Below are 115,343 nucleotides of genomic sequence, written 5' to 3'. Positions count from 1 at the left end.
CGGTGACGCTATCGCTGGCCCAGCAAAAGAAGCTGGTGCAGTTCAGTGGCGTTATCCACAATGCGGATACCAATGTCGTTGTGCCCTATGTGTCTGTTACCAACCTTTCCCATAAGAACCACACGGTGAATGCCAACCACCAAGGCTATTTTTCGTTTGTGGCGCATGAGGGCGACACCGTCCTGTTCACTTCAGTGGGTTACCTGTCTACGCGCGTCATCATCCCGAGGGTGCCGGAAGATAAATATACTGCCATGGTAAAAATGACGGCAGAGATTAAGGATTTGCCGATGGTGACACCCTATCCTTGGGCGAGTATCGACGAGTTCAACATGGCATTCATGTCACTGGAAATCGCCGATGATGACTTCGTTGTGGCCCAGAAAAACCTTTCGCCGGAGTCTTTGGCTGCGCTGGCCGCGGTGACGCCCCGAAGTGCTGAGGAAATACAAAGCTTCAGCGCCACGCAAAACCACATCGGGCTCTCCAACAAGGCGGTAAACCAACGTATGGCCAACCCACTTTTAAGTCCCTTTGCTTGGGGGAACCTCATCCGCCAGATTTCCGAAGGGAACAAGAGCCGAGCACGGAATAGGTAGTTCGAGCAACGGCCGTTTTCGTCCGAAAAGCAAATAAACGACTTGTTTTTAAATTAGTGCAAAAGTTGTCCAACAAATAGGGAGTATCATAGGTTCCGGATACTATCCTGCAGAGGAAATCTGGTTTTATCCTTTTGAATAGGGTTATGAGTGGCTTGATTCGAATACTTATCTGTGTTATTGCAACTACGCAGCTATCTTTTGCGCAAACTTTTGTATGGCAGGAATGTGATGTATGGTTACCTAAAAAAGCAATAGAAGACATTGTTAAGAACAATACAATATCAAATTATTCGAAATTTAGTACTCCTATACAATCTTTAGTCGTGTATAATGAGGAATTATACGTGCGGACATTATTCGGAAAAGTTGTAAAGCCGAAAATTGAGCAAATAGGCAATAAAAAGGAGCTAATTCAACCGCTAGTATTGAATCTGAAGTACTTTAATGAAGGAGACTTCGAAGGCACACGTTTTTTTTTATCAGATAAAGGCCAAGATAGTGTTCTACTGGAGATTGTGAATGAAGAGAAGATCGATAGTATCTATATGATTAAAAACTTAGGGCAATATGCTTTCACGGAACCCTATTTAACGTACAATTCGATATTGCTCCAAGGCGACTATCAAACTTCGATTGATGGTGTTGAAACGAAAGTAAGTCTCTGTCTAGATGGACAAATCAAAGGTCATCCGGAGTGGGTAAGTTACGTTGTGAAAAGGGTAAATGTTCCTTCTGTAGGGAACAGTGAAGATCTCTATTGTCTTCTTGAATTCATGTCGAAAGAAGCTAGCCAGCCGTCTCATTTAGCATTCCTATATGATGATAATTTGACGGTCTGGACAGGTTATCAATATGAAGTCTCCAAAGACAAGTATAAAATTGTCCCCTCAGATAAGCCAGTCGTCAGATTAGAGCGAAGAATCCTTAGTAATAATAACTAGATTACTATTTATGCAGGTTACGGCGTTAATCGTTCTGGATATTATGACGCAGACCAAATCTGGTTTTATCCGTTAGATTTAAAAATTATGATTGTCCGTCTTCTCATTAGCTGCTTCATCTTGTCTGTGTGTATGCAGCCGGCGTTTGCACAACGACCGGAACGATGGACCGATTGCGAAGAAATATGGCTGCCCGAAAAAGCGATAGAAGATATCGTGACGAAACATACCGTTGCAAATTATCCGAGATTTAGCGGGCCCATCCAAGCCATTAGGATATGCGACGAAGAACTTTCTGTCTTATCGTTCCGAGGAAAACTCAATAAACCAAAAATTAAGAAAAGGGGTAAAAAGAAGAAATTGGTTCGGCCACTCATATTAAACCTAAAATATTTTCGGGAAGGACAATATGATGATACCCGCTTTTTCATATCCTATGAGAATCCCGATAGGATGCTACTGGAAATGAACTATAGGAGGGGAACAATGATAGACAGCATTTATTATATCAAAAGTTTAGGGCCGTATGCGTTCGAGGAGCCTTATACCACTTACTATTCAGTATTGCTTTCCGGCGATTATAGCACTTCGATTAACGGAATAGGAACAAATGTTAAGTTTAAACTAAATGGGCAAATCGAAGGTCATCCAGAGTGGATAACGTACAAAGTGGGAACGGTAAGTTTTTCACCTCCAGGAATTCAATATGAACATTATCGTATTCTTGAATTTACCACAAAGGATAATAATGAAATGCAGCGTTTGGCATTTCGATATGATGATAACACCAAGGTTTGGGAAGGGTTTGAATATGAAATCACTGAGAAGTATAGGAAATTCATTCCATCAGATGAACCGGTCGTTAAGCTAGAACGAATAGTTTCAAACAATGGCGAGATTACTAGATGATGATGATAATTTAACGGTCTGGAAAGGGTATCAATATGAAGTCTCCAAAGACAAGTATAAAATTGTCCCCTCAGATAAGCCAGTCGTAAAAATGAAACGAAGAGCCTTTCGTGGCAACAAAATCACTGCGCACTGGACCGCGACTGCCATCAAGACAAGCGCACCGTCTGTTTTACGCTGAGGCGCGAAGCTACTAACGAAATAAGCGCAGAAATAGCAAATACGGTGAGGAACACGAGGAGGAAATCGCTATAACGGATATCCACGGGATAAACGTCGGTGACGAGGTTTTCTCCCTCGCCGAAGCGTATCCAACCTAAGGCCTGTTGCGAAATGCAAAAAAGCAGGCCCAACACCAGTCCGGCCACACAGCCGATGAGCGAGATGAGCAGCCCCTCATAGAAAAAGATGCGGCGGATAAGCCCATCGTTTGCCCCCAAACCCATCAATACCGAGATGTCTTTCTTTTTGTCGATGACGAGCATGGTCAGTGAACCGACGATGTTGAAGAGCGCAATGATTCCAGTGAAGGCGATGATGACGAAAACGGCCCACTTTTCGGTTCGCACGATTTTATACAACGTGGGATTTTGCTGCTCGCGGTCTTTTACAAGATAGTCGTTGCCGACAAGGGTGGAAAGCGCCCGTTGTGCTGCAGCGACATCGCTGCCGGGCATCAGGTTGATTTCGATGGCCGATACCCGCGAAAACTCGCCCACGGCTTCCCGCGCGAACGCCATTGGTACGATCAGTAGGTCGTCAAATTCCTGCTGGTAGCGCAGCACCCCCCCGGGGCGGATGGTCCGCATGGTAAAATCATCCATAGGGTTGATACCACTCCGCACCCCTTTGCGCGGGGAGAAAACCTCGATGAAGCGGGATTCGTCGCGCAGTGAAACCCCCAACATACCCTGCACGCGAGCACCCATCACGGCATATTCTTCGCCGTCATACTGCAACGCGAAGTGGCCATCCTGTAGCAGCGTATCCATGGATTGTGGTATTGTGCTGTCTAAGGTGACCCCCTTAATGGTGGCAATGTATTGGGCGTCTCCATAGCGTAGCAATACGCGCTCCTGCAACACCTCACGGTAGTTGCTTATCTCGGGGCGGTTATTTAGCTGTGCGGTGAGGGCCGAATCGGCCACAAAGCCCTTGCCGGTAGCGGGCTCGATACGGAGTTCGGGCGAAAATGCACTGTACATGGAGAAAATCAGCTTCTCCAGTCCGTTGTAAAACGACAGAATGATGATGAGCGACGCACTGCTTACCAATACGCCCACCACGCTGATGCCGGAGATGATGTTGACCGCATTGACAGTCTTTTTGGAGAACAGGTAACGCTTGGCGAAGTACAGTGCGGTGTTCATGTGTGCTACCCCCTGATAAACGGATTGGTTTTCTTTTCGTGCCCGATAGTGGTTTCCGGTCCGTGCCCGGGATACACCAGGGTGTCATCCGGCAGTGTGTAAAGCTGGTGCGCAATGCTATCCAACAGCTGTTGGTGGTTGCCCCCCGGCAGGTCGGTGCGGCCGATGCTGTTCCGGAAAAGGACGTCGCCCCCGACAAGGAACCCATCGGCTTCGCTGTAGAAGCAGAGGTGTGCGGGCGAATGGCCGGGCGCGAAGATGAGTGCCAGTTCCCGCTGGCCGAATGCGACGGATCCCGTCGCAGGCAGGAAGGTCTCGGCGATGGGCGATACGTCGTAGCGTATTCCCATTTGCGGGGCGTAGTTCTGCACTTCCACGAGCAGTGGCAGCTCACCCTCATGGAATTGGGGTAGCAGGCCGTACGTATCGTATACGTACCGGTTGCCCAGCACGTGGTCGATGTGGCAATGCGTGTTGAGCAGCAATTCGGGCTTCAGGCCTTCGGCACGGATGAAATCACTGAATTGTTTCTCCTCATGGGCGCCGTACATGCCGGGATCGACGATTGCCGCGGCTCCTGTATCGTCATATAATACGTAGGTATTCTCCTGATAGGGGTTGCACACAAAGGATTTGATGCGGATCATGCTACAAATGTAGGGCTTTTTGCCCATCTTTTATTCCCACCGCAGGGAACCGATCAGCGTATCGATATCTGCTTTGATGAAATCCAACACCGGCTGTATGGAGTCCAGCCGCGGCTTCTCGTGGAAATACAACGCCCCCCGCAGGTAGTGGCGCGTACTGTCGGTAACGAAAAACTGGATGTTGGAGGCCGTGTTGCCGCTAATCTCATATTTTAACCCGTACACACCGGCTTCCGGCCGCCGGATGCGTTGCTGGTCGATGGCCGTGGCTTTGACGGTATGGTTGAAAGCAAACGTGCGGGCATCTTCCACCAGTTCATTGAAGTTGGTCGGACTGGAAACGGGCATGTAGCTCAGATGGATGCGGGCATTGAACTGCGGAAAGTGGATATCCATCCAACAGGGCTGCGCGTCCGCTGAACGGTCAGGCTCCATTTTCGCGTACACAGGGATATCAAAGGTGTAGGGGCAACCGGCGGTAAATGGCCGGTATTCCTTTTCGGGGAACTCGATGCGGAAATATCCACGGGGTTTTGGTGAATACTGGTGCTGGCAACCGCCCACACACAACGCGACTAGGAGGCCGAAAGCAACCCATTGGGAGGTTAGCGCCCTTACCTGCCGGCGTTCCATATTTCCCAGTTACGCTCGGCCTGGCGTTCGAGCATTTCAAGTCCGTTCTTGATGGCCGCCCCCTGGGCTTGCCCGCGCTTCAGAAATTCCGTTTCCGGCGGGTTATAGACAAGGTCGTAAAGCAGGTGGCGCTCGCCCAAAAGATCATACGGGATACCGGGACAGCCCATCACGTCGGGGTACGTTCCCAGCGGGGTCGTATTGACGATGAGCGGGTGGATGCCGATGACCGCAGCATCCAGCTGTTCATAGGCGAGTTGGCCATTCCCGGCCGACCGCGAAACAACCGTGTGGGCGATGTTGAGCTGGGCAAGGGCAAAGGAAACCGCTTTGGCCGCCCCGCCGTTGCCGAGTATGAGCGCGGCATCGTGGTGGGGTTTAAGCAAGGGCCTCAGGGACTCGGCAAAGCCATAGACATCGGTGTTGTAGCCGGTGAGTACCGGTCGGCCGCTGTTTTCCCGCTCGATGCGGATGCAGTTGACGGCGGCAATGGCTTCCGCTTCCGGCGACAACTGGTCGAGGTAGCGCATCACAGCAATTTTATACGGGATGGTCACGTTGATGCCCATCAGCTGGGGGTCCTTTTCAACCAAGCCGGGGAAATCCGTAATGTCGGGGATGGGATACAGTTCGTAGCCCACCTCCGGGATTTGTTCCCGCTCGATCTTCGCGTCGTAATATTTCTTGGAAAAGGAATGCGTCAGCGGGAAACCGATCAGCCCGAATTTGTTCATTGTCAGATAAAATTATGGAACGTGTCGCCTCGAAGCCCCATCCGCGTAGTTTCCAGGGCGATGATTTCGTTGGTATTGATGTTGCCCAAGTTGACATTCGGCCCCACGAGGTTAATGAAGTATACTTGCTGTGCTTTTAGTGGGGCTTCCCAGATGATTTTCTCGTTGGAAATTTCGTTGAGGATCTCGTCGACAAGTCCCTGCCTAACCTCGCCCGATTCACGATAAAGGCCCACGTTGCCGCTTTCGCGCGACTCGGCGATCAACCGCCAGGTGCCGGCTTCCAGCTCGGCTTTCATCAGCGAAATCCACTTATAGGGGGCCATGATCTTGGTGTTGTCTTTCGATCCCACCTCCGAGATTACGGTGGCGTGCTGTGCCACGGTAGCGATGTATTCGCATTTTTTCTCGTGGGGCAGCGTAATAGACCCATCGGACACTTCTGCGTATTCCAGCCCGTATTTTTCCACCACGCGGAGAAAGTCGTCGAACTGATTGCGCGCGACAAACGCTTCGAACAAGGTACCACCGAAATACGGATGTACCCCCGCTTCACGATAAACGGCCAGCTTTTCCTCCAGCTTCGGAATGATATAGGCAGTGGTCCACCCCAGTTTCACAAAATCGATATATGCCGCACCCACAGCCATGAGGTCTTCGGCCTGGCGTACGCTGAGCCCCTTGTCCATAACCATAGTTAGCCCGTTATTTCTAGGCTTTTGCGTTCGTGAAGGAACATTATTCAGCTGAAAATTCATCTATATGCTAATTGTTGTTAACGGCTAAAATGGAATATTATGGGCAAAAAAGCAGAAAAAATCTGAAATATTTCTGAAATCTGCGCACGCAGCGGGTGCCTGTGGCGGCTATCGGCTGCCTGACCAGCAGGTTACGGCATGTACTTCTTGATTACCTCGGCAATGGCTTTGTTGTCGCGTAACTGCGGCAGGTACTCAAACAATACGGCGTGCTTATGTGGATCGGCGCCAAGTCCCAATTCCAGGTAGTTTAGCGCTTCGTTATACCTGCCTGCGGCAATGAGATAGGCCACCATACGGTAGTACAATTCGGCGCCATCGGGATTGTTTTTGATCGCGTCGGCGATGGTTTCTATCGCACGTTCCAATTTGTTTCGCTCGTAAAGGATAGACGAGTAGTCCAGCCACGCCTCCAGGTCAATGGGGTTGAGCTCCACCACTTTTTCATAGGCTGCCTCCGCTTCGTCAAATTGCTTGAGTTTGTACCGTGCGTCAGCGATGGCAAACCAGTAATCAGGGTTGTCCTGTTCCAAATCGAGCGCTTTCTTATAAAAGTGCAGCGATTCGAAATACCGCTCTTCATAATCGAGCGTCACGCCGATCCCAAACCACGCGTCGGCCAGCGCCACATCGATTTTAACGGCTTTCTTATAATACGAGCGGGCTTCGTCCATTTGCTCCAACTTCTCATAACACTCGCCGATGGCACAGTACGTCTCCGCGCCCGGGGGTTCGTATTCGAATGTCTGTCGGTATACGTCGATGGCCTCGCTGTATTTATCGAGGTTTACCAAGGCGTTCCCTTTGTTGAAATAGGCCGAGGCAAAGTTGTCTTTGATGAGTATGGCGTAATCGTACGCATCGATGGCTTCCGCGTAGCGGCTAAGCTTGTGGTAGGCGTTGCCGAGGTTGTACCACCCTGCATATGAATAAGGATCGTTATCGATATATTGCTTATAAAACCCGATACTCTCTTCTTGCCTATCCAGCACGTCGTAGCAAAACGCCAGCTCGTACAGCGCATCCTGATTCTCCATGTTTTGCTCTAGGCTTCGCTTGAGGAAATGGATCGCTCTATCGTAATCGCCTTTGTTTTGATGCAGGAGCGCTATTTGCAAATAAATATCGTCTGGGTTTTCGGCGAGCTCCAGGGCCTTGTTGAGGCATACGAACGCTTCATCATAACGTTCCATGCTGCCCAGTATGCCGCCTTTGATGAGGTAAATATCCCCTTCAGACGGTTCGAGGGTTTCCGCCCGCCCCAATGCATCGAGGGCTTGTGCAAACTGGTTTGTCACCGCAAACAACTGGGCCTGTTTGAGGTAAAACACCGCCGCAAACGGATGCTGGCTAACGGCATAATCAACAACCTGTAATGCTTTGATCGGATCATTTTTGTCCATATAGTAGTCAATGATCCCCTCAAAAGCCTGCGTATCAAAAAAGTATTGATCCTTATTGCGAATCATTTCTTCGTAGCGCTCCACCGAAAGCCGCGGGTCTTCGGCGGGCCCATATTCGAAATCGTCTTCCATCTATACTCCTTGTTTAAGAACAACTACTTTAGCGCACGTATTCAGCTGCGTTTTGATGATAACAAAATAGGGTTTGTCGGATGATATTTTCAACACAAGTTTTCAACAATTTGCCGAAATCGATAAAAACCCGTAGAAAATCAATCGCTTACGTCACATGTGGCTGTCAAAAATCCTCCACGTTTCCACCTTGCCTCTGCGTGCTCTTCACTCATCATCGATCACGTGGGTGCAAAGATACGCAATACTAATCGAAAAGTGTATCTTTGGGTGATTAGCACCGTACCAAGCAAAACCAGAAAGCATGAATGAATTGATCAATATTTCGAAGGTATTGGAACGATTGGCGATTAAACGTGATAACCCCGCCTGGTATACGGGTGCGCTATCCGGCACAAGTGGGAATGCCGCCATTGACAGTTATTCGCCGGTTGACGGCCGCCACATCGCCTCAGTGGGGCAGACCGGCTCCGAAGCGTTCGATCAAGTGATAGACCGTGCTGCCGCGGCGTCCGTCGATTGGCGCCGGATACCGGCACCCCAGCGTGGCGAAATTGTACGGCAGTTTGGCGAAGAACTTCGCCTACATAAACAAGATCTTGGCAAGCTGGTTTCGTATGAAATGGGCAAAAGCCTCCAAGAGGGCTTGGGCGAGGTTCAGGAAATGATCGATATCTGTGATTTTGCCACGGGATTGAGCCGCCAGCTTTACGGCCTTACCATGCAGTCGGAGCGGCCGGGCCACCGGATGTATGAACAGTGGCACCCACTTGGTGTGGTGGGCATCATTTCGGCATTTAATTTTCCTGTGGCCGTATGGAGTTGGAATGCCGCCATTGCTTGGGTATGCGGCAATGCGTGTGTGTGGAAGCCGTCGGAAAAAACCCCCATTACGGCGGTTGCATGCCAAGCACTCATCGCAGGTGTGCTCACGCGGAATAATATGCCCGAGGGGGTTTCCTGTCTGGTACACGGCGGGAAGGAACTCGGTGAACGGCTGGCTGGCGACCGCCGGATCGCGCTGGTGTCGGCCACCGGCTCGACACGGATGGGGAAAGCCGTTGCAACCACCGTCGCATCGCGGTTGGGAAAAAGCATCTTGGAATTGGGGGGCAACAATGCGATGATCATCACCGAGCATGCTGACCTCAATATTGCGCTTCCGGCAGCCGTATTCGGCGCCGTGGGGACGGCGGGGCAGCGTTGCACGACTACACGGCGGTTGATCATCCACCAAGCGGTATACGAGGCGTTTAAGGATCGGCTGGTCGGTGCCTACGCACAGCTTCGTATCGGAAACCCTTTGGATGAGCAGAACCACGTAGGACCACTAATTGATCGCAACGCGGTAGACAACTATGAAGCGGCCATCGTCCGATGTAAACGTGAAGGCGGCTGTTTCATCGTGGAGGGAGGTGTATTGGCCGGCGAAGGATACGAATCGGGATGCTATGTAACCCCGTGTATTGCGGAGGTTTCGCCGAATATGCCCATCGTGCAAACGGAGACCTTTGCGCCTATACTTTACATCATGAAGTACGCTACGCTCGACGAAGCCATCCGGATCCAGAACGATGTGCCGCAAGGGCTGTCATCAGCCATCATGACGCTCAATCTCCGAGAATCGGAGCAGTTCCTCGCGGCGGGAGGGTCCGACTGCGGAATTGCCAACGTCAACATCGGTACATCGGGTGCTGAAATCGGCGGGGCATTTGGCGGAGAAAAAGAAACCGGCGGGGGGCGTGAATCGGGGTCGGATGCATGGAAAGCATATATGCGGCGACAGACAACCACGATTAATTATTCAGACAACCTGCCGCTTGCGCAGGGAATCAAATTTGATTTGGGGCCCAAAGGCCGGTAACCGGTGGCTTCCGGATCGGCGACGATCTGTCAGCCCATTTTGGCTCATCGTGTAAACGTTTGCATTCTTTGTAAAATGTCCTTACCTTAGCCTTCTGACCATGCAACAGATATAAAAGCAATAACGAAAAAAAGGATATGAGTGTACATTACGAATCCCGCTACGCACTGGGACCTGTAGAAACAAAAGGTTTGGACACGACCGGGCTACGGGAAAATTTCCTGATTGAAACGGTGTTTGCCGATGATGAAATCCAGTTGGTATACACCCATTACGACCGCTATATTGCCGGCGGAGCAAAACCGGTGAGCAAGCCATTGACGTTGGCAACCATTGACGCGTTGAAGGCACCTTATTTTCTCGAAAGGCGCGAGCTAGGTATCATCAATGTGGGCGGCAGTGGAAAGGTAACGGTTGACGGGACGGCTTATACCCTGGATTTTAAGGAGGCGCTCTATGTGGGCAAAGGGAATAAAGATGTGGTATTCTCGAGCGATGACGCCGCCAACCCGGCCAAGTTCTACCTTAATTCGGCGCCGGCCCACCATACCTACCCCACCAAAAAAATAACCAAGTCGGCGGCGGAAGTGGTTGAACTCGGAAGCCTCGAAACCGCCAACCATCGCGTCATCAATAAGTTGCTTGTAGCCGGTGTGGTCGAGACGTGCCAGCTCCAAATGGGTATGACCGAGCTAAAAGCCGGAAGTGTGTGGAACACCATGCCGGCGCATACGCACGACCGCCGCATGGAAGTTTATTTTTACTTCGAGGTGCCCGAAGGGCAATCGGTAAGCCACTTCATGGGCCAGCCGCAGGAAACACGCCACATCTGGATGCAAAACGATCAAGCCGTGATTTCCCCGCCCTGGTCGGTACATGCAGGCGCAGGCACCAGCAACTACACCTTCATCTGGGGCATGGCCGGCGAAAACATGGACTACGGCGACATGGATGGTTGCGCGATTACAAATCTCAAATAACCCGCCTAAACGTATGATTATGGGCAGCTTAAAAGCGTACAGTTTATTGCCGATGGCCGTTTTGGTGTTGGCATGTGGGGGAGGCGAGCCAACGAAGTCCATCGTAGTTACGAATCCCCTTGATATCGAACGCCATGAGTTTGTAGCCGTTCCCTATGGGGAGTTTACGTCGGCTTTTGGGCGGGATAGCGTATTTAGGATAATAAATATGGACACCGGCTCGGAGATACCGTACCAATTGGAAACCAAGGGGAACCCTTCACCAGAGCAGATACTGCTTTATGTGTCGGTACCCGCATCGGGCGATGTCACGTTGGCGGTTGAGAAATCGGCGCCGGAACCGGTAGCAGCAAAGACGTTTGCCCGGTACGTACCCGAGCGGTATGACGACTTCGCATGGGAGAATGATGCCGTTGCTTTCCGGATGTATGGGAAAGCCCTGGAGGGTAGGCCCGACGACGCGCACGGCATAGACCTGTGGTCGAAGCGCACCACCGGCTTGGTGGTGGATAAGTGGTATGCCCACGGCGATTACCACACCGACCATGGCGAAGGCATGGACTACTATTCGGTGGGTATGACATTGGGTGCCGGCGACATCGCCCCGATTGAGGGTGACGAGGTCGTTTATTCGAAACACTACCGTGGGCACGACGTATTGGACAACGGCCCGTTGCGCACGACGTTCCAATTGGATTATGAGCCTTGGCAGGTTGGGGAGAAGACCGTGTCGGTCAGCAAGCGGTACACCTTGGATGCCGGTTCGCAATTGAACCGGGTGGAAGTGACCTATACGATCGATGGCGACGGAGCGCTTCCTGTGGCGATCGGCGTATCACGGCGGGCGGAAGAAGGCCAACTGCTTAACGAACAGGGGAGCGGAACGTTTGGTTATTGGGAACCGACGGACGACGCACACGGCACCACTGGCGTAGGTGTGATATTGGCTGATGGCGAATTTGAGCGGTTCATCGAGCAACCCAAGCAATACCTGTCGGTGCTTACCGCCCATGATGGCGAGCCCATTGTGTATTACAATGGCGGCGCGTGGGACAGGGCGGGAAAAGTCACCTCGGCTGGCGACTGGTTCGCGTATCTGCGGGCTGCAAAGGACAAAGCGGCGTCGCCGTTACAGGTGGAAATTAAGTGATGGTTTTATTCGATTAGCTTCAAAAATGACAAAATATAGATTCGATCTGAGCGGGAAAACGGCCCTGGTAACGGGTTGTAAGCGGGGTATTGGCAAGGCAATAGCCGAAGGTTTGGCCTCAGCAGGAGCCGACATCATCGGCGTATCGGCTTCGCTTGAATTGCAAGGAAGTGACGTGTCCAAAGCCGTGGAGGCCGCAGGTCGCCGTTTCTACGCGTACCAAGCCGATTTCGGCAACCGCACATCGCTCTATGCGTTCATCGAACAGGTGAAGGCAGATCATCCGCAGATCGACATTTTATTCAATAATGCAGGTACGATACTACGTAAGCCTGCCGCCGAGCACCCGGATGACTATTGGGACCAGGTCATCGAGATCAACCAGAATGCGCAATTTATCCTTACGCGCGAGATCGGCAAGGATATGGTGGCACGTGGAGGCGGAAAAATCGTCTTCACGGCCTCATTGCTTACGTTCCAGGGCGGCATCAACGTACCCGGATATGCGGCATCCAAGGGGGCTGTAGGCCAGTTGACGAAGGCATTTGCCAACGAGTGGGCGGCCAAAGGAGTCAATGTCAATGCGATTGCACCAGGATACATCTCCACAGACAACACCGAAGCACTACGAAATGATCCGGACCGGAGCCGCTCCATTTTGGAGCGTATTCCCGCGGGCCGTTGGGGTGAACCGGACGATTTCAAGGGGCCGGCGGTATTCCTCGCATCCGAGGCCGCTAGTTATGTACATGGCACCGTCTTGACCGTGGATGGTGGGTGGATGGGTAGGTGATTATGCACCGGGAGCTGACCATTATCGATAGAGTCCTTTGTTTTCGATGAATGCCATCACGCTATCCGGCACGAAGTAGCGGATGTTCTTACCGGCCTTCACCGCATTCCGGATGAAGGTAGATGAAAACTCCATCAGGGGTGTATCGGTGATGGTGATGGATGGGTGATCGGCCCATTCGGCCGGAGCGGGATAATCTGGCCGGGGGTATACCAAGATACGGTAATCACGCAGGATGACTTCGTAATTCTTCCATTTATGGAGTGAAACCAGGTTATCTGACCCCATGATGAGTGTAAAGGCTTTCTCAGGATATTTTTCGTGCAGGTGCGTGAGGGTGTCAATCGTGTACGATGGCTGTGGCAGGGAAAATTCAATGGGGCTGCTTCGGATATTTTCAGCTGTTTCGATAGCGAGGTTTACCATCTCCAAGCGATCGTATTGGTTGATCAACGAATCTTTTTTTTTCAACGGGTTATGGGGGGTGACAACCAGCCAGACTTCATCCAGTTCCGTATAGTTGGCCATGTAACTCGCAATGATCAGGTGGCCCGTGTGAATGGGATTGAACGATCCGAAAAACAGCCCGATATGTTGCATACCCCTTGGTTATGTTTTGCTGAGGAAGTCCAACAATAACCGCTCGGCTTCTGTACATGCTTTCTCGAGGTCATCGTTATGCAGGATGACATCGAACCGCTCGGCATACCCCAGTTCTTTTTCTGCTTTCACGACGCGCTCCCGGAGTTTCTCTTCACTGTCTGTGCCGCGCCCACGGAGGCGCTGCGTCAGCACGTCCAAGGAGGGGGGCTGTACAAATACCGCCAACGCGCGGTCTTCGAATTTGCGCTTCAGGTGGAGGCCGCCTTCCACGTCGATATCGAAGATGACGTGCTTGCCCGTAGCCCAGATCCGGTCTACTTCGGCACGTAGCGTACCATAAAAGGTACCCGAGTAAACCTCTTCGAACTCGATGAACTCCTTCTTGGCAACCCGGTGCAGAAACTCTTCCTTGGAGATAAAATAATAATCTTTGCCATCTATTTCGCCCGTGCGCGGCTGCCGTGTGCTTGCCGAGATGGAAAAAGAGATTTTGTCGGGGTGTTCTGCTAGCAGGTGCTTCACGATGGTGGTCTTGCCGGCACCTGAGGGTGCAGAAAATATGACGAGTTTACCTTCCATTGCGGGTCACAGCACGTTTAGTAGTTGTTCCTTGATTTTTTCGAGTTCTTCTTTCATCCGTACCACCACCTGTTGGATACCGGCATGGTTGGCTTTCGAGCCCAGGGTATTGATTTCGCGGCCCATCTCCTGCGATATAAAGCCCAGTTTCTTTCCGTTCGCATCGGCATCTTCGAGCGCTTGGAGGAAATAATTGCAGTGGCTGCGGAGGCGAACCTTCTCTTCGGTGATATCTAGCTTGTCGATATAAAAGATGAGTTCCTGTTCGAACCGGTTCATATCCACCTTCTCTTTGCCAACGGCCTTGTCGAGGTATTGGCCTATGCGATCGCGGATGAGGGGAATACGGTTGGTTTCTACAGCTTCCACTTCGGCAAGCAAACGCTCGATGCCCTGTGCACGCGCGGCAAGATCCTGTTTAAGCACGGCACCCTCATCGGCCCGGAAGCGGTTGAGCTGCACCACCGCATCTTGGAAAGCTCCCATGAGAAGAGCGGCCTCGGCTTCGTCGGCCTCTTCCTCATTGTGGCTGATCACTTCCGGCATATTGAGTGCCAGCTCAAAAAGGTTGCCCTTTTCGGTGCCCAGGTCTCGGGCTATGGCTTCCAGCTGCGCGTAATAGTTCTTGAGTAATGCTGCGTTGATGGTTGCGGCCCCGGCAGTTTGGTCGATATATTCTACGCCCACGGTAAGGTTTACCTTGCCCCGTTCGATTAAACGGGAGCATTCGCTTCGCAGCGTGAGTTCTTTATCCGAGAATGCTTTCGGAAGCCGCAGACTCAGCTCCAGGAATTTTGAGTTCAACGATTTGAGCTCTACCGTGTACTTTACCTTTTGGTTGTCTCTGGTCCCTATGCCGTAACCAGTCATGGATTTAATCATGTGCAAACTTAGATAAATTCCCCTTCGTATGCAATTTAATCGCAGGGCATGTATGAGGGAATATTCGCCGCGTGTTGATCTTCAACGGCGTTCATGAGCGCTTGCAAGGACTATGCTTCGTTTTTCCGGAACTTTTCCTTCACTACTTCAAAAATAATGGGCAGGATGGAGATGATGATAATCAGGATGACGACTTTCGAGAAATTATCTCGGATAATAGGGATGTTGCCCAAGAAGTAACCGGCCAGTGTAATACCTACAACCCACAACAACGCCCCTACCACATTGTATGTTAGGAAAGTACCGTAGTTCATCCTTCCGATTCCGCCTACAAATGGTGCCAGTGTTCTAACAATCGGCACGAAACGGGCGATCACAATGGTCTTGCTGCCGTATTTGGCGTAAAAAGAATGCGTTTTTTCTATTTGCTCATTTTTGATGATCTGCCTGCCGAAAAGCTTGAATTTGGTTACCTGCATTCCAAAGCGTTTGCCGATGGAATAGTTGAGGGAATCGCCGGCTATTGCGGCAATCAGTAATAAGATGATCATTACCCCCACATTTAGCTCATTGGGTTGAGCGGCAAGCATTCCTGCTGCAAACAGCAAGGAATCGCCCGGAAGGAAAGGCATCACCACAATACCGGTTTCGATAAAGATAATGAGGAATAGGATTAAGTAAGTCCATGTCTGATACTCATTGACAATTTCGACCAGGTGCTGGTCGATGTGGAGAACGAAATCAATCAGTGCGTAGATAAGGTCCAACGTCGTTAACCCATATTATTCAACATGACCGGCATGACCAGCATCAGGATGTCTTCGTCTTCCTCAGATACCGCCGGAATCAATAGCCCTGCCCGGTTCGGTGTGCTCATTTCAATGACGACCTCCTCGCTATCGAGGTTGGTCAGCATTTCCACGAGGAACTTCGCATTGAAGCCTATTTCCATGTCATCGCCTTCGAACTGGCAACTTAGCCGTTCGTGGGCCTCGTTGGAGAAGTCGAGGTCTTCCGCGGAAATGTGGAGCTCGCTGCCCGAAATCTTCAGCCGTACCTGGTGCGTGGTTTTATTCGCAAAGATGACCACCCGGCGCAATGAGTTGAGGAAGGTATGCCGATCGAGCGTCAACTTATTCGGGTTGACCTGCGGGATAACCGCTTCGTAATCGGGATAGCGCTCATCAATAAGCCGGCAAATCAGGTGGATATTGCCAAATTTGAAGAACGCATTGGTGCTGTTATATTCCACCGCTACAGCAGTATCTTCTACGGGTAGCGATGATTTGAGCAAGGAAAGTGCTTTTTTCGGTAAAATCAACGATGTGGGGTTTTCCGTGCTGATGTCCTTGCGACGGTAACGCACCAGTTTATGCGCGTCGGTGGCTACGAATGTGGCCGATTGCTCCCCCAACTGCACCAATACACCCGACATAGCGGGGCGCAATTCGTCGTTGCTGACTGCAAATATCGTCTTATTGATGGCCTCGGCCAAAACGGAAGCCGAAATGGCTACCGAAGAAGCATTATCGACCACGGGAATCTTCGGAAAATCATCCGCATTCTCGCCGCTAAGCTTGTATTTGCCGTCGCCAGCACTGATTTCAATGGCTAACGTGGCGGTATCTACCGAAAATGCCACGGGCTGATCGGGAAGGGTCTTAAGCGTCTCGATTAAAATTTTGGATGGCATGGCTACGCGCCCTTCTTCCTTGGCCTCAATGGGCAGGGAGGTAACCATACTGGTTTGCAGGTCGGTCGCTGAAATAGTTAGCACATTATCCTTGATTTCAAACAGGAAATTTTCCAATATGGGGAGCACGGTGCTGCTGCTTGAGGCTCCGCTGATGGCTTGTAGCTGTTTTAATAAAATGGAAGTAGAAACAATGAATCTCATGTCCGAATAATATGATGTGCAATGATAAGGAAAAGATTTGGGATTCGGCAAATGAGATTGTGATTTGCGGGGCAGAAACCGAACATGAATGGGCATGGCGGCCAAACATTTGCCCCGCAGGATTGTTGTATCAACAGGACCAAAGGTTTTATGCTATGGAAACGCACAGTCACCGAACGGACAAGGACGGCAGGCCGCAAGCAGAGGAAAATTACCCGGCGCACGAAGAGAATCCGGCACCGTCGCCGGAGGCCATCAATGAACCCAACGATCGCCCCGCGAGTAACACGATTTGGGTATCCGTGATCGTGGCCATCATCATCATGGCCCTCATTTATTTCATTTTTATCTATTAATGCGTGGTGTGAACGGCTGTTCGCAGCGATAAAGGAGCGAACATGCGTATTCCAAGGGCCAAATAACGTACCTTTGGCGGTACGATGCGTATTATGGCTTTTGATTACGGTACGAAGCGGGTGGGCATTGCGGTGACCGACCCGTTGCAGCTTATTGCTACGGCACTGGACACGGTGCATGCCAAGGATGTGCTGGCGTATGTGAAAGCGTATCTGGCCCGAGAGGCCGTAAGCACATTTGTGGTGGGCCAACCCCGCCAGCTCGATGGTTCCGAATCTGAATCTGCCCAGCACGTACGCGGGTTTATACGGACATTGCGGCGTACGTTTCCGGCCATTCCCGTGGAAACGGCCGATGAGCGTTTTACATCGAAAATGGCCTCGGCAAGTATTGCCCAAAGCGGACTGGCGAAAAAGAAACGGCAAGATAAAGCGCTAATCGACAGTGTTTCGGCAGTGCTTATCCTCCAGTCTTACCTTGAAAGACGCGACTTTCAAGGATAACTTCCTACCTTTGATCGACTAGTAAACGCATCATGGGCTACATCCATTTTTTCACGGAAGACACAACGTACCACATCAAGCAGAAGTTAGCATTGAAGCGCTGGATAAAAGCGGCGATTGCTTCCGAGGGCTTCAAGGTTGGCGAAATCAGTATTGTCCTCTGCAGCGACACGTATCTGCTGGCGATCAACAAGCAGTACCTTCGCCACGACACCTATACGGATATCGTTACGTTTGATAACAGCGAACAGGATGATACCATCGCGGGGGATATTTTCATCAGTGTTGACCGCGTACGGGAGAATGCGTTGAAATTCGGTGTGCCCGAGCGGGATGAACTGCATCGCGTCATCATCCATGGTATCCTGCACCTCTGTGGCTATGGCGATAAGAAGAAAGAAGATAAAGTACGGATGACGGAGAAAGAGGACTTTTATCTGGGTAAAAGAAGTACGTCGCAGCTCGATTGAAACCGAAGGAAATAGCTATATTAGCGACCAATTAGTAGCCAAAGGACCACGATGCCAACCAACGGACAATTATTGACCAACCCCATGACGGGCGACACATACGCGTATCTTGAAACCTCCAGCGACAGCGAAGGGGCGCGAGTGGTTATCAAGGCAACGGTGAAAAGCCAAGGACAGCTCGTTCCCAACCATTTCCATACGGAGCAAGATGAAACGTTTGAGATTATCGACGGACAATTGACAATATGGGCTGATGGTGCTACCAAGGTGCTTTCTGCAGGCGAGCGGATAACATTGCCTAAGAACAAGCCGCACAACCACTACAACGGCCACAGCGTACCGGTTACCTACATCCACACCGTGACGCCCGGCCTGGATTTCGACTACCTCATAGAAAACCTGGTTGGCTTGGCGGCCGACGGAAAAAAAGGTGGCGGTGGCCTGGTTCAGCAGCTGGTTACGCTACGTTACCTCGAAAGCAAATCCCTTCTTGCGGATGTGCCTGTGGCTGTACAGAAAATACTACTGATGACCATCCCCCCTATTGCACGTCTGTTCGGCTATCGGGCAATCTATAAAAAATATTCGGGGGTGGAAAGATAGCCCTATACCGAAAAGGAAGCCAAGTCTTCTTTTAGAACCGCTCGAACTGCGAGAAGAAGAAGTTGCCTTCTATTTCTGCGTTTTCATCGGAGTCTGACCCGTGGATCGCGTTTGCGTCGATGGATTTTGCGTATTTGTTGCGGATGGTTCCCAGCTCAGCCTTACTGGGGTCGGTGGCGCCGATCAGTGTGCGGAATTCTTCCACGGCGTTTTCTTTTTCGAGGATAGCCGCAACGATGGGGCCGGACGTCATGAATTCAACCAGTTCGCCGTAAAACGGACGTTCTTTGTGCACGGCATAAAATGCACCCGCCGTTTCTTTGCTCAAGCGCGTGTATTTCATCGCCACCAGTTTGAATCCGCCTGCAATGATGTCGTTAAGTATAGCGCCCGTGTGGCCATTACGCACGGCATCGGGCTTAATCATGGTGAATGTTCTATTCGTTGTAGCCATTTTAAAAATTTTGCGCAAACATAGGTAAAGTTGTCTGGTTGTGCAAATGGCAAAAGGTTGCTTAAGATGATTGTATTTGGGCATCCACGAAGAATACGTCGCACCAATTAATCTGGTGGGCTAATCGATACGGTAGACGTAGTCAAACCGGTGCTTTTTAGCGGCATCAATAAAGTCCCGGATGGGAATATGTTTCCCTGCATAGGAAATATGGCGGATGTGACTTACATACGCCATATTGGCGGTGCTTTCTATCTTAGCGGTTGACGACGGCGGAATGAAGAAACTCATTGTGGAGTCCGAACGGTGTGTTATCTTGAGTGATTTTTTTGGTTCTTCGTCGCGGTACTGCTTTGGATTGCAGATTCGCTGCACGTATTCCATGTGGTCTGCCTTTACCGCGAATTCAGCTGCGGGGATTTGATAGGTGACCGTGACGAATATGCTTTTTGTTTTAGAGCGGTTTTGGATAAAAAGTTGGGACAGAAATGAACAACCCGAAAGCATCAGGCATATAACGACAACAATAAGGGGTTTGATGACGACCATCGTTTTACCAGTAGATACGCTTTTTGCCGATTGGTAACCCAATTGTTGGTCTGAACAAGGAAAATGGGCAGAGAGAATAACGATTAAAGACATCAATAACGAAGCGGAGCGTTCTCATTGATACCTTAGAATAACGATTAAAGACATCAATAAATTTAGCTAAGTTTGTCTAGTCATGGAAATATATGTTTTGGCCATTGCCTTGGTCATCTTCCTAATTGCGGTTATTATCCTGTTTGTTCGGCGCCCGCGGGCGGGACATGACAAGCAAGAATTGGCACGATTGCGCGCGGAAAAAGAAGATTTAGCCGTCGGGCTGGCCCGCGCTCAGCAGCAAGCCGAGAGCCTCGTCGCCGAGAAAGATCGCGTAACAACCCTGTTCAAAGAAGAGCAGCAGCGCCTGCGGGATGAACTGCACCAAACGCGCGAGCAGCTGGCGAAGGCCGACAAATCCCTGGAAAGTGGGCGCGCCTATTACCAATCGCAGCAGGAGCGGCTTGAAGCGCAGAAGGAAGAAATCGAGATCATCAAAAAGCAATTCAATACGGAGTTCCAGGTTATCGCTAACAAGATTCTGGAGGAAAAGACCCAAAAGTTCACGGAGACTAACAGCAAGTCGCTCGACCAGTTATTGGGCCCGCTCAAAGACCGAATAAAAACCTTCGAAGAAAAGGTCGAGAAAACCTATCAGCATGAAGCTGCGGAGCGCAACTCGCTGAAAGGGGTGGTGCAGCAGTTGATGGAGCAGAGCTTGCGCATCAAGGATGAGGCCAACAGCCTGACGCGTGCATTGCGCGGCGACAGCAAGAAACAGGGTAACTGGGGCGAGGTGATCCTGGAGCGCGTACTGGAGCGCTCCGGGCTGGTAAAGGACAGTGAATACAGATTGCAGGCATCGATCACGGATGAGGAAGGAAGACGTCTCCAGCCCGATGCCATCATCGACCTACCCGATGAGAAGCACCTGGTGATCGATTCGAAGGTATCGTTGCTGGCCTACGAGCGTTGGGTAAACGCAGACACAGACGAGGAGCGCGAGCTCGCCGCTAAACACCATGTGCAATCGGTGGAAAACCATGTGAAAGGCTTGTCGGCCAAGAATTACCACGATCTCTACCAAATCAATTCACCCGACTTTGTATTGCTGTTCATGCCCATCGAATCGGCCTTCAGCATGTCCATTACCTACAAAGCCGACCTGTTCAGCGATGCGTGGGACCGCAAGGTGGTCATTGTAAGTCCGTCTACCTTGCTAGCTACCCTACGCACCATTGCCAGCATGTGGAAGCAGGAGCGGCAGACGCGCAACGTGCTTGAAATCGCCAAGGAAGCGGGGGCGTTGTATGATAAGTTTGTCGGCTTCTTACAAGACATGGATAAAATGGGCGAGCAGCTCAACCGTGCCGTGCGCGCCCATGAAGACGCCACTAAAAAGCTCGGGACAGGCCCGGGCAACGTGATCCGTAAAGTGGAAAAACTCAAAACGCTCGGCGCCCGCGCAAGTAAGCAGATCGGCGGGCACATGCTGGATGAGGGCGACTAGATACCGCGGAACACGATGGTGGCATTGTGCCCACCGAAGCCGAAGGCGTTGCTCATTGCGACCTTTACCTTGCGTTCCAGCGCCTCTCCGGTAACGATATGCATCCCTTTCGGGATGGCCTCGTCCAAATGCACCGTATTGATCGTTGGAGGTACCACTTGGTGGTTGATGGCCTTGACCGCCAGGATGGCTTCGATGGCTCCGGCAGCGCCCAGCAGGTGGCCGGTCATGGATTTCGTTCCACTGATGCTGAGGTTTTCCGTATGTTTGAACGCTTTGCTTACCGCATTCAGCTCACTGATGTCGCCCACGGGCGTTGAGGTGGCATGCGGGTTGAGGTAATCTACGTCGGCAGCATTGATTCCCGCCTCGTTTAGGGCCAATTCCATGGCCTTTGAAGCGCCTCTTCCTTCGGGGTGCGGTGCCGTGAGGTGGTACGCGTCGGCGGTCATCGCCGCCCCCACCACCTCGGCATAAATGTGGGCTCCACGCTTTTTGGCGTGTTCATATTCTTCCAGCAGCAACGCCCCTGCCCCTTCGCCCATCACAAACCCATCCCGGTCGGTATCAAACGGCCTGCTGGCATGTTGTGGGTCGTCGTTCCGGGCCGACATGGCCTTCATTGCCGAGAAGCCCCCTATGGACGCCGGCGTGATGGGCGCCTCGGAACCACCTGTGATAAACGCCTTGGCCTTGCCCATTCGGATGTAGTTGAATGCATCCATAATAGCCGTATTGGCTGTGGCACAGGCCGAAACAGTGGTGTAATTGATTCCCTGAAGCCCGTATTTCATTGAAATCATACCCGACGCCATGTTGATGATGAGTCGTGGAACGAAAAACGGGCTGAAGCGGGGCACGTATTCGCCCTCGACGTACTGCGTGACTTCGTGCTCGAACGTTTCCATTCCGCCTTGGCCCACGCCCCAAATCACCCCGATGTCAAATGGATCCATGGCGGATAGGTCTAAACCCGCATCTTCCATGGCCTCCGATGCCGCATATAGGCCATACTGGGTGAAAAGGTCGCTACGTTTTATTTCATTCCTGTCGAGGTGTTTTTCGGGGGCAAACCCTTTTACCTCGCAGGCGATTTGGGTGCGGAATTGACTGGCATCAAACCGGGTAATCGCCCCCGCACCACTTACCCCTTCGACGGCATGTTGCCAAAACGTCCCCACATCGTTTCCCAGCGGGGTAAGGGCACCCATTCCGGTAATAACCACTCTAGTCATATCGTCCATTTGATTGTTGTCTTTCCTTTTTGTTCAGCGATGCAGCGCAGCACCAATGCCCGCCCATCTTGCCCGTAGACGGGCTAAAAAATTTCGGAACAAAGATAGCAAGGATATATCGATTGCTATACTTTTGTTTCGGCCATGGCTGTAATTGCATAAGCGTAGTGTAAAAATGCGGCGGGTGGCTCGACCGGTAGCCGAAAAACAATTACCTTAGGCGTGCTGTTTCAAACAGGGCAACCTGATGAATCGACAGAAAGGAGTTACATGACGATGCGTGGCTATCACTTTTCGAAATATATACCCAGTTCACTGCCGAAAGGCGGATTTGATGAGCTATTGAAACTTTTCATGCAGTTGCTGCATTATACTGCCGGCGATGCGGCCGAGGCACTGGCATGGCTCAACGAGCTGGATAAACAATACGGGCTCACGGATGATGATTATGGCATGGGCGACTTTATCCAGGAGCTCAAAGACCGGGGTTACCTCAGCGACGACCCGGCTAACGGTGAGGTACGGATTACGGCCAAAAGCGAGCAGGCGATCCGCCAATCGGCCTTGGAAGAGATTTTCGGTAAGCTGCGCAAGAGTGGTCGTGGCAACCACAACAGCAACCTGTCGGGCTTGGGTGAGGAGAAAAACGCCGATCGCCGCGAATACCAATACGGCGACAGCCTCGATCAGATTGACATGACCACCTCTATCCACAATGCGCAGGTAAACCATGGTATCGGTAATTTCATGCTTACGGAGCGTGATCTCGAAGTGGAGGAGCGCGACTATAAAACGCTGACGTCTACCGTGCTGATGATTGATATATCGCATAGCATGATCCTGTATGGCGAAGACCGCATCACGCCGGCGAAGAAGGTGGCCATGGCCTTGGCTGAGCTGATCCGAACGCGCTACCCAAAAGATACACTGGATATCGTGGTGTTTGGCAACGATGCATGGCCTATCAGCATCAAGGATTTGGCTTACTTGCAAGTAGGGCCTTACCATACGAATACGTTGGCTGGACTGGAGCTGGCAACGGATTTGCTGCGACGACGCAAGACGCATAATAAGCAGATTTTTATGATTACGGATGGTAAGCCCACGTGCCTGAAAGAGAACGGCCGTTATTACAAAAACAGCGTGGGGTTGGATCGTAAGGTGGTGAACAAAACGCTTAACATGGCTGCGCAGTGTAAGCGGCTCAACATCCCGATCACGACGTTCATGATCGCGCGAGACCCTTACCTACAGCAATTTGTCCGCCAGTTTACCGAAACGAATGGTGGGAAGGCGTTTTACAGCTCCCTTGAAGGCTTGGGCGAGTACATTTTTGAGGATTATGTGCGTAATAGGCGACGGAATGTGAGGTGATGGTTTTGCTGGTCCCGCACCACGACTGGGTACTTCGTACCCTAGGCCGTGTTTGCGGGACCAGCAAAACGGTGGTAGTGTATGGTGGGAATGGGTGCTTCGCACCCTGGGCCGTGTTTGCAGGACCAGTAAAACGGTGGTAGTGTATGGGGGGACGGGTGCTTCGCACCCTAGGCCGTGTTTGCGGGACCAGTAAAACGGTGGTAGTGTATGTTGGGAATGGGTGCTTCGCACCCTAGGCCGTGTTTGCAGGACCAGTAAAACGGCGAGTTTGGGGTGGGGAAATATAAAGCAAAGAACAAAGAGTAAAACAACAAAGCATAAATGAATAACATCAACACATTAGGTGAACTTAAAAAATCGGGTTACCAGCACCGGAGCGTAAAAGACGAATTAAGAGCCAATTTGATCAAGCTGTTGCGGGAAAACCGTGCTGGGTTTGAGGGTATCGTGGGGTATGATGAAACCGTTATTCCAGAGCTGCAGACTGCAATTCTGTCGCGCCATAACATTCTCTTGCTGGGGTTGCGCGGGCAAGCCAAAACACGGATAGCAAGGTTGATGGTGTCCCTGCTTGACGAGTATGTGCCTTATGTGGCCGGCAGCGAGCTTTTTGACGACCCCCTAAACCCGATCTCGTGGTACGCCCGCAACGAAATCCAGACGAAAGGCGATGATGCACCGATTGCCTGGCTGCATCGGTCCGAGCGGTACACCGAGAAACTGGCTACGCCTGACGTGACTGTGGCCGACCTGGTGGGAGATGTCGACCCTATTAAAGCGGCCACGCTGAAACTTACCTATAACGATGAGCGGGTCATCCATTTCGGGCTGATTCCCCGGGCTCACCGCGGTATTTTCGTGATCAATGAGCTCCCCGACCTTCAGGCCCGTATTCAGGTTGCCCTTTTCAATATGTTGCAGGAGAAAGACATCCAAATACGAGGGTTCAAACTGCGACTGCCACTCGACATCCAGTTTGTATTTACCGCCAACCCCGAAGATTACACCAATCGCGGCGCCATCGTTACGCCGCTCAAAGACCGGATTGAAAGCCAAATACTGACCCATTACCCGAAAAGCATTGATGTATCGCGCAAAATCACCTTCCAGGAAGCCCGTCTTACCCCCGAGCAACGGTCGGCCATTGAGGTGGACGGTCTCTTGAAAGACCTGGTTGAGCAGGTGGCTTTTGAGGCACGGGAAAGTGAGTACATCGACCAGAAATCAGGCGTGTCTGCCCGGCTCACCATTTCAGCATACGAAAACCTGGTAAGTGCAGCCGAACGGCGGATGCTGGTTTCAGGCCAGCAGACCACTGTAGCCCGGATATCAGATTTCGTCGGTGTTATCCCCGCCATTACGGGTAAGATCGAATTGGTATATGAAGGTGAGCTGGAAGGCCCAGTTCATGTGGCGCACCGACTGATTGGTGGGGCGATAAAGAAGCTGTTTACACCTTATTTCCCCCATCCGGAGAAAGCCAAGAAAGGGAAAGCCGAAAACCCATACGCACCCATCATCGATTGGTTTACCGCCGGCAACCGGCTGGAGCTAACGGACAACTTATCGGATAGCCAGTATGAAAAGGCAATGAGCCGGGTGCCCGGCCTGTATGCACTGGTTAAAAAGTTACACCCGAAGCTTGCGGAAAGCCAGAAAGTGCTGCTGATGGAATTTGTTCTCCACGGGCTGGCCGAATATTCGCAGCTCAACAAGGACTACCTCGATGGTGGGGTGGCATTTGCTGATATGCTCGGGAGCCTGTTTGATGGTGATTTTGGTGACTGGGAAGCAGGTGAAGGGTGATTGGTCACCATTCAAAAACAGCTGTCTGCTCGGGATTGTCCAATTTGGTGCTTTGCCGTTTGCCGTAAGCGGTGACGTGCAGGATGTTGCTCTGTTTAGGGAAATGGTCAAACAGGATACGGTTGTCGAGGCGTAGCTGCTCCACCCGATTGATGTTTACTGCCTCAAGGAAGCACCATGCGACGTCCTCCTCGATTTCGTAGCCTACATATCGTAGCAATACGGGTCGGCCATTCACGGAAAGCCGTAAATGATTCGCGAGATAAGTGGCAAGCAGGCTGTCCGTAACTGATTTATCGGTTGGGTTAATCAGGTCTATTTTCAAGGTACGCCCATCTTTAAGCGCTGTTTCCAGGTCGTCATAAAAGATACGAGTGCTTATTTCCACGCGGTGCGCTTGTTCGTTGTAATCGACGGACGTGATGCTCACATAAAACGGGTGTAAGAGCAGTAAGAGCGCGTTGAGGATGCTGTTTAACATCGTGCGTTTAATACTATTGAGGGCTGCTAACCGTTATTTTTTATGGCTATTGATTGTGTTTTCGCAGCAATAAATGTAATATTGCTACGAACTTAGGTAAATTAACGTTTATACGCAATAGCATAGTTTTGGGCATGAAAAGATAGTTTGTAGGGGAAAACAGGGACAAAACGACGATTATGCAGGATTTTGGGATTTATTTCGCGTTGGGCTTGCAGCACATCCTGGACCTTTCGGGCTATGACCATATTCTTTTTGTCATCGCACTTTGTTGTACCTACTTCATTAAGGACTGGCGCAAGGTGATCATACTGGTCACAGCATTTACGATAGGACACTCGCTCACATTGGCGCTCAGTGTATTCAACCTCATCCGTGTTGACACGGTGTTGATCGAGTTCCTCATCCCGGTTACGATTGTGGTTACGGCATTCAGCAATGTAGCAAAGCGCCGCCGCCGTCGTACGCGTACAGACTGGCTTACTTACGGATACGCCTTGTTTTTTGGTCTCATCCACGGACTCGGGTTTTCCAACTACCTGCGGTCATTGTTGGGCAAAGAAAGTAGCATCACCGGGCCACTTTTCGCGTTCAATCTTGGCCTCGAACTTGGCCAGCTGGTCATTGTATTCTTTGTGTTGTTGGTGTCGTTTATCGCCACCGGCATATTCGCTGTAACACGGCGCGATTGGACGTTTTTCCTGTCGGCAGCTGTATTTGGTATCGCTTTCGTTATGGCGTTGGAACGGCTTTGATTTTTTGTTGAGATGAGACGATTATATAAACGATTGGATATCGTACTACTGGCAGTTGTGGTCTTCGCCGCCTCCCCGTTTCCGGTTGAGGCACAGCACCTGAACAACCCGGCATCCAACCATGGGAATAAGTTTGAGCAACTGGGCACCTTGTTGAGCGATCCAAATGTGTATCGTACGGCTTCAGGTGCACCGGGGCATCAGTACTGGCAGCAAAAAGCGGATTACGTCATCGATGTGGAAATTGACGACGAGAATCAGCGGGTAATAGGCACTGAAACCATTACCTACACGAACAATTCGCCCGATCCGCTTAGCTACCTGTGGCTGCAACTGGACGAAAACGAGCACAAGGTGGATGCGGAGAGCAAACGGTTTGATGAGAGCTCACTCGGTGAACAGGTAACGACCCGCCAACTTCGGCAATTGATCAACACAGACAAGGATCTCGGTGTTAACATAAAAAAGGTTGCCGATCGGTCGGGCAGTCCCCTTCCTTATACCATCAATCATACCATGATGCGGGTGGAGCTGCCCACCCCGCTGGCGCCGGGAGCCAAGTTCGTGCTACAGGTGGATTGGCAGTACAATATCAGCGACCGGATGACTGAAGGTGGCCGCGGGGGCTACGAATACTTTGCCGAAGACGGCAACTACCTGTACACCATCACGCAGTGGTATCCGCGCATGGCGGTGTATTCCGACTTCGCGGGGTGGCAAAATAAGCAGTTCACCGGCCGCGGGGAGTTTGCACAGGTATTTGGTGATTTCAAAGTGAATATTACCGTGCCTGCGGATCATATTGTAGGAGCCACAGGCGAATGCCGAAACTACAATACCGTACTTACCGCTGCACAGCTGGATCGGTGGAAGCAAGCGCAGCAGGCGGATGAGCCGATAGAGATTGTGACGCTCGACGAGGCGAGGCAGGCGATGCAGGGCCAGGCGACGGCCAAGAAAACATGGGTTTATGAGGCGAAGAACGTGCGCGACTTTGCGTTCGTGTCCTCACGCCGTTTGGTATGGGATGCCATGCGGGTAACGGCCGGCATCGAAGGCCATACGCCTATGGCGATGTCATATTATGGCCCCGAGGCCTATCCACTTTACAGACCTTATTCTACAAAGGTGGTCGCTCATACGCTTAAAATATATTCCAAGCATACCATCCCTTACCCGTATCCCGTTGCCATCTCCGTTGAAGCCGCCAATGGCATGGAATATCCCATGATTTGCTTCAACTATGGGCGGGCTGACAAGGACGGGACGTATTCGGAAGCGACCAAATACGGTATGATCGGCGTGATTATCCACGAAGTGGGGCATAACTTCTTCCCCATGATTGTCAATTCGGACGAGCGGCAGTGGACATGGATGGATGAGGGACTCAATACCTTCTGCCAGTACCTCGCCGAACAGGAATGGGATAAAGACTTTCCGTCGCGGCGGGGCCCGGCCCATAAGATCACCGACTACATGAAACTTCCGACGGACCAGTTGGAGCCTATCATGACCAACTCCGAGAACATTATGCAGTTCGGCCCCAATGCGTATGCCAAACCGGCAACGGCCCTCAACATCTTGCGTGAAACAGTGATGGGCAGGGAGTTGTTTGACTACGCCCTCAAGGAGTATTCGCGCCGCTGGGCATTCAAGCATCCTACGCCGGCCGACTTCTTCCGAACCATGGAAGATGCGTCGGCGGTGGACCTCGATTGGTTCTGGCGTGGGTGGTTTTTCGGCATCGACCCGGTGGATATCTCGTTGGATGATGTGCAGCATTTCCAACCCATAGGCAACCTCGAAGGTGCACAGGAAGCGGCTAGGGCAGCCTATGAAAGCGATTTAGAAACGTTAGGCCGCCAACGTAATATCGATGCAGGTGTGGATTTCGCGGTAGAAGCCGATACCTCTCTTCAGGATTTTTATAATAAGTGGGATCGCTTTGCTATTCCCGAGGCCAACAAGAAGGCTTTTGAACAGTATTACCAGTCGCTATCGCCCGAAGAAAAGGAGCTTTACGACGGCAAATACCATTTCTACCAGCTTACGTTTAGCAACAAAGGCGGACTGGTGATGCCGATCATCCTGCAATGGACCTACGCCGATGGGACTACCGAGATAGAACGCATCCCTGCATATATCTGGCGGAAAAATGAAAACGAGGTGACGAAGGTTTTTGCCAAAACGAAGGAAGTAACGTCGGTGCTGGTCGACCCCCTGCGAGAAACGGCAGACATCGACGAGGCCAACAATGCCTGGCCACGCCGACATACGCCCACCCGCTTCGAACTGTTTAAGCAAGAAGATGGCCCGGCGCGAGGTGCATCATCGGGGCCCAACCCGATGCAGCGAGCAAGGAGCGGCGTGCGTTGATTACTAAAAATACGATAAATGAACAGGCTTCCCGAACAGCGTTTACGCGCTTTTACCTACAGCATCTTTAAATCCATCGGTTGCCCCGATGCCGACGCAGCCCTGGCCACAGACGTGCTGGTGACTGCCGATCTCCGCGGGGTCGACTCGCACGGCGTGGCCCGCCTGAGCGGCTATGTACGGCTGTGGGAAAACGGGCGGTTGAATGCAACCCCTAAGCCGCACGTGGTACATGAGACACCGACTACTGCGACCGTGGATGGCGATGGCGGACTGGGGCTGGTGGTTGCGCCTTATGCCATGGAAATTGCTATTGAAAAGGCGCGGCAGTACGGCTCGGGATGGGTTGCTATCCGTAATTCAAACCATTTCGGGATTGCTGGCTACCACGCCCTGAGAGCGGTAGCGCACGATATGATCGGCTACGCCGTGACTAACGCAAGCCCGTTGGTGGCCCCCACGTTTTCAACGGAGCGGCTGCTGGGTACCAACCCGGTATGCTATGCTTTTCCGGCCGGTGAATATCCTCCGGTCGTGGTCGATATGGCTACCTCGGCTGCCGCGAACGGCAAGCTGGAAGTTGCCGGCCGGGCCGGAAACCCTATTCCCGAAGGCTGGGCGCTTAGTGCGGACGGCCAAGCTACTACCGATGCTGCCGCCGTAAAAAACGGTGGGGCCCTCTTGCCCTTAGGGAGTGACCGGGAGCACGGCAGCCACAAAGGTTTCGGGCTTTCGGCAACCGTGGATATCCTTTCGGGAGTACTCTCCGGGGCTAACTATGGTCCCTGGGTACCGCCATTCGTGGCATACTTGCAGCCCGTAGCCGATCAGCCCGGACAGGGGATCGGCCACTTCGTAGGGGCCATGCGTGTGGATGGTTTCCGTCCCGTTGCGGATTTCAAAGCCAATATGGATCAATGGATAGCGCGGTTCAAAGGCGCGAGGCGGGTGGAAGAACGGCAACCGGTAATCATTCCCGGCGAGCCGGAGCATAAGGCCACGCGCACGAATCGGGAAAGAGGTATCCCATTGGTTGAGGCCGTGTGGACGGATTTGCAGCAGTTGGCAGCGAAGTTGGGCGTAACACCCCTAGTGATGGAAGGCGAAGGTATACCTGACAAGGGATGAAGCTGCTGGTCCTTATGCGCTTTGGCCTCTTGGTCACGGCCCACCCCCAAACGGACAGCCTGCCTGTACCCGTGCACGCTACGTATGCGGATTACCCTACTTTTGCTCAAGACGATGTCACGGAGTTTCTCGGGGCGATCATCCGTGGCGACCAAGCCACCAATAAAATCGCATTGGTATTTACCGGCGACGAATTCGGCGACGGCTTATCGAGCGTAATCCACACATTGAAAGCAGAAAAGGTGCATGCGTCTTTTTTTCTTACGGGCAACTTCTATCGGAATGTGGATTTCAAAGCCTACATCAACGAGCTTAAGGAGCTGGGTAATTACCTCGGTTCCCATTCCGATAAGCACCTTTTGTACTGCGATTGGGCGAACCGCGACAGCCTGCTTGTTACCCGTGCCGAGTTCGAAAGTGATCTGAACGATTCATATGATGCGTTGGCAGCATTTGGTGTCGACAAGAGGCAAGCCCGCTATTTCTTGCCCCCGTATGAGTGGTATAACGACACCATCGCGTCGTGGACGCGTGATATGGGGTTGCAGCTCGTTAACTTCACCCCTGGCACCCGCTCCACAGCAGATTATACCTATCCGGAAATGGGGGCGCGGTACATCGACAATCAAACCGTCACGAAGTCTATCCTAGCCTATGAACAAAAGGATGAAAACGGACTGAATGGATTTATCCTGTTGATCCATATCGGTACGGATCCGCGACGCCGGGAGAAATTTTACGATGTGCTGCCCCACCTGGTCCATATCCTGAAAGGCAAAGGTTATCAGTTTGTCCGGATCGACGACCTGCTGGAACATGCCCATTAACGGCGTAAAGCAAAAATCATTAACTTTGCCATTGGTGCAGCGTGCACCGCGCGACACTTCGAAGCCGCGTTAGGATAAATTGAAACACCTTCGCCATGAACACGGAAAGCAAAAGACAACAACGGTTTGCTGGGGTTATCCAGCAGGATTTGGGTGCACTCTTCCAACGGGAGGGCGGTGCCTGGGCGCCGGGCGCTTTTATTACCATTACCCGCGTACGGATGACGCCAGACTTAGCCATTGCACGGGTTTACTTGAGTTTTCTCAACACGAAAACAGCGAAGGGAGACTTGGCGAGTATCCGGTCGCACGCCAATGAGATTCGCTATAAACTGGGCACACGTATCAAAAACCAGGCGCGTATTGTTCCGGAACTGGAGTTTTTTCTGGACGACACGAACGAGTACGTGGAGCACATGGACAAGCTTTTTGACGAAATCAGCAAGGAACCCCGGCAATCCGAATGATTTTCCAGCTGGACGCGCAATCCGTTTCCTTTCCCGATCCGGCGTTGGCCGAACCCGATGGGCTATTGGCTATCGGTGGCGACTTACGGCCCGAGCGGCTCATGGCTGCCTACGGGCAAGGCATCTTTCCGTGGTATAGCGACGACACACCCATCCTGTGGTATTCACCGCACGAGCGTTTTGTACTTCAGCCCGAGGCGTTGAAAATCAGTAAAAGTATGCGCCAAGTCCTGCGGTCCGGGCGCTTCGGTGTGACCCATGATGAGGCGTTTGCCGAGGTAATCGCCGCATGTTCCGCGCAGCCGCGCCCGGGACAGGACGGCACTTGGATAACCGACGATATGCAGCTGGCATACACGGAGCTACATGCCCTGGGCCATGCACATTCCGTTGAAGTCTGGTTGGCAGGTAAACTGGTCGGCGGTCTTTACGGCGTTGCTGTGGGAGCGGTATTCTGTGGCGAAAGCATGTTCAGCAAGGAAGCCAATGCCTCTAAGGTGGCATTGGCCTCGCTCTGCCAATCGGGAACCTATCGCCTTGTCGATTGCCAAGTGTATACCGACCATCTGGCTTCCATGGGCGCGCAGATGATTACACGCGAGGCGTATATGCGCTTAATAAAAGCACAAAAAAGCCCTTCGGTATTTCCGAAGGGCAAGACGATAGGCTGAAAAGTTAAAGGCTCATGTTGAAGGCACCGCTGGTAACTTCCTTCATGGATTTGTCGGTTGAATTTCGGGCCGAAAACGTGAACGTGCCTTTGATGGACGTATCGGTCAGTTCGGCGATTTTCACCTCTCCGGCTACTGACGAATCGAACGGGGCCTGCCAAATCTTGGTTGCCGTAGGGTTGTTGATGTTTACCTCGGTATAGCTCGCGCTGATGGAGATATTGGCTCCGCCCCCGATTTCGTACGTGCCGGGGCTGTCTACGCCATTCATGACCAATACGATCGCCTTGCCGGAGCTCTCGCTACCCTGTACCGTAATCATGGATGTTCCGCCCATGTTGATGCGGTTGGCCATGCTCGTCATTTTTAGTGAAGCGAAAGATGTACCATCAATTTTTGCTTTGATGGTGCCGGCAGGGGCATTGCCCCCGGGTCCGCCGTCTTCATTTTTCTTACACGACGTTGCGGCAATTGCGCAGGCCAGCATCAGGAACAATACCCCCCTGCTTTTCAATCTGTTCATTGTTTTAGTTGTTTTCATTTGATATGTATTTGATAGTAATTAAAAGTCCGACTGCACGTTTGGTCGATAACCCGGTAAGGCGTGCCGCTCATTCGGCGGCACACACAGACCAGGCACCATGAAAATGTATGCCCGAACTATAGCCCATAGGCTGATATTTCGTTGGCTTTGGATTTATAGTATAGCATTCCACCCAACTCGTCAACCCGGTAATCGGGCTTCTTGTCGCGAAGGATGATTTCCTTTTCAACTTCTCCAGTATCCTTCCCCACGCGTACGAGACCTACACCGCCTTCGAGGTCGGTAAGGATGAACTGCGCATTCTCCGTGGCCGCGGTTGCCCGGAAGCGTTTGTTCATCTCGGCGAAGGATGCCGAGGCGATGTTGGCAAACCCTTCTTGATAGGCTTTCATTTCTTCACCATAGCTATTTAACTGATTACTTCCGGCATAGTGGCCATAGCGACCGCCCTGGTAGGCTGCCGCCGCCGACATGGCCATGGACGCTACCGCCAACACCCCTGTGGCAGCTTTGATGAAACCGCTTTGTCCGGGGGATTTATGATAGGTATGGAATAGGTCTTTCCCGTCGAAGCCTACCATCATCAGGTTCTGGCTGGAGGTAAGCAGGATCCCGCCGTTTCTCACCATCATGGAGGTAGGTGCTTCTTTTTCCTTGAATGCAATCGATGCGAAGGTGCTGATATCACCGGTACGTTCATCGATTGCCATCACCTCCTCGCCCGTACTGATTAGGTAGCGCTGGTGCGCCTTGTCATAAGCACTGGCAACCGCTTTTGCTTTCTTGTATTTGATGGGTTTGCTCCAAATGGATTCTCCGGTAGTGAGGTTGATGATATCCGCATCGGTATCGGTGATGTAAATCAGTCCCTGGGGGGTAAGCGCCATCGTTTGGATGTTTTCGCCGGTATTGAGCGGCTTCTTGAATAGGGCGTTACCGTCAAAGGAAATCTTATTGATGCCACCTTCGTATATCCCGAACAGGATACCATCGTCCATGATGTAAAAATGCTGTACATAGCCTTTTGTCTTGGGGGCTTTCTCCCAAAGGTCTTCACCGGTAGCCGCGCTCAGGAAACTGATTTTAGACTCCGAAGCTCCGGCAAGTTTGCCGGCGATGCCTTTTTTATCCGAATTGTCCACATCGCTTACCACGGCCAGCCCCTGCGGCAAGATTTCAAAGCGGGAGACTTTTCCTTTAATTTTACGTTCCTGCTTCCAGAGTTGCTGGCCGGAATTGCTCACCTTGTGGATGCGCGTATCGCCATTGGGACGCTCCTCGAATCCGTAAATCTCGTTGCCTGATTTATCGGCTACGAGCCACGTGATTTTATCAAGATCGGCTTCCCAAAGGATCTGCCCATTGTTGAAATCCGCGCAGATCAGCTTCTTAGTGGTGGGTACCAGCACCTGATTGCCGGAAAGGTAGGGTTCTCCCGAACTTACGGGCACACTGTTGCCCATGCGCACCTTTCCCACCCCGGCATCCAGCGAAGAAAATCCCTCCTGCTTGCCGGTGGCCAGGTCATAAATACCGACGGCAAGCATGTCCTTTTCGGCTCGCGTGCGGTTTCCCACCACGACCAACTTGTTTTGGGGCAGGAACACACGAGCCTTAGCGACCAGCTTCCATCCGTTTTCTTCGGTAGCAAACAGCATCTTGCCGGATACGATGTCAATCACCGTTTTCTTTGATCCGAGCATGCCCCCCTGGTTGACGATGACATAGGGCGACATCGGCACAAATTCGAGCTCTTCTTCCTTCACCTTGCCGTATTCTTTAAATACAAAATGCGGTGCGTTGGCTCCGGGTTTGATACCCGCCAATCCGCCCCCGCCTGCTACAACCAACACGCCCGCTTCCGTGAGCGTCATAAATTCGATTTTGCCACCCAGATCATAACTGATGTCCGGCAGGTCTTTCTGTTGTCCATGGGCGGCCATCAAGAGGGCCACCAACGGTGTTACGAGTAGTTTTTTCATGGTCTAATAAATTGCTTTTGAATACCGGGGTAAAGGTAGTGGGAGGCGAAAAATGCTCCTATTCGGGGAATTACGTATTCCATATACGGGATTATACGTAGGTAGAATCGGTATTATTCCGTATTGGCCCTGTTTGCAGGCAGGCGTACTTTTGACTCAATTTAAACAATAATCCATTAATCTAAAAAAGCAATGAAAAAGAAATTTAAACTCGTATCACTTGTCGGATTGTTTACCGTTCTGGGAACTTCGCTTTCCTTCAGCCAAGCGTTTGAACAGGGCGACAAACTGCTTAACCTCGGTGTGGGCCTGGGCAGCCAGTTCATGGCGGCAGGAGCGAAGGGCACCCCACCGGTAGGCCTTAGCTTAGAATTCGGTGTCAGCGATAAAATCAGCGTGGGTGCATACGGCGGCTATGCCGGGGCCAAAGTAGAAACAGGGATGGGCGACTGGAAATACAATTACATCATTGTAGGCGGCCGGGGCTCTTACCATTTCGACTTTGGCGTGGAAAATCTGGATCCCTATGCGGGGGTATTGCTGGGTTACAACATCGCATCGGTGAGCACCGATACGAATCTGCCTACCGCTTCGGCCGGAGGGTTTCTTTGGGGCGCACACGCCGGCGCGCGGTATTTCTTCAGTCCGAAATTCGGCGCCTTTGCGGAGCTCGGCTACGGTATTGCTTGGCTCAATGTGGGGGTGGCGCTGAAGTTCTAGGTGTTTGGTAATCGTGCCTTACCCCGGTTGGGAACGCTGCGGTATTCATAGCTACCGCAGCTTCTCAAACCAAATTATTGGCAAAAGCGTACTTAATCAGGCCGACGGTATTGGCACATTTGATTTTGCGCATCAGGTTTTTGCGGTGCACCTCCACCGTGCGGTCGCTGATAAACAATTGGGCGGCAATTTCTTTATTGGTAAGTTCTTTGATAATCAGCCGCAGCACTTCGACCTCACGGTCGGTAAGCGGCTCGTCGGGTTCGGGTTGCTTTGCCAGCTGAAACAGCCGCTGACCGACCTCTGCACTCAGGTACGGTTTACCCTTTACCACAGACTCCATGGCCTGTGCCAATTCTTCCATGGCACATTTCTTTAGCACATAACCGTCCGCACCTGCCGCGATGACTTCTTTAATGATGGACGTCTCGTCGTGCATCGTCAGCACGATGGTTTTCAGGTCGGGGAACAGTGCCTTGGCTTGGCGGATCAGGTCGAGGCCATTCATATCGGGCATAGAATAATCGGTGACCATCAATTCGACGGGCTTCGCTTTGAGCAGTGCCAATGCGTAAGCACCTGAATGGGTTGATGCAACGATATCGAACGTGGAGTTATTCCGGAAGATCATTTTCAGGCCTTCCGTTAGGATGCGGTGGTCATCAACGAGTAATACGCGATAGCTCATTTAGGTTTCTTAATTATTTTATCACAAATTTAGTTTTTTTACCATCTTTGACAAACGTTAAATCGCCAATCTAAGTAATCAATTTAACCCATGTGATCCATGAAGTATTGCACCCTGATTACCCTGCTTTTCTCACTGACAATGGCACCCATAGCCGCAGGAGCGCAGGAACGACTCCACCGAGCCATCGATACGCTTAACGCCAAAGCCGCCAGTTGGCTGACGAAGCCCGACTCACTGACCTACTACGCAGAAAAAGCATATGAAATGGCACAAAGGTCGACGTATGGACGTGGACGGGCACAGGCGGCTAAGCTCAAAGGGATTTCGGCCTTTTACCAAAGCGACTTCGATCTGGCAAAAAGCTACTATCTGGAATCATTGGCCGAATTCGGCACGTTGAACGATAGTCTTGAAATTGCTAAGGCAAATTATAATGTGGCCACGGTGATGAATGCAAAAGCAGACTATAAAGAAACATTGACGTATGGCCTGAAGGCTTTGGCCTTCTTCGAGGCGATAGGCGATCATAATGGTGAGGGTAGGGTGTACAATCTTTTGGGTATTGCCGCTAACGTTAATAATGATTTCGAAAAATCGATCACCTATCTCAAGCAGTATTATCAGTTAGTAAGCAGGGTACCCGATTCACTGGAGATGGCTACTGCATTGAACAACCTGGGTTCTACCTTTACGACAATGGGGCTCCCTGATTCTGCCATTCATTACCTCAATAGCGCTCGCAAGATGAATGAAAAGATGGGAACCGACAGAAACATGGCCAGCATATATTCAAATTTGGGTGCAATGTACGAAGTCAAGGATGACCTTCATGAAGCCATCGCCCATACCGTTTCCGGGCTCCATTACGCGCGTGCAGAAGGCGACCGGCTCCGGGAGGCCGGTTTATTGTTTAACCTGGGCAAATACAAAAATGCACTCGGCCAAACGCAAGAGTCGATACCCCATTTCATCCAAGCCATCGATATTTCGGAAGCCATTGGTTTTTTTGAGGTCATTTACAAGGCAAACAACAGTCTTGCCAAGATCAGGGCCGACCAAGGACGCCATGCCGAGGCTTACCAGCATATGCTGGCGGTAGAAACCGCGAAAGATTCTGTGTTTGTCATTGAGAAAATGAAATCCGAGCGAGAGCTTGAGGCTCGCTTTCAATCGGAGAAGAAGGAGCAGCAAATTGAAATCCTGAATCAGGAGAAGGCGATTCAGCAACTTAAGTTAAGACAGCGAAACCTGATGCTGATTGCCACACTGGCGCTCTTGGTTACCGGTGCAGTTATCGCGTATTTTGTTTTCAAACAGCGCCGACTGCAATCAGAGGCCCGTTTGCAGCACGAAATAAACACCCAACAAGAAAAGGCCACGCGCGATGTGTTAGACGCGGAAGAACGTGAACGTCGCCGTATTGCCGGCGACTTACACGACGGGGTTGGGCAAACTTTGTCTGCCGCGCTGCTCAACCTCAACTACCTGTACAAAAGCGTCGCCGAAGGAAAGGCACCCGACCCGCAATTGATGGACACAGCGCTGGGCCTGGTAAAAGACAGCTATCAGGAGATGCGTAGCATTTCCCACCAAATGATGCCCAACGCGTTGCTGAAAGCGGGCTTGGCGACGTCTATTAAAGAGTTTTTGGACCCTATAGACGGCAAAAACATCAAGGTCTATTTAAATGTGTCTGGATTGAATGAGCGGCTTGACCAACAGCTCGAAACCGTGCTATACCGAGCCATACAGGAGGCGGTAAACAACGTGGTCAAACACGCCGGAGCTACCCGGCTGACCATCCAGATCCTGAAGGACGAAGAAGGGCTCTCGGTAAGTATCGAAGATAACGGTGGGGGTTTTGATTCTTCAAGTGCCGGCTATGAAGAAGGTATCGGCTTAAAGAACATCCGTTCTCGGGTGGCTTTATTACGGGGCAGTGTGGATGTGGATTCTGCCGTTGGCAGAGGAACAGTTGTGGTTATCTATATCCCCGCTTGAAGCAGCCGAGGCTACTGGCTTGGAGCGCACTAAGCCACTGAATTTTGCACTTATCGGGTAAAAGTAATTAAAATTTGAGATAAATTAGCACCACTTAATAACCAGCCGTTATGGATCGCTATACCCCTCTTCTTTTCGTGCTCATCGGGTATTTACTCTTCGCGATATGTCCTTCATCGTTGGCTCGGCAGGACACCCTATGGCAGGCCTTTCACCGCATTACCTTAGCCGAAGAAGAGGCTCGTGCCAAAGTTGATAGCCTCAATGCGTTCGCGAACCGCGTGATGGAGATTGATGCTAGCCTGGCCGATAGCGCATTGACCCTTGCACGGCAACTGGCCCAACGACATGCTTATGCACATGGAGAGGCGGTTTCGCTTTACCTGATATCGCACAGTGAAGAGGCTCACGGCAGCATAAAGGAAGCAGAGAAGGCTATCTTAGCTGCCATTTCCCTGTTTGAGAAAGAAAAGCCCCAATCCGTATCGATAAGGGCGTACCTGCACGCCGGATGGTTGTACCGAAGGCTGCGTGAACGGGGAAAGGCCATGGAATACGGAATGAAGGGATTAAAGCTGGCCGAGCAAGCCCGTGATACCGTGAATATCGGGAACGGCTACAACCAGCTTGCGATTCTCTATGTAGATATTGAAGATTATGATAAGGCCCTCGAATACCATCAAGAAGCCTTGCATTGGCGGCAGCTGAGCGGCAATGCCGTTTCCATAGCGCTAAGCCATGGCAATATCGGTATTGTAAACATGCGGCTCGGACATTACGACGAAGCATTGGCCGCACATAAACGGGGTGCCCAAACCGTTATCAAAGCCGGGAACCGGTCTGATGAAGCTTTTTTCTACAACGATATTGGCTCGACCTACCTTTACAAAGGAGATACGGATAGTGCTATACACTACCTCAAAAAAAGCATTGCGATGCGTGAAGCCATGCGCGAAACCAATGAAATTGCCTATACCTACAACTACCTTGGTGAAGCTTATGAAAAGGCGGGCAACGTCCGGGAGGGTGAACGGTGGATAAAAAAGGCACTCCAAACCGCGATTGAAATCGACAATACCAAGCAACACGAAGAAGCATTGGAAAGCCTGTCTGATTTTTACGCCCGCAACCAACAATACGATTCGGCGTATGTATACCTGCGTAAACACAAAGCGTATAAAGCCTCCATTGCACAGTCCGACCGTGTAAAACTTATCGATGAACTGGCGGCGCAATACGAAACTGAAAAGAAAGAACAGCAGATCGAGATCCTCAACCAACAGACGGCATTGCAGAAGCTCCGGCTACGCCAACGAGGTATCGTACTCGTTGCTGCTATTATCCTGTTGTCGGTATTGGCCGGTCTTATTTATGTTGTTCAAAACAAGCGCAAGCTCCAAACCGAAGCCCGCCTGCAGAAACGGCTCAATGAGCAGCAACAGCAAGCCGCCAAAGATGTATTGCATGCGGAAGAACGCGAGCGTCGCCGCATTGCAACTGATTTGCATGATGGCGTGGGTCAGCTGATGTCTGCGGCCTTGCTTAGCCTCCATGAGGTTAGCGCCGATACCGGCGAATCCGCTCCCGTTCGCCCCTTGCTCGAACGGGCTAAGGCGTTGGTAAGCGAGAGTTATGATGAGATGCGTAGCATCTCCCATCAGATGATACCCAATGCGCTTCTGAAAGCAGGCTTAGCGTCGTCTGTCAAGGAATTCCTTGAAAAGATAGCGGGTAAACAGCTGAAAATCCAGTTGAACGTCGTAGGATTGGATGAGCGGCTGGATGAACAGACGGAGACCGTATTGTACCGGGTCATTCAGGAAACGGTCACGAACGTAATCAAACATGCCCAGGCATCTAAACTCAGCATCCAATTGGTGCGCGACAACGACGGTATCGATGCAACGATTGAAGATAACGGTATCGGTTTCGAAACGGCCCGCACTGCTGAAGGGAAAGGTGTTGGTCTGAAAAATATTCGCTCACGGATCGCGTTGCTTAATGGCACCGTGGAAATCGACACGGCCCCCGGGAGGGGAACGGTGTTGGTCATTCAAATACCGGCTTGAACGTATGGAATCCTGTCTTTATGGGTGGGTTTTTCGCGCGGTCACCCAAAAATTGTTGAAGCCCAGTCCGCTTTGCAGTTCGAGCAACTGTTGTTGCAGCATTTCTAAAATCGCCAGGAAATTGTAGACGAATTGTACCTTGTTTTCGGAATGTCTGACTACCGCATTGAAATCGAGTTTCTCATTGATGGCCACCAGCGATGCGATGGCTTTCTTTTGCTGCTCAATGGTGTACGGATATTTCACCACGGTATGGCGCACTTCGTTACTACGTGACGTGTAGCGGTCCATTGCCCGCTCGTAAACCACCATGAGCTTATAAAGGTCAAACGTGGTGAGTTCCTCACCCTGGTCGGCATAGTCGCCCGCGATTTGCAAATCGACGACGATGTTTCCCCGTTTGGCTTGTTGGAGCCGCCCTTCTTCCAGCGCCCGTAATTGCTCCGACACATCCCTGAACTGCTTGTATAGCACCAGCTTTTGTATGAGATCCTGTTTCGGGTCTATTTCGTTACCTGCTTCATCGAGTTCTGGCCTTGGCAAAAGCATTTTCGCTTTGATGCGCATCAACGTGGCAGCCACAAATATGAATTCGCTCGCAAGTTCCATATTGAGTGCCTGTGCATGCAATAGGTAATCGAGGAAGTCGGTGGTAATCTTTGCGATGGGGATGTCGTGGATATTCAGTTCATCGCGTTCGATGAAAAAAAGCAGTAAATCAAAGGGGCCTTCAAACTGCGGTAGTTTGATTTCATATCCGTCGGGCTGCATACGGACCAAAGGTAGTGTTTCGCTGCGATATTGCCGAGCCCGTTTCGTTAAACAATCTGCCCGCTACATTGTTCCCCTTTTACGAAATGAGCAGTGTGTCGTGCGTAAAAATTCAGGGCGCCCTATATCAATATTTATTAGTTACTTTGTATCGTTTTTCCAAACCGGATATTATGGAGATTGACGCTGGAGAACTGCTGAAGAAAATAGACACGCCCGCGGACTTAAAGCGACTGAGCCAATCGGAGTTGGCAGCGCTATGCGATGAACTGCGTCAATACATCATTGACACGGTATCGACGCATGGTGGCCATTTCGCAGCAAGCCTGGGTGTTGTGGAATTGACGGTGGCGCTACATTACGTACTCAACACCCCTTATGATCAATTGGTGTGGGATGTAGGACATCAAGCTTATGGCCATAAGATCCTCACGGGGAGGCGGGAGGAGTTCCATACCAACCGCGTGTTGGGGGGAATCAGCGGATTCCCGAAGCGTTGTGAGAGTGCTTATGATGCGTTCGGGGTAGGCCACTCATCCACATCTATTTCGGCAGCATTGGGAATGGCCGTGGCATCAAATTACAAAGGGGAGACCGACCGCCAGCATGTGGCGGTAATCGGCGACGGGGCAATGACCGCAGGGATGGCGTTCGAAGCGCTCAACCACGCCGGTATCGAAAAGTCCAATTTGTTGGTCATCCTCAATGACAACTGCATGTCGATCGATCCGAATGTGGGTGCGCTGAAAGAATACCTGACCAGCATTACCACGTCGCGGCCGTGGAACCGGTTTAGGGACGACATCGCCCATGTGCTCACCAAGATTTCGGAACTTGGGCCGGATGCGCTCGGCGTGGCCAAGAAAATAGAAAAGAGTATCAAAGGAACGCTGCTCAAAAATAGCAACCTGTTCGAGTCGCTCAACTTTCGCTATTTCGGTCCGGTGGATGGGCACGATGTGAAAAGGTTGGTTAACACGTTGAATGACCTAAAGGGAATTCCCGGGCCCAAGCTGCTGCATTGCGTCACCGTGAAAGGGAAAGGGTATGCGCTGGCCGAAAAAGACCAGACCACTTGGCACGCGCCGGGACTATTTGATAAAATCACCGGTGAAATCAAAAAATCCAAGAGCGATAAACCGGTGGCTCCGAAATACCAGGAGGTGTTTGGACATACGCTCGTGGAGCTAGCCGAAAAGAATGACCGGATTATGGGTGTTACGCCGGCCATGCCATCGGGTTCGTCCATGAATATTATGATGAAAGCTATGCCCGACCGCGCATTTGATGTGGGTATCGCGGAGCAGCATGCCGTCACGTTTTCTGCCGGATTGGCTACACAGGGGCTGGTGCCTTTTTGCAATATCTATTCTAGTTTTATGCAACGCGCATATGACCAGGTGATACATGATGTAGCCATCCAGAGCCTGCATGTCGTATTTTGCCTCGACCGGGCGGGCGTAGCTGGCGCCGATGGCCCCACGCACCACGGGGCCTATGACTTGGCATACATGCGCTGTATCCCCAACCTGATCGTATCGGCTCCGATGAATGAGGAGGAGCTGCGAAACTTGATGTATACCGCGCAGCAGGAAGGGATGGGGCCGTTTGTGATTCGATACCCACGCGGGCAGGGCGTTATGCCCGACTGGAGGCGGCCGTTCAAGTCGGTCAATATCGGCGAAGGCCGTAAGTTGTGTGATGGCGAGGAGCTCGCGCTCTTGAGTATTGGGCATATCGGCAATGAAGTGACAAACGCACGGATGGTGCTTAACGAAGAGGGGATATTTCCGGCCCATTATGACTTGCGGTTCGTAAAGCCGTTGGATGAGGCCTTATTGCACGAAGTCTTCGGGAAATTCAAGAAAATCATTACCGTTGAGGACGGTTGTGTGCAGGGGGGGATGGGCAGTGCAGTATTAGAGTTCATGGTCGACCACGGTTACCAAGCCACCGTTGTACGGTTGGGCATACCGGACCAGGTAGTCGAACATGGCGAACAACAGGAATTGTGGGCGCAGTGTGGATATGACAGCGCTGCAATTGCGAATGCCGTACGGAAAATGGCCGTAAGTCGGAAAACGGATAGCTTAGCAGGTTAAAAATTTTGGCCGTAAATGGTTAAGTTTGCAGCTGCATTGATTATTGTCGCTTGCAAACTTATTTTTCCAATGATTTACCATTTTACCGTATTGCGATCCCAGTCAACCATCACCCTCGGGCTGCTCTCGTTTGTCCTGACGTTAACGAGCCCCGCTGTTGCCCAATTGGACCGCTCGAAACATGCTATTTCCGTGAAAGCTCAATATGGAATAGATGTCAATTCAGACAACCCCAACAGGAAAGACAACTACTTGTATGGCTTGCACGTAAGCTACGATAAAAATGTAGCGCATAGTAATAAGGAGTGGGTCCGCGTTTTGAACGCCAAAAATCTGTCGTTTGGCGTTACATGGCACAATCTCCACAACATGAAAGAAACCGTGGACGGTGTGGCATACGCCGGTGGGCAAGCATTCGGGGCATTGGCGGAAGCGGACTTGCAGCTTTTGAAAATAGGAAAAGTCCGGTTATTTGCCACGCCGGGGCTGGGGCTGGCATACATTACGGAGAATATCTTCACGCAACCAGCCACGTCTACCATCGGTAGCCACGTCAACCTGATGATTACTGGTGAACTCAGCTTGGAGGTGCCTGTCAGCTCAAACACGAGTCTTGTGGCTGGGGGGCATATCCAGCATTATTCCAACGGTGGTGTGGTCGTACCGAATGGCGGTTGGAACACACTTACGGGGTCGATTGGTGTGAAAATGTCGGTTGGCAACGCAGATGCATTTATGGATGAACCCGAAGATTATCGCCATATTGAGGGGAATAGTGCCGAGATTTGGTTCGGTATGGGCGTGCGCGGGAAATACCGCGACCGGCATAAGAAGTTTTTCCGTTCGGGGGCGTATGCGGGATATAACTTTTACCTAAACCGGGCCATCAGTCTCAAGGCAGGCTCACATATGGTTTACTACCACACCGTGTTTGATCCCGACCGGTTTGACGAGACATTCCAGTACTATGGATCGTCGCTCGACCCGATTCGGTGGGGTGTGGCCGCGGGTGCCGACATCTCAATGGGCCCTATTGTCATCAATGCCATGTATGGGAGGTACCTCCATTATCGCAATTATCACAACGTTAAATGGTACTGGGTCACTGGTGTACGTTATTATTTCACACCGAATGTTGGAGTACAAACCACACTCAACCTGCATGGCGTACAGGCGGACTATGCAAACTGGGGTCTGATTTTCCGGATTTGACACCCGTTTGTGCAACGAACTTGTTACGTGCTGGCTGTGATTTGGTATCAGGAATTACTAAATTAGCCGCGCATTACCCGTTAAATCACGGGTATCCTTTCTCAATAAGATACAACAACAAGAACCCGATGTGGTTAAACTAATTATTAAGCACACTGCGCTCCGCCGTTGGCGGATTAACCATTAAAGGCTCCATCTGACAACAAAGAGCAAAAAATAAACAGATGAAATTAAAGAGAACATTTTTAGCTGTAGTGGCCGTTGGTTTATTCGTAGGCCATGTTCGTGCACAGGAGCCTATTGAGCGGCCCAGGTTGGTTGTAGGGTTAATGGTTGACCAAATGCGTTGGGACTACCTGTACCGTTTTTATGAGCGCTATGGCGAAGGTGGCTTTAAGCGCCTGTTAAGGGAGGGTTTTTCCTGCGAGAATACGTATATCCCCTATGTCCCTACCTATACGGCCATTGGCCACAGTACGGTGTACACGGGCAGTGTACCCGCTATCCATGGCATTGCAGGGAACGATTTCATCATACAACAGACTGGAAAACGGATGTATTGCACACAGGATGATGATGTGAGTGGTGTGGGCACCGATAAAGATGCGGGTAAGCAGTCGCCCCGAAACCTACTTGCTTCGACCATTACCGACCAGCTCAAACTTGCCACCAATTTCCGCTCGAAAGTGATTGGCATAGCGATTAAAGACCGTGGAGGCATTCTCCCTGCGGGACATTTTGCTGACGCCGCCTATTGGTTTGAAGGTGGCTCGGGCGACTGGGTGTCGAGCAGTTTCTACATGGAGGAACTCCCGGAGTGGGTGAAGCAATTTAATACCCAGAAGTTAGCGGAAAAATACCTGCAGCAAGATTGGAATACACTTTACCCCATCGATACGTATGTGCAGAGTATTGCCGACGACAACCCTTATGAGGCCACCTACCGGGGCGAAGATGCGCCTGTATTTCCCAAAAAGCTGGGTACCTTGGTTAAAGACAACGGTTTGGGCATGATACGTGCTACCCCATTTGGCAATACGCTTACGCTGGATCTGGCTAAGGCTGCCGTGGCCAATGAGCAGATGGGGCACAACCCCCATGGTGTTACCGATTTCCTATGCGTGAGCTTGTCATCTACCGACTATGTAGGCCACCAGTTTTCGGTCAACGCCATTGAGGTTGAAGACACTTATCTGCGGCTCGATAAGGAGCTGGAGGCCTTTTTCAAGTACCTCGATGATGAAGTGGGAGCCGGCGAATATACCTTGTTTATCACTGCCGATCACGGGGCCTCTCATAACCCGTTGTTTTTTATGGATAAGCGTGGGAACGCAGGCTATTTTGATGAGCGGAATGCACTTTCGGGACTTAATGAGTTACTGGAAAAGGAATTTGGGCAAGAAAAGATGGTGCGCAGCCTGATGAACTATCAGGTACACCTCAACTACGAAACCATCGACGCCAACGATTTGGATGAAGACGATATTAAAGAACGGGCCGTTAAGTTCCTACGTACCTTGGAGGGCGTCGCCTTTGTTACCGATATGGAAAAGGCAGGCGCATCCAGTATACCCGAACGGATACGGGAACGCATTGTGAATGGCTACAACCCCAAACGCAGCGGTTGTATCCAGATTATCCTGGAGCCACAATGGTACAGCGGATCGCCGCGCTCGCGCGGCACGACCCATGGTACTTGGGCCTCATACGACGCACATATCCCATTCGTTATGATGGGCTGGGGCGTTAAGCATGGCGCTACCCACCGGGAAACACACATGACGGATATTGCACCGACGATTGCAGCGTTGCTTCACATTGAGGAACCGAACGGGAATATTGGCCAGCCTGTGCAAGAAGTATTGGGGCGGTAATATGGCCTAACGGCCAAACCGTGGCAACCCGGCCTTTTGCTTGGGTTGCCATTGTTGTTTCAAGCTTGATACTAAAAAAATTATCCGTACTTTTGTGTGCCCCCGCATCGTCACCGCGGAGGATTTATGCATATGAATATAGCAACGCTCGATCCCAAAACCCACATTATTATCAAAGGTGCACGTGTACACAACCTCAAAAATGTAGACGTGGCTATTCCGAAAAACCAGCTGGTGGTTATTACCGGCATGTCTGGTTCGGGTAAATCATCTTTGGCCTTTGATACGCTCTACGCCGAAGGCCAACGCCGTTACGTGGAAAGCCTCTCTTCCTATGCCCGACAGTTTATGGGCCGGATGAGCAAGCCAGAGGTCGATTACATCAAAGGTATTGCGCCCGCCATCGCTATTGAGCAGCGCGTCATCACGAGCAACCCCCGTTCAACGGTAGGAACATCAACGGAGATATACGATTACCTGAAGTTGCTTTACGCGCGTATCGGGCGAACATACTCGCCCATATCGGGTGAAGAAGTAAAGAAAGACACGGTTACCTCGGTAACCAATGCGGTGACCGCTTTACCGCAAGGAACCGTAGCGACAATCAGTGCGCCGCTACACCCTAGTAATAACCGCAAGTTGAAAGAAGAGCTTGCCATTCTGCTGCAGAAAGGCTTTGTACGTGTTTTTTACCAAGGTGCACTGCAAAAAATCGAGTCGTTGCTCGACGATACTTCCCTGGAAAACAAGGCTGCCAAAGCGGGCGACTTGCTGATTGTGATTGATCGGATCACGGTAGACGGCGAGGAAGACACCTCAAATCGAATTGCGGACTCGGTACAGACAGCGTTTTTCGAGGGAAAGGGTGACTGCTACGTTGAGGAAAACGGAACTGTGCACACGTTTTCAGACCGCTTTGCGTTGGATGGGATCATTTTTGAGGAGCCCATACCCAATTTTTTCAGTTTCAATAACCCATATGGAGCATGCAAGCGATGCGAAGGGTACGGAAGGGTCATTGGTATTGATCCGGATTTGGTGGTGCCCGATAAAAGCCGATCGGTATACGACGGAGCTATAGCGCCTTGGCGCGGCGAAAAAATGGGCGAATGGCTGCAAAAGCTTATCCGAAACTCGACCAAGTTCGATTTTCCCATACACCGCGCTTATGCCGACCTAACACCGGTACAACAGGAACTGCTGTGGACGGGAAATAGCCATTTCCGGGGATTGAATCAGTTTTTTATTGAGCTCGAAGAGCAAACCTATAAAATCCAATACCGGGTGATGCTTTCCCGGTACCGGGGGAAAACCAATTGCCCCGATTGCAACGGTACCCGCCTGCGTAAAGATGCGACGTACGTGAAGGTCAACGGAAAGTCTATCTCAGATGTGGTATTAATGCCGTTGGATGGAGCGTTAGCATTTTTCCAGCAACTCGAACTGACGGAGAATGAAGCTAAAATCGCCAAGCGGCTTCTTACGGAAATTTGCAACCGCCTGCAGTTCCTCACCGATGTGGGACTGAGTTACCTTACGTTGAATCGATTGTCGAATACACTTTCGGGGGGCGAGTCCCAACGTATCAACCTCGCCACTTCGCTCGGCAGCTCATTGGTGGGGTCTATCTATGTGTTGGACGAACCGAGTATCGGTTTGCATCCCCGTGACACCCAGCGTCTCATCGGGGTGCTGAAATCGTTGCGCAATGTGGGCAATACGGTGCTGGTGGTGGAACATGAGCAAGAGATGATGCAAGCGGCCGACCACCTGATCGATATCGGCCCGGAGGCTGGTGTGAATGGGGGGGAATTGGTATTTGCAGGTAGCTACACCGATATTTTGCATGATGACCATAGCCTCACCGGCAGGTACCTAAGCGGGAGGGAACGGATTCCAATACCGACCAGCAGACGTAAATGGCATGATGCAATCTTGATTAAAGGAGCCCGTGAAAACAACCTCAAAGGCATTGATGTCCGTTTTCCACTCAACGTGTTTACGGTGGTGACTGGTGTGTCCGGGTCGGGCAAGACCTCACTCGTAAAACGGATTCTGTTCCCGGCTTTGCAGAAGGCACTTGGCAATTATTCCGGCGAACAAACCGGACTTTATGACGGTATCGATGGCGACATCCAGCGGGTTGAGCAGGTTGAGTTAGTAGACCAAAACCCGATCGGGCGTTCATCCCGGTCGAACCCGGTAACATACGTGAAGGCATGGGACGAGATCCGTGCGCTTTACAGTGCACAGTCTGCCGCTAAGGCCGCTGGATTAAAGCCTGCTGCATTTTCCTTCAACGTAGAGGGGGGGCGTTGCGACGTGTGTCAGGGAGAAGGAGAGGTTAAAATCGAGATGCAATTTATGGCAGATATCGTACTACCATGTGAAGCATGCGGGGGCAAGCGCTTTAAACAGCATGTGCTCGACGTCACCTGGAAGGACAAAAACGTATCTGACATCCTCGATCTCAGCGTAGACGAAGCGCTCGAATTTTTTGGGGATCAACCGAAAATCATCGCCAAATTGCAACCCCTTGGCGATGTAGGGCTGGGGTATGTTAAACTGGGCCAGTCTTCCAGTACGCTTTCCGGTGGCGAAGCCCAACGGATTAAACTGGCATCCTTTCTCATTAAGGGCAATAATAGCAAAAATACACTGTTCATCTTTGATGAGCCCACCACCGGGCTGCATTTCCACGACATCAAGAAATTATTGAAATCATTTGATGCCTTGATTGCACAAGGAAACAGCATCCTCGTTATCGAGCACAACATGGACATGATCAAAAGTGCCGACTGGATCATCGACATCGGTCCCGAAGGTGGACAGGCAGGCGGTAACCTAGTCTTTGAAGGTACGCCTGAGGATATGGTGGAACATGCGGATACCTATACCGCACAATTTCTGACGGTGTATATGCAACCCAGTTGATCGATCCGCTTCTTTCTCTTGGTTTGGTTACATTTTTATAGTAGGTTTGTAATTGGTAATGCAATTATAAACTTATGCCATGTCTTCTGTTGATTCCTCGACTATCCGGCATTTGATGGCAGGCGACGAAGCTGCCTTCCGCGTGATTTATGACATTCATAGCGGACAGGTCTACCGGTTGGCCCTCCGTTTCCTAAAAGATACCTCCTGGAGTGAAGAAATCGTGCAGGATGTATTCCTGAAGCTATGGCTAAATCGGGAAGGGCTGGACGATCAAGGCAACCTGTGGTTGTATTTGTATGTGATAACGAAACGGTTATGCCTGAATAAACTAAGGGAAATCCGTAAATCCCCTGTGCTGTTTGAGCAATTGATGAATGGCATGGAGGTAGCCAGCCGCCCGCCCGAAGAGCAATTTATGGCAATCGAATTGGAGCAACAGGCGCAGCGCCTCATTGCCTGTCTCCCCAAACAACAACAACGGATATACAAGCTGAGTAGGGAAGAAGGCCTCTCCCACCATGAAATTGCCGAGAAACTGGGCTTGTCGCCCAATACGGTGAAAAATCACATGGTACAAGCATTGAAAACATTGAAAAATTCCCTGCACCAGTCGGGTTACACCTATCTTCTGGCGCTTGCTTTTTCAAGTTTGCTGGTAGGTTGACACAGCCTGCAAAAAAAAATCCGTTTCAACTAGTCCTACCACTCCTTATCTGTGTTCTCTTCATATAACCTTTATTACGAGGTACCCATTTATTTGCCAATAGGACAATGGACGAAAACCGTTTTCAGCTTCTGTTAAAGAAATACATTGACAACACCATCGAGCGCGAGGACTGTCACGAGTTACTGGAATACTTGGATACCATGGACACTTCCTTTGTTTCTTCGGCCATTGACCGGGTATTGCAAGCGGCCAACGACCAAACTACATTCGAGCCCGACCGTCAAAAGCACGTATATCATCAGCTTATTGCCGAAATCCACGAACGGCAGCTAACCCCTTCACAGATCAAGCCAACCAAAAAACGCTTCCTGTTTTCATTCGTAAAGGTTGCGGCGGTTCTTGTCGCAGCAATAGCGATAGGTAGTTGGTTATACAACAACAAACAGCTGGACTCAGCTAGCCTTCAAAGTAACACAACGGGAGATAGCATCCTGCTGCCCGATCGCAACCAAGCCATACTTACCCTGGCAGATGGTAGCACCATTATGTTGGATGATGCGGCAAACGGAATCTTAGCCCAGGAATCGGGCATTGAAATCACAAAGGCCGAAGACGGCAGCGTTTTTTATAAACCCGTTGAACATCCCAAACCAAACAATACGCTGGTATATAATACGTTTAGCACCCCAAAAGGCAGTACGTATCGGATTCTGTTGCCCGACGGGACGAAGGTATGGTTAAACACCGGATCGTCCATCCGTTATCCAGTCGTGTTTCCTGACGATCAAAGAACGGTATCAATCATTGGAGAAGCCTATTTCGAAGTAGCGCACGATGCTTCAAAACCTTTTTTCCTGGATGCCAACGGCAGTATCATACAGGTGCTCGGTACACACTTCAACGTGTCGGCTTATGCGGATGAAAAACAGACGACGACCACGCTGGTGGAGGGGTCGGTAAAGGTATCTAAAGACAGCAATAACGTGATCTTAGCCCCCGGACAACGGGCGGTCGTCGACGAGGTTACGGGTGCCATCAATCAGTCGGCCGCAGACGTTAGGTCGGCAATCGCCTGGAAAGATGGCTATTTCCGGTTTAACAACGAGTCTATCGAAGATATCGTCGAAAAAATATCCCGCTGGTACGATATCGAGGCAGTAGAATATGAAGGGCAATTCGATGATCGGTTTTCCGGAACATTCCAGCGTTCAAAAAATGTGGCGCAGCTCTTCAGTCATCTGGAAAAACTCGCCCCTATACACTTTGAAATCAGGGAAAGGAGGGTGGTCGTCATGAAGTAGGTATACCTTACCTCAATGACCAGAAAAAAGCCGGAAGCGTTCGCGGCGCACCCGGCACAAATGCTGGTATTGAATTAATCTGTTGAGCACATAATCAATTATTAACCAAACATTTTTGTCAAATGTATAAAAAATCTATTGTTTTTCGCCACCCTAGGCGAGATCTATTCAAATTGTTGCTAACCATGAAGCTAGTCACCGTATTGCTGACCGTAACCATCTTGCAGGCAGGCGCAAAAAGCTATGCACAAAAGGTGACCATCAACGTCAAGCATGCTTCAATCGCATCTGTATTGGACCGAATTCAGCAACAGACCGGCTACGACTTTCTGTATAACAGTATGCACTTACAGGGTACAAAAGCGGTCGACCTTAATTTCAGGAATGCTTCCTTAAATGAAGTACTGGAAGCTTGTTTTTCCGGGCAACCACTCACCTATGAGATTGAAAACACAACCGTGCTGATACACCGGAAAAAAGCAAGTAACCCGGTATCTGATACAGAAATTCTGCAACGTGAAATCTCGGGCCGCGTAACGGATCATCAAAACCAGCCGCTGGAGGGTGTTACCGTCGCGGCCAAAGGGACCAATACCGTAACTACAACCGATCGTGCAGGGCGATTTAGCCTATCGCTCCCCAACCAGGCCACGACCCTGGTCTTTACCTTGGTAGGCTTCGAGGCCCAGGAGCGTCCCATCGCCGGCTCCAATAACGTAACGGTATCCTTGTCGCCCTCCCTTAGCGATCTCGATGAGGTGGTGGTGATCGGTTATGGAAGCGTAAAAAAGAGCGACGTAACCGGGGCTATCGGATCCGTCGATCGCGACGCCATCGTGCGTACGGCCAATATACAGGCTGCCGGAGCCCTCCAAGGGCAGGTAGCCGGTGTCAATTTGCTTAAGGTAAACGGAAAGCCGGGCAACGACTACAGCATCGAAATACGGGGACTGAATTCCATCGGCAAGGGCAATGCCCCGCTCGTCGTCATCGACGGGGTGATGGGTGGCTCGCTGAACTCATTGAATCCGGCTGATATCGAAAAAATTGACGTGCTAAAGGATGCTTCCGCAACAGCCATCTATGGTTCGCGTGGATCGAACGGCGTAATCATCGTAACCACCCGGCAAGGAGTACCCGGAAAAAACCGGATCGCATACGATGGCTATGTCGGCATGAAGACACCTACCAACTTGCCGGACATGATGGATGGCCCCCAATTTGTCGCCAATTTCAACGAAATTTTAAAAAATGGGGGCACCCGCTATCTCGACGATAAGGAAAAGCAAAACATCGAAAATGGTGTCTATACGGATTGGATAGACCTCTTGTTGCAGAACGGCATACAGTCGAATCACAACGTATCCCTTTCGGGAGGAAATGAAAGCTCCCGGCATTTCTTTTCGGCGGGCTACCTGAAAGAAGAGGGAAATGTTCCTGCCGAAGAGTTCACCCGATTTACGTTGAAATCGAATATCGAGGGCAAAATAAACAACTGGATCAAGGCAGGTACCTCTACGTACGCCTCTTATGGCGTGCAAGACGAGGGATCAAACGAGGCCCTCCGGGGCGCTTACCGCCTACGGCCCACCGGCGACGCTTACGACGAAAACGGGGAGCTGCAATTCTGGCCCACTACGAGCGACAGCCAAACCCCGAACCCACTATTCGACCCACTGAACGTCAAAAATGAAACCAGAAGGGTCCGGGTATTCGGCAATCTCTTCGTTGAGGTAAACCTGTTGGACGGCCTTTCATTCCGGTCGACCATTTCACCTTATTTCGAGAATATCCGTCGCGGGAATTTTGCCGGAAAATACTCGAAGAGAAATACGGGAACCCGGAATGGAGACGCCGGATACACGAACGAGCAGAATTTCTCCTACACGTTGGACAACGTACTTTCCTACAATAAAACGGTCAGCTCCCATGCCTTTAGCGGTTTACTCGCTAATAGCATTGTATCTTTCCGCGGCGAGGGGGCATCCCAGAATGTACTGGACCTACCGTACGATTCCTTTTGGTACAACACCGGATCCGCGGGCAACATCGAAGGGGTATCGAGCTACCTGAGTGAATGGGCATTGCTCTCTTATATGGGGAGATTCAATTATTCCTTTAACGACAAATACCAGTTGACGTTGACGGGAAGAGCCGACGGATCTTCCAAGCTGGCGGCGGGTCACCAGTGGGCCTTCTTCCCCTCAGCGGCCATTGCTTGGCGGGTGAGCGAAGAGGATTTCCTTCGGGATGCCAAAGCACTTTCCAACCTCAAGCTCCGTTTGAGCTACGGGGTGGTGGGCAATGATGCCGTAGCTCCCTATTCTACCCAGGCAAGAATTGCACAGACCCTGTATGATTGGGGTGGTGATGCTGCAATTGGCTTTGCCCCCGGTGCCATTGCCAATAGAGCGTTGGGCTGGGAAAAAAGCAAAGAAGTCAACTTCGGCATCGATTTCGGCCTCTTCAAGAACCGGATTTCCGGGGTTGTAGATATTTACAGCAGGAAAACCGAGGACTTGATCCTTAGCCGGGCACTCCCTCAACACACCGGTTTTGGCTCGATTACCGCTAATGTAGGCTCCACCGCCAATAGGGGGGTGGAAGTCGCGCTCAATACCGTGAACATCCACAGCGGCAATTTCTCGTGGAAAACGACCCTTACGTTTGCCAAAAACCACAACGAAATCGTCGAACTCTACGGCGACAAAAAAGACGACCTCGGAAATAAATGGTTCATCGGCCAACCCATACAAGTACATTATGCAGAAGTTTTTGATGGGATATGGCAGCTTGATGAGGCCGAAGAGGCCGCTAAATATGGCGCAGAACCGGGCCACGTAAAGGTAAAAGACCTGAATAACGACGGCAAGATTACGGAAGTGGATAGGCAGATTATCGGCAGTCCGCTCCCCAAGTGGATCGGTGGAATGACAAATACGTTTGAGTACAAAGGGATTGATTTCTCCTTCATGCTGTACGTCCGGCAGGGGTCCATGATTTACAGCCCCTTCCATCATTCCAATTTTGCGAGGGAATGGAACGGCCGATACAACAAGCTCAACGTAAACTACTGGACGGAGACGAACCCGTCCAATGAATGGCCGGCACCAAACAACACCGGCGGTAGGGCACGCGAGGAACTGAAGGCTTATGTAGACGCCTCATTCGTTCGTGTACAGAACATTACACTGGGGTATACGTTTTCACCGAACATCCTGTCCCGCCTGAACATGTCGGGCCTACGGTTGTACCTGACGGCCAACAACCCCTTAATATTTACAGACTATGCGGGATTCGACCCCGAATGGAGTGGGCACGATACGTTTAATATGGGGGTAAGTTCAGCCACTTATTTATTTGGGGTAAACGTTTCTTTTTGACAACCCGTTGTTTAAAAACACATTCGGACTCTTTACCCTTGTGTATTGAGCCGTCAAAGAAAAAATAATATGAAGGCGATGATAAAAAACATACTCGGCATTGCGCTGATGGCCTGGGTAATCTTAAGTACGGTTTCATGCAGTGGCTTCCTCGAGGAGGAACTCGTTTCGGCCCGCACAACCGACAATCACTATGTAGACGAACAAGGATACGAGGACCTGGTGAAATCGGCTTATAGCCCCTTGCGGGAGATTCATAAGCTACGGGGCCTAACACTACTGGGCACCGATATCTTTACCCGACCCGGCGACCCGGCTCTGGGTGGGCTGAACCAATTTAATGAATATTCGCCACAGGCGATCAACCCCCAAGATGGGAATTCGGCTGTTTATTGGACCTTTTTATATGCGGCTATCGCCCGTACCAATACGGCTATCGACCGTGCACCGGGCGCATCCATGAACGAGGCGACCAAAACAATGCGGATTTCCGAAATCAAATTCCTGAGAGCCCTTTATTATTTTTACCTGGTACAACAGTTTGGTGATGTGCCATTGCCGCTCAATGAGATCACCGAAGTGGTAACGACCACCGAACGGATACCGGAAGCGAAGGTTTATGAGCAGATTATTAAAGACCTCGAAGAAGCCATCCCCGTTCTTCCACCCTCGCAGGAAGAATACGGCCGGGTTACCAAAGGGGCAGCCCAACACTTGCTCGCCAAGGTGTACCTGACCCGTGGATACCGCGATTTTGCTGGATCCAATGATTTTGCAAAAGCCGCGAGCCTAGCTACGGAGGTTATCGGCTCTGGCGAGTATCAATTACTTGACACTTTCGGCGAGGTCTTCCAGCAGGGAAATGAAGAAAACAATGAAATTCTATTTGCTGTACAATACAGCGCCAATACGGTATTAAATGGCGATGGCAACGACGCCCATTCGCTCTTTGGTCAGGGAGTGGACGGACTGATCGGCATGGATCGGTCGAGCACTTACAATCGGCAGCAAGCAACCTACGTTCCCACGAGATACCTATCAAGCCTCTATGACACGGATATGGATACACGTTACGACGTTACATTTCTGCGTATTTTCTACGCTACCGTGGATAAAGGCGACGTAAAGGTGGGGGATACCGTGCTGTACTTCCCGAAATGGGACCAGCCCTGGACTGCGGAACAGATGGCAGCCGCAGATTACCTCGTCGTTAACTACGACGAATACTACATGAACGTAGCCAAGCAAAATCAGTTCCCACCACTGTGGAAATTCTTCGAGGCCGGCTTGCCATACGGCGATGACAAAGGAACCCGCGACCTGTTTGTGTTCCGTTTGGCAGAAACCCACCTCATCGCCGCAGAGGCATATCTCCAGGCGGGAGATGAACCCACGGCCCTCGGACACATCAATGCGGTTCGCCGCCGGGCCGGAAATCCGGGGATGAAAGATGCCATGGAACTCTCCTCCGTAACCCTAGACGACATTCTCGACGAGCGGGCGCGGGAACTCTGCGGCGAGGAACCCCGATGGACTGAATTGAAGCGAACAGGAAAGCTCATCGAACGGGTGAAACTGTACAACGAACGGGCCTCCGAAGCCAATACCATTCAGGATTTCCACTTACTACGGCCGATACCGTTGTCCGAAATCGAGCGCTCATCGAACACCGTTTCGCAAAATTTGGGCTATTGACACGTAGGTAAACCGACATATGAGTGCCGGCTTCGCCGGTTGGTGACAATCCGATGGATTTCGCCAGCAGGCGGAGCCGTGCTTACCGTCCGGCAAGCCGGCAGACTAAAATTAATGAATGATGCGATTAAAAATGGATGGATTTCTAGCTGGTTTAGTAAGTGTAATCTTTGTATGCTGCTGTCAACCTACGTTTGCCCAGAAAGGGTGGCAAGCGCTATTCAATGGTGAAAACCTCGATGGGTGGGAAAAGAAAAATGGAACGGCAACCTACCGAATACGTGACGGGGCAATTGTCGGTATTTCTAAGCTGAATACACCCAATACGTTTCTCTGTACAAAAGAAACATATTCAGACTTCATCCTGGAAATGGATGTAAAGATTGACTCCGGCCTCAACTCCGGCATACAGATCCGGAGCTTGAGCCTCCCCGAAGTAAACAACGGCCGCGTGCACGGCTATCAAGTGGAAATCGACCCCGCTGAACGCGCATGGAGTGGTGGCATCTACGACGAGGCCCGCCAAGGGTGGCTGTATCCGTTGTCTATCAATGAGAAAGGCAGGAAAGCCTTTAAAAATGGTGATTGGAACCGTTACCGTATTGAAGCTGTGGGCAACACCATCCGGACGTGGGTCAACGGCGTCCAGTGTGCCAATCTGATCATCAACCTAACACCTGAAGGGTTTATCGCCCTGCAGGTGCATGGCATCAAACAGAAAAGTCAGGAAGGACTGACGGTAAGCTGGCGCAACATCCGGATCAAGACCGAAAACATCGCCGACGACCGCTGGAAACCGGATAACGACGTAGAAGAAGTAAGCTACTTAGCTAATCAGCTGACCGAACGTCAGGTCAGCGAAGGTTGGCGCTTGCTTTGGGACGGTAAAACCACGGAAGGATGGCGACGGGCAAGTGCCAAGGATTTTCCCCCCACGGGATGGCAAATTGAAAATGGATTGCTGAAAGTACTGCCATCGGAAAAAGGAGACCCTAACAAAGGCGGCGACATCATTACCGATCGTGAGTTTGCTAATTTCGAGCTTGAATTGGATTTCCTGATTACCGAAGGGGGCAACAGTGGCATAAAATATCTCGTGGTGGAAGAGCTACGCCAAACACCAGGTACGGGATTGGGGCCGGAATACCAGATTCTGGATGACGATAGGCATCCTGATGCCAAGAATGGGATAGATGGAAACCGGACAGCAGGGTCATTATATGACCTCATCACGGCAAGGAACTTAAATGAGCCCGGAAAAAACAAGCGGATAAACAAGCCGGGAAAATGGAACCGGGCGAAGATTGTCGTAAACGGAAATCATGTGGAGCATTGGCTCAATCACATTAAAGTGGTTGAGTATGACCGTGGGGCAGTCGCCTTCAACGACCTGGTCGCGAAAAGTAAGTTTCATGAAGTGCCTGATTTTGGGCAAGCATCATCGGGGCATATCCTGCTTCAGGACCACGGTGATTTAGTTTCATTCAGAAGTATCAAAATAAAGGAGCTATAACCCTATGCTATCTAGATTGACATCCGTAACCCTTGCCGCGCCATTCTGGGCACTGTTGGCTATCATGTGTTTGGCATGTGCCAGTCGGAATGCACATGATCCTGCAGCTTATTATGGAAATACCGATCCGGTAGATCTCGTAGTACCGCTTGTAGATGCGGCTAATTCGAGGTGGTTCTTCTTCAACGCGGCAACACGGCCTTTTGGGATGGTCAATCTAAGCCCCGATACGGAAGTTGACGGTGATTGGGGAACCGGCTACCGGTACCATCAAGATACCATCCGCTGCTTCAGTCACATCCACGGGTGGCAGCTATCGGGTATACCGGTATTGCCTACTAACGGCCCATTCAAAGGCCACTTGGGCCCGCATGTGTATGGGTCTGCCTACACCCACGAAAAGGAGGTCGTTAGGGCCGGCTATCATAAAGTAGTACTGGATGATTACCGGATCACTGCCGAACTTACCGCTACGACACGGGTCGGGTTCCACCGTTATACCTTCCCAAAAGCAGCGGAAAGCCATATCCTCTTTGACTTCACGACGGCATTGGGCCCTTCCAAGACTGATTGGGGCTATGCCAAAAAGGTCAATGACCACGAAATCGAGGGCTATGCCATCATGGGGGCGACCGTGCGCCGACCTAAGCCGATTACCGTATACTTCATTGCCCAGGTTGATAAGCCGTTCCATGATTTCGCTGGTTGGAAAGACGGAATCCTATCAGCGGGAACCGACCATGTAGATGGCGAACATACCGGCGTTTATCTCAGTTTCCCGACAGGTGAAAGCGAGGTGGTGAAGATGAAGGTAGCCGTCTCTTACGTCAGCATGGAGCAAGCCCGCCTTAACCTCACCTCGGAGTTGCCCCATTGGGATTTCGACCGGGTAGTCCGCGAATCCAGGGAAGATTGGAATACTTGGCTCAGTCGGATTGAAATTGACGGAGGAACGACTGAGGAACGCCAGCGGTTTTACACCGACCTGTGGCACGCCTTGCAAGGGCGGCGGATCATCAGCGATGTGAACGGAAAATACTGCGATATGACGGGAGCCAGCCCACGGATCGGCCAGATACCGCTCGATGAAAATGGCAAACCCAAATTCAACCACCACAATTCCGATTCCTTCTGGGGTGCCCAATGGACGATCAACACGCTGTGGCACCTGGTCTATCCGGAAATCACGCATTCGTTTGTCAATTCCATGCTGCTGATGTATGACGATGGCGGATTGATTCCCCGCGGGCCGGCCGGAGGCAATTACACGTTTGTGATGACCGGTGCGTCATCCACTCCGTTTATCGTAAGCGCGTACATGAAAGGCATCCGCGATTTCGACGTGGAGAAAGCGTATAAAGGCCTACGTAAGAACCACTTGCCGGGCGGATTGATGAGCAAAGCGGGATATGAACACCATACGTTTAAAGGTGGTGGCATCGAACCATACATCGAGAAAGGCTATGTTCCTTATCCACTCAGTGACACCCGGTACGGCTATCACCAAAACGGCGCGGCACAAACGCTGGAATATGCCTACCAGGATTTCGCCCTGTCACAATTGGCGCATGCGCTGGGCAAGGCGGACGACGAGCAGTCATTCCGCCGCCGCGCCGAAAACTACAAGAACCTATGGAACAGCCGATTGGGCTGGATGTGGGTAAAGGACAGTACCGGCCAATGGCGTTCGCCCGCCAATGTCCTAACGTATGAAAACGGATGGGTAGAAGGTAATGCCGCGCAATACACGTGGTTTGTTCCCCACGACGTTGCCGGACTGATCGACCTGATGGGGGGCGCCAACAAGTTCACCGAAAAACTCGATAGCGTATTCCAAGTGGCCCAATCCCATCATTTTACATCGGGCAAATCACATGCCGTGGAAACACACGCACAGAACCGGGAAGTCTACCTCAATTATGGCAATCAACCCAGTATACACACGGCCTTCCTGTTCAATTATGCCGGTGCACCATACCTCACCCAATATTGGACTCGGCAGGTCATCAAGGAGGTATATAGCGGTATATCTCCCGATTATGGGTACAGCGGTGATGAAGACCAAGGGCTCATGGGCGCATTGGCTGTACTTTTCAAGATTGGGCTTTTCGCTACCAACGGCGGTGTATCGACCACGCCGGTATACGAAATTGGCAGCCCCATATTTGATAGAATAACGCTCCATCTCAATCCGGACTATTATCCCGGACGAACGTTTGTGATTGAAACCAATCATAACAGTCCTGAAAACCACTATATCCAATCCGCCACGTTAAATGGAAACACGTTGGATCGGGTGTGGGTACCCCACGATACGGTGGTAAATGGTGGAACGCTCCGGTTGGATATGGGGAGTGAACCAAACACGCATTTGGGAGCATCGCCCGAACTGGCACCGCCCTCCATGTCTACCGATGGGTTCAACGAATAAAACAGGAGTGATTATGCGAAAGACTTGCTATCCGGTTGCATTATTCCTTGTATTCGTATTAACGATTTCCTTGCACACATATGCGCAGCATAAACCCAACATCGTGGTTTTCCTTTCGGACGACCATGGGCAGGAAGATGCAGGATACTATGGAAACACGGAAGTGTTGACCCCTGTAATTGATCAGCTTGCGCGGGAAGGCATGGTATTTACCCGGGCCTATACACCGGTTTCCGTGTGTGCCCCCTCCCGTTCGGCATTGTTTACCGGCTTGTATCCGCACCGAAACGGGTGCTTCCGCAACCACGGATCGGTATTCGAGGGTATCAGGTCGCTGCCTGATTACCTCGCTGCGGCCGGATACGATGTGATATTGGCCGGAAAAGAACATATTAAGCCAAAAGAGGCGTTTCCATTCACCTATATGGAACGGCATCAGATACCCGAGTACCTGAACCGCCGGAAAGAACGCCCGTTTTGCCTGATTGTTTCATTGAACGCACCGCATCAGCCCTACTTTAACCTGAAAGGGGGGCATGGTCAGGTAAGCCCCAAACCGTGGCTGCCCCATACACCGGAAACCGTGCAATATACCGCGGCTTACTACGACCACGTGACATTGGCCGACCAGGAAATCGGATCGGTACTGTATTGGCTGGAGCGGCTTGGTCTCAATGAAAACAGTATCCAGCTGTACCTCAGCGATCACGGCCCGGCATTCCCGTTTGCAAAATGGACGCTTTACGAGCAGGGAATACGCATCCCGCTTATTGTCAAATGGCCGGGGGTGGTGCAATCCGGAACAAAAACTGATGCACTTGTGAGCATGGTTGATATCCTTCCGACATTACTCGATATGGCGGGTATTGCTCCCCAACCACTGGACGGCAAGAGCCTTGTGCCCGTCCTGAAAGGGCAGTCAACGGTCCAGCACCACGCTGTATACGGCTGCTATACCAATCTGGGTGTGCAGGGGGCCAATGAATACCCCATACGGGCGGTGGTAAGCGATCGCTATAAACTCATCGTAAACCTACGTTCGGGCAATCGCTTTTCGTTGAAGGCGATGGACGAACCGGATGAACGGGCAGTCATCGATGCTAAGATGGTGCTTGATTCCTGGCTATCGAGTGGCGATGCCAATGCCATCCGACGGGCCCATTATTACCGGAGCCGGCCGCCTATTGAGCTGTACGACCTGTCCGAAGATCCGTATGAATTGGTTAACCGTGCGCATGACGAAGCGCTGAATAGTACCGTAACGAAAATGTATCAGCTGTTGGGAGAGTGGATGAAATCGCAAAACGATCCCCTGCTGAATGAAATGGAAATGAGCTGGACAAAACTACACGTCAAATGACCCGAAAGGAATTTATATACCAAACAACGGCAGGATTTACCGCGGCACTGACGCTACCGGGCGTCTGGGCTTTTCACACCCCGAAAGCCAAAGAAAATTGGACACCGTTTGATTTTCGCCCATTCCGGAGTGGGCAAACCGCCGCACCGGTTATGCAGGTAACACCGGATGATGGATTTTACTTGCATACCTTTTACGATGTGTGCCCTTGGAGCCCATCCGGACGGTACCTCGCGCTGACCAAGCTACCCTATCAACGCAAAAAACCAGCTTGGGGGGATACCGCAGCCGTCTGCGTGGTCGATCTGGAAAAACAAACGATACGTACGGTTTACCAGACAAAAGCTTGGTCTTTCCAAGTGGGTGCAAACGTGCAGTGGGGCCATGCTACCGATCGGTACCTGTATACCAACGATCTCATCAACGGTATTCCAGTCTGTGTGCGCATCGATCTGATAGCCGGAGACATCAAGGCCTTTTCGGGGGCGAAATATGACCTTGCACCGGACGATAAATCGGTAATCAGCCCGAACCTCCTGAACATGAACATCCATCAATATGGCTATGCCGTACCCGATCCTCCCCCGGGCAAGCCCCAGCCCTTCCGGCCGGAGGACATGTCGCGCGAAGGGCTGTGGAAAACCGACCTTGAGCGAAACGAGACGACGCTACTGGCCACTACCGATCAATTTTTCGACGCAGTGCCCGACGAGGACCGTGAGCGGTACAACGGCAGCATCGGATACCTTTTCCACTCCAAATTTAACCGACAGAATACCCGTATTTTGCAGGTCTTCCGTGCGCAGGTTGACGGTAAGGGCCGCAACGCCTCCCTCTTCACGATGGATACCAACGGAAAGAAACTGACCCAGTGTTTGTCGGCCGAAAAATGGAACCAGCGTGCCCGATTGGGTGGCTCGGGCAATCACCCGAACTGGCATCCCGACGGGGAACGGGTGATTATGAATTGTATCCCCACATGGCTGGGGTACAAAGACATGCTGTTTTGCTCCTTTGATTACAGCGGCGATCAGTTTACGGTACTCTCGGAAAAACACCTCGGCAGCGGCCACCCCACCATGCACCCCGGTTCGCGGTACCTGCTCGCGGATGCGTATCCCAAACAAACCTATGTGGTGCCTAAAAGTGGGGAAATCCCCCTCCGGCTCATTGACCTGAAATACGACACCGAAACGATTATCTGCACCCTGCCGACGGATGTGGGCGGGGGTAGCAATCAATATTTGCCTCAAGATCGTATAACCGGCGGAAGCCATCATAAGCTGGACCCTCACCCTGCCTGGAACAGGGATTATACCCAGATTTGCTTCAATGGAGCACCCGAAGGAAACAGGCAGGTGTTTATTGCTGACATTCATACGTTATTACCATGATTAGATTGATTATTACACTATTATTATTTAGTATCGCCATACAGACCATTAGTGCACAAGACTCGTGGCAAAAAGACGATATACGCCGCCTCATGAACAAAGCGGCGCGGTGGCAGATGCAGCAACCGGCCAAATACCCGAAGTTGGACTGGCACGAAGGGACGTGGTATGCAGGCTTAATGGCGCTTTACGAAGCCACGCGCGATTCTGTTTACGGCGATTACCTTTGTAACATCGCGGCCAAACATCATTGGCAGGGGATGTCTGATATTTATGATGCTGACCGCTTGATGGTGGTACAGACATATTTGGACCTCTTCCGGCACCAACCCGACAGCCAACGTATACAATACAGCAAATGGATGCTGGATGCCCACTTGGGGCGACGGCCCAAAGCCGATGTACAATTTACGGACAATCCATACCGTAGGGAATGGTGGTCGTGGTGCGATGCACTTTTCATGGCTCCGCCCGCCTTTGCAAAATACTACCGGTTGACAGGGGATGAAAAATACGTCGACTACCTGACCGAACATTGGTGGAAAACATCGGAATACCTTTATGCCCAACCGGAAAACCTCTTTTACCGCGACGACCGGTTCTTCGACGCCAAAAGTCCCAATGGCAGGAAGGTTTTCTGGAGCCGGGGCAACGGCTGGGTGTTGGCAGCGATCGCGCGCATAGGAAGTGAACTACCCTCCGATTTTAAAGGCCGCCCCCGATTCGAAAAGCAATTTGTGGAGATGGCTGCATCCATCCGCGCGCGCCAGGGAGCCGACGGCCTCTGGCGGGCAAACCTGTTGGACTACGACGCATTCCCGGAACCGGAATGCAGTAGCACGGCGCTCTTTTGCTATGCTTTTGCCTGGGGGATCCGCACCGGCTTACTCGACGCCGACACCTACCTACCTGTCGTCAAGAAGGCTTGGGCCGGGTTGAGTAGCCACATCAACGCGGAAGGACGGCTGGGCTTTGTGCAGCCGCCGGGTATTGAACCCAAGGCGTTTTCCGAAGAAAACTGGGAATCGTACGGGACTGGGGCGTTCCTGTTAGCGGGATGTGAAATTATTCGGCTGCTTGAAGAATCGGGTCCTGCCGTGACCTATAAAAAGGGGGAACTGCTTTATGAAAATAAGCTGGCAGACACGGCTGCTGTCCGTGGATGGGTCATGGAAGGACCCGGCAAGATGGAATTTAAGAACGGCTGGATGGAACTCTATGCCGAACAACAGCAATGGCATCATGTGCTCTGGTGCCCCGAAACCTTTCCAAGCAGTTTCGTCGCTGAATGGGAAGTGCAAAACCTGCACACCGGGGCCGGCCTGTTGATTACATTCTTTGCAGCGGCCGGAAGAAACGGTGAAGACCTCTTCGACCCCGCTCTTCCTCCGCGCGAGGGCACATTCAAGCATTATACCAAAGATCAGATCAACAGCTACCACATCTCCTATTACGCCAATAATCCCAAGAATCCCGAGCGCGAGTTTGCCCACCTGCGCAAGAACAGCGGCTTTGCGCTGGTACAAACCGGTCGCGAGGGTATTCCAAAGAGATCTCCTGCTATTCACCACATCAAGCTGGTCAAAGACCAAAGCCGTATCTGCTTTTTTATCGACGGCCGTAAAATCATTGACTGGACAGATGACGGAAGCACCCATGGGGCGGTCCTGGATGCCGGTAAGATCGGTTTCCGCCAGATGCAATGGTCACACTTCCGCTACCGGAATTTCCGGGTTTGGCGCCTCACCCATCAAAACCCCACCCCGCATGATTCGTAAACAGCTGACCCGTTTATTCGCTGGCGTAACCGCAGCAATCTTCATGCAATGCGGGGCTCCACGCACACAGCCGTCGCCGTATCCCGATGCCGTTTATTCGCGGTACCTTTCAACCGCCGAACCGACGGCCGGTATTGCAGTGCAATTCAATACGCCCATCCTGCGCTGGCCCGCGGAAAAGGGAAACTCCGTGCGCTATGACGTACGGTTATCATCCGATTCCTTGTTTCCAAACAGACAGACGCTGCACCGCGAAGGTATTCCATGGGCGCTCTTCAATCCGCACCAGCGCCTTGCCGAGGGAACCTGGTATTGGCAGTACCGGGTCTCTGGAAAAACCTGGTCTGCTTTGCAGACGTTTCAAATCACACCCGCCGCCATCCCGTTGGTATCACCGCCCGCAGACCGGTTCCTCAAGGGCATACCCGCGTTTCATCCGCGTTTACTTACAGATGGAGTGGATACGGCCCGCATCCGGTCCCTCCCTGCGGATAGCGATGTGCAGGCCATCATCCGCGAGGCAGAGATGGCCCTGAAGCGACCCATCATGACGGAACGGGATGGCCTGCCGGAAAACAGGCTCGACGATGCTGAGCGGAATCGCAAACTGGAACAGGATGCCAGCAAGAAATTGGGTGATTTTGCATACGGTACCACGCTACCCCTCTGCCAGGCGTATCTGCTCACCGGCGACAATCGGTACCGCCTTCATGCGATACGCATTGCCCGGGAAATCGCCACATGGGACCCCAAAGGGATATCCCAGATCAGCGATTTCAGCGATGCACGCTGTATGCTGGCGCTTGCTATCGTATTCGATACGTTTCATGCATCGCTTACCACCGCCGATAAAGCGGCAATGATCCGGCCGATTGTTGAGCGTGCCACCGGCTTTTACTCCAGGTGGCGGAACGATATCGAGGCAAAAATATTGAGCGGCCACGTGTGGCAGCACATCCTGCATTATTTTTTTCAGACCGGCATCGCCGTATACGGGGACGTGCCTGAAGCTGCCCAATGGCTGGAATATGCCTATGAACTATTCCTTGCCCGCGCGCCCGTGTTGGGCGGCGTGGATGGCGGATGGATTGAGGGGGCGTCATATTTCCGGATGAACATGGCGACGCTCATCGATATCCCGCTGACCATCAAACAGTATACAAGTTTTGATTTTATCAACACACATCCCTGGTATGCGCATACGATCGACTGGCTCCTATACCATGTCCCGCCGGGGTCTTCGGCGGACGGATTTGGAGACAATACCGAGGAAGTCTTTTCTCCGGGAGTGGCATATATCGCGTATGCGGACATGCTCGCCAGGCTGACTGGAAACCCAAAAGCCGCGCAGTATGTGGAATTGTGCAGGCAATACGAAAATACTGACATTTCTACCGATCGGTCCCTGCGATGGACCCGGCTGGCCCGTACGGAAGACGCGGACATTGCCAGCTTAGCTTCAATCGTCGAGTTTGAAACCGGAAAAATCTTTCGGGAAATCGGCCTAGCAGCATTGCATTCCAATCCGGGCAATACCCCCGAAAACCTCATGGTAGCCATGCGATCGAGCCCCTTCGGTTCGTACGGACATTTTCTTTCCGATCAAAATGCGTTCAATATCTTGTACGGCGGAAAGCGTGCGTTCTTCCGCACGGGCTATAAGGTCACCATGAAGGATCCGCACCGCACGGGCTGGTATCAGCATACCAAAAGCAACAACAGCCTGTTGATTGATGGTGCAGGCCAGCCGTATAGTGTGGAAGCCTACGGCTGGATGCCCCGGTTCCTGCAAGGAGAAGAAATGGCTTATGTGATGGGGGATGCATCTGCCGCGTACAGCAGTGCCGAAACCGGCGAAGATTACGGACTGAAGAAGTTTTACCGGCACCTGCTATTGCTTAAGCCCGATATCATCGTGGTATATGATGAATTGGAGGCCGACCATCCCGCGAGCTGGTCGTGGCTGCTCCATAGCATGGCCGAAATCCACATCGATACAGCAACCAATCGCTTTTCATCCCGCTTCGACGGATTCTCCGGTGCAGGCAAACTGTGGGCGCCTTCGACAGTATCCTGGAGTTTGGCGGATACGTTTGAGGTACGCGCAGAAAACTGGCGCGGCAGTTTAAACCGGTTCGGGGAACTGAAACGCTACGACGATGAACAATGGCACCTCAAGGCGATCAATGTTGCCAAGGTCCGCTCCACACGTTTCCTCGCGGTCTTCCAAGTTGGCCCTATGGCAAACATCGAAGCGGCCGAAGAGACATATCGCGATGGCGTGGTGACCGTTTCTGTGGGTGATTGGGACATCCGCGCGCAATTGGATACGACGCTTTCACCCGATTTATCGGTTACGAACCGTTCGGGCACAACGGCCTTTTCAACACATGCCTCCCGGATTTCGCTGGCCGGGAAAACCTTCGGCCAACGTGAGGACAGCGCAAAACTCGCCGAAATACGCAGCAGTCATATCCGATATGTGGAAGGTTCTGATGAATTGCCCTACGCCATGCAGCAACGTTTACTAATCGACAGCAAAAACAAGAAGAAATGAATAAGTTCGTGATCTACAATGTACTGATTGGATCCTTGGTCGCTTGGAGTAGCTGTACCCAGCAACCCCATAAAACGGAACCCCAGCGCGCGCCAAACATCCTGTTTGCCATCGCCGACGACCAGTCTTATCCGCATGCTTCGGCTTATGGCATGCCGCAGTTTAAAACCCCGGCGTTTGACAGCGTGGCAAGCCACGGTGTGCTATTCCGCAACGCGTTCGTTGCCGCGCCCCAATGCAGTCCCTCAAGGGCGGCTATCCTTACCGGGCGCAACATCTGGCAGCTGGAAGAAGCGGGCACGCATAGCAGCTATTTCCCCAAGAAATTCCCAGTGTTCACCGACGTACTGGCGTCGGCCGGTTATATTACCGGCTATACTGGCAAGGCCTGGGGACCGGGCAACTGGCGCGATGCCGGGTGGAAACAGAATCCCGTGGGACCGGAGTACAACCGCGAAAAATACACCGACGTACCGACCAGCGGGATCAATCCCACAAACTACGCAGCAAATTTTGAACGTTTCCTGGAGGAAAGACCCGACGGGCAGCCTTTCTTCTTTTGGTTTGGTTGCCACGAGCCACACAGGGTGTACGAGTATGGATCGGGTCTCCGCCAGGGATTGGACTCGGCGCGAATGGACGTCCCCCCGTTCCTACCCGACCACGATACCATACGGACCGACTTATTGGATTATGCGCTGGAGATCAACTGGTTTGACCAGCATCTCAAGAAAATGCTCGACCTGTTGGCGCGCAGGGGAGAGCTGGAAAACACGATCATCGTCGTAACGGCCGACAACGGCATGGCCTTCCCCCATGCCAAGGCCAGTCTGCATGAGTATGGCATCCACGTACCCCTGGCCATTTGCGGTCCGGGTATCACGGGGCAACGCTTGGTCGATGCGCCGGTGAGCCTCATTGACCTGGCACCCACCATCCTCGAATGGGCCGCTGCGGAGCCCCTGCCTGCCATCGCCGGGAAAAGCCTTATTCCACTTGTAAGGGGCGATGTACCCGATACGGCCAACCGGTATGTGCTGACCGGAAGGGAGCGGCATACGCATGCCCGGCCGGATAATCTGGGTTATCCGGCCCGGGCAATCCGTACCGCCGATTACCTGTACATACGCAACCTCAAACCCGATCGGTGGCCCATGGGCGACCCACCGCCGGATAACCCCAGCGGTGACGCTGCTGATACCGAAGGCATGAAACCGATCGTATTGGGCTTTGAGGACATCGACGATTCCCCCACGAAAGAACTCCTGCTCGCCAACCGATACCGCTGGTCGGCGCAATACGGCTTGGCTACCGCCAAGCAGGCGGCCGAAGAATTGTATGCCATTAACGAAGACCCCGCTTGCCTGATGAACCTGGCATTGGACAGCCATTATGCCGACGTGTTGGCTGGGCTCCGCAGCCAGCTTGAACAACTGCTGACCGAGCAGGGAGATCCCCGGATGGTTTCGGAAAGCGACGTGTTTGATAGCTATCCGCGGTTTGGGAGGATGCGCCCATTCCCCGGTTTCCGTGAACAGGGGACGTATAACCCGGCTTATCAAAACAAGGAATAACATGAGCAAACAGAGTCGAAGAAACTTCCTGAAGAAAACAGGACTCGGCATGATGGTGCTCCCCGCTTTCGAGGAAATCGCCGCCGCGATTTCGCGCCCCGTTTATTTTACAACTGGGTTTAAAATCTCGGAGGTGACCGACCGGTCGGCCATCTTCTGGACCCGATTATGCAGCCAGGAAACACCTGTTCCTATCCAACACAAGCGGCGGGAGGAAATATTCAGGCACCCCATCGATTTCGATGAAAGCCAACCGGTGGGCAACATGGATGGTGCAGTCGCCGGTACGACGGGATTCGTACGGATTACACTTGTTAACGGCAATATGGAAGTTTTCCGTTCGGATTGGCATGCCGCCATACCCGACGACGATTATACCATCAAAATCCCCATAGACAACCTGAAAAGCGATACCAACTACCACGTGGAAATCGAAGCACGCACGTCAATGAATGGAACCTCCGCCTATGCCAAAGGCTCCTTCCGGACGGCACCGGACCCGCAAACACCCTCCGCAGTGAATTTGGTAGCCTGCACCTGCCAGTACCTCTGGAGTTACGACGACGAGGAACGGGGATTTAGGGTGTACGACAGCATGCGCCGACTGCGGCCGGATTGCTATGTCCACACGGGTGATTATGTCTATTATGATAAACCCGGGCCGCTGGCCTTCACGCGGGAAAAGGCAAGGCACAAATGGCACGCCATGAATTCAAGGCCGTCTATCCGTGATTTCTGCCGTGAAGTGCCCATCTACATGCTCAAAGACGACCACGACCTGCTGAAAAATGATGTCGACCCAACCGCACAACCCTACGGCGAACTCTCCTATGCCGACGGCCTGAAGGTATGGAAAGAGCAAGTGCCGCTCCGCGGGAAACCCTACCGGACCTATCAATGGGGTAAGGATTTGCAGCTATGGCTCATCGAAGCGCGCGAATACCGGTCGAACAACGACCTGCCTGACGGCCCCGGCAAGACCATCTGGGGCAAGGAGCAGCTCACATGGTTCAAGGAGACCGTCGCGGTCTCCACCGCGACATTCAAGTTACTGATCTCGCCCACGCCAATCGTCGGCCCCGATCGGGATACCAAAAAAGACAACCACGCCAATAAAAATTTCCACACGGAGGGAGTTTGGCTGCGGCAGTACCTGTCAACCGTGGATCAGCTGTTTATCGTCAGCGGCGACCGGCATTGGCAATATTTTTCAAAAGATCGCGAAACGGGCTTACACGAATTCGGCTCAGGCCCCGTCAGCGATTTCCACGCACAAGGATGGAAACCGGACGATGTGCGACCGGAACACCGCTTCCTGCGCGTCAAAGGCGGATTCCTGCAGGTCCGCGTATTCCGGAAGGATGAAAACCCCTGCATTCAATTCATTCATTACGATGTGGACGGCAACATCGTCAATAACTATACACACTATGCTTACTCATAAATCACCAATCATGGTCCGGATAGTCCCTTTTTTAGTGGTATCTATACTACTAACGGGACTTCCAACACGGCTATGCGCGCAGCAACCTACATCGCCTAATATTGTGTTTATTTTAGCCGACGACCTCGGTTGGTCATCCCTCTCCGCGCGGATGGATAAAGCCGACCCGCAGTCTGCCAGTGATTATCATGAAACCCCCAACCTGGACCGGCTAGCCGCCGCAGGCATGCGCTTTTCCCAAGCCTATGCCCCCGCCTCCATCTGTTCGCCTTCCAGGCGAAGCATCCTTTTTGGCCAGACACCCTCCCGGCAGGGAGATGTGTCGTTTGAAGCAAATTACCAGCCAGCGGCCGGGAAATACGCTACCTTGCCCCAAGTGCTCAAGAATAGCAACGCCCGCTATCGGACAGCTCATTTCGGCAAGTGGGACATACGTGCCGGGTTTTCTCCCGAAGATGCAGGCTATGACGAAAGCGATGGCGATACCGGAAACAAAAACGGCAACTTTGCCATCGAGGGAACAGACAAGTGGACCGATTATTTCATCACGGGCGATCCGAAACGGGCCAATACCCTTGCGGCACGGGCGGCCAACTTCATGACACGCCAGGCAAAAGCCGGAACGCCCTTTTTCCTGCAAATCTCACACTATGCTACACACGTAGAGAAGCAGACAACCGCTGAGTCGTATAAAAAATACCAGAAAAAGCCCGTGGGAAAGAAGCACGACGACCCCGCATGGGCGGGAATGCTGGAAGACCTCGACCGCAGCATCGGGGCCGTATTGGATACACTCGAACGGCTGGGCATCGCCCAAAACACCTATGTGTTTTTCATGGCCGACAATGGAGCCACCGAATTCATGCCTGCCGCGCGGAACCGGCTGGATCATCCGTCGCAGTTTCCCAAGCCGATGCGGAATTATCCCCTTCGCGGCGGAAAATGGACACTCTACGAAGGGGGGATACGGGTGCCGTTCCTGGTCATGGGCCCCGGTATTGAGGCCGGTAGCCAATGTGATGTGCCGATCGTCGGTTGGGACCTCCTGGCTACGTTTGCCGAGCTGGCTGGTGAAGCCCCGGCTTCCAGCGGCGTGGACACCGATGGCAGTAGCTTTGTGAGCCTGCTCCGGGGCGAAACGGATAGACCGGTCGTGCGTATAAATAACGCACTTGTTTTCCATCGCTACAACGAAGGATATCCCCATTCGGCGGTGATCGATGGCGATTACAAACTGCTGAAATTCTGGAAATCTGGCAAGGTGGAATTGTACAACCTCAAGGAAGACCGGGGTGAAACCCACGACATAGCCGGCGAAAACCCCGGAAAAGTCAAGGAATTAGCAGCCGAAATGACTGCCTATTTCCGAAAAGTGAATCCCGATTTGTTAACACGTTACCAATAGCGAATCCATGAAGTACCGTTTGATATGCTTTCTGCTCCTAGGGTGTCTGCTGTTTGCTACCCGGTTATCCGGCCAACAGAAAGAGCGCCCGCCGATCATCGTCATCATGGCCGACCAGTTGCGGGCCGATGTCATCGGCGAAATGACACCGAATATTTCGGCTCTTGCGCAAGAAGGCGTTACATTTACCACCGCGTATGCGGCATCGCCGCTCTGCGCACCTTCGAGGGCCTCCTTCTTCACCGGGCTGTACCCCAACCGCACGCATTCGCTGATTAATCCGTGGGCGCCACAAGATGCCCATTCCGGGTATGTAAGTGCGGGCATTCCCAACCTATATACCCTGATGGAGGAGAGTTGGGACAGCTGGCATGTGGGCAAGCAACACCTTTTTACTGAAGACCCGCTTGAAAAGGATCCCGAAAGTAAAACCAAATGGATTACCCAGCAGACGTATGCGCAGTGGATGAAATCGGAAGGCGTGGACAAACCCGGAGGACGCGTTTTTAAAGCATTGGTTCCTGAACAGGTATCCGGACGCCATACCGGCGCCCGATATTACTCAACCCCGTTTGCGGCACCTTATGACCCCGGCGTCGGATATTTTACAGACCGTTATTTCAGCAACGAAGCACAGCGGGCCATCCGGGAGCGCGACAAAACCAAGCCGTTGCTGCTCAACTGCATGTTTCTGGCGCCGCATCCCCCTTTTCATATCCCTGAACCCTATTTTTCAGTAATCCCCAGCCAACAGGTGGATTTGCCAGACAATGTCGGCCAGTGGTATCCCGGGCAATCTCCCTTGCAATTGTACAACATCACCGGATTTTTGGGTACCCGATACACCCGCGACGAATGGCTGGACACCTGGGCAAAATACCTTGGACTGGTCAAGCTGCTGGACGACGAGGTCGGCCGGATCGTCCAAACACTGAAAGAAGAAGGCCTTTACGAGCAAGCTATCATTGTTTTCACCGCCGACCATGGCGAAATGCTTGGCAGCCATTCGCTCTGGCAGAAAAACTGCATGTATGAAGAGTCCGTGCGCGTACCGTTGTATATCCGGTTCCCGGACGGTTTTCCAGTCGGCCGTATAGCTATTGATAAGCCTGTGAGCTTGGTGGACGTGTTGCCTACGTTATTAGATTATACGGGTGTGCCTATCCCTGGGAACCTTGATGGGCAGTCGTTGCTCCCGTTGGTGCGTAACGAGCGACCCGATGAGGGGCGACCGATATTCCTGCAATACGACGGCAATGGCTCCTTGGGTAATTTCCAGCGGGCAGTTGTGAAGGATGGATATAAACTGATTGCTGACCTGTTTGGTGATGAGGTATTTCTTGAACTATACCATGTAACCGAAGATCCACAGGAAAAAATTAACCTCGCTTTCCAACGGGAAAACGAATACAGGATAGGCGATCTGTTGGCTTGCCTCAGGAAACATATGGAACAGACGGACGACCACCTCTCGATTCCGGAAAATGTATACGCGCAGTTTATAGGCCATTACAATTATTTGAATTAATTTACGAATAGCTCTTATGAATAACTTCCTTTTTAAGAACATTCTTCGTTGCGTAATCGGGCTTGTGCTCGGCGTCCAACCGATCAGGGCACAGCAAGCACAACCCAACATCGTATACATTCTTGCCGACGACATGGGTTACGGTGATGTAAGCATATACAATCCCGACGGCCGGATCAACACACCCCACATCGACAACCTAGCGCGGCATGGGATGCGTTTTACAGATGCCCATGCCCCAACCTCGGTTTGTACACCCACCCGCTATGCGATTATGACGGGTACTTACGCCTGGAGAAGCCGTTTGCCTGTCGGCGTGCTTCGGGGGTATGGCCGCACTCTTATCCCACAGGGCAGTTTTACGGTAGGCACTTTACTCCAGCAACAGGGCTACCACACCGCCGTCATCGGCAAATGGCACCTGGGATTGGATTGGGCGGTCAAGGAAGCACATCGTGATGTGCTTGATCCCAGCAATCCCGAAATGAACGAATATGGGCTCTTGAAAGATATGAATCCCGAATACATCGACTTTACCAAACCACCGACTGGAGGGCCGTTGAGCTTGGGTTTTGATTATTCCTTTATACTCCCGGCCTCGCTCGACATGGAGCCTTACTGTTACCTTGAGCGAGATACGCTGATCGAGCTTCCCACCGCCCACACACCGGGCAATGATCTCAATACCGGATACACCGGTGCCTTCTGGCGCGCGGGGAAAATGGCGCCTTCTTTTGAATTTGACCGCGTACTACCAACGTTTACCGACAAAGCGGTGCAGCACATCGAACAGCAAGCAAAGCAGCCGCAACCGTTTTTTCTGTACCTTCCCCTTCCTGCGCCCCATACCCCGTGGTTACCTACTAATGACCAGCGCGGGGCCTCGGATGCCGGGGATTATGGTGATTACGTACAAATGGTGGACGATGCCGTAGGTCGCGTACTGCGGGCAATTGACAGCCTCGGCATGGCACAAAATACACTGGTGATTTTCACCAGTGACAACGGTCCCTACTGGCGGCCGCAATTTGCCGAACGTTTTCATCACCGCGCAACCGGCCCCTATCGCGGAATGAAGGGCGATGCCTGGGAAGGCGGCCACCGCATTCCGTTTATCGTGCGCTGGCCCGCTACCGTAAAGCCGGGTACAACGAGTGATGCGTTGACGACGTTAACCAACCTTTCGGCTACCTGTGCTGCCATCCTGCAGACCGGAATGCCGGCAGACGCTGCTCCCGACAGTTACAGTATCCTGCCCGTATTGAAGGGGGAAACAGCCGACATTCCCGATCAACGTGCCGTAATACATCAGGCTTCAAATGGCTATCTTGCCATCCGCAAAGGCCCGTGGAAACTGATAGACGGCCTTGGATCCGGGGGCTTTTCCGAACCTCAATACGAAGAGGCAGTTCCCGGTGGACCTTCCGGGCAGCTATACAACCTTGAAAACGACCCGCAGGAAACCACAAACCACTACCAACAGTTTCCGGATAAGGTAAAGGAGTTACAGGTGCTACTCGCCGAAATAAAAGGAATGCACAAAACACATTAAAACCGATGAAGACGACTACTGTTCTGTTTGCAATACTGCTCCTTGCAGGATATCCCATGCGAAGTGATGCCCAAAAGGAAAAGAACGCGGCGGAACGCCCTAATATCGTGATTATCCTCGCCGATGATATGGGCTACTCGGATATCGGCTGTTACGGCGGCGAAATACATACACCGAACATCGATCAACTTGCAGCTGCGGGAGTGCGCTTCCGGAGCTTTTACAACGCCGGAAGGTGCTGCCCCACACGCGCCTCGTTACTGACGGGCCAGTATCCGCACGATGCAGGCATGGGCCATATGGTCAGCTACGCCGATGAACCCATCACAACCGGGCCGTACCAAGGATTTCTCCGCACAGACCGGCCGACAATTGCCGAGGTGCTTCGCGAAGCGGGATACAGTACCTACATGGCCGGAAAATGGCATGTGGGCGAGCGGCCACAACACTGGCCCCGGAAACGGGGCTTTGACCGGTATTTCGGACTCATCTCCGGAGCCAGTAGCTACTACGAGCTGGTCGACGAAAAGCGCAGACGGGTGATGGTACGGGACGATGCCATTTGGAGTCCGCCGTCAGCAGGGTTTTATATGACCGATGCGTTTACCGATACCGCGCTCACGTTTGTTAACGAGCATTATGCCGACAGTCACACTGCAAATCGGCCGTTTCTGCTTTACCTTGCCTATACCGCTCCACACTGGCCGCTGCATGCGCCCGATTCCATCGTGGCAAAGTATGAAGCGCGTTATTTACGCGGCTGGGACGCGATACGCGCATCGCGGTTTGAAGAGATGAAGGCGAAAGGGGTGATTGACGACCGTTACACATCCGGAATCCGACCCGAAGACATTCCGGCTTGGGATTCGATCCCAGACAAAACGCAGTGGGCTAGAAAAATGGCCGTTTATGCTGCGATGATTGAAATTATGGATAACAACATCGGAAGGCTTGTCCATCAACTCGAAGAAAAAGGGGGGTTGGATAATACGCTCATTGTGTTCCTTTCGGACAACGGTGCCTGTGCCGAAGGCGTTGCGCGGAGGGGGCTTAACGACACAACCAAGCGCATCGGCGAACCTGGCTCGTACACCGCTTATGAAACTCCGTGGGCATACGCCTCGAATACGCCGTTTAGAAAGTACAAGAAATATATGCATGAGGGTGGCATTGCGACCCCCTCGGTTTGGTATTGGCCGCAAGGAATCAAACAAATGGGGCAGTTCATCAATAGTGAAGGCCATATTATCGACTTGATGCCTACCTTATTGGAGCTGGCCGGCATATCCGAGAGCCGTGATTTGCCCGGCAAAAGCTTGGTACCCTTATTGAAAGGAATAAAGCAGGGGAGCACGGATGAGCGAAGTTTTTTTTGGGAACACGAAGGCAATGTTGCGGTACGCGCCGGCCATTGGAAGCTCATTAAAGACCGAGAAGACCGGGCTTGGGCGCTGTACGATCTTGAAAACGACCCCACAGAGTCACATGATGTGTACGACAGGTACCCAAACAAAGCCCGAGAGCTAAGAAAAATCGCGACTCAAAAGCTTGAAGGTATCCGGCGCTGAGCCGGATACCTTGGCGTTCTTTGCAATTATTTCTGACGAAAGCAAGCCGGGGGTGGTTTTACCTGCTCCGGATGTGATTCAATAGATCATCGATGGAAAAATAAAGCCCTAGAGTACCGTGGGTCTCATTGTAATGCCAATCGATCTGCCCCATAGGAACGGTGGCAACCAGCTGGAATTGCAGCTTAACGAATTTATAGCCGCCACGGAGTGTAAGCGCCGGTTCAAAGAAAAAATGCCGCGTATCGGTAATCTGTTCGAGGCCCTGCTGGCGGATATAATCTTCCCCACGGCCGTTGTCGTCGAAGTTCCTGTATTTTATCCCTACAAATCGTGTTTGTATACCGGCGTCAAAATAACGGGTGGAGAGATTGAACCCAGGCTGTATGAAAAGGCGGGAAAAATCCATGTTGACGTCGCTTGTCAATACGCCACCACCATATCCCACATAGGTATCAGCGATGAGCGCTAACCCCCGACCATTATTGAAAACCGGGTAATAGCCGCCGGCACCGATTTCCAACAACCGTGCGTGGGCGTTTACATCGCCCTTTTCGGGTTCTGGCGTAGGTGCCTGATAAATGTAATTGGACCATCCGCCGATGATACCGACGTAGTCTGCCGGCGAATAGGCGGCTTGCAGGTTGAAAGTTCCCGATTCGGACGACCAATCGGCCGAGGCCGTTACATTCGCATCGTTCTTCTTGCTGAGCATTGGCGCATTTACTGCATTGGGCTGGTAATAATACCTGCTGCAGGATGAAGACAGTACCATTACTGCCAACACGTAGCTATAATAACTGAATGTTTTCATGATTTCCTCCTTAAATTTGATTGTTGGATAACGCTTAATGGATTGTCAATTCACATGTTCCGTTTGTATAGGTGCCTTCTTTTAACCCTTTCAACGAACCGGATTCAAAACGATACGTTTCGTATAGCTGGGCAGCCGCTAGCTGAGAATCCGGCGTACCGCCAAAGCAAAAAAAGATAAGGAAGCAAAACCTGTTGGAAGCATCGCTCTTCACCATCCGTGGTTCGATCAGCTCGATTTCCAGCTTCGGGTTATCGCTGAAAAAGTTGACTTCAATGTTGGCTACCGTTGCTGATTTCTGGTCGCCCGTGGTACAGATTGACTGGACCGAGGCTTTGGAATAGCCCGGCCCGATTTGTGCGCCGTTTTCGAGATGCTGGGTGATGCCGATTGCCACTTGCCCACAAATAGCGCTACCGGGAGTGATACGGAAAGAAAGCCGCTTGGTGACATACACATATAGGTCGATCTCCCTTTTATAGTGCTTTTTGCCAATCCGGTAAGTTGCCAAGAGCCGATGCACACCTATTTCGTCCTGTGTCGTCTCCAAGTTGTTCCCTTCGCCGATTTTCGTTCCGTTTATCGACCACTCGACGTGGCTTACGTCTTCGAACGAGTTTGCTACTTTCAGTGTAATGGGCTTGTTGGCTACAACAGTCAACGATTCGCCCCTCTCCGGCACCTTAGTTTTGCCGGTACCGTCCGGGTTGGGTACTTCAGCCGCGAGATGGGTATGGAAATCGTCATTTTTCTCCAGATCCGGACCGAATAGATCGTCCTTGCAAGACATCAACATAATGCTTCCGATGAGGGATAGGGTTGCCATGATCGTTTTCATATTTCCTCCGTTGTTTGATGAATAACACAAAGTAACGGAGCTATTGAATACAGGAAAACACCCTATTTGGGGATTTTTTGCAATCATGCTTTCGGGTGAGGCGATCACCGATTCAGGTGATTCCCACTCACCTGAATAGGGTATTTTAGCTCGATGTGGGCATGCACATTAGGGTTTTGCCAGGATATTAACGTAACTTGGGATATGGTTTCGAGAAAATTGGTGAAGCTACTCCGGTTTTTTATGCCCATCGTGTTTCTCTGGTTGGTATGCGCGCTGGCTGTCCGGGCCCAAACGCTGCTCGTGGGAGACAGTATCAGCCACCTGCCGCTGGGTGAACATAGCCTGGTGTACCACGATCACTCCGGTAAACTGGAAATCTCGGATGTCCTTGCATTGGACGACCACCAATTCAAACCTAACGGGAAGCCGGGCTTCAATTTCGGTATCCATCGTGGTGCTTTCTGGATAAAAATCAAACTGGCCAGCCCAGATTCCGTGACCAAACCATTAGTCATCGAGCTGGTCAATCCCAATATCCACGAGGTTTCTTTTTTCACCGTAGAGGGTGTGGTTGTCGTAGATACCTTTTCTTCTGGCACGGCATATCCGTTTTCGCACCGGATTGTCCAGCACCAAAACCTGATGTACCCTTTATCGCTTCAGGGGCCCGGTTCGGTAACGTGTTACATCCATATTAAGCCGCTGCTGCATTCGACCAACTTCAACCTATTTCTTTGGGATGCCCCGTTACGCACGGAATACGCCCTTTACGAGTCGCGATACATCAACTATTTTTTCTTCCTCAACACCACCTTTCTGGTCATCCTTGGTATCGTGCTTTGGATTACCCGCCAACGCCGCCATTGGACGTTCTTTCTTTATGTATCGGTTGGTATCCTGTATATTTACAGCGATGTAGGCCTCGCTTTCAAAAACCTATGGCCAGATATCCCCGCCATGCAGCGTATAGCGAATTTCGTGTTGACGAATAGCTATCTCATTGCTGGAGTGTCGTTCTTCAGGGGCTATTTCACAACACGGAGGCTGCTTCCCCATGTCGACCGGGTGGCTCGATGGCTGATCATCCTTGCAGCGGTCTTTATTCCCATTACCTTGAGCTACCCATGGTTACCTACTGCGGTCTCCCGTATAACCATCAGCGCCAATACGGTGTTATTTACCTGCACCGGTGGGGTTGTGATGTATATCTTGGCTGTATTGCTGATACATTCACGCAACAAAACGGAAACGATTTGGTTTCTAATTGGGTTCAGCTTGCACGCGGTCAGTATATTCACGGCCAGCTTGCGCCAATTGGGGTTGTACAACAACGGAACGGAGTTGCGGTCGGCCGACCTGTACCCCATCTTCATCTTTACCACCCATACCCAGAATATGATGTTCTGGGCAATGCTATGGGAATTATTGGTCGTCTTTTCGCTGATGCTGTACCGGTTTAAGGTGCTGTACGAAGACAACAACCGGATGATTATGGAATTGGCCGACCAGCGCGAGCGGGATATGCGGATGCTACTGACCGGTATCGAGCGTGAGCGGCAGCGGATAGCCCAGGAACTTCATGATGGTAGTGGCGTACAGCTATCTGCCCTCCGAATGAAACTGACACTTCTGGAGGAGCGCTTTCGGCTGCACGAAGAAAAGCGGAAGGTAAGGGAGATTATGGCCGACCTTGACAAGACGCAGCAGGAAATCCGCTCTATTTCCCATAACCTGATGCCAAAAACCTTGAGTAAACTCGGTCTAATTCCTGCTATCGATGAACTGGTCAATAGCCTTAAAGCAGCCTATCCGGCCATCAAGATTTCGTTTTACCGCCAATCGGTAACGCTGGGATTCTCCGAGACCGCTCGCGTCAACATCTACCGTATTGTGCAGGAGCTCCTGAACAACGCGATCAGGCATGCGGCAGCTACCGAAATCTCCCTGCAATTGATTAATCATGGCGATACACTGGTCATTTCGGTAGAGGACGACGGAAAGGGGTTCGACCCGCAGCACGTTGCCGCTAACGGCATCGGATTGCAGAGTATGCAGTCGCGGGCATCGGTGATGGGCGGCCAGCTGACTGTCGATTCTGGAAAGAAAAGGGGTACGTTTATCTCGGTGGCATTGCCGATTGACTCGATTTCGGCAGGCTCATAACAGTCCATGCTTATTGGCGAAGGAGACCAGCTCGGCAATGTTCTTCACACCGCATTTGGCCATGATGTTTTTGCGGTGGGTATCCACGGTATTCGTGCTGATAAAAAGCGCATCCGCAATCTTCGCGCTGGTCTTTCCATCAGCAATCAGCGTCAGCACTTCTATTTCCCGCTTCGACAGGTTGAAGGAATCATCAGCCGAAGGTGTCGGCGAGCCTGTGGGTTCGCCGTTCCCTATGAAAGAAGCGATGACTTTGTCCTGCACGCTTTGGTCCAAGTACCGCTTTCCGGTAAACACGGTCTGTATGGCGTGCACCAGTTCATCTTTCGCAATGTTCTTGAGTACATAGCCCATGGCGCCTTTCGCGAGGGCGTCGCGTATCAGCTCCGTATCGTCGTATCCAGTGAGCATCAAGATTTTTTGATGGGGATAGCTTTCGAGTATTTGCTGGATGCATTCGATGCCGTCCATTTCAGGCATGTTCAGGTCCATCAATATGACGTCGGGTCGAAGCACTTCAATGGCATCGCATACCCGATACGGATCGGAACAACCCCCTTTCACCGTGATAGTATTGATTCCTTTGAGTAAGGAGGTCAGCCCATCGATGATGATCTGCTGATCGTCTACGATGAGTAAGTTAAGCTTGTCTGATGTCGCAGTGCTTGTCATGCCGGATGCGCTAACTATAGATAAAACGCAAAACACAACGATTAATTACCTTGTACATAGCGAATGAATACTACTCATACCGCAGCGCTTCCACGGGGTCGAGCCGTGAGGCTTTGGATGCAGGGTAGTATCCAGAGATCATCCCTACACCTACGCAGACGGCAACGCCAAGGATGATCCAGTTCCAAGGGATGATAAAGCTGGCACCCATCACCACGGCGAGTATATTGCCGATAAGTATGCCCAGGAAGATACCGGCGAACCCACCCATCAGGCAGATAACAACCGCTTCCGTAAGGAATTGCTTGCGGATAACGGTCGGTGTAGCGCCGATGGCTTTACGGATGCCTATTTCGCGGGTGCGCTCGGTAACCGATACCAGCATGATGTTCATCAGTCCGATGGAAGCGCCGATGAGTGTGATCAAGGCGATGACAACGGCACCGATGGTGACATAAGTAAGGCTTTCGATAAGCATCTGTGCTACGGCATCACTTTTGGTGATTTCGAAATTGGTTTCCTTCCCGACCCTTACCCCGCGGATGTTCCGAAATAGTGCCGTGGCTTCACCAATAGCCATTTCGAGCTGGTGTGGATTTCCAGCCATTACGGTGATGGTATAGGAGGGCCGCCCTAAGGCCATCACGGCGCGTGCTTTAACCAACGGGATGATACAGGTCTTGTCGCCACCGAATCCGGCGCTCGAACCTTTGTCTTCCAATATGCCAATGATTTTGTATTGCGAGCTGCCGATACGGATCATTTGGTCGAGGGGCTCTTCACCGTTCCGGAAGAGTCGCTTCACAATTTCCGAACCGACAATGACTACATTGCTGCCATATTCGACTTCACGAAGGGAAAAGTTACGACCGGAAGACAGGTTATATCCTGCGGTTTGCAGGTAGTTCTCATCCGCTCCGAGCACATTGATATTGGGGTTGGTTTTTTCACTTTTGTAGTTCACGGTTCCGCCGAACGACGCGTATGTGCTCACGGATACGATGGCCGGGTAATTGAACTCATCCTTGAAAGCCGTTGCTTCGTAATAGGTAATCTGTGGGAATTGCTTAGGCCGGGTTCCGCTTCCCCCGATTTGTATATTGAGGCCGCGGTTGCGTATGTTAAAGGAATTGGAACCCATGGCCGAAAAAGAATCGGTAAGCGAATTTTTAATCGCATCGATAGACGTAAGGATACCTACCAGGGCGGTAATGCCGATAGCAATAATCAGTGCAGTCAGGAATGTGCGTAGCTTGTTGCTGCTTATTGATTGTAGCGACAGCTTAACATTCTCCCTATTGGACATTTTAACCGACATCTCACACGCTGTTTTATATTAGAGATTAGACTGTGTTGACAGCCAAGTGTTACAGTGCTTTATTTATTATTGGTGTGGCCAAACAACCACGGTAATAATTCCGGTTCTGCGAAAGCGCTGTCCCAGCTGTTGTGGTTATCCGCCGGATAGAATGTGGCCTTTGGGTGGGTTCCCAGCCGCTGTAATTCGGCCACGATGGCGTGCGAATGGGTGGGTGGCACAACGTTATCCAGTTCGCCGTGAAATATCCATAGTGGCACGTGGGCGTATTTTTTCGTGTTGGCTGTGTTATCGCCACCGCAAATGGCGAATGCTGCAGCAAAAAACTTGGGCTTGCGGCGTAACGCCTCGAACGTACCCATACCGCCCATAGACAGCCCGCCGATGTAAAGGCGCTGCTTATCTACGGCTTCGTGGTTACGGATATGTTTTACGAGTTGTAGGAATAGCGACATTGCGGTAGACGGTTTGCCTTTCGTCCGGAAATAAAACTCCCGCCGGCCTGCTGGGTTTGACTGGATATCCACATTGCTCCAATACGAATCGGCCGGGCATTGAGGGAAGACTATAATAGCTGGGAAGGTGTTTCGAACACTATCTTCCAAGAACAATTTTGCACCATGAACAAGTTGCTTCTCGTTATCGTTGCCACGTTCGCCCGCACCGTGCAAGAAGAAGAGCACCGGATAGGTGGCTTCGGGATTATAATCCTCGGGATACAATATCCGGTATGGCAGTGTGTCACCCCGATGGATGAACTGCTTCGCTTGAAAGGCTGAAAAATCCTGGGCAAATGCTATCGTAGACACCAATAAACAACCAAGAATAATCAATAACGCTTGCTTCATACAAAGTGGGGCAATTTATTTCACCAAAGCATAAAAGTACTACTTTATTCTTTTTTGGCAAATTAAAGTGGAATATCTTAGCTTGCAGGCTTATTTGTAGAACTAAAACTCAACGGCAAAATGAAAAAACGGTTGGCGTTAGCAACTTTGGTAATGGGGGTGGTGTCTATGGCTGGGCTCCGCGTCTTGGCGAATGAAATCGAAATCAACATCCACAGCAGGTATCTCAACTTTCCCATCTCGCACCAGGAGGAGCGTAGTACCATGACCTTTGAGGTGGAAGGTAAGCCTGACCTGTCTGTTGTCATCCGCCTTGCACCGGGTGAAGCCGATTATTGGGTGTTCAGGGATGTGTCCGACTTGATTGGCAAAACCATTACAATCAGTTACGACGGCAATGTGAAAGCATTGAGTAAGATTTATCAAGCGGATGCGATTGCCGGGCAAGACAGTCTTTACCGAGAGAAAAACCGCCCACAATTCCATTTTAGTACGCGGCGCGGTTGGATCAACGACCCCAATGGCCTCATCTATCATGATGGGGAGTACCATCTCTTTTATCAGTACAATCCCTATGAGCGGGAATGGGAAAACATGCATTGGGGGCACGCCGTGAGCAAAGACCTTGTCCATTGGGAAGAATTGCCGGTGGCGTTATTTCCCGATCAATTGGGCACCATGTTTTCGGGCTCGGCGGTAATCGACTACGACAACACTGCGGGCTATAACCAGGGCGATACGCCTGCCATGATTGCCGCATATACCGCACACAGCGCCGAAAGGCAGGTACAATGCATCGCCTATAGCTTGGACAAGGGGCGTACGTTTACCAAGTATGCAGGCAACCCGGTCATCGATTCGAAGGAGAAATGGAACAGCCACGACACGCGCGACCCTAAACTATTCTGGTATGAGCCCGGAAGCCATTGGGTGATGGTCCTCAATGAACGCGACGGGCATTCCATCTATACCTCCGGCGATCTTAAAGATTGGAAATACGAAAGCCATGTGACGGGATTCTGGGAATGCCCTGAACTCTTTGAACTGCCCGTAGACGGCAATCCGTCAAACACCAAGTGGGTCATGTATGGAGCATCTGGAACGTATATGTTTGGAACGTTTGACGGTAAAGTATTCACCCCCGAATCGGGCAAACACCAATATACCGCTGGCACAATGTATGCCGCACAAACGTTCACGAACATGCCCGATGATAGGCGCGTACAGATCGGTTGGGGCCGTATAAGCCATCCAGGAATGCCATTTAACGGGATGATGTTGCTACCGACCGAACTGACGCTCCGCACAACGAAAGACGGTCCCCGCTTGTTTAATGTGCCTGTGAACGAAACCGAGCGGCTATTTACGCCATTGGAAAAATGGGAGAACCTGTCGTCAGATCGGGCAAACGAGCTGTTGGACGTATTCGACGAGGCCGACCGTTTGCGGATAAAGACCACCTTGAAGCTGTCGCACGCCACAGGCGCGGGGTTTAACCTGTATGGACAGCGCATCGTGGATTACGATCTGAACTGGAATACGGTGAACGGCACTTTTTATTCTCCTGAAGACGGGACAAGTATGGAAATCTCGGCCGACATCTATATCGACCGTACGAGTATCGAAGTGTTTATCGATGATGGTGCGTTCTCTTATTCCATGGAACGAAGGCCCGATACCAACAATCAAGAAGGGTTCCATTTTTGGGGCAACAATATCGAGGTAAAAAACCTGGAAGTATTCAGCGTGCAGTCAATCTGGAAATAAATAAAAGCATGTGTTTTTTCTTATCTTTACCGGACAGACATCATTTTATTTTACTTTAGGGTAACCGCCAATGTATTATCTGCTCCCACTCTTTCAGCTCCTGACAGTATCGCAGCAATACCCGTCATTTGAACAGCAAACGATCGATGAGCAAGTATCCATCGGATATGGGCTAGCTATCGGTGATGTGGATGGCGACGGCAGGCCGGATATCCTATTAGCAGACAAAAAGGCCTTCGTATGGTATCGAAATGGCGACTGGAAACGTTTCGTTATGGTCGAAAACCTGACTGAGCATGACAACGTCTGCATCGCCGCGCGAGATATAGACGGGGACGGCAAGGTGGAGGTTGCCGTGGGCGCGCAGTGGAACCCAGGAGAAACGTCGGATACAGTACAATCCGGCGCCGTGCATTATCTTGTCCGTCCGGAAGACCCCACCCAGCAGTGGACGCCCGTGAAGCTGCACCATGAACCCACCGTGCACCGCATGCGCTGGGCGAAAGCAGAAGAGGGAAAATACCATCTCATTGTATTGCCGCTCCATGGCCGAGGCAATAAAGATGGCGAAGGGAAAGGTGTGAAAGTAATTGCCTATGAAAAGCCCGATGATCCGTACGCGCCGTGGCAACACTGGGTCATCGATGAATCCATGCACCTCACGCACAACCTCGACGTGAATGAGGTCGGCGACCGTGAGGAGGTTTACGTGAGCGGGAAAGAGGGGGTAAAGGTGTTTTTCTATTTGAGGAACAGCTGGCGGAGTAATTGGCTGATTAAAGGAGATGCGTTCAGCGAAGTGCGGGTGGGGCGCGCGGAAAATGGAGTGCCCATGTTGGCTGCTATCGGGCCCCTGCATGGTAATGTAGTTGCCGCCTACGTGCCGCGCGCGGGCGCGCAGAAGTTAAATCGGGCAGCGCGGGTGGTTATTGATGAGGACCTCCGAGAAGGCCACGCACTGGCGGTGGCTGATTTCGTTGGTTCAGGTCGTGATCAGATTGTAGCCGGTTGGCGCAACCCCGACGCTGCGGGCTATATCGGAATAAAAATATACATCCCATTTAACCCACTATGGGAAGCTTGGAACACCAAAGCGATTGACATCGGTGATGATATGGCCTGTGAGGACCTAACCGTTGCCGACCTTAACGGTGATGGTAAACTGGATATCATCGCTTCTGGCCGTTCTACCCACAACCTGAAAATCTATTGGAACCGTACGGGCGAGTAAGGCGACGGCCTTGCTGTTGAGCGCATATTCTACCGCAATCCCGGAGACATCTGCAGGACAGAACGGGACGGGGCAGCACGGGCCGGGTTGCTGTCATGTAATCGGATGGTTACATTTGTTCTATTGTAAATTTAAATTAAATTTCACTAGTAAGACCGCGTAGGTAAAGTTGGAGGACGCCTTGGTAAGGTAGGCTCCGGGAAATTGTAGGCTCATGTTGTGTGCGTTGGGTACACGGTTAAGTCAGCATGAGGAGGTAGATTTCGTTGAACAGCTTGCAATAGATTAATGATAGATGGAGCCATTGTTAATTAGACTTAGAACTGAAGCACAGGGCTGCCATAGGTGTATTAGTTAGCCGTAGCCGTTTGCCAAACAGATAGAATGCTTTGTTGAGATTGAAAAATTGTCTTTCAAACGTTATTAGTGGACACCAGTAATAAATCTAAGTCGTATCCATATCATATAATACCGAACCCGAGAAAAGCCGGGATATTTTAACGTAGTGCCTTTAAACTAAAACGCTAATATAGAGGAAGTCTCTAAAATATAATGGATTTTTTGATGAACCATTAGCTATTAACAAAGAGTGTCGGAGTAAAGCTTAAATATTGTTCAAAATTAACTTAAAAATTATGTATTATGCTTAAACGTTTACCAAATAAAGCCAAACCATGGATGTTTGCTTTTTTTGCTGCCTTATTCATCATGTCATTTCCGGCGATATCGGTGGCACAACAAGTAGTGAGCATCAGTGGGAAAGTGAGCGATGAGCAGGGGCCTTTGGATGGCGTAACCGTCAGCGTGAAACACCGATCCGCTGCCGTGTCCACTGATCTCAATGGCGCATTTACGTTGGCCGGAGTTCGGATTGGCGACACGTTGTTGTTTCGCCTAGTCGGTTTTATCGACAAGGAATTGCCCGTGTCTAACAGCTCACCCGTTAATGTGCAGTTGATGCCCGATAATGTGGGGCTGGACGAAGTCGTGGTCATTGGCTACGGCGTACAGAAGAAGGTGACCGTTACCGGCGCCGTTTCTTCGGTCAGTCCGGAAGAGCTGCGCGTATCCTCGTCGGCCAGCCTTGCTAACGCGCTCGCCGGACGTGTTGCCGGCCTTACATCCATGCAGCGCGTGGGCGGCCAACCGGGCGTCGACGACGCGACCATGTACCTCCGGGGTGCCGCAACCATCAACGGTACCAACCCGCTGATTTTGATCGATGGCGTACCTAGGGATAACATCCGTACCCTCGATATCAATGAAGTAGAATCGATCTCGGTGTTGAAAGACGCTTCGGCAACAGCGATATTCGGGGTACGTGGTGCGAACGGCGTGTTGATCATCACGACGAAGCGAGGAAAAGTAGGGAAGCCTGAACTCTCCGCCAATGTCACCCAAAGTTATTCTAGGCTCACCCGCGAACCGGAAATGCCAGGATCGATCGAATACATGAAACTGCGTAACATGGCCATGGAGAATGACGGATTTGAGGCACCATTTACCCCCGACATTATCGCCAAGTTCGAAAATCCACTTGCTGGATTGGACCCGACTGCGCCAGATTATGAAGAACAGGCTGCGTTGAGGAAATGGATGTATCCCGATAACGACTGGTATCGGATGCTGGTGAGAAGGTGGTCGCCACAGACCAACTTAAATACCAACTTGAGTGGAGGTACAGATAGAATCACCTACTTCTTGAATGTCGGCTACCTGCATCAGGGGGGAAACATGAATACAGTGTCCGAAGATATCTTGAAGTATGATCCGTCATTTAAACTGGACCGCTATTCGTTCCGGTCAAATGTGGACTATACAGTGAACAAATGGCTTAAAGCGTTTGTCAACTTAGGCACTTACATTGAGAAAGTAAACATGCCGAATGCCGCTATAATGTACGGTGGTGACCAGAACTGGCTGGTGCGCGACATGATGTATCAAGCACAAACCATGTTGCCGATAACACCCGGTCCCATGACGATTCCCGGTTTCGGCGTTCCTCCCAATCTGCCGCTCGACCCGACTTACTTGAACAGCGGACATTATTTAGACCGCTCACCTTTCACGATCATGAACTGGTATGGTTATAACCTGGAGACCCGCTCTAACCTGAACTCTTCCTTTGGGCTTGACTTCAATCTGGACGGCATTACCAAAGGGTTGTCACTGAAAGGAATGATCTCATACGATGCAAAGGGCGAAAACCGAGTCAGAGGCAATAGAAGTCAAACCGAATACCAAGCGTTTATCGATCCGGAGACCGATGAACTTTCCTTCTCGGTTTTCCAATTGAGACAAGACAACTTCTGGTTAAGCTATGGGCAGGGCGCAAGGTACAATGTGAACTTCCAAGGACAGCTTCTTTATAACCGGTCGTTTGGCAAACATAACGTAGGCGGTATGCTTCGTGGCGACCGGGACTACTGGGATGACGGGGGGGCTGCCATTCCTTTCAACGTACTCGGTTTTGCCGGCCGGGCAACGTATGACTACGATACACGCTACCTCGCTGAAGTCAACTTCGGTTATAACGGATCAGAGCAGTTCTCTCCGGAAAGCCGGTTCGGCTTCTTCCCTTCGGGATCGATCGGGTGGGCAATCAGTCAAGAGCCGTTCTTGAAAGACAACCCCTACATTACGTTCCTGAAAATTAGGACCTCTTACGGAAAAGTAGGGAATGATAAGATGGGCAACCTCCGTTTCCTCTATTTAGACGATATCACGGTGGGAGGCGGTGGATTCTCCGGCAGTCTCGCTGCGGGCAGACGGGTGAACGAAGGCTTGTTGGGTAATCGGATGCTTACGTGGGAGGTTGCCAATAAGTATAACCTAGGATTGGATTTTTCCATCATGAAAGACATTACGGGACAGGTTGATTTCTTCCGTGAGAATCGCTCACAGATCCTCCTACGGCGAAACAGTATCCCCGTTTGGCAGGGTGTTCCGCTTAACAACATACCCAGAGTGAATATGGGCGAAGTGTTGAACCAAGGGTACGAGATAGAGTTGGGTTACAACAAAACAGTCAGCCCGGATTTGTCTCTTCACTTCAGAGGACAGCTTTCTTATAACCGAAATAAACGCACCAACGTTGATGAGGTGCCGCGCGACGAAACTTATGCATACAAATACCGTGGAACAGGTTATCCAATCGGACAGGCTTGGGGATACCTCATTGACTGGGATCAAGATGGTGGGTATTGGAACGAAGAATCGTTGGCGAATCCGGACCGCGTGACGTACGGATTCGGCACACCGCGGCCCGGTGATTTCGTTTACAAAGACCTGAACGGTGACAAGGTAATTGATGACAAGGACCAAGCCCCCATCGGTGTTGGACATATTCCCCGGTATAGCTATGGCTTTTCATTTTCGGCCGAATGGAAAGCATTTGATGCCTATGTTTTCTTCCAGGGGCTCGGTAAATTCAATTCGGGATTTGCGGCACAGGGTACCTATGAAACAACGATCGAAGGCACTTATTTTCCATACCACAAGAAGGCATGGACCGAAGAGCGTTGGAAAAACGGAGAAGAGATTACCTATCCGGCACTGCACTCTGAGGAAGGTGTAAACCACCGGGCGAACTCGTTCTTTATCTTCGATCGAGATCTTTTCCGGCTGAAAAACTTTGAGGTGGGTTATACGCTACCGGAAAATTCACTGCGGTTAATAGGAGTCTCCAACATGAGGGTGTTTGTGAATGGACAGAATGTATTTACGTGGTCACCCAAATTCAGGCCGACACACCTCGACCCGGAAAACGACGACTCGATCGGTTATCCGCAGACCTCGATCTTCAGCTTCGGTGCCAATATTAAATTCTGACCTTAAGGACACTGTAATAAAGATATTGTTATGATTGATCATATTCTTAAAATAAAGAAAACCCTGGCATTGGTTGCACTAATAGTGGTTAGTGGATGCTCGGATGTTTTGGATCAGGCGCCGGACGGGAAGATTTCCCTGACGGATGTCTTTAAAGATGACGAAAAGGTTGCCGCCTATTTGAATTCCTGTTACGCCTATATCCCCGGCGAAGGGAAATCGTATTTCTTCCACATGCGCGGACCGGTAGACTGGAGCGACGAATCATGGGATACGGATGCGGAGGCCGAGCCCTGGATTACCTCCGGGAAGCATTATAGCGGAAACGTATCGGCTGCCCTACATTTTAATCAAGAGTTTGCTGATTGGGGCAATGGTAATTACTGGGTACGTATGTGGGAAGGCATCCGTAAATGTTCGGTATTCCTTGGCCAGATTGACGCGGCAACGGTACGGAGTGAATCGAACCGTGCCAGATGGAAGGCTGAGGCTCATTTGCTTCGGGCTTATTATTACTCCATACTGCTTAAATTTTTCGGATGTGGGCTCCCTATCGTAAGGGAAGCACATGGCTATGAAGATGATTTTTCGCAAACGGTTCGCAGCTCCTACTACGATGTGGTGCAGTTTATTATCGAAGATTGTGATAAGGCGTTGTTAGCTCCTGAATTACCCTGGCGCATCACTACCGGTGCCGAGGCATTCAGGTTCACCAAAGCGGTAGCAGAAGGCCTTAAATCGAGGATGTCGCTTTATGCGGCCAGCCCACTGTACAATGAAGGAAACGATTATTGGGACAAGGCATATCAAATCAATAAGGAAGCGCTCGCTAACCTGAGAGCGAACGGGTATGAACTGTACGACAAGGTCAACTTCCCATCTTGGAGCGACAATCCGGATGTATTTCTTCCAAACGATGGGGCTAAGCTTTTCAATGAGTATTTCTCTAACAGCATGACGTACGAAAACAACCCGACAGACAAGGAGACGATTTATCAGACCAATGCCGGGCAAGACGGATTCGGTACAGACGGTGTGGGCGCCCAAAATCAATATAAATCAGGTTCGTGCCCATCGCAGGAAATCGTGGATTGTTTTGAAACTATTGACGGACAACCCATTCTCAATTTAGCGAAGCCTTATATCGATGAAGTGACGCACCTGCAGCCCAACTTTAATTCCAACAACACGCTATATGACGAGCAAGACCCGTATGAAAATCGTGATCCGCGATTTTATGCGTCGATCTATTACAACGGTTCAAAGCGCAAAGCATACTGGCCTTTTGATGAAACCACCGGAAGCATTGAAAACTATCCCGCCGGCAAGGGCTATCGCACGAGGGTGATTGCTACCTGGACGGGAGAACCCCAGACAGGCAGGCACCCCACGACACGGAAAGCCACCCGTACCGGTTATTTCCTCCGGAAATTCATGCATCCGAATTCTGGACAGGAAGTGGTAACCGCAGGCATGGCTGCTCCGAAAGTGATGAGGTTAGGCGAAATTTATCTGAATCTTGCAGAAGCGGCTGCGGAAGCGGGTCACCTGGACGAGGCGTATGTTGCTGTCAATGCGATTCGCCGACGTGTAAATATGCCCGAGTTGCCGCAAGGCCTTTCTAAAGATCAGCTCCTATTACGTATCCGTAATGAGCGCCGGGTGGAGCTTGCGTTTGAAGCACATCGGTACTTTGATGTACGTCGTTGGAATACACCCGATGGAAACCTTGAGAAGACTGACCGCTGGATTACCGCAGTGGATATCACGCGCAACGGAGATGGATCTTACACGTACGCCAGGGTACCCGTATCTCGCGAGCGGCTGAGCTATGCGCGTAAATTCATGTGGTTCCCCATACCGTTGGACGATGCGAATATCATGATAGGTCTGACCGGGGAAAACTGGCAGAATCCGGAGTGGTAATTTGATAATTAATTCAAAAACGAGATTCTTTTATGAATAATTCAACAAATAAAGCTATATTTTCATTGGTTTTGTTGTTCTTGTGGGTGGGGGTCCTTCACGCGCAGGTCAGCGGAACAGTCAAAGATGAAAATGGCTCCATACTGCAAGGGGTAATCGTCGCCTCATCGAATGGCAAAAATGTTGCCGCAACCGATAAAGACGGTAATTATGAGTTGGAACTTGATGACGGCAGTACGCACCTGGCGTTCTCATTCCGCGGCTATGTTTCGCAAACACATGAAGTTACTGATGGGGTACTGGACGTGAACATGAAGCGTGCCGAAACGTACGATCTGGACGAGAAAGTGCACTTCGGAAATTATACCCAGCGGAAGACGTTGGTTACCGATGCCACTTACAGCGTAACGGGCGAAGAGCTACGTCGCTCTCCGGTTGGAAACCTCTCCATGTCGCTTGCCGGACGTATACCCGGATTGTTCACTCGCGAAACCTACTCGGAACCGGCAAGAACCAACACGGAGCTGTATGTGAGGGGCAGTTCGTCGCCTAACGGCGGGACAGCAATGATTGTCATCGATGGCTTCCCGTATGATTATAACGCAAATCAGCTTTTCGAATACATCACGGCCAACGAAGTCGAGACGATCAACGTATTGAAAGATGCATCTGCGCAGGCGTTGTATGGGATTCATGGAGCTAACGGTGTGATTGTGATTACAACGAAGCGCGGAGTCAAACAGCCGTTAAAAATCGACGCGGAAATAAACCATACATTCGAGCAGCGGACGACGACCCCACCTCACATCAGTTCGGCCGATTTCGTGCGCCTGCGGAACCAGGCGGGTTACAACGACGGCAATGGGAGGTACTCGTATTTTAGCCAAGTTGCGGAAGAGGGATTCGTTGCGGGTGAGGACCGGAGTTTTTTCCCCGATAACAACTGGAGAGCGATGAGCGCCAGAGATATCACCCAAATGAGCCGTGTGAACGTTAATCTTACAGGTGGCGGGGATAAAGCCGTTTTTTACACCAACGTGAATGTATTGCGGCAGGATGGTATGTGGAAGGTAGATCCGACAACTACCGATTACAATCCAAACAACAATTTTCTATGGGCGAACATCCGCTCAAATGTCGACGTGAACTTAAATAAATACCTATCCATCGGTGTGAATCTCAGTGGTAACATCAAGCGGGAGAGAACGCCCGGGGGCAACGCGGTGTCGCTGACTTATGGCGGTAGTTGGGACGGATTTGCTAAGCGGATATGGTATCGGTTCTTCACTTTACCACCTTATAATTATGGGCCGACCACGCCGTTGGTTCAAGACCCCGAAACCGGTGATATATCTGGGGGTGAAGTGGTTGTTACGGAAACGGAACCGATTACCTCTTGGGCTGTCATCAACCGCCTAGGGTACGACCAATATACCGTCACCAATATCTATGCACAGTTTGCGCCAAAGCTCGACCTGAGTTTTGTAACACCCGGGTTGAGCCTGAGCGGCAGCTACGGCTACCAGACCAATGCGGTTAAAGGATTATTCGCCAACCGCACTTATGAGGAGTGGGTGCGTACCAAAGATTATTCCGAGTTAGAGTTTGAAAAGATACGGACACAGGTGAATACGCCTTTGCAGTACAGAAGCAGTACGAGCTTTTATTATAACCTGAACTATAAAGGTGTTTTGAATTATCACCGGAGGTTCAAAGACGTACACGATGTAACGGCTATGGCTTACAGTTTTTACCAACACCTCAATAAAGCGGGTGGTGGATTGCCTTACAAACGGGTAAATTCCGGCGTGAGTGTGGGCTACGGATTTGACGACCGGTATTTGGTTAAATTCGATCTGGGTTATTCCGGTTCGGAACAGTACTCCAGCGAAAACCGATTCACCGCGTTTCCCGCAGTTTCTGCCGGCTGGGTGGCTTCCAATGAATCGTTTTTAAAAGAAAACCCAGTGCTTACCTATTTGAAACTCCGTGGTTCGTGGGGTAAAGCAGGTAATGACCGAGGAATAGGCCGATACGTTTATCTTGATAATGTAACGCTGACAGGCGGTGGATTCGGATTTTTAGGCGGCCATAACGTGAACGAAGGCCAGGTTGCCAACCCCCTGCTCGATCCGGAAATCATTACCAAGAAGAATTTGGGAATTGACCTCTCCCTGTTGAACAACCTCACGCTGACAGTTGATATGTATAACGAGCGGACAGAAAACGGTGTTACCAGCGCTATTTCAAGAACTCCTGATTACCAAGGTGTACCACTCGTAAACTATCCGAGAACCAACGTGGGAGTTTATGAAAATAAGGGCTATGAGGTCGCGCTTGATTTTACGAGGGATATTAACCGAAATTTGACCGTCTCTTTGGGCGGATGGTTTGCTCACAATAAGAACCAGATCATTTTCTGGGACGAAAGTGAACGGGCAGAAGATTTCGCGTACCGGATCCGCCAAGAGGGCTATCCTCTTGGTCAACAATGGGGTTACATGGTTGACGACCACAACGGAAACGGCTATTTCAACAGCCAGGAAGAGATTAACAACAGCGGGTTGGTCTATGAAATTGGTACGCCAAGGCCCGGTTACCTGAAATACTACGACCTCAATGCCGACGGCAAAATCAATGACAAAGATAAAGTGCCTCTCGGTAAAGGAGCCTTGCCAAACTTCTTCTATGCTTTCCATGGCGGATTCAAATACAAAAGCTTTGACCTGAATTTCCTTTTCCAAGGCATTGCCGATTACTGGACGATTGACATGTCCAACAGTCGGGTAGAATATAGCTTTGAAGGCATGTATTCGGAGTGGCATAAAACGGCTTGGACGCCTGAACGCTATGCAAACGGAGAGGATATCACGTATCCGGCGTTGTCTGCTCAGAAGAACTCCAATCACGAAGCCAGTAATTTCTTCCTCGAAGACAAATCTTACCTTCGGCTAAAGAACTTGGAAATGGGTTATACGTTCAAAGCCTACAACGGAATAAGGGTCTATCTGAGTGGTCAAAACCTATTTACTTGGGATAAGCTTGACCATGATATTTATGGGCCGGAAGGACATTACGATGGAGGCATAGAAGGGATTCCCGTATATCGTTTGTACAACGTGGGATTAAGTATTAAATTTTAAAAATGACGATAATGAAAAAATATATTATCTTCTCCATAATTGCGTTGGTCGCATGTTTTACTCCGTCCTGCAATAAACTGCTGGAGCTCGAGTATGACGGGCGCTCCTCGCTCGATGAGCTCTTCAAAACCAGGAATGGGGTAAGAGGGTATCTGAACTCGTGCTATGATTCGCGTATTTTTCCCGATATCAACCGCTCGGCGCTTACGGATGAAGCGCAAAGTTCGGAACGGGTTTTTCAGGGGACATTACCATCATTTTGGTATGTAGATGCTTTCTCTGCGGCGAATTATTCCAACGTAGATGGACAGCCATGGGGGGGAATCTACCAATCCATTAGAAAGTGTAATATTTTTCTAAAACGGATCGAGGGTGTTTCGGCGGCCGATTTAGCGTCGTTGGAGGATGAAATAACCTCGTGGAAAGCACAGGCGCACACGCTCAGGGCACTCTATTACCTGCAGTTGATCAAACGCTATGGTGCCGTTCCGTTGATTACTGAATCTTACGAGATCGACCATGACTTCGGGCAGGACAGCCGTGCACCGGTATCAGCGGTCGTAAACCAAATCCTTGCGGATTGCGACGCAGCAATGAGCGCGCCGGAAGCAGCACTGGGGTTTTCTTGGACGGTACGTGTCGGCGAGAATTTCATTATGAACCGCGCTGTGGTACAAGCCATCCGTTCGGAGGCAGCGCTATACGCAGCTAGCCCGTTGTTTGCCGATGGCACGTATTCTTGGAACCAAGCTGCTGAAGTAACCGGCAGCGCGTTGTCAAATCTGTTGACCAACGGCTATGAACTGTGGGATGAGGTTCCCGGCGACGGCGTTGCCCAAAACACTTATGACTTTTATTTCATTACCCAGCACGACGAACAACGTGCACGCGACAAGGAAACCATTTATGGTGGGCCGAATGTAAATATCTGGGGAAGCCACGGCATGCCTTCCACTCCTGGACAACAGTCGGCCGGCGCCAGCCCTACTCAGGAGCTGGTGGATGCTTATGAGATGCAGGCTACCGGATTGCCCCCGATCACAGGCTACGCTGATCCCCAGCATCTGCAACCCATTATCAATACAGCATCGGGTTACGATCCGGAAAATCCTTATGAAGGCCGGGACCCTCGCTTCTATGCGACGGTTTATTTCAACGGAGCTAAGCGGGAATTGGGCGCATCAACCGGTCTTGCCCGGGACGACCACTACCCATTGAATATGACGCTCTCGGGAAATAACATTTCAATTACTGAAGAGGACGGTGGATTTCGAATCGAAACGCTCGGCGGAGATCCGTTTGCACCGACTACAACGTTGGGTACCGATATCAATGCTTCTTCCGGTTCCATATTGCTTAAATTCAAATACAAAAGTAATCGAGACATTACCAATGCGCAGTTCTTTTTCCAAGCACCTGGTGCAGCAGGCGGACAATCGACCCCGGAAAATGTGGTCTTGAACAAATCGGACGAATGGATAGATTTCGAATTGGATTTGACGCCTTACCGAAGCGAAAGCTGGTGGAAATGGGGCGCTGCCGACCACTCGCTGCGGTTTGATGTGGGGCCGGATGCAGGAAGTATCGTATATGTGAAAGATATGGAGATCAATGTGAGAGTTGATTTGACTCCGGCCGATCCCGTTCAAAGCTATGTGGGTGGGAAAGATGCCATCTCGACTACCGACCGACGCGCTACTCATACCGGTTACTACCTGAGGAAATACAACAACTGGAGATCAGGACGTGACAATAATGCCGACGGCGAAATCCGGATGTTCCGTCTTGCTGAAATGTACCTCAACTTCGCGGAGGCTGCGTATCAATCAACAGGTAATCCGGATGCCGCCATCAACATCGGCAACGGGATGTCGATGAGCGCCCGTGACGCGGTCAACGCCATACGCAGGAGGGTGAATATGCCCGATCTGCCTGCTGGATTATCGAAAGATGAGTTCGAGAAACGTTACCGTAACGAGCGCCGCGTGGAACTCGCTTATGAGGGTCATCGTTATTTTGATGTACGCCGCTGGCAAATTATGGAGAATGTAGAGCGCTACGTCACGGGTATGCGGATCACCAAACAGTCTGATGAATCGTTTACCTATGAGCGGATTGGGTTTGCCCGTGAATCCTACAAGGAAAAGCTATATTTATACCCCATCCCTCAGGGAGAAATCAATAAAATGCAAAGCCATACCGGTACCAACTGGCAAAATCCAGGCTGGAATTAATTACATCAAACGCAAATAGGTGTATGAACCCTGAAATGATTACAACAACCGTTAAGCACACCGTGCAATGGTTGTTGTAATCATCAAAGGCTCCATCTGACAACTTAAAAAAATAACCAGATGAAACATATTGTAAAATCAGCGTTCACTATATTGTCCGGGATTCTTGTTCTTAATTCCTGTAGTGAACCTTACGCAGAATCGATCGAGTTGGAACAGTTTATGTTCTTGTCCCTATCGGGATCGACTGATGGTCCGATAGAACAGACGATCAGCCTCGACGATCCATTTACCTACCCACTGTCGGTCTCTTATGGCGGCACTACCAATTATAACCAAGGTGAAATCACCGTAAATCTTGTGGTAGACAACGCGTTGGTAGATCAGTATAATAACGAGAACAGCACCGATTACCTGTCGTTGCCCGACGGATCATGGACCCTCGACAAAAATGAGATTGTTATCCCCGATGGCAACCGGATATCCGATGTTGCAACGGTGACCATCGATCCGTCATCAGTCGATTTCGCTCACGATTATCTCGTTCCGGTTACTATCCAATCCGCTACGGGAGATAAGATTCCGGTTAACGATGAGTTTAAAACCGTTTATCTCGTCATTAAAGGGGATGTTGAACCGCTGGCGCTCGAGAATTTATGGACGGTACACGGCTCTTCATCCGTATGGCAAGAAGCGTTCGGGGTTGAAACCGTGTACGACGGAAACCGGAACTCCTATTGGCATAGTGACTTGAGCGGAATGCCACAATGGTTTGCCGTAAACATGAACGGATACAAGCTCATCGAAGGATTCTCATGGATTAACCGGCAGGATCCCGATCAGCATGCCCTTCCGAAGCATGTGAAATTCGAGACCAGCATGGACGGAGAAAACTGGACGGAAGTGCTTGACGTACCGGAATTACCGGCTTCGCGGACTATGCAGGTATTGGAACTACCGCAGAAGGTCGTCGCCAAATACTTTAAGGTAACTGTGCTGTCTAACTGGGCAGATGCACCTTATACATACGTGGCCGATGTATCCACCTGGGCCGGAGCGAAACCAACCGGCGAGTATGACTGGGAAAAGAGTACCTGGGAGGTAATTGACTATAAATCGCAATGGAACGCGGATTGGGCGGTCAGTAGAATCTTTGATGGCAACAAAGATACCCCTTGGCACAGTGAACCTTTCGACGGCAGCAAGAATGGAATGCCGCAATGGTTTATCGTTGACATGAAGAAGGTAAGGCCGGCCATCAAGGGATTCCTGATATGGAATCGACAGGACGATAAAGGGTCGGAACCCAAGCACGTGGTCTTCTCCATCAGTGAGGACAATACAAATTGGACAACCATCCTCGATCTCGCGGAAATGTCGAATGACCAATCGAAAGAGCTGGATTACCCGACGACGGATCCACAAGCAGGCCGCTACTTGAAAGTGGAAGTTATGACGAACTGGTCAGGCGGTGCCTGGACGTACTTCGGCGAAATCACAACGTATTAATCGTTGGCAAAGGAAGGGCTTCATTTTCGAAACCCTTCCTTTTTATTTTTGATCTGACTGCACGCTTTTCTGGACAGCGCTTTTGCGTGACCGGGGGGCGATAAACCTGCGTATCCGAGGCCTGTCGGATGATATGGAGCTTGTACGGATCTAACAAGATTATTATGAAGAATTTGAAACTCAACATACCCATTTCACTGATAGCGATTTCGGTTTTTTCTTTCCTTTTCGTTTCATGCGGAAAGGAAAAGTTAACACCTAAAATATTTGTCGATGCCGAAATTGCGAAACTTCCGGATCGGACGGTTTTCAAGCTCGGAGAGACGCCAGATTTCACCGGGTTGGAGATATCCGAAGTCTATACCGACAGCACGCGGAAGCCGACCGCCCACTACAAAACGGAGTGGACAGGGAACATATTCAAAAAGGGGCCATCGGATGTAACCGTACGTGCGCGCGAACGCGAGGCAACATTTCAAATCACGTTCAGTGACGAGCTGGTCGAAACCGGACTTCCTGTCCTGTACATCGATACGGAGAATGAAAAAGCGGTCGATTCGAAGGACGACTATGTCAACGGCAACATGGTTATCAAAAAAGAGGGAGAAATAATCTCAGAAAATTCATTGCGGATAAAGGGAAGGGGAAACGCCACGTGGACCTATCCGAAAAAGCCCTATAAACTGAAATTGGACAGCAAGGCATCAATTCTGGGTATGGAAGAAGCAAAGGATTGGGTCCTACTCGCCAACTATTGCGACAAGACACTGCTTCGTACCAGTATTGCCTTCCAGTTGAGCCGGTTGATGCATTTCCCATGGACGCCCGACGATCACTTTGTAGAAGTGGTGCTCAATGGAGAGTACCTTGGGAATTACCAGATTACCGAGCAGATTGAACAGGGAAGTAACCGTATTGATATCCCGGGCCAGGGTTTTATTTTTGAGCGTGACGGATACTATGAGCAGGAGCCGAAGCACTTTGTGTCGGCATTAAGAGGTTACGGCTACTCCTTCAAGAATCCTGACCCCGAAGACGATCTAAGCGACGATCAATGGCACTATATTAAAAATCACATGGACGAGTTCGAGTCCATACTTGCTTCGGAAACATTTGCTGATCCGCTGAACGGATACCGGCGTTATATCGATGAATCAAGTTTCGTCAGGTGGTTTATTTTCCAGAATATCCTCGCCAACATGGATACAAACGTCTATCTGATTAAAGAGGACATGAACGATTCGAAGCTCTCTATGGGACCCGTCTGGGATTTCGAATGGTCTATCGGAATCGGATGGTACGACGGGATAAGGCCAAGACCTGCAAATTATTACGTTTGGGAGTCAAACGTATTTTACTACGACCGTCTCTTGCAGGACCCTCATTTTAAAGCCAAGGTAAAAGAGCTATGGAACAACATCGCTGTGACGGACCAAATTCTTCAGCACATCGACGAAACGACCCAGCTTATTGGAAAATCCCAGGAATTGAATTTCAAGCGGTGGGATATCATGAACACGCGTGTGAGTGTCGGCGGGATCCCGATGGGGTCGTACGAGAAAGAGCTGGAGGTTGATCGCCAGTTTTTTATCAATCACATGAACTGGTTAAATGGCGAGATAGCCAACTATTGACTTGGTTTTTCCGGAAACCGGCGATTATTTAGGATGACTCCTGCGTTGTATCAGCAATCAATATGTGAAACATGAAGACCGACCGAAGGAAATTTTTCAAAACAGCGGGGTTTGCGACAGCCGGGTTGGCTACGGGGCTCCACTCCAGCTTATGGGGTGCGGGTTTGGAAGCAGGTCAGGCGCCGAGGATAGATAATACAGCATTCTCCGCTACATCTGATACGCTTCCCTTAGCCATTCAGCATGCGAGACCGATAGACCACGGAGAGGCGTTGGTTAATCCCGGAATGGGATGGGTAACCTATTTCTATTCCAACCTCTACCAAAATTATGGGTCTAAGCTGGCCGCCTCCGATACAGTCCGTTATTTCCCGGGAATGAACACGGTGTTCCTCCGTCTCCCCTGGGCTTTCATTGAACCGGAAGAGAATAATTTTGTCTGGGAAATACTCGATACGCCTGCCCAACGGTGGATTGAAAATGGGGGGCAGGTAGCACTTTGTATCACGGCGACGGAAAATTGGATGGAATCGGGGACCCCCCGTTGGGTTTTCGAAGCGGGCGCTGAACATTACGAAGTAGACGGCTATCTTGAGCCAAACTATGACGACCCTGTTTTCCTTGAGAAAGTGGAGAAGTTTGTCCGGATACTTGCGGAAAGATACGACAACAACCCTCATATCGCGTATGTATTTGTCGGCCATTACGGTATGTGGGGAGAAGGGCATACGGTACTCACTACACCGAAGCACGGCCATTCATGGGGTTTTGACACGCAGAAGCAGATGATTGATCTCTATCGACGTCACTTTAAAAACACGCTCCTTTGTATTTCTGACGACTATGTGGGACACGATCTCAGGGGCGAGCGGTTTCCGATTACCGACTACGCTTTTTCGCGTGGCGTCTCTATCCATGATGACAGCATCCTGGTTCAGCCGGAACCCAACAATTGGTACCACAGCGAGATGGCCCAACTATTCTGGCCCACACTCCCCGTGGTGCTGGAGCATGAACACTTCGGCGGCTCGGTCGAAAGAGGAGCGTGGGATGATGAGCTCCTCCTACGTGCGGTGGAGGAGTATCATGCCTCTTTCCTTTCTATCCATTGGTGGCCGGATATATTCTACGAAAAGAACAAGGAGCTAATTGCCCGGATAAACCGGCGCATCGGGTACCGACTGCAAGTGCCGGAAATTAGCTGGCCATCGGTAATCAGAAAGGGAGAACCGTTTATCATCCAGAGTAAATGGGCGAACGCAGGGGTAGCCCCCTGCTATAGTGGTGGCTATCCTTGTTTCACACTCAAGGATGAAGAAGGTGGGATTGTTTCCGTACTGACCGACACCTCGTTTAATCTGAAAAACCTCCCAATGTCCCCACCCGACAAAAAAGCAGAACAAGCGTTATCATCAAGCTTCGTTATCGCGCCTGCCCACCGTGACAGGAAAGGTATTTTCTCACGAGCATGTTTGCCGGGTACATACGATCTGTACGTTTCTGTGGGGGACCAGGATGGCACGCCGATTTATGAGCTTCCTTATCCCAACAATGACGGGAAAAAACGGTATAAGATAGGTTCTATCGTATTACAGGATTATGAATCAAGCTAATATAGTCCATTTGAAATTTATAGCCTAGCGTAATGCCGAGGACCTCATAACCGAGGCGAAGCGCTAGAGGGACTTGCCCGTTAGCGATATCGCGGGCATCTTAGAAGTAAAGGAAGTATGAAGTAATATTAAAATGAAGAAATTTGGTCAAATGAAGAGAAAAAATCACGTTAATATTTATTTCATCACGTTGATAATCACTTCAATTTCGTTGTTTTCCTGCAAGAAGAAGATTGAAGTAGAAACGCCCATCTTATTGAAACCTAAAATCGAATACCTGAAACTGGATGGTAATTCGGCCAATCAACTAACGATATCTGAGACGGAAAAAGATAGTTACGCCATCAACACCACCGGTGAAGACCCGTATGTTCTTACCAAAGGGATTTCGAAATCGCTCCACCAAGATTCGGTGGTGCTTACATTCGAGTATAAGTCTAACAAAGACATTGATAAACTGCAACTCTTTTTCGGGCCCTCTTTTTCGGAAGGGCGCTCAGTTTCCGCTATATCGGTTCCGGCAGCGTCAACATGGAAAAGCTACTCGATAGTGCTCAAGAAACCGATCAAAGACTTCTCTTGGGGGAAAGACGGGGATCTGCTCCGGCTTGATTTCGGAACGAACAGTGGGGTACGCGTCGAAATCCGGAATATCTATTTCAGGAAGATGAATTCGAACGAACAAAAGGAGTTTGACGCGCAGGAAGCACAGATTCAGAAAGATGAAACGATAAAGGAGGCATTGTCAGCCTATTTGAAAAAGCGTTATTCTTCTCGAATCAGCGCCGTCAAGGTAAATCAGACTGAAATCACGATTTCGGGAGAAGTCAGTGGCGAGGGAAAATTCAGCTTGAGTGAAATCTATCCTAACGATACGCTGGTCATTAAGGCGCATTTTGAAAATAAGGTTTCAATAGATAACGGGGCGTTCCGAATTACGCTGCCTCGGAAGGATATCAAAGGCGGTCTGGAATACGATCGACTTCTTTCGAGGTGGGTGGTTGTAAAGGAGGAAGGCGACAAGGAGTCCATCGACTCACATGCGCGGTACGCCGACGATATTGAATCTGTGCAAACGGTGCCTCCCGGCGTCTTGCAAAGCAAGAAAGGGTTAGGTGGATTCTTCATGAACCAGTATGCGAGCGACTTGGACGATCTTGGCATCGCCAGTATCACGGTAAATATTCCGTTTACTGCGATGATGTACGCCAGCCCCGCGGCTAATACAATTCCCCATACTTACGGCGGAAAAGAGTATTATTTTTCGACCAGTTATCTTGCTTCAATAGATAATGCCCTGAAGCTTGCGGCCTCTAAGGGCATTGTAGTGGCGGCTATTATCTTGGTACAGAAGGCGTCTGAATGTGCTGATCCGGCGATAGGTAGCTTGCTGCAACACCCGGACTTTACCCCTGAAGGTATATATACCATGCCCAACCTGACAACAGATGAAGGGGTTCATTGCTACGCTGCGGCAATTGATTTCCTCGCATCGCGTTACAATCGCGTGGATAATGCATACGGCAGGATCCATAAGTGGATAATGCACAATGAGGTAGACGCAGGTCTTACTTGGACCAATATGGGAAGAAAGCCAATGTTGAATTACTTGGATACCTACATCCGTTCGATGAGGATCTGCCACAACATATCTCGTCAATACGACCCCAATAGCGAGGTGATGGGATCATTTACCCATTCTTGGGTAGACCCGATTGAACTCTACTCATCTAAAGAAATGTTAACGGCTTTGCAGCAATTCAGTACACTGGAAGGAGATTTTCAGTGGGGTATTGCTTACCACCCCTATCCCCAGGATCTCAATGAGCCGAAAACATGGAATGACAATAAGGCGACCTTCAGCAGCAATAGCGCCTTGGTCACTTTCAAAAATCTGGAAGTTATTGATCAATGGGTAAAACAACCCGAAAACAAGTACGAAGCCAACGTGAAAAGAACACTATGGCTATCGGAAAATGGCACGAACTCGAGGACCTACGAGGATAAGGACTTAGCGGAGCAGGCGGCAGGTTTTGCGTATGCTTGGAAAAAGCTGAAGAATCTTGATGGAATTGATGCCATTCAATGGCATAATTGGATCGATAACCGAGTAGAATACGGCTTGCGGATCGGCCTGCGTAGATTTCCCGACGATGAGACGGACCCTGCGGGAAGAAAACCAGTTTGGTTCGCTTACGAAGCTGCCGGCACGGAAAAAGAAGACGAAGTGTTCGATCAGTTCAAGTCGATTATCGGGATTAACGATTGGAATGAAATAATGCGTCCTGTTTTCTAGTGATACCCGGCTTCAACGATTATCAGGAACTGCACAATGAAATGTTAAGTCACAAAAAAATGAAGATGCTTATCCGAAAGATCCATCTCGCTTCGGCCGTTATCCTGTTGTTTGCCTGTGGAGACAATACAGCGACAGAAAAAACAACAGCGAATCAGGGAGGGACTTCAAATTCCATATTCCGCCTAAAAGGCAACGGTTGGGACATTTACGACGGTGGAGCCTACCGGTATGGACCGTCGGTCATTCTTAATGATAACGGATCTATTGACGCATGGTTTGCGGCCCCGGGGGATTTCTACGGCTCCTGGAACAGTCTTTACAACAAGACAGGCAATCACCATGCGGTATCTGTGTCTACGTACGGGTCGGTAGGGCAAAAATTCATGGCCGACAAACCGTTTTGGGGCGTGAAGGTGATCAGCCCGAACTGGAACGGTCAGCCGTGCGGATTGACATTCCGGATATTCAAATGGGATGACGACGAGATGAGTTACTCCGAGGTGGTCAAGCAAACGCCGGTAGCCACGGGGAAATTTGTTGATTACGCCGACGGGGAGAAAATCGGGGTAACGAATGAGGAAAAATTTCCAGCCGGCACTTATCTTTGGGAGGTTTCCGAGGCCTTGACAGATCATTCGGGAGTATGGCTGAACGAGGGGGAAGTTGCGGGGGTTGAAAGTTATCAGAACGGAATGCCTGTTCCGGGCCATAAACATTGGCAAGCGATGTGGGCGGAACACAAAACGAGCGGTGACCTGTTCTGGGATCAAGCCTCTTATCAAACCTCTACCGACGGAGGACGGACGTGGTCAGCTGAGGTCATGTCGTTACTGCCTACAGAGTTCACTTCTGATCACTATTCCGTTTGTGATCCGGGAGTCGCCTTTTGGAACGGATATTACTATATCGGCTATACCTCTACCGAGAACCCGGCGATGACGCAAAATAACGTCTATGTGGCACGTGGTAAAAGCCCACTGGGCCCTTGGGAAAAGTGGGAAGGCAATGGTTGGGGCACCCAGCCCGTGCCGGTTATCCATTATGATGGGGACCCCACGGCTTTCGGAGCAGGAGAACCATCCATTGTGGTGTTGGATAATACGATCTATTTTTATTATTCGTGGAATGACGAAGGGGTAACGACACGGGTGGCTACCGCGTCTGCCGACGATCCTGACTGGCCAGGAAACCTAACCCTTCACGGTGTAGCAATGGACAAGAGTGGAATTGCTGGCGCAGATCACAGTGATGTGAAGTACCGGAAAGATATCGGGAAATTCCAAGCCATCCATACGGCATCGCGAATGACAGAGGACGGGTATATCGTGCTTTGGCAATCCGACGACGGCATGACATTTAAAAAGATAGCGGATATACACGACAATGTGATGCCGGGCATTCATAATTGCGGGTGGAGTGGGGATCACAAAGGTCATATTGCTCCGGGAAATCGGCAATACATTTCTTATGCTTACGGAATAGGAACTTGGGGGCAATGGAATACCCGGTGGGTAGAAATTGAATGGTAATTATTAATTTTAAGTCAAGTCATATGTTAGCTAATTTAAGAAAATTTACCCTTGTATGTGGTCTGATTACTTTTTTGGCAGGCTTCCCGGCCTGGGCGCAACAAATAAATAGCGATCAATGGTCCGCGACCGATGCGCTGGGAAGGAAAGTCGGGGAATATTCCGACACACAGCATAAAAAGGATAAATTTGTGGCTATGTTTTATTGGACATGGCACCAAGGAAACGACGACACCACAACCACTGTCAAGAATATTACCGAAATAGTCCGCGAGCATCCTGAAGCCATGAAGGACTACAACCATCCGGCATGGGGAAAGCATAAGCCGGGCTTCTTCTTCTGGGAACAACCTTTACTGGGTTACTATAAAACGACCGATCCGTGGGTATTGAGGAAACACGCCGAAATGCTTGCCGATGCCAAAGTTGACGCTGTCTTTTTCGATTGTACCAACGGCAGTATCACTTGGCAGGAGTCGTACGAGGCGTTGATGAGCACGTGGGACCAGGCGCAGAAAGATGGGGTAAAAGTTCCGAAGATCGCGTTCATGCTCCCGTTTGGTTATTCCGAGAATTCGCTGACATCGCTCCGGCAGCTCTACCGGGACGTGTATCAACCGGGTAGGTACGAAAATCTCTGGTTTTACTGGAAAGGGAAGCCCTGTATTATGGGATACCCCGATAACCTGACCGACACTGAGCAGGATAAGGAGATCGCCGAATTTTTCACCTTCAGGCCTGGGCAACCCGACTATGTAGACGGACCCAAACGCGACAATCAATGGGGTTGGCTCGAGAACTATCCCCAGCACGGATACGTGAAACAACCGGATGGAACCTTCGAACAGGTGACTGTAGGGATTGCACAGAATGCGGCCCCGGAAACAGATGGTCATTGTAGCGCATTTAACCTGCCTGGAGCACAAGGACGCAGCTATACGGTAAGAAATGGGTTCGACCCGCGGGTGGATGGCTATTTATATGGCTGGAATTTCCTGGAGCAATGGGACAGGGCGTATGAGCTCGACCCGGAGTTGGTCTTCGTCACCGGCTGGAATGAATTTATCGCCGGACAATGGCTCCCGGAACACGGGTGGACCGGAAAACCGTTTTCTTTCGTGGACCAGTTTGATTGGGAGAGGAGTCGGGATATCGAACCTAACAAAGGATGGGGCGACAAGGGCGATGTCTATTACTTGCAGCTGGTAGACCGGGTCAGAAAATTCAAAGGGATGTCACTCTCGAATACGGTTTCCGCCCCGCAAACAATCAAAATCGGGAAATCGGCCGAGCAGTGGGAAGGTGTACTGCCTGAGTACCGTCATTATAAGGGCAATACGTTCCATCGGGATCACCCAGGAAGGAACAACATGTACTATACCAACCAAACAGGAAGGAACGACATCGTGTTGGCGAAGACAGCCAGAGACGCCGACCACATCTATTTTTATGTGGAAACAGCTGAAAAACTGACTTCTTATAAAGATAGGAACTGGATGATGCTTTTTATTGATACCGACCGGGATAAATCGACCGGATGGAACGGTTATGATTACATCATCAACCGTGTATCTCCTTCGTCAAAAACGGTGGTCGTAGAGAAGAACGTAGGGAACAGATGGGAATGGGTAAAAGCGGCGGAAGCACCTTATGCTGTAAATGAAAATTATCTGGAAATTAAAGTTGCCAGGCAGCTATTATCCCTCGAAGACAAAAAACTGGATATTGAGTTCAAATGGAACGACAATATGCAGGAGAACGGTAACATAATGGATTTCTATGTAAACGGCGATACGGCCCCCGGTGGTAGATTCAATTTTGTATTCACGGGGGAATAATAATTCACAATTCAAAGGGAATTCCTCAGCTTGTACGGCTTTGGGGTTCCCCTTTAACCAGTTCAAAGACTGTAATTTCTGGCAGGATACCCACCCGGCCGGGGTAGCCAAGGAAACCGAAACCGGTGTTGACATAGAGCTGCTGTTGCCCTTGCCGATAGAGCCCGGCCCATTCTTTGTAAATGTACTGTGCGGGGCTCCATTTGATGTTGCCCATGCGTACGCCGAACTGCATGCCGTGGGTATGGCCTGCGAACATCACATCTACATCAGGCTGCGAGAGCACCTGGGCTCGCCAATGCGATGGGTCATGCGATAGCAGTAATTTCACCGGTACTTCTTCCGTACCTTGTAGCGCTAGGTCTAGGCGTCCGTGTTTCGGAAAACGTCCTGTACCCCAGTTTTCCACCCCGATAATACCAATCTCCTCATTATTGATCTTTAGCTTCCGGTTTTCGTTGAGGAGTAGATTCCAACCCATTACCCTGTGCACATCTTTCACGTCCTGTAGGTTTTTTGTCTTCGCGGTGGATGGTTCGGGGCCAAAATGGTAATCGCCGTAGTCGTGGTTCCCCAATGTGGAGAAAACCCCCAACGGTGCTTGTACTTTGGCGAAGATATCTTGGTAGTCACGCATTTCATTGGCTAGGTAGTTTACCAAGTCTCCGGTGAAGAAAACGACATCCGGCTTCTCGGCCAACAGTAGATCGACACCCCCCTGCACGGCAGTTTTGTTGTAAAAGCTGCCGGAATGGACATCAGACAGCTGGCCGATTTTCATGCCGTGGAACTCCTTGGGTAGATTGGGCAGGTAAAGCTTCTCTCGGCGCACACGGTAATCGTATGCACCCGAAATGACCCCCCATCCAAGCGGAGCCATCGGTGCTGCGGCCACCAATATACCCGCTTTGGTGAGAAATTGGGAACGGCTGATGCCCTTCACCGGTTTCTCCGGCAATGGTGAGTCGCTATTTTGCACCGGTTCAACCTGTGCCTTCTTGGGCTTCTTGGGTATAAGCAACCGCTTCAACCATACTCCTCCCCGTCGGATATCGTCGGCAAGCAAGATCAGGATAAAGGTAAACTTACTGATGAACGTGAGGAAGAATGCCACCAAGATGATCGATCGAAACATCAGGGGGATGCTGATATAGATGCTGACAAAAATGCAGATTGTCAGCAATAAGCTGTACCCCCACCAGATTTTCGGAAAAAGCGGTGAGGCTGCCCATTGGAGCTGGGTAGCACGCAGCGCCTTATAGATATAAAAATCTATCAGGAGTAAGACTATGGTGTTAAAAACTATCATTTACCCGTTCATTCTACAACGTTCGATTCGCGCGATGGGTGGTTGTGCAGGTAGGAATCGTTTGGCGTTTCGCCGGTCGCCAGTCGTTCCAAAGCCGATATCCAAAGCGGGTGATCGTTGAGGCTCTCTACCAATTGCACATGTTCCCCTCCCAACTCCTTGAACTCGATTGCATATTCTGTGCCAATCTCGTAGATGGTTTCGAGGCAGTCGGCTACGAATGCGGGACTAAAAACAAGCAGACGTTTCGCCCCGTTGTCCGCTACTTTCTTGAGTGCATCGGTTGTATAAGGTTGTACCCAGGGAGTTTTGCCCAAGCGCGACTGGAAACACACGGTATAACGGTCAGCGCCCACTCCCATTTTCTCGGCCAATAACCGGGTCGTCGCATAACATTGGGCTACGTAGCAATAGCGGTTATGTTCGTTGATGCGTTCGCGGCAACCTGCCGTTTCACAGCGGTGCGTTCCATCGGCCGCGACATCGTTTAACTGCCGTACAGGTAAACCGTGGTAGCTGAATAAGATATGGTCGTAAGTTTTCGGGTCGTGCTTCTTTGCATTTTCAACAAACACATCGGTCATCAGCTCATTGTCGTAAAAATCATTGACAATAGAAACTTCGGGAAAGGTATGCCATGAACGCATCAGCTCCATCACTTTGTCGATTACCGAACCTGTACTTGCCGAAGCATACTGCGGAAAGAGGGGAATAATACGCAGCTGTTCCAAATTCATCGGTTTCAGCTTCGCGAGTGCTGACGCGATGGACGGGTTTTGATAGCGCATGGCCAGCTCCACATGGTATCCATCGCCCAGACGCTCTTGGAGTAACCGTTGCTGGAGCAAACTATAATGCAGTAAGGGCGACCCAGTTGCTTCATCCCACACCTCACGGTAAAGCTTGGCCGAGTTGGGTGCCCGGAACGGCACGATGATTCCCCTTACCAGGAAGAAGCGTCGCCATGCCGGGATATCAATGACACGGCCGTCCATCAGAAACTCATTTAGGTATCGCCGCACATCGGGCACAGAAGGACTGTCGGGCGTGCCTAGGTTGACCAATAAAATTCCTTTCTTTGCTTTGCTCATGACGGGCAAAGATACATAATTATGGTGCCGGGCTACCTAAAACGGTGACAATTTGATGCTTAGATGACGGTAATGAACTACTTTTGAAGCTCAAGAAAAGAAGAGAATAGCGAAAAGACCGTTAGGTACGAAAATTGTGGTTTAAGCGTTTTGTGAAAAGTAACCAGCATTTAAGGCAGCTATTTCTATTAACAGTTCTCTTGTTATTGTTAAGTGCAAGTTATAAGAATGGAAAGAGCAGGCAACCTACAAATACACGATTGCAGCATATCACGGCAGATGGAAGACAGCTGATAGACGAAAGCGGCCGTACATTTCGGGTATGGGGGCTCAATTATGGTGCTGGTGGCGGCGACGGATTAACAGCGCACTTTTGGACGTCGGAATCGGGATGGGAGGAGCTTACCAAAGACTGGTACGACATGAAAGGGTTGGGGGCAAACACCGTACGAGTTCATCTCCAAGCCCATGAGTTCCTGCTGGATGCCGAAACGGTGAATGCGGGTGCGATTGAAAACCTCCAACGGCTAGTAAGTCTATCGGAGGAGGTAGGGATGTATCTGCTGATTACTGGTCTTGGTGCATACGTCGAAGCTGACCAGCCCATTTGGTATAACGGGCTCGACGATGAGGCGCGCTGGGTAGCACACGAGACTTTTTGGGGAGAAATTGCAAAAGCCGTCGGGCATAGCCCCGCCGTATTGGGCTACGACCTGATGAATGAACCCATTGTGGCGGTAAAGCCCGAGGAGGGCTGGACTCCGGGCGAGCCCTATGGTGGGTTCAACTATGTGCAGAACATTGCGTTGTCCACCAACGGGAAAACGCAGATGGAAGTCCTGGGCGAATGGATTGACCGATTGACGGCTGCTATCCGCGCATACGATTCGCGCCACTTTGTGACGGTGGGCTTTCTTTCGTTTCCGGTTTATAACACGATGGGTCCCCGCTTAAGCTGCATGACCATCCACCTATACCCGAAGGAGGACGATGTGGCGGCATCCGATAAATCCATCGACGACTTTACATCCAACCGAATACCTTTGATGGTTACGGAAATATCACCGCTCTATGGCTCGCCAAACTTCATAGCCGATTTTATCAGACGCCATAACAACAGGGTTAGCGGGTGGATATGGCATTACCATGGGGAAACGCCTGAAGAAATCGGTGAACCGGAAACCATTATCAAAGCACTGTGGAAGGAAGCGTTAACGAAATTTCGAGCGATGGCGCCTCAGCAAAAGTAAGTTAGGTTTTCTTTCAGCCATCAATAACTTTCTATTGCTGCTTTCACTTGCTCCATCAGCCACATCGGTGTGGAGGTGGCACCGCAAATGCCCACGGTATCGCCCGACTCAAAATTTTCGGGATTCAATTCAGACGGGTCAGATACGAAATAGCTATTGGGATTATGTTGGAGGCAGACGTCATACAGCACCTTCCCATTGGAGGATTTTCTGCCCGAAACAAAGACAACCTTATCGTATTTGCGGGCAAAGTCGCCCAGGTCTTCGTATCGATTGGACACTTGTCGGCATATGGTATCGTTTGCTTTCACGTCGTATCCCCGGTTAATCAGTTCGTCTTTGATGGCGTAGAATTTATCCACGCTCTTGGTCGTCTGGCTGTATAGCGTAAAGCTGTCGGGGAGTTCCACGCCGTCCAATTCGGCGATATCCTGGAAAACGAGGGCGTCGCCACCGGTCTGCCCTTGCAAACCGATGACCTCGGCATGCCCGTGTTTTCCGTAGATGAGGACTTTCTCTTTCTTGTCGAACGACGTCTTCACCCGGTTTTGCAATTTAAGCACTACTGGGCAGGACGCATCGATCAGCGTAATGTTGTTTTCCAGTGCAATTCGATAGGTTTCGGGTGCTTCACCATGTGCACGAATCAGTACTTTTTCATTTTTCAGCTCAGGTAGCTGGTCATGGCCGATGATGCGGAGTCCCTTGGCTTTGAGGCGAGCCACCTCCTCATCGTTATGTACGATGTCGCCCAAGCAGTACAGATACCCATCTTCCGCAAGGATTTCTTCGGCCATATCGATGGCATACACCACCCCGAAGCAAAATCCGGAATCCTTGTCAATGGTTGCCTGTAAGTTGAGTCCCATGCCTATGCAAACTTAGATAAATTTGCTTTTATAAACAATTTAATCGCTTTGGATATAAAAGTATAGTTATCGATCTCTCCGCTGCCGCTAAGAAGCAGTCCTGTAGCGGAAAGGTAGGCAATAAATTGTCATAATACGAAATGGCGGTACAGGCAATTAATGAGATCGCGGTGGATATCGGGAAAATCGTCCGTGTATGACGTGCGGCTGCCGTTGATGATGACCACAAAGCCGAACTTTTCCTGCGGCTGGAAGAACATCGCGCTGTTGAGGCCGTATGCCAATCCGGTATGGCCCTTCATAATTTCGCCCGAAATCAGATTGTCTTTTGTTTGCAGTGCCAGCCCGTATCCTTTACCCGCCGGTACCGAAGTTTGCATGGTCCGTGCGCTTTCCTTCGATAGGATGCGCGTGTTGCCAAGCACGCCATAGTTCATGTGCATGGTCATGTACGTGGCCAGATCGGCTGCAGAGATTTTCATACCGCCTGTTGGTGAAAAGATGGGAGCACTGTATCCCATCTTGTAATCTTTCAATGCCATGGAGGGTGAGCGGTAGGCGGCGGGTGACGCAATAAACCGGTTGCTGTCAGCATCATATGTATATAGTGTGGCAAACCGCATGCTATCCAGCTCGTTCACATTATAGCTTGCATACAGGCCCAAGGGTTCGAGTACATGTTTGCGAACATATTGGTCAAAGCGTTCGCCGCTATGTTTTTCGAGTATGGAGCCCGCGAGGTTGAAGTTAAGATTGCAGTATTGGTAGGAGGTACCGGGTGCATAGTCGTTGTAGGCTTTTGCCCAATCGGAGTTCTTTTCAGGATTGAATGTGTCTAATGTAAAGTAGCCGTTTTTGTCGCTAATGCTTGAGGTGTGCGACAAGACCATGCGCAGGGTGATGACCGAATCGGGGTAGTTCGGGTTGCGTATAGGGAAGCCGATTAGCTTGCCCACATCATCGTCGAGCGAAAGCTTCCCGGCATCTACCAGTTGCATGAGGCCAGTGGCCACGAATGATTTGGAAATGGAAGCAATGCGGAAGACATCGTCATTCTCGAGCGGCTCCTGTGTGGCGAGGTCCCTGAATCCGAAGGATTGGTTATAGATGATTTCATCTCCCTTCACTACGGCGACGGATGCCCCCACGGCATCGTATTTGGTCATGATGGCGGCGATGTCTTCTGCCGTCGTGGAAGTAGACTGTGCGGTAGCTGCTAGTGTCGCCGTAATGAGGACGAGGGTAGTTAGCAGGGCTTTCGTCGTACGATATCTTTTCATCATGCAGTGAGCTGGTAAACGAAGGTACGAATTTCTGTGACTTAACACGGGCTGAAATGCGTGGCAATATTTTGATGTTTTCCAAATTTCACGTATTTTTGCATAAATAATGGTGAGGACTAGCATAGATAATGATGAGAACAACAGTGGATATTCCCGAAGAGCTGATTGCTGAAGCAATGGCACTCACCAATACGAAAACTAAAAATCAATTGATTAAGGAAGTATTGGAAGCACACATTAAGCGAATCAAGCGGAAGCGTTTAGTTGCGTTGAAAGGTACACTCGATTTCGACATCGATTTAGATACACTCCGGGGAAGGGAAGATGTCAAGATATAGCGTATTGGTAGATAGTTCCGTTTGGATACAGTATTTTAAGTCGGCCGATACCCCCATACTCGATCAATTATTGGAAGAAGACTTTGTTTGCACAAATGATTTGATATTGACAGAATTGCAGCCGGTGTTGGTTCATCGAGGTCGGCACGATATCCTTGAAGGGTTGCTCGCATTGGAAAGGATTCCACTTCGAATAGACTGGCAGCTTATCAGTGAATATCAATTGATGAACCTCAAAAATGGTATTAACAAGGTTGGTATTCCCGATTTAATTATCGTTCAGCAGGTTATCGACCAGAAGCTAACACTGTTCAGTTTCGATAAGCATTTTAAGTTGATGCATAATTTCCTGAATTTTGATTTGATATAGCGTTTATTCATCCCTCAGACTATCCACGGGATTCGCTACTGCAGCCCGAATGGCCTGCCAGCTCACGGTAAGCAGTGCGATCGTCACCGCCGCCAGTCCCGCTATGACGAACATCCACCATTGGATATCGGTTCGGTAAGCAAAATCTTCCAGCCATCTGTTCATCACCCACCACGCGATGGGTGAGGCGATGACAATGGCCAAACACACTGATTTCACAAAACCTTTGGAAAGCATCATTACAATGCCTGAAACTGATGCTCCCAACACCTTCCGGATACCAATTTCTTTCACACGTAGGCCTAATGTATGCACAATGAGGCCGAAGATACCCATCGTAGCAAGCAACATCGTGAGCAGGCTGAACAAGCGGAATAACCCCTGTAGTTTTTCTTCAGCTTCATATTGTTGGGCTAATGTCTCTTTGACCACTTGGATATCAAACAGTTTTTCAGGGTACAGCTCTTTCCATACTACTGCGATATCTCGCATAACGGCAGATTCCATGCCCGGTCTTGTACGGAGAAGCAATGCACCGTAAGAAGGGTCACGATAGCCCACAATAACCGTTGGTACCGTTTGTTTATGGAGGGATTCACTGTTAAAGTCTTCCACAATACCCACGGGCATGAAGCCAGCGTTATGCAGCGGCTGGTTCAATTCTGCTACTTGGAGAAGGCGAGCGGTGCTAGCGGACATCACGCAAGGTCGCACAGTATTCATCGCTTCAAAATCATTAGCTTGGATGGCATCCCCCATTCTGACCGGATCAAGAAACCGGCCTTCCTTTAGTCGCAAACCGAGGGTCCGGGCCATAGAGGGCTCACCATCAATGGACCAAAGTTCGATTTGCTTGGTGGGGTCGTGGGGATTTGGTACGGTATTTAACGTTGGTCCCGCACCATCTGTAGGCAACCAATTGGTAAAACTTAAGGATTGGATAGCCGGATTCCTCAATAATTCGGTGCGCAGTGTGTTTGATTTATTATCCCAAGACACATGGTTGATGCTGAGCAGTCCATCGGTATCGAACCCAACGTCCTTGGTTTTGAGAAAATCTACCTGTTGCTGAACAACCAGCATGGATACGA

At 50.8% G+C, this 115,343-nt stretch carries 88 protein-coding genes (2 of these 88 cut by a window edge); 59 read left to right on the top strand and 29 right to left on the bottom strand.

The window, feature by feature from the left end; translation table 11 throughout:
- The 3 genes from VNQ80_RS16650 to VNQ80_RS16640 form a co-directional block, all read left to right on the top strand.
- Window positions 1-599, top strand: partial view of a hypothetical protein gene (locus VNQ80_RS16650; protein ID WP_325640724.1) — the 3' portion only. 46 nt of this gene lie to the left of the window's left edge; only the last 599 of its 645 coding nucleotides appear in the window; the start codon falls outside the window, past its left edge; the stop codon is at window positions 597-599.
- A 146-nt stretch (window positions 600-745) separates the two neighbouring features.
- Entirely contained in the window at window positions 746-1,543 is a 798-nt protein-coding gene (locus tag VNQ80_RS16645; RefSeq protein WP_325640721.1) for a hypothetical protein, read from the top strand.
- 87 nt (window positions 1,544-1,630) lie between these two features.
- Entirely contained in the window at window positions 1,631-2,452 is an 822-nt protein-coding gene (locus VNQ80_RS16640; protein WP_325640719.1) for a hypothetical protein, read from the top strand.
- Between the two features lie 149 nt (window positions 2,453-2,601).
- Here VNQ80_RS16640 and VNQ80_RS16635 read toward each other — a convergent pair whose 3' ends face one another.
- From VNQ80_RS16635 to VNQ80_RS16610, 6 genes are all read right to left on the bottom strand, one after another.
- On the bottom strand, window positions 2,602-3,822 hold the full coding sequence (locus tag VNQ80_RS16635) for an FtsX-like permease family protein (RefSeq protein WP_325640717.1): 1,221 nt from the start codon (window positions 3,820-3,822) through the stop codon (window positions 2,602-2,604).
- Between the two features lie 5 nt (window positions 3,823-3,827).
- Window positions 3,828-4,469: an MBL fold metallo-hydrolase gene (locus tag VNQ80_RS16630; protein ID WP_325640715.1), complete on the bottom strand. Its 642-nt coding sequence runs from the start codon at window positions 4,467-4,469 to the stop codon at window positions 3,828-3,830.
- A gap of 30 nt (window positions 4,470-4,499) precedes the next feature.
- Window positions 4,500-5,102 carry a gliding motility lipoprotein GldD gene (gene gldD / locus VNQ80_RS16625; protein WP_325640713.1) on the bottom strand — a complete coding sequence of 201 codons (603 nt, stop codon included), beginning with the start codon at window positions 5,100-5,102 and terminating at the stop codon, window positions 4,500-4,502.
- Window positions 5,084-5,836, bottom strand: a complete 753-nt coding sequence (aroE, locus tag VNQ80_RS16620) for a shikimate dehydrogenase (RefSeq protein WP_325640711.1) — start codon at window positions 5,834-5,836, stop codon at window positions 5,084-5,086. Before aroE ends, gldD begins: the two co-directional genes overlap by 19 nt.
- 2 nt (window positions 5,837-5,838) lie before the next feature.
- A complete protein-coding gene (locus VNQ80_RS16615) occupies window positions 5,839-6,594 on the bottom strand; it encodes a phosphosulfolactate synthase (protein WP_325640709.1) in 756 nt (251 codons plus the stop codon).
- A 131-nt stretch (window positions 6,595-6,725) separates the two neighbouring features.
- Complete coding sequence (locus tag VNQ80_RS16610; RefSeq protein WP_325640707.1) at window positions 6,726-8,129, bottom strand: tetratricopeptide repeat protein; 1,404 nt, start codon at window positions 8,127-8,129, stop codon at window positions 6,726-6,728.
- Between the two features lie 304 nt (window positions 8,130-8,433).
- Between VNQ80_RS16610 and VNQ80_RS16605 the strand changes: the two genes are divergently transcribed.
- The 4 genes from VNQ80_RS16605 (at window position 8,434) to VNQ80_RS16590 (ending at window position 12,916) form a co-directional block, all read left to right on the top strand.
- Window positions 8,434-9,993, top strand: a complete 1,560-nt coding sequence (locus tag VNQ80_RS16605) for an aldehyde dehydrogenase family protein (RefSeq protein ID WP_325640705.1) — start codon at window positions 8,434-8,436, stop codon at window positions 9,991-9,993.
- 137 nt (window positions 9,994-10,130) lie between these two features.
- A complete protein-coding gene (gene kduI, locus VNQ80_RS16600) occupies window positions 10,131-10,973 on the top strand; it encodes a 5-dehydro-4-deoxy-D-glucuronate isomerase (RefSeq protein ID WP_325640703.1) in 843 nt (280 codons plus the stop codon).
- Between the two features lie 19 nt (window positions 10,974-10,992).
- Window positions 10,993-12,123, top strand: a complete 1,131-nt coding sequence (locus VNQ80_RS16595) for a DUF4861 family protein (RefSeq protein ID WP_325640701.1) — start codon at window positions 10,993-10,995, stop codon at window positions 12,121-12,123.
- Between the two features lie 25 nt (window positions 12,124-12,148).
- Entirely contained in the window at window positions 12,149-12,916 is a 768-nt protein-coding gene (locus VNQ80_RS16590) for an SDR family oxidoreductase (RefSeq protein WP_325640699.1), read from the top strand.
- A gap of 21 nt (window positions 12,917-12,937) precedes the next feature.
- Here the strand turns inward: VNQ80_RS16590 and nadD are convergent, their stop codons facing one another.
- The 5 genes from nadD to dnaN form a co-directional block, all read right to left on the bottom strand.
- The gene (gene nadD / locus VNQ80_RS16585) at window positions 12,938-13,516 is read right to left on the bottom strand and encodes a nicotinate (nicotinamide) nucleotide adenylyltransferase (protein WP_325640697.1); all 579 of its coding nucleotides are present in this window, start codon (window positions 13,514-13,516) and stop codon (window positions 12,938-12,940) included.
- Window positions 13,517-13,525: 9 nt separating this feature from the next.
- Window positions 13,526-14,098: a guanylate kinase gene (gmk, locus tag VNQ80_RS16580; protein WP_325640696.1), complete on the bottom strand. Its 573-nt coding sequence runs from the start codon at window positions 14,096-14,098 to the stop codon at window positions 13,526-13,528.
- 6 nt (window positions 14,099-14,104) lie between these two features.
- Window positions 14,105-14,980 (bottom strand): YicC/YloC family endoribonuclease, encoded by an 876-nt coding sequence (locus tag VNQ80_RS16575; protein ID WP_325640694.1) that lies wholly within the window; start codon window positions 14,978-14,980, stop codon window positions 14,105-14,107.
- A gap of 110 nt (window positions 14,981-15,090) precedes the next feature.
- Window positions 15,091-15,747: a DedA family protein gene (locus tag VNQ80_RS16570; protein WP_325640692.1), complete on the bottom strand. Its 657-nt coding sequence runs from the start codon at window positions 15,745-15,747 to the stop codon at window positions 15,091-15,093.
- 5 nt (window positions 15,748-15,752) lie between these two features.
- Entirely contained in the window at window positions 15,753-16,877 is a 1,125-nt protein-coding gene (gene dnaN / locus VNQ80_RS16565; protein ID WP_325640690.1) for a DNA polymerase III subunit beta, read from the bottom strand.
- A 155-nt stretch (window positions 16,878-17,032) separates the two neighbouring features.
- On the opposite strand from dnaN, the gene VNQ80_RS16560 reads away from it, so the two are divergent.
- The 4 genes from VNQ80_RS16560 (at window position 17,033) to VNQ80_RS16545 (ending at window position 18,810) form a co-directional block, all read left to right on the top strand.
- Window positions 17,033-17,233 carry a hypothetical protein gene (locus VNQ80_RS16560; protein ID WP_325640688.1) on the top strand — a complete coding sequence of 67 codons (201 nt, stop codon included), beginning with the start codon at window positions 17,033-17,035 and terminating at the stop codon, window positions 17,231-17,233.
- 84 nt (window positions 17,234-17,317) lie between these two features.
- Complete coding sequence (ruvX, locus tag VNQ80_RS16555; RefSeq protein ID WP_325640686.1) at window positions 17,318-17,737, top strand: Holliday junction resolvase RuvX; 420 nt, start codon at window positions 17,318-17,320, stop codon at window positions 17,735-17,737.
- A 32-nt stretch (window positions 17,738-17,769) separates the two neighbouring features.
- Window positions 17,770-18,207: an rRNA maturation RNase YbeY gene (ybeY, locus tag VNQ80_RS16550; RefSeq protein WP_325640684.1), complete on the top strand. Its 438-nt coding sequence runs from the start codon at window positions 17,770-17,772 to the stop codon at window positions 18,205-18,207.
- Window positions 18,208-18,258: 51 nt separating this feature from the next.
- Window positions 18,259-18,810, top strand: a complete 552-nt coding sequence (locus VNQ80_RS16545) for a cupin domain-containing protein (RefSeq protein ID WP_325640682.1) — start codon at window positions 18,259-18,261, stop codon at window positions 18,808-18,810.
- A 31-nt stretch (window positions 18,811-18,841) separates the two neighbouring features.
- Here the strand turns inward: VNQ80_RS16545 and VNQ80_RS16540 are convergent, their stop codons facing one another.
- Together VNQ80_RS16540 and VNQ80_RS16535 are read right to left on the bottom strand one after the other, a co-directional pair.
- Window positions 18,842-19,264 (bottom strand): nucleoside-diphosphate kinase, encoded by a 423-nt coding sequence (locus VNQ80_RS16540; RefSeq protein WP_325640681.1) that lies wholly within the window; start codon window positions 19,262-19,264, stop codon window positions 18,842-18,844.
- Window positions 19,265-19,384: 120 nt separating this feature from the next.
- Window positions 19,385-19,906 (bottom strand): hypothetical protein, encoded by a 522-nt coding sequence (locus tag VNQ80_RS16535; RefSeq protein WP_325640679.1) that lies wholly within the window; start codon window positions 19,904-19,906, stop codon window positions 19,385-19,387.
- Between the two features lie 82 nt (window positions 19,907-19,988).
- On the opposite strand from VNQ80_RS16535, the gene rmuC reads away from it, so the two are divergent.
- The gene (gene rmuC, locus VNQ80_RS16530; RefSeq protein ID WP_325640677.1) at window positions 19,989-21,356 is read left to right on the top strand and encodes a DNA recombination protein RmuC; all 1,368 of its coding nucleotides are present in this window, start codon (window positions 19,989-19,991) and stop codon (window positions 21,354-21,356) included.
- Here rmuC and fabF read toward each other — a convergent pair.
- On the bottom strand, window positions 21,353-22,591 hold the full coding sequence (gene fabF, locus VNQ80_RS16525; protein ID WP_325640675.1) for a beta-ketoacyl-ACP synthase II: 1,239 nt from the start codon (window positions 22,589-22,591) through the stop codon (window positions 21,353-21,355). The two genes, rmuC and fabF, sit on opposite strands and share 4 nt — an antisense overlap.
- A gap of 276 nt (window positions 22,592-22,867) precedes the next feature.
- Between fabF and VNQ80_RS16520 the strand changes: the two genes are divergently transcribed.
- Both VNQ80_RS16520 and VNQ80_RS16515 read left to right on the top strand, forming a co-directional pair.
- A complete protein-coding gene (locus VNQ80_RS16520) occupies window positions 22,868-23,965 on the top strand; it encodes a vWA domain-containing protein (RefSeq protein WP_325640799.1) in 1,098 nt (365 codons plus the stop codon).
- Between the two features lie 324 nt (window positions 23,966-24,289).
- Window positions 24,290-25,774 carry a sigma 54-interacting transcriptional regulator gene (locus tag VNQ80_RS16515; RefSeq protein ID WP_325640673.1) on the top strand — a complete coding sequence of 495 codons (1,485 nt, stop codon included), beginning with the start codon at window positions 24,290-24,292 and terminating at the stop codon, window positions 25,772-25,774.
- A gap of 4 nt (window positions 25,775-25,778) precedes the next feature.
- Here VNQ80_RS16515 and VNQ80_RS16510 read toward each other — a convergent pair whose 3' ends face one another.
- Complete coding sequence (locus VNQ80_RS16510; protein WP_325640671.1) at window positions 25,779-26,255, bottom strand: DUF6702 family protein; 477 nt, start codon at window positions 26,253-26,255, stop codon at window positions 25,779-25,781.
- 179 nt (window positions 26,256-26,434) lie between these two features.
- On the opposite strand from VNQ80_RS16510, the gene VNQ80_RS16505 reads away from it, so the two are divergent.
- The 6 genes from VNQ80_RS16505 to aat all read left to right on the top strand — a co-directional run bounded on the left by VNQ80_RS16505 (window position 26,435) and on the right by aat (window position 32,479).
- On the top strand, window positions 26,435-27,010 hold the full coding sequence (locus VNQ80_RS16505; RefSeq protein ID WP_325640669.1) for a HupE/UreJ family protein: 576 nt from the start codon (window positions 26,435-26,437) through the stop codon (window positions 27,008-27,010).
- A gap of 12 nt (window positions 27,011-27,022) precedes the next feature.
- Window positions 27,023-29,386: a M1 family metallopeptidase gene (locus tag VNQ80_RS16500; RefSeq protein ID WP_325640667.1), complete on the top strand. Its 2,364-nt coding sequence runs from the start codon at window positions 27,023-27,025 to the stop codon at window positions 29,384-29,386.
- 18 nt (window positions 29,387-29,404) lie between these two features.
- Complete coding sequence (locus tag VNQ80_RS16495) at window positions 29,405-30,514, top strand: Ldh family oxidoreductase (protein WP_325640665.1); 1,110 nt, start codon at window positions 29,405-29,407, stop codon at window positions 30,512-30,514.
- On the top strand, window positions 30,511-31,341 hold the full coding sequence (locus VNQ80_RS16490) for a polysaccharide deacetylase family protein (protein WP_325640663.1): 831 nt from the start codon (window positions 30,511-30,513) through the stop codon (window positions 31,339-31,341). The genes VNQ80_RS16495 and VNQ80_RS16490 overlap by 4 nt, the downstream gene beginning before the upstream one ends.
- Window positions 31,342-31,436: 95 nt before the next feature.
- Window positions 31,437-31,808, top strand: coding sequence for a 30S ribosome-binding factor RbfA (gene rbfA, locus VNQ80_RS16485; RefSeq protein WP_325640661.1), 372 nt, complete (start codon window positions 31,437-31,439; stop codon window positions 31,806-31,808).
- Window positions 31,805-32,479: a leucyl/phenylalanyl-tRNA--protein transferase gene (gene aat, locus VNQ80_RS16480; RefSeq protein ID WP_325640659.1), complete on the top strand. Its 675-nt coding sequence runs from the start codon at window positions 31,805-31,807 to the stop codon at window positions 32,477-32,479. The genes rbfA and aat overlap by 4 nt, the downstream gene beginning before the upstream one ends.
- A gap of 4 nt (window positions 32,480-32,483) precedes the next feature.
- On the opposite strand, the gene VNQ80_RS16475 is transcribed toward aat, so the two are convergent.
- Both VNQ80_RS16475 and VNQ80_RS16470 read right to left on the bottom strand, forming a co-directional pair.
- A complete protein-coding gene (locus VNQ80_RS16475; RefSeq protein ID WP_325640657.1) occupies window positions 32,484-33,002 on the bottom strand; it encodes a DUF6252 family protein in 519 nt (172 codons plus the stop codon).
- A gap of 137 nt (window positions 33,003-33,139) precedes the next feature.
- Window positions 33,140-35,005, bottom strand: coding sequence for a PQQ-binding-like beta-propeller repeat protein (locus VNQ80_RS16470; protein ID WP_325640655.1), 1,866 nt, complete (start codon window positions 35,003-35,005; stop codon window positions 33,140-33,142).
- 192 nt (window positions 35,006-35,197) lie between these two features.
- On the opposite strand from VNQ80_RS16470, the gene VNQ80_RS16465 reads away from it, so the two are divergent.
- Window positions 35,198-35,725 (top strand): outer membrane beta-barrel protein, encoded by a 528-nt coding sequence (locus VNQ80_RS16465; RefSeq protein WP_325640653.1) that lies wholly within the window; start codon window positions 35,198-35,200, stop codon window positions 35,723-35,725.
- Window positions 35,726-35,789: 64 nt separating this feature from the next.
- Here VNQ80_RS16465 and VNQ80_RS16460 read toward each other — a convergent pair whose 3' ends face one another.
- Window positions 35,790-36,413: a response regulator transcription factor gene (locus tag VNQ80_RS16460; protein WP_325640651.1), complete on the bottom strand. Its 624-nt coding sequence runs from the start codon at window positions 36,411-36,413 to the stop codon at window positions 35,790-35,792.
- A gap of 99 nt (window positions 36,414-36,512) precedes the next feature.
- Here VNQ80_RS16460 and VNQ80_RS16455 point away from each other — a divergent pair, with 99 nt between their 5' ends.
- Entirely contained in the window at window positions 36,513-38,417 is a 1,905-nt protein-coding gene (locus VNQ80_RS16455) for a sensor histidine kinase (RefSeq protein ID WP_325640649.1), read from the top strand.
- Between the two features lie 110 nt (window positions 38,418-38,527).
- Window positions 38,528-40,486 carry a sensor histidine kinase gene (locus VNQ80_RS16450; RefSeq protein WP_325640647.1) on the top strand — a complete coding sequence of 653 codons (1,959 nt, stop codon included), beginning with the start codon at window positions 38,528-38,530 and terminating at the stop codon, window positions 40,484-40,486.
- 18 nt (window positions 40,487-40,504) lie between these two features.
- Here the strand turns inward: VNQ80_RS16450 and VNQ80_RS16445 are convergent, their stop codons facing one another.
- Window positions 40,505-41,257 (bottom strand): segregation and condensation protein A, encoded by a 753-nt coding sequence (locus VNQ80_RS16445; RefSeq protein WP_325640645.1) that lies wholly within the window; start codon window positions 41,255-41,257, stop codon window positions 40,505-40,507.
- Between the two features lie 173 nt (window positions 41,258-41,430).
- Here VNQ80_RS16445 and dxs point away from each other — a divergent pair, with 173 nt between their 5' ends.
- From dxs to VNQ80_RS16345, 20 genes are all read left to right on the top strand, one after another.
- Window positions 41,431-43,359, top strand: a complete 1,929-nt coding sequence (gene dxs / locus VNQ80_RS16440; protein ID WP_325640643.1) for a 1-deoxy-D-xylulose-5-phosphate synthase — start codon at window positions 41,431-41,433, stop codon at window positions 43,357-43,359.
- Window positions 43,360-43,428: 69 nt separating this feature from the next.
- Window positions 43,429-44,571 (top strand): acyloxyacyl hydrolase, encoded by a 1,143-nt coding sequence (locus VNQ80_RS16435; protein ID WP_325640641.1) that lies wholly within the window; start codon window positions 43,429-43,431, stop codon window positions 44,569-44,571.
- Between the two features lie 224 nt (window positions 44,572-44,795).
- A complete protein-coding gene (gene pafA, locus VNQ80_RS16430) occupies window positions 44,796-46,445 on the top strand; it encodes an alkaline phosphatase PafA (RefSeq protein WP_325640639.1) in 1,650 nt (549 codons plus the stop codon).
- Window positions 46,446-46,577: 132 nt separating this feature from the next.
- On the top strand, window positions 46,578-49,379 hold the full coding sequence (gene uvrA / locus VNQ80_RS16425) for an excinuclease ABC subunit UvrA (RefSeq protein WP_325640636.1): 2,802 nt from the start codon (window positions 46,578-46,580) through the stop codon (window positions 49,377-49,379).
- A gap of 79 nt (window positions 49,380-49,458) precedes the next feature.
- The gene (locus VNQ80_RS16420) at window positions 49,459-50,046 is read left to right on the top strand and encodes an RNA polymerase sigma-70 factor (protein WP_325640634.1); all 588 of its coding nucleotides are present in this window, start codon (window positions 49,459-49,461) and stop codon (window positions 50,044-50,046) included.
- 107 nt (window positions 50,047-50,153) lie between these two features.
- Window positions 50,154-51,350, top strand: a complete 1,197-nt coding sequence (locus tag VNQ80_RS16415) for a FecR family protein (RefSeq protein ID WP_325640632.1) — start codon at window positions 50,154-50,156, stop codon at window positions 51,348-51,350.
- Between the two features lie 185 nt (window positions 51,351-51,535).
- Window positions 51,536-54,733 (top strand): TonB-dependent receptor, encoded by a 3,198-nt coding sequence (locus tag VNQ80_RS16410; RefSeq protein ID WP_325640630.1) that lies wholly within the window; start codon window positions 51,536-51,538, stop codon window positions 54,731-54,733.
- A 78-nt stretch (window positions 54,734-54,811) separates the two neighbouring features.
- Window positions 54,812-56,428: a RagB/SusD family nutrient uptake outer membrane protein gene (locus VNQ80_RS16405; RefSeq protein ID WP_325640628.1), complete on the top strand. Its 1,617-nt coding sequence runs from the start codon at window positions 54,812-54,814 to the stop codon at window positions 56,426-56,428.
- Window positions 56,429-56,546: 118 nt separating this feature from the next.
- Entirely contained in the window at window positions 56,547-57,941 is a 1,395-nt protein-coding gene (locus VNQ80_RS16400; protein WP_325640626.1) for a DUF1080 domain-containing protein, read from the top strand.
- Between the two features lie 4 nt (window positions 57,942-57,945).
- Window positions 57,946-60,372 (top strand): GH92 family glycosyl hydrolase, encoded by a 2,427-nt coding sequence (locus VNQ80_RS16395; protein ID WP_325640624.1) that lies wholly within the window; start codon window positions 57,946-57,948, stop codon window positions 60,370-60,372.
- Between the two features lie 13 nt (window positions 60,373-60,385).
- Window positions 60,386-61,732 (top strand): sulfatase, encoded by a 1,347-nt coding sequence (locus VNQ80_RS16390; protein WP_325640622.1) that lies wholly within the window; start codon window positions 60,386-60,388, stop codon window positions 61,730-61,732.
- Entirely contained in the window at window positions 61,729-63,126 is a 1,398-nt protein-coding gene (locus VNQ80_RS16385; RefSeq protein ID WP_325640620.1) for a hypothetical protein, read from the top strand. Before VNQ80_RS16390 ends, VNQ80_RS16385 begins: the two co-directional genes overlap by 4 nt.
- Window positions 63,123-64,904, top strand: a complete 1,782-nt coding sequence (locus VNQ80_RS16380; RefSeq protein ID WP_325640618.1) for a DUF1961 family protein — start codon at window positions 63,123-63,125, stop codon at window positions 64,902-64,904. The genes VNQ80_RS16385 and VNQ80_RS16380 overlap by 4 nt, the downstream gene beginning before the upstream one ends.
- Window positions 64,894-67,461: a DUF4962 domain-containing protein gene (locus VNQ80_RS16375; RefSeq protein WP_325640616.1), complete on the top strand. Its 2,568-nt coding sequence runs from the start codon at window positions 64,894-64,896 to the stop codon at window positions 67,459-67,461. The genes VNQ80_RS16380 and VNQ80_RS16375 overlap by 11 nt, the downstream gene beginning before the upstream one ends.
- Complete coding sequence (locus VNQ80_RS16370; RefSeq protein WP_325640614.1) at window positions 67,458-69,035, top strand: sulfatase; 1,578 nt, start codon at window positions 67,458-67,460, stop codon at window positions 69,033-69,035. The genes VNQ80_RS16375 and VNQ80_RS16370 overlap by 4 nt, the downstream gene beginning before the upstream one ends.
- 1 nt (window position 69,036) lies before the next feature.
- On the top strand, window positions 69,037-70,479 hold the full coding sequence (locus VNQ80_RS16365; RefSeq protein WP_325640612.1) for an alkaline phosphatase D family protein: 1,443 nt from the start codon (window positions 69,037-69,039) through the stop codon (window positions 70,477-70,479).
- Window positions 70,480-70,489: 10 nt separating this feature from the next.
- Window positions 70,490-71,884, top strand: a complete 1,395-nt coding sequence (locus VNQ80_RS16360) for a sulfatase (RefSeq protein WP_325640610.1) — start codon at window positions 70,490-70,492, stop codon at window positions 71,882-71,884.
- Between the two features lie 7 nt (window positions 71,885-71,891).
- Complete coding sequence (locus VNQ80_RS16355) at window positions 71,892-73,412, top strand: sulfatase family protein (protein ID WP_325640608.1); 1,521 nt, start codon at window positions 71,892-71,894, stop codon at window positions 73,410-73,412.
- A 16-nt stretch (window positions 73,413-73,428) separates the two neighbouring features.
- Entirely contained in the window at window positions 73,429-74,964 is a 1,536-nt protein-coding gene (locus VNQ80_RS16350) for an arylsulfatase (protein WP_325640606.1), read from the top strand.
- Window positions 74,965-74,969: 5 nt separating this feature from the next.
- Complete coding sequence (locus VNQ80_RS16345) at window positions 74,970-76,532, top strand: arylsulfatase (protein WP_325640604.1); 1,563 nt, start codon at window positions 74,970-74,972, stop codon at window positions 76,530-76,532.
- Window positions 76,533-76,590: 58 nt separating this feature from the next.
- On the opposite strand, the gene VNQ80_RS16340 is transcribed toward VNQ80_RS16345, so the two are convergent.
- Window positions 76,591-77,346, bottom strand: a complete 756-nt coding sequence (locus tag VNQ80_RS16340; protein ID WP_325640602.1) for a hypothetical protein — start codon at window positions 77,344-77,346, stop codon at window positions 76,591-76,593.
- A gap of 34 nt (window positions 77,347-77,380) precedes the next feature.
- Window positions 77,381-78,184, bottom strand: coding sequence for a hypothetical protein (locus tag VNQ80_RS16335; RefSeq protein WP_325640600.1), 804 nt, complete (start codon window positions 78,182-78,184; stop codon window positions 77,381-77,383).
- 204 nt (window positions 78,185-78,388) lie between these two features.
- On the opposite strand from VNQ80_RS16335, the gene VNQ80_RS16330 reads away from it, so the two are divergent.
- Window positions 78,389-80,350: a sensor histidine kinase gene (locus tag VNQ80_RS16330; RefSeq protein WP_325640598.1), complete on the top strand. Its 1,962-nt coding sequence runs from the start codon at window positions 78,389-78,391 to the stop codon at window positions 80,348-80,350.
- Here VNQ80_RS16330 and VNQ80_RS16325 read toward each other — a convergent pair.
- The 3 genes from VNQ80_RS16325 to VNQ80_RS16315 form a co-directional block, all read right to left on the bottom strand.
- The gene (locus VNQ80_RS16325; protein ID WP_325640596.1) at window positions 80,345-81,022 is read right to left on the bottom strand and encodes a response regulator transcription factor; all 678 of its coding nucleotides are present in this window, start codon (window positions 81,020-81,022) and stop codon (window positions 80,345-80,347) included. The two genes, VNQ80_RS16330 and VNQ80_RS16325, sit on opposite strands and share 6 nt — an antisense overlap.
- 70 nt (window positions 81,023-81,092) lie before the next feature.
- A complete protein-coding gene (locus VNQ80_RS16320) occupies window positions 81,093-82,340 on the bottom strand; it encodes an ABC transporter permease (RefSeq protein ID WP_325640594.1) in 1,248 nt (415 codons plus the stop codon).
- Between the two features lie 59 nt (window positions 82,341-82,399).
- Window positions 82,400-83,188, bottom strand: coding sequence for a prolyl oligopeptidase family serine peptidase (locus VNQ80_RS16315; RefSeq protein WP_325640592.1), 789 nt, complete (start codon window positions 83,186-83,188; stop codon window positions 82,400-82,402).
- A 120-nt stretch (window positions 83,189-83,308) separates the two neighbouring features.
- On the opposite strand from VNQ80_RS16315, the gene VNQ80_RS16310 reads away from it, so the two are divergent.
- The 12 genes from VNQ80_RS16310 (at window position 83,309) to VNQ80_RS16255 (ending at window position 107,742) form a co-directional block, all read left to right on the top strand.
- Window positions 83,309-84,955: a glycoside hydrolase family 32 protein gene (locus VNQ80_RS16310; RefSeq protein ID WP_325640590.1), complete on the top strand. Its 1,647-nt coding sequence runs from the start codon at window positions 83,309-83,311 to the stop codon at window positions 84,953-84,955.
- Between the two features lie 70 nt (window positions 84,956-85,025).
- The gene (locus tag VNQ80_RS16305) at window positions 85,026-86,186 is read left to right on the top strand and encodes a VCBS repeat-containing protein (RefSeq protein ID WP_325640588.1); all 1,161 of its coding nucleotides are present in this window, start codon (window positions 85,026-85,028) and stop codon (window positions 86,184-86,186) included.
- A 642-nt stretch (window positions 86,187-86,828) separates the two neighbouring features.
- A complete protein-coding gene (locus VNQ80_RS16300) occupies window positions 86,829-90,017 on the top strand; it encodes a TonB-dependent receptor (protein WP_325640586.1) in 3,189 nt (1,062 codons plus the stop codon).
- Between the two features lie 30 nt (window positions 90,018-90,047).
- On the top strand, window positions 90,048-91,943 hold the full coding sequence (locus VNQ80_RS16295; protein WP_325640584.1) for a RagB/SusD family nutrient uptake outer membrane protein: 1,896 nt from the start codon (window positions 90,048-90,050) through the stop codon (window positions 91,941-91,943).
- 32 nt (window positions 91,944-91,975) lie between these two features.
- Window positions 91,976-95,086, top strand: coding sequence for a SusC/RagA family TonB-linked outer membrane protein (locus tag VNQ80_RS16290; RefSeq protein ID WP_325640582.1), 3,111 nt, complete (start codon window positions 91,976-91,978; stop codon window positions 95,084-95,086).
- Window positions 95,087-95,097: 11 nt separating this feature from the next.
- Window positions 95,098-97,320, top strand: a complete 2,223-nt coding sequence (locus tag VNQ80_RS16285) for a RagB/SusD family nutrient uptake outer membrane protein (RefSeq protein ID WP_325640580.1) — start codon at window positions 95,098-95,100, stop codon at window positions 97,318-97,320.
- A gap of 120 nt (window positions 97,321-97,440) precedes the next feature.
- Complete coding sequence (locus tag VNQ80_RS16280) at window positions 97,441-98,829, top strand: discoidin domain-containing protein (RefSeq protein WP_325640578.1); 1,389 nt, start codon at window positions 97,441-97,443, stop codon at window positions 98,827-98,829.
- Between the two features lie 164 nt (window positions 98,830-98,993).
- Window positions 98,994-100,463 carry a CotH kinase family protein gene (locus VNQ80_RS16275; protein WP_325640576.1) on the top strand — a complete coding sequence of 490 codons (1,470 nt, stop codon included), beginning with the start codon at window positions 98,994-98,996 and terminating at the stop codon, window positions 100,461-100,463.
- Between the two features lie 71 nt (window positions 100,464-100,534).
- On the top strand, window positions 100,535-102,076 hold the full coding sequence (locus VNQ80_RS16270) for a beta-galactosidase (RefSeq protein ID WP_325640574.1): 1,542 nt from the start codon (window positions 100,535-100,537) through the stop codon (window positions 102,074-102,076).
- Window positions 102,077-102,227: 151 nt separating this feature from the next.
- Window positions 102,228-104,372, top strand: coding sequence for a DUF5722 domain-containing protein (locus VNQ80_RS16265; protein ID WP_325640572.1), 2,145 nt, complete (start codon window positions 102,228-102,230; stop codon window positions 104,370-104,372).
- Window positions 104,373-104,437: 65 nt separating this feature from the next.
- The gene (locus tag VNQ80_RS16260) at window positions 104,438-105,904 is read left to right on the top strand and encodes a hypothetical protein (protein ID WP_325640570.1); all 1,467 of its coding nucleotides are present in this window, start codon (window positions 104,438-104,440) and stop codon (window positions 105,902-105,904) included.
- A 23-nt stretch (window positions 105,905-105,927) separates the two neighbouring features.
- The gene (locus tag VNQ80_RS16255; RefSeq protein ID WP_325640569.1) at window positions 105,928-107,742 is read left to right on the top strand and encodes a hypothetical protein; all 1,815 of its coding nucleotides are present in this window, start codon (window positions 105,928-105,930) and stop codon (window positions 107,740-107,742) included.
- A 25-nt stretch (window positions 107,743-107,767) separates the two neighbouring features.
- Here the strand turns inward: VNQ80_RS16255 and VNQ80_RS16250 are convergent, their stop codons facing one another.
- Both VNQ80_RS16250 and hemH read right to left on the bottom strand, forming a co-directional pair.
- The gene (locus tag VNQ80_RS16250) at window positions 107,768-109,051 is read right to left on the bottom strand and encodes a metallophosphoesterase (protein ID WP_325640567.1); all 1,284 of its coding nucleotides are present in this window, start codon (window positions 109,049-109,051) and stop codon (window positions 107,768-107,770) included.
- An 8-nt stretch (window positions 109,052-109,059) separates the two neighbouring features.
- Window positions 109,060-110,142, bottom strand: a complete 1,083-nt coding sequence (gene hemH / locus VNQ80_RS16245; protein ID WP_325640565.1) for a ferrochelatase — start codon at window positions 110,140-110,142, stop codon at window positions 109,060-109,062.
- A 260-nt stretch (window positions 110,143-110,402) separates the two neighbouring features.
- On the opposite strand from hemH, the gene VNQ80_RS16240 reads away from it, so the two are divergent.
- Complete coding sequence (locus VNQ80_RS16240; RefSeq protein ID WP_325640563.1) at window positions 110,403-111,392, top strand: cellulase family glycosylhydrolase; 990 nt, start codon at window positions 110,403-110,405, stop codon at window positions 111,390-111,392.
- 20 nt (window positions 111,393-111,412) lie between these two features.
- Here the strand turns inward: VNQ80_RS16240 and VNQ80_RS16235 are convergent, their stop codons facing one another.
- Together VNQ80_RS16235 and VNQ80_RS16230 are read right to left on the bottom strand one after the other, a co-directional pair.
- On the bottom strand, window positions 111,413-112,261 hold the full coding sequence (locus tag VNQ80_RS16235) for a 4-hydroxy-3-methylbut-2-enyl diphosphate reductase (RefSeq protein WP_325640561.1): 849 nt from the start codon (window positions 112,259-112,261) through the stop codon (window positions 111,413-111,415).
- Between the two features lie 128 nt (window positions 112,262-112,389).
- Window positions 112,390-113,544 carry a serine hydrolase domain-containing protein gene (locus tag VNQ80_RS16230; protein WP_325640559.1) on the bottom strand — a complete coding sequence of 385 codons (1,155 nt, stop codon included), beginning with the start codon at window positions 113,542-113,544 and terminating at the stop codon, window positions 112,390-112,392.
- A 128-nt stretch (window positions 113,545-113,672) separates the two neighbouring features.
- Between VNQ80_RS16230 and VNQ80_RS16225 the strand changes: the two genes are divergently transcribed.
- Together VNQ80_RS16225 and VNQ80_RS16220 are read left to right on the top strand one after the other, a co-directional pair.
- Entirely contained in the window at window positions 113,673-113,882 is a 210-nt protein-coding gene (locus tag VNQ80_RS16225; RefSeq protein WP_325640557.1) for a type II toxin-antitoxin system VapB family antitoxin, read from the top strand.
- Window positions 113,869-114,252, top strand: coding sequence for a PIN domain-containing protein (locus VNQ80_RS16220; protein ID WP_325640555.1), 384 nt, complete (start codon window positions 113,869-113,871; stop codon window positions 114,250-114,252). Before VNQ80_RS16225 ends, VNQ80_RS16220 begins: the two co-directional genes overlap by 14 nt.
- Window positions 114,253-114,255: 3 nt before the next feature.
- Here VNQ80_RS16220 and VNQ80_RS16215 read toward each other — a convergent pair whose 3' ends face one another.
- A protein-coding gene (locus VNQ80_RS16215; RefSeq protein WP_325640553.1) for an ABC transporter permease crosses the window boundary here: on the bottom strand, window positions 114,256-115,343 show its end. It continues 1,321 nt past the right edge of the window; 1,088 of the gene's 2,409 nt are visible here — the last part of the coding sequence; the start codon falls outside the window, past its right edge; its stop codon occupies window positions 114,256-114,258.

This window comes from Parapedobacter sp. (genome assembly GCF_035556095.1).
Lineage (GTDB): Bacteria > Bacteroidota > Bacteroidia > Sphingobacteriales > Sphingobacteriaceae > Parapedobacter.
The sequence above is the reverse complement of the archived record's forward strand: the minus strand, read 5'-3'. Positions and strand labels throughout refer to the sequence as shown.

Bases quoted from the DNA above. Each gene is read 5' to 3' on its own strand.
- VNQ80_RS16645 (WP_325640721.1), top strand. From the start codon at position 746: ATGAGTGGCTTGATTCGAATACTTATCTGTGTTATTGCAACTACGCAG.
- VNQ80_RS16640 (WP_325640719.1), top strand. From the start codon at position 1,631: ATGATTGTCCGTCTTCTCATTAGCTGCTTCATCTTGTCTGTGTGTATG.
- VNQ80_RS16635 (WP_325640717.1), bottom strand. From the start codon at position 3,822: ATGAACACCGCACTGTACTTCGCCAAGCGTTACCTGTTCTCCAAAAAG.
- VNQ80_RS16630 (WP_325640715.1), bottom strand. From the start codon at position 4,469: ATGATCCGCATCAAATCCTTTGTGTGCAACCCCTATCAGGAGAATACC.
- gldD (WP_325640713.1), bottom strand. From the start codon at position 5,102: ATGGAACGCCGGCAGGTAAGGGCGCTAACCTCCCAATGGGTTGCTTTC.
- aroE (WP_325640711.1), bottom strand. From the start codon at position 5,836: ATGAACAAATTCGGGCTGATCGGTTTCCCGCTGACGCATTCCTTTTCC.
- VNQ80_RS16615 (WP_325640709.1), bottom strand. From the start codon at position 6,594: ATGAATTTTCAGCTGAATAATGTTCCTTCACGAACGCAAAAGCCTAGA.
- VNQ80_RS16610 (WP_325640707.1), bottom strand. From the start codon at position 8,129: ATGGAAGACGATTTCGAATATGGGCCCGCCGAAGACCCGCGGCTTTCG.
- VNQ80_RS16605 (WP_325640705.1), top strand. From the start codon at position 8,434: ATGAATGAATTGATCAATATTTCGAAGGTATTGGAACGATTGGCGATT.
- kduI (WP_325640703.1), top strand. From the start codon at position 10,131: ATGAGTGTACATTACGAATCCCGCTACGCACTGGGACCTGTAGAAACA.
- VNQ80_RS16595 (WP_325640701.1), top strand. From the start codon at position 10,993: ATGGGCAGCTTAAAAGCGTACAGTTTATTGCCGATGGCCGTTTTGGTG.
- VNQ80_RS16590 (WP_325640699.1), top strand. From the start codon at position 12,149: ATGACAAAATATAGATTCGATCTGAGCGGGAAAACGGCCCTGGTAACG.
- nadD (WP_325640697.1), bottom strand. From the start codon at position 13,516: ATGCAACATATCGGGCTGTTTTTCGGATCGTTCAATCCCATTCACACG.
- gmk (WP_325640696.1), bottom strand. From the start codon at position 14,098: ATGGAAGGTAAACTCGTCATATTTTCTGCACCCTCAGGTGCCGGCAAG.
- VNQ80_RS16575 (WP_325640694.1), bottom strand. From the start codon at position 14,980: ATGATTAAATCCATGACTGGTTACGGCATAGGGACCAGAGACAACCAA.
- dnaN (WP_325640690.1), bottom strand. From the start codon at position 16,877: ATGAGATTCATTGTTTCTACTTCCATTTTATTAAAACAGCTACAAGCC.
- VNQ80_RS16560 (WP_325640688.1), top strand. From the start codon at position 17,033: ATGGAAACGCACAGTCACCGAACGGACAAGGACGGCAGGCCGCAAGCA.
- ruvX (WP_325640686.1), top strand. From the start codon at position 17,318: ATGCGTATTATGGCTTTTGATTACGGTACGAAGCGGGTGGGCATTGCG.
- ybeY (WP_325640684.1), top strand. From the start codon at position 17,770: ATGGGCTACATCCATTTTTTCACGGAAGACACAACGTACCACATCAAG.
- VNQ80_RS16545 (WP_325640682.1), top strand. From the start codon at position 18,259: ATGCCAACCAACGGACAATTATTGACCAACCCCATGACGGGCGACACA.
- VNQ80_RS16540 (WP_325640681.1), bottom strand. From the start codon at position 19,264: ATGGCTACAACGAATAGAACATTCACCATGATTAAGCCCGATGCCGTG.
- VNQ80_RS16535 (WP_325640679.1), bottom strand. From the start codon at position 19,906: ATGTCTTTAATCGTTATTCTCTCTGCCCATTTTCCTTGTTCAGACCAA.
- rmuC (WP_325640677.1), top strand. From the start codon at position 19,989: ATGGAAATATATGTTTTGGCCATTGCCTTGGTCATCTTCCTAATTGCG.
- fabF (WP_325640675.1), bottom strand. From the start codon at position 22,591: ATGACTAGAGTGGTTATTACCGGAATGGGTGCCCTTACCCCGCTGGGA.
- VNQ80_RS16520 (WP_325640799.1), top strand. From the start codon at position 22,868: ATGCGTGGCTATCACTTTTCGAAATATATACCCAGTTCACTGCCGAAA.
- VNQ80_RS16515 (WP_325640673.1), top strand. From the start codon at position 24,290: ATGAATAACATCAACACATTAGGTGAACTTAAAAAATCGGGTTACCAG.
- VNQ80_RS16510 (WP_325640671.1), bottom strand. From the start codon at position 26,255: ATGTTAAACAGCATCCTCAACGCGCTCTTACTGCTCTTACACCCGTTT.
- VNQ80_RS16505 (WP_325640669.1), top strand. From the start codon at position 26,435: ATGCAGGATTTTGGGATTTATTTCGCGTTGGGCTTGCAGCACATCCTG.
- VNQ80_RS16500 (WP_325640667.1), top strand. From the start codon at position 27,023: ATGAGACGATTATATAAACGATTGGATATCGTACTACTGGCAGTTGTG.
- VNQ80_RS16495 (WP_325640665.1), top strand. From the start codon at position 29,405: ATGAACAGGCTTCCCGAACAGCGTTTACGCGCTTTTACCTACAGCATC.
- VNQ80_RS16490 (WP_325640663.1), top strand. From the start codon at position 30,511: ATGAAGCTGCTGGTCCTTATGCGCTTTGGCCTCTTGGTCACGGCCCAC.
- rbfA (WP_325640661.1), top strand. From the start codon at position 31,437: ATGAACACGGAAAGCAAAAGACAACAACGGTTTGCTGGGGTTATCCAG.
- aat (WP_325640659.1), top strand. From the start codon at position 31,805: ATGATTTTCCAGCTGGACGCGCAATCCGTTTCCTTTCCCGATCCGGCG.
- VNQ80_RS16475 (WP_325640657.1), bottom strand. From the start codon at position 33,002: ATGAACAGATTGAAAAGCAGGGGGGTATTGTTCCTGATGCTGGCCTGC.
- VNQ80_RS16470 (WP_325640655.1), bottom strand. From the start codon at position 35,005: ATGAAAAAACTACTCGTAACACCGTTGGTGGCCCTCTTGATGGCCGCC.
- VNQ80_RS16465 (WP_325640653.1), top strand. From the start codon at position 35,198: ATGAAAAAGAAATTTAAACTCGTATCACTTGTCGGATTGTTTACCGTT.
- VNQ80_RS16460 (WP_325640651.1), bottom strand. From the start codon at position 36,413: ATGAGCTATCGCGTATTACTCGTTGATGACCACCGCATCCTAACGGAA.
- VNQ80_RS16455 (WP_325640649.1), top strand. From the start codon at position 36,513: ATGAAGTATTGCACCCTGATTACCCTGCTTTTCTCACTGACAATGGCA.
- VNQ80_RS16450 (WP_325640647.1), top strand. From the start codon at position 38,528: ATGGATCGCTATACCCCTCTTCTTTTCGTGCTCATCGGGTATTTACTC.
- VNQ80_RS16445 (WP_325640645.1), bottom strand. From the start codon at position 41,257: ATGCAGCCCGACGGATATGAAATCAAACTACCGCAGTTTGAAGGCCCC.
- dxs (WP_325640643.1), top strand. From the start codon at position 41,431: ATGGAGATTGACGCTGGAGAACTGCTGAAGAAAATAGACACGCCCGCG.
- VNQ80_RS16435 (WP_325640641.1), top strand. From the start codon at position 43,429: ATGATTTACCATTTTACCGTATTGCGATCCCAGTCAACCATCACCCTC.
- pafA (WP_325640639.1), top strand. From the start codon at position 44,796: ATGAAATTAAAGAGAACATTTTTAGCTGTAGTGGCCGTTGGTTTATTC.
- uvrA (WP_325640636.1), top strand. From the start codon at position 46,578: ATGAATATAGCAACGCTCGATCCCAAAACCCACATTATTATCAAAGGT.
- VNQ80_RS16420 (WP_325640634.1), top strand. From the start codon at position 49,459: ATGTCTTCTGTTGATTCCTCGACTATCCGGCATTTGATGGCAGGCGAC.
- VNQ80_RS16415 (WP_325640632.1), top strand. From the start codon at position 50,154: ATGGACGAAAACCGTTTTCAGCTTCTGTTAAAGAAATACATTGACAAC.
- VNQ80_RS16410 (WP_325640630.1), top strand. From the start codon at position 51,536: ATGAAGCTAGTCACCGTATTGCTGACCGTAACCATCTTGCAGGCAGGC.
- VNQ80_RS16405 (WP_325640628.1), top strand. From the start codon at position 54,812: ATGATAAAAAACATACTCGGCATTGCGCTGATGGCCTGGGTAATCTTA.
- VNQ80_RS16400 (WP_325640626.1), top strand. From the start codon at position 56,547: ATGATGCGATTAAAAATGGATGGATTTCTAGCTGGTTTAGTAAGTGTA.
- VNQ80_RS16395 (WP_325640624.1), top strand. From the start codon at position 57,946: ATGCTATCTAGATTGACATCCGTAACCCTTGCCGCGCCATTCTGGGCA.
- VNQ80_RS16390 (WP_325640622.1), top strand. From the start codon at position 60,386: ATGCGAAAGACTTGCTATCCGGTTGCATTATTCCTTGTATTCGTATTA.
- VNQ80_RS16385 (WP_325640620.1), top strand. From the start codon at position 61,729: ATGACCCGAAAGGAATTTATATACCAAACAACGGCAGGATTTACCGCG.
- VNQ80_RS16380 (WP_325640618.1), top strand. From the start codon at position 63,123: ATGATTAGATTGATTATTACACTATTATTATTTAGTATCGCCATACAG.
- VNQ80_RS16375 (WP_325640616.1), top strand. From the start codon at position 64,894: ATGATTCGTAAACAGCTGACCCGTTTATTCGCTGGCGTAACCGCAGCA.
- VNQ80_RS16370 (WP_325640614.1), top strand. From the start codon at position 67,458: ATGAATAAGTTCGTGATCTACAATGTACTGATTGGATCCTTGGTCGCT.
- VNQ80_RS16365 (WP_325640612.1), top strand. From the start codon at position 69,037: ATGAGCAAACAGAGTCGAAGAAACTTCCTGAAGAAAACAGGACTCGGC.
- VNQ80_RS16360 (WP_325640610.1), top strand. From the start codon at position 70,490: ATGGTCCGGATAGTCCCTTTTTTAGTGGTATCTATACTACTAACGGGA.
- VNQ80_RS16355 (WP_325640608.1), top strand. From the start codon at position 71,892: ATGAAGTACCGTTTGATATGCTTTCTGCTCCTAGGGTGTCTGCTGTTT.
- VNQ80_RS16350 (WP_325640606.1), top strand. From the start codon at position 73,429: ATGAATAACTTCCTTTTTAAGAACATTCTTCGTTGCGTAATCGGGCTT.
- VNQ80_RS16345 (WP_325640604.1), top strand. From the start codon at position 74,970: ATGAAGACGACTACTGTTCTGTTTGCAATACTGCTCCTTGCAGGATAT.
- VNQ80_RS16340 (WP_325640602.1), bottom strand. From the start codon at position 77,346: ATGAAAACATTCAGTTATTATAGCTACGTGTTGGCAGTAATGGTACTG.
- VNQ80_RS16335 (WP_325640600.1), bottom strand. From the start codon at position 78,184: ATGAAAACGATCATGGCAACCCTATCCCTCATCGGAAGCATTATGTTG.
- VNQ80_RS16330 (WP_325640598.1), top strand. From the start codon at position 78,389: ATGGTTTCGAGAAAATTGGTGAAGCTACTCCGGTTTTTTATGCCCATC.
- VNQ80_RS16325 (WP_325640596.1), bottom strand. From the start codon at position 81,022: ATGACAAGCACTGCGACATCAGACAAGCTTAACTTACTCATCGTAGAC.
- VNQ80_RS16320 (WP_325640594.1), bottom strand. From the start codon at position 82,340: ATGTCGGTTAAAATGTCCAATAGGGAGAATGTTAAGCTGTCGCTACAA.
- VNQ80_RS16315 (WP_325640592.1), bottom strand. From the start codon at position 83,188: ATGAAGCAAGCGTTATTGATTATTCTTGGTTGTTTATTGGTGTCTACG.
- VNQ80_RS16310 (WP_325640590.1), top strand. From the start codon at position 83,309: ATGAAAAAACGGTTGGCGTTAGCAACTTTGGTAATGGGGGTGGTGTCT.
- VNQ80_RS16305 (WP_325640588.1), top strand. From the start codon at position 85,026: ATGTATTATCTGCTCCCACTCTTTCAGCTCCTGACAGTATCGCAGCAA.
- VNQ80_RS16300 (WP_325640586.1), top strand. From the start codon at position 86,829: ATGCTTAAACGTTTACCAAATAAAGCCAAACCATGGATGTTTGCTTTT.
- VNQ80_RS16295 (WP_325640584.1), top strand. From the start codon at position 90,048: ATGATTGATCATATTCTTAAAATAAAGAAAACCCTGGCATTGGTTGCA.
- VNQ80_RS16290 (WP_325640582.1), top strand. From the start codon at position 91,976: ATGAATAATTCAACAAATAAAGCTATATTTTCATTGGTTTTGTTGTTC.
- VNQ80_RS16285 (WP_325640580.1), top strand. From the start codon at position 95,098: ATGAAAAAATATATTATCTTCTCCATAATTGCGTTGGTCGCATGTTTT.
- VNQ80_RS16280 (WP_325640578.1), top strand. From the start codon at position 97,441: ATGAAACATATTGTAAAATCAGCGTTCACTATATTGTCCGGGATTCTT.
- VNQ80_RS16275 (WP_325640576.1), top strand. From the start codon at position 98,994: ATGAAGAATTTGAAACTCAACATACCCATTTCACTGATAGCGATTTCG.
- VNQ80_RS16270 (WP_325640574.1), top strand. From the start codon at position 100,535: ATGAAGACCGACCGAAGGAAATTTTTCAAAACAGCGGGGTTTGCGACA.
- VNQ80_RS16265 (WP_325640572.1), top strand. From the start codon at position 102,228: ATGAAGAGAAAAAATCACGTTAATATTTATTTCATCACGTTGATAATC.
- VNQ80_RS16260 (WP_325640570.1), top strand. From the start codon at position 104,438: ATGCTTATCCGAAAGATCCATCTCGCTTCGGCCGTTATCCTGTTGTTT.
- VNQ80_RS16255 (WP_325640569.1), top strand. From the start codon at position 105,928: ATGTTAGCTAATTTAAGAAAATTTACCCTTGTATGTGGTCTGATTACT.
- VNQ80_RS16250 (WP_325640567.1), bottom strand. From the start codon at position 109,051: ATGATAGTTTTTAACACCATAGTCTTACTCCTGATAGATTTTTATATC.
- hemH (WP_325640565.1), bottom strand. From the start codon at position 110,142: ATGAGCAAAGCAAAGAAAGGAATTTTATTGGTCAACCTAGGCACGCCC.
- VNQ80_RS16235 (WP_325640561.1), bottom strand. From the start codon at position 112,261: ATGGGACTCAACTTACAGGCAACCATTGACAAGGATTCCGGATTTTGC.
- VNQ80_RS16230 (WP_325640559.1), bottom strand. From the start codon at position 113,544: ATGATGAAAAGATATCGTACGACGAAAGCCCTGCTAACTACCCTCGTC.
- VNQ80_RS16225 (WP_325640557.1), top strand. From the start codon at position 113,673: ATGATGAGAACAACAGTGGATATTCCCGAAGAGCTGATTGCTGAAGCA.
- VNQ80_RS16220 (WP_325640555.1), top strand. From the start codon at position 113,869: ATGTCAAGATATAGCGTATTGGTAGATAGTTCCGTTTGGATACAGTAT.